This is a genomic window from Paraburkholderia sp. BR10954, assembly GCF_040965775.1.
In the GTDB taxonomy this organism is placed as follows: Bacteria; Pseudomonadota; Gammaproteobacteria; order Burkholderiales; family Burkholderiaceae; genus Paraburkholderia; species Paraburkholderia youngii.
In genome coordinates this window covers 57,093-172,435 of the sequence record NZ_JBFRCK010000003.1, presented here as the reverse complement: position 1 = coordinate 172,435, position 115,343 = coordinate 57,093, and the positions used below count along the sequence as shown (strand labels likewise).

Sequence of the window (115,343 nt, the reverse complement as noted above, 5' to 3'; positions counted from 1 at the left end):
GATCAGCGAATCGGTCGCGGAGATTCAGGGCGGCTCGGCGCTGGTCGAGCGCGCCGGCGAAGCGATGAGCCATGTGTCGGCGTCGATCTCGCGCGTCACGCAGATGATGGCCGAAATCAGCGCGTCGTCGCTCGAGCAGAGCACCGGCATCGAGCAAGTAAACCAGGCGGTAGTGCAGATGGACGAGATGACGCAGCAGAACGCGGCACTCGTCGAGCAGGCCGCGGCGGCTGCTGCTTCGCTGCATCAGCAGACCGAGCAATTGAAACAGGCCGTTTCCGTGTTCGAAATTTCTGAAAGTGTGTTGCGCACGCAACAGCGCAGTGCAATGTCCGCAGTCAATGCTGATTTCGCATTAACCGGAATGCATGCGCTTTAAGCAGCGACGCTTGAAGACGCGACGCAGAAATAGAAAATGGCCCGCGTAAAGCGAGCCATTTGCATTAGACGCAGGGGCCTTTAGAGGCCTATCGTGACGTCCAAGTCTGTCTCAAAGCACCTGAAGGTACTTAGATCGACTGGATGTTTGCAGCCTGCTTGCCCTTCGGGCCTTGCTTGACTTCGAACGACACTTTCTGGTTTTCCTGCAGGGACTTGAAGCCCGATGCCTGGATTTCCGAGAAGTGTGCAAACAGGTCTTCGCCGCCGTCGTCCGGGGTGATGAAGCCAAAGCCCTTTGCATCGTTAAACCACTTAACAGTACCTGTTGCCATTTTTGATCCAAATAAATGTTGTGTATTGCATCGCGACCGCTCTTGCTCGATGCAAAGCGAGCGCGAGGGAAGAGTTGTATCACGTCTTTATGACAGACGCCAATCAACATGCATCCGGGTATTCCCGGTTTTGATGTTTTTTCGCGCTTTGAGAACGTTTGGCGAGAACTTTTTTCGCGCCAGGGTTTACCAGCGGCATTAATTTCCTCGCGACCCAGCGGCGGATCGTCGTCCATGCAGGCGGCTCTTTATTGAGACGATCAAGCGTTCAATTTCATTGATCGACGTCCAAATTCGGCCAAGTTCCCGCTGCCGATTCGGCACCCGCAGGTAGCGCCGCATAGGCGGTAGCCAGGTGATAAGGCGTGGTTGACGGCATGTCGGCGCGCGCAACTTCACCACTCGACGTCTTGCATTCGAACCAGCCATGTTCATGTAAAAAGCATCTCTGAAAACGCGCGATCTGTTGCGGCAGCGCCGCGCGCACGGCCGGATCGTCGTGACAGGCGAGCGCGCGCAGGTATTCCGTCTGCGCCCAGATCCGCTGAGTCGCGTCGCTGACGTTGCCAGCCTCGTCGAGCGATGCGCACACCCCGCCGTTGTTCGGGTCCACGCCATGCTGCTGCGCGAAGGCGAAAGCGCGCGCCAGCGCTTCCGTTAGCCTCGTGCCGTCGAACAGCGCGCCCGCCTGCCTGACCAGCCAGTACCACTCGAACTGATGTCCTGGCTCCAGACGATTGCCGCTCGCACCGATCGGCAGTTCGGCGATGCAGCCGCTCGGTGCATGCACGAAGTGTCGCGCGACCGCGCCAGCGAGGCGGCGCAACGCGGCGCCGAAGACGTTATCGCGCGTCGCCTGGCAGGCGGCGAGCCACGCTTCGGTCAGGTGCATCAGCGGATTCTGCAGCGGCGTGGCGGTGACTTTCGAAAAGTCGACGTTCAGCGCGGCGTTGAACAGATCGCCGTCGGCCGCGAAGTTCGACTGGATCAGCGCGGTCGTGCTGTGTACGAGCTTCAGCGCGTCGAGGTCGGCGGAGCGCCGCGCGTATTCCGCACAAGCGAACACGACGAACGCGTGCGTGTAGAGGTCCTTCGTCGTGTCGAGCGGCACGCCGAGCGCGTCGACGCTATAAAACCATCCGCCGTGGTCCGCGTCCCGAAAGGTGCGCGTCAGCGAATCGAACAGCACGCGCGCGTGTTCCATGTCGCCCGCTTGCGCAAACGTGAACAACTGCCGCGCGCACGCCATCGCCCGATAGCGTTGCGCGGGCAAAGGCTCGGCTCCGCTGGCGTCGAGCGCTTCGTAGGGCAGCTGCAACGCGTGGTTGAAGCCGGGCCCGCGCCACATCGGCAGCACCACGTTCGCGAAGTGCTCGCGCAGCGCGTTCGCGGCGGTGGTCGTCGATGCAGGGGGAGGGGTCGTGCTTGGCATGGTCGGTTGGTTCGGGCGCGTAACGTGCGCAGTGTATCGAGGCGGCGCTCAAGGTGGCGGCTCAGGGGTCCGCTCGGCCGGGTCGCTGTGGTCTGCGGCCTAGCATAAAGCAAACGCCTCGCGCTGACACCTCGAGTCAAGCGTCCGCAATGCTCGACGCCTACGAGGCGTGACGTGCGTTGAGCCTTCGCTGGCTCGAAAGCGCGCAAATCGTCGGGGAATGGCTTCGGCGCGGGCGGAGCGCCATGCGACAATGCTGGCTCTAAATATTCCAACGGCAATGACGAGCGGCATCCGGCGCCCGTTCCTGGCGACGACCGCTTTTTCCTCTATGGCAGATTCCGCAGCATCCCCGCAGTCCAGGCCCCGGCGCGTCGCTTCGAAGAAGCAGCGGCAGGGCGCCGTCTCCACTGAAACCGAAAACAAGCTGGCGCGCGCGGCGCGCTCGGCGCAACGCCTCGCGCAACTGAGCGGCGTCGCGCGCGACGACAGCACGCTCGACCTGTTCCCCGACGATCCCACCCGCGCGACGCTCGAAGCGATGAACATCGACGTCCGCCAAGGCACGCTGCACGGGTTCGAATTGCCGGACGTGGTGCTGCAGGCGGTCGGCGCATTCGATGAACACATGGCGCTCGACAAGACTGCGCGCCGCGCACCGCGTGCGGCGAAACTGGATGTACCGATGCCGGTGAACGAGCAGTTGAGCGGGTTTGACGTCGAAGCGGCGATGGCGGCTGCGGATGCGCCCGCAAGCAAGCCCGCGAGCGGCGCCTCCGACGATGCAACGCCGAACGCCGGAGCAAACACCGACGACAAACTCACCCCACCTTCGCGTGAGTCATCCGCGCCGCTGAGCTCGGCGATGGCCGCTGCGACCGTCGCGCGCAGCGTGACCGCATTGCGTCAGGCGGCTGAAGCGGAGTCGGCAGCGACGGCGGGCGCGGGCAAGCCGCAGCAGCGTTTCGTTGCGACCTTTGCGAAAGCCGCGACGGCATCGCGCGATGCGACTGCGGCTGCGATTCCAGCCTCGTCCGCAACGTCCGCCGCGACCGACGACGACAGTAGCGCGCGCAAGTCCACCAACGAGTCCGTGACGCGTACTCAGTCCGCCTCGCCAGAGGCTGTGACGCCGAAACAGGACGACAAGTCCTCGACCACCGCGCCGTTGACGACACCCCGGCCCGCGTCCGCAGAGAACCACACCGGATTCGCCACGTCGTGGCGTGACGCGCGCCGCACCGACGCGGCTGCCACCGCGCTACGCTCGGAACCGGAACTCGACCGCGCGCGTGCCACCGCGTTCGCCGATACGGTCGATGCGCTCTATGGCGTGATCGCCGATCAGCGCCGCGCCGCGACCGATCATTCGCGGCGCGTGAAATGGATGCTGTCGATCGTGGTCGGTGCACTGCTGGTGACGGTGGCGATCGGCATCGCGCAGACGCTGCTGCTGATGCGCCTCACGCACGAGACGACGGCCCAGCAACAGCGCATCGAACAGATGATGCAGAACCAGCAAGCGGCGATGGTGAGCCTGCTCGACGCGCATACGGCGATGGCCGCGACGGCGAACTCGGCGTCGGCGACCGCCGCCGTCACGACCCCCACCGCGGCGCTCCCCAACGCGCCCCTACAGCCCAGCGCTACGCCGACACACGCGAGGCATGCTCGCGCTCAGCACGGCCGCCCACCCGGTCGTTGAATCGGGGATGTTGTCGCGATGCAACACCTCCCGGCTCCGTGACACCGCGACAACCACCGCACCGAAATTTTGCTGCATTGCACTAGCTTTTCCGTAGGGAAAACCCCTATAATCATGGCTAAGGGAAAACCCTAGCAATGCAGTCACTAACCGGGAGTCGCCATGAGCTTCATCTTTGCACTGTTCCAAAAGATCAGCGACCTCTTTGCGTCGCCTCATCTGCCGCTGGATTCGGACTATTCGTATGCGGCGCGTGCCCGCGAAGCGGAGCGTCTGCGCCGCGCGCAGTCCACGCTGTTCGGCATCAAGCTGACGGACTAAGTCCAGCCGTACCTTCCTCAGCGCGACACGACGCGCTGGGGCGCGCACCTCGGGTGCGTTATTCATTGAGCCACTATTCGCGAAATGCGAATCGTGGCTTTTTGTCTTTTGGCGGCGTTTTACCGCGATGCACCATTGCGCTTGCGGAATATTTCGGGGCCGAAATGAATGTAACCGGCTTTCATGCTGGTTCAGCGGGTAGAACGACAGCGCCGCCGTGTAAGCCTTGTTCAATGCAGTGAGAAAGCCAAATCGAGCTTCCGTCGTCCGTCTCCGACTATGAAATGCGCGCTTACAACTGCTAACGTCTTCACGCGATGCGGGCCGCTAAAGTGGCTCTCAAGCGTACGGCGTCTGGTTCGGAAGCGAATCGCACGATTCGGGCAAACACGGACGCTGGCCTGGAATAGAACTTTGACGGGAGGTCATTATGAAAACCTTTGGCAAGGCATCGCGCTCGCTGATCGCAACGCTGCTCGCGGGCGGCGCACTCGTCGCGGCTGGTAGCGCATTCGCGCAAGACCGCGTGATCGTCGAGCAGCGCCCGGCGCCGGTCGTGTACGATCAACCGCACATGATGCCGGCGGGCGTATCGATCGACATCGGCTGGCACGGCGATCGTTACTGGGACGGCCACCGCTACTGGGCGCACGACGACTGGATGCGCCGTCATCCGCGCGACTACGATCCGCACCATCGAGACGGCTATCACGACGATCACCGCCCGCCGCCGCCGCGCTACTAATGCGCACCTGAGCGCGCCGCAACAGGCGGCGCGGGTCCACGAAGCCGGTCTTCCACGGAAAGATCGGCTTCGTCGCATTTGGGCTTGCAAGTCCCACCGGGGGAATGCAGCGTGCTGCGCTATGCTTCGGGACTTCGATCGACGGTAGCGGGAGTGCGTGTGGACAAGACGACGCAGGATGTGGCGATAGGGGTGGTGGGCACCGGACTGATGGGTGTCGGCATTGCGACGCAGGCCGCGCTGCATGGATACCGGACGATCGTTCACGACGTCGATCCGGCCCGGCTCGCGAGCGTCGCGCCCAAAGCGCAAGCGGTGCTCGACGAGCTGATCGACGCGGGCCGGATCGACGATGCCGCCAAACAGGCGGCGCTCGCGCGCATCGAAACGCACGTGCAGCTCGCCGCGGTCGCGCAAGCGCGCTTCGTGATCGAGGCGATTCCCGAGGTGCTCGAACTCAAGCATCGCCTTTACGCGACACTGACCGGCCTGCTCGCCGATGATGCGATCCTCGCGAGCAACACCAGCGGCTTCCCGCCCGACCACCTCGCCACCCCGCTGCGTGCGAAGGAACGCTTCGTGATCGCGCATTTCTGGAACCCGCCGCACATGATTCCGCTCGTCGAGGTCGTGCCGGGCACCGAGACCGCGCCCGAAGTCGTGCAGCAAACCGCCGGGCTGATGAGCGCGATCGGCATGGAGCCGGTCGTGCTCGCGAAGGCGATTGCTGGCTTCGTCGGCAATCGGCTGCAGTTCGCGGTGCTGCGCGAGGCCTTGCATATCGTGCGTTCGGGGGCGGCAACGCCCGAAGTCGTCGATCGCGTGATGAAGGCTTCGCTCGGACGCCGCTGGGGCATCGTCGGACCGTTCGAAAGCGCGGATCTGGGCGGGCTCGACACCTTCGTCGACATCGCGTCGCATCTGATGCCGCAACTCGCGAAGGACGAGGACGTGATCGATCTGCTGCGCGCGCAGGTCGACGCCGGGCGGGTCGGCGTGCGCAGCGGCGCGGGTTTTCATGACTGGGACGAAGCGCGGATCGCGCGGGTCAAGGAGGGGCGCAAGCGCGTGATCGGGCGCGGCTAGTGCTGTATAAGTAGCCGTTCCGGATCTGCTTCTGCGCCGCTTTTTGCGCTGACCATCACACGAGTCTCAAGTCATGCCTCACTACTTCTACGATCCCGCCGCCGGCCATGGCCTGCCGCACGATCCTTTCAAGGCGATCGTCGCGCCACGGCTGATCGGCTGGATTTCTTCGCGCGATGCGCAAGGCGCGCTCAACCTTGCGCCATACAGCTTTTTCGGCGCGTTCGCGACCTTTCCGCCGATCATCGGTTTCAGCAGCGAGGGCCGCAAGGACAGCCTCGCCAACATCGAGGCGACCGGTGAATTCGTGTGGAATCTCGCTACCCGGCCGCTTGCCGAGCAGATGAACCGCTCGTCGGCGCCGGTCGCGCCGCACGTCGACGAGTTCGCACTGGCCGGGCTCACGCCCGCGCCGGGCCGCAACGTGGCGGTGCCGCACGTGGCCGAATCGCCCGCTGCGCTCGAATGCAAGCTGCTGCAGATCGTGCGTCTGCATGATGTCGACGGCAAGCCGATGGACAACTATCTGTCGCTCGGCCAGGTGGTCGGCGTGCATATCGACGAGGCCTATCTGAAGGACGGCCTGTTCGACACGCACGCCGCGCAGCCGATCATGCGCGCGGGCTATCGTGCCGACTATGCGCAGATCGGCGAGATGTTCCAGATGATCCGGCCAACGGCCTGAACGCTCAGGACGTCACGGACGGCGGTTTGCGTGACGGCTGCCCGGACGATTGGGCCGAGGAATCGCCGTTGCCGCTCTCGCTCCCGCCTACGGGCGCATCCACCTCCACTCCGACAACAGAGGCCGCGACCGGCGCGGCCGCCGTGACTTCGGCCGCGGTCGCCGCGGGCACCGGCTGGATCGGACGCGCGCGCGAACTGACGAGCACCGCGCGCGGTTCGTTGTCGTAAATCACGGCCCGCACGCGCGGATAAATGTGCCGCTCCCAGCGACGTCCGCTGAACACGCCGTAGTGGCCGACGCCCGTCTGCACGTAATGCGTCTTCAGGTACGGCCGCAGACGATCGCAGATGTCCTGCGCGGCGAGCGTCTGACCGACCGCGCAGATATCGTCCTTTTCGCCTTCCACGGTCAGCAATGCGGTGCGGCGAATCTTCGACGGCTCGACCAGACGCCCCTCGACTTCGAGCGCGCGCAACGGCAGCGCATGCTGCTGAAAAACCGTGTCGACGGTTTCCAGATAGAAGTCGGCCGTCAGATCCATCGTCGCGAAGTACTCTTCGTAGAACGTGCGAATTGTGTCGGCTTTTTGCGGATCACCCTTGCCGCGCTCGTAGTACATCGTTTCGAACGAGTCGGCGTGGCGGCCCGGATTCATCGCCATGAACGAGGCCAACTGAACGAAGCCCGGATACACGCGACGCTGCGCGCCCGCAAAGCCGAACGGCACCGCGCTGATCAGGTTGCGCTCGAACCACTCGATCGGCCGGCTCCTCGCCAGTTCGTTGACACGGGTCGGATTGATGCGCGTGTCGATCGGGCCGGCCATCAGCGTCATGCTGGCCGGCTGCGCGGGATGGTCGTCGGCGGCCATCAGCGCGACGGCGGCGAGCGCCGCGACGGTCGGTTGGCAGACCGCCAGCAGATGCGTGCCGGACCCGATCGTCGCGGTGAAGTCGATCACGTGGCGCACGAACTCGTCGAAGCCGAAGCGGCCCTCGCCGAGCGGCACGTCGCGCGGATTGTGCCAGTCGGTGATATAGACGTCGTGCTCGGGCAGCATCGTGCGGACGGTTGCGCGCAGCAGCGTCGCGAAGTGTCCCGACATCGGCGCAACCATCAGCACGCGCGGCTGCGGCGTCGAAAGCACGGCGTCCTTGCGAAAATGCAGCAGCGAGCAGAACGGCGTGCGCGCGACGACTTCCTCGACCACCGCGACCGGCCCGCCTTCGGTGACGACGCTGTCGATGCCGAACGGTGGCCGCGTCGGCGTGAGTCCGCCGAGTATCAGCAGTTCGCAGGTCGCGCGCAGCGAGCGTCCGTGGGGCGTAGCCGCGAATGTCGGCCACGCATCGAGCGAGTGGTTCGCCAGCGCCGCGCCGTGTCGCAGCGGCAGCAGCATGTCGGCGCAGGCCTGATAGGCGGGATAGGCGAACAGATTCATACTTTCACTCGAATGCGCCAGAAACACAGGAACCCGAATAAAAGCAAGCGGTGCGCCAGGCGCTGACGCGCGTCGCCCGGTGTGCCGCGGTACATCGCGGCATGTCTGCGTGCGTCGGCATATCACTTGCGTGCGTAGGCGAAACGGGCCGGCCTTGCCGCGCTTTGGTGCGCGCGCGCACCGCGGCGTGCATGAGTGCAGGCACGCGCGGCGCGATACCCGATCTGGAGGACACACGTATGGGAAATACTACGCTCACGATCAGCAGCAGGAACTATTCGTCGTGGTCGCTGCGCGGCTGGCTGCTGACGAAGTTCAGCGGCTTGCCGTTCGAAGAGCTCGTCGTGCCGATCGACGACCCCGCGACGCGCGCCGAACTACTGCTGCTCTCGCCGTCGATTCTGGTGCCATGCCTCGTGCACGACGGCGTCAAGGTCTGGGACACGCTGGCGATTGCCGAATATCTGAACGAGCTGAAGCCGCAAGCCGCGCTGTTGCCGCATGAAATCCGCGCCCGCGCGCATTGCCGCTCGATCTGCGGCGAGATGCATTCGGGGTTTGCGTCGTTGCGCTCGGCGCTGCCAATGAACCTGAAGGCGCATTTCCCGGGCTTCAAGGTCTGGGCGCGCGCGCAGTCGGATATCGAGCGGATCGTGACGATCTGGCGTGAATGCCTGAAGGAGTACGGCGGTCCGTTCCTGTTCGGCGAGCGGACCGCGGCGGACGCGATGTACGCGCCGGTGGTCACGCGTTTCGTGACCTATGACGTGCAACTCGATCCGGATATCGTCGAATACGGGCAGCACATCATGGCGCTGCCCGAAATGCGCGAGTGGATCGCGCTAGCGCGGCAGGAGGTCGAGGAGATCGACGAACTGGATGTCGAGTTCTGAGCGCGGCGGGCGCCGTGCGCCGCCGCCCTCAGTAGGTAGATCCGTCAGCCGCGCTCGCCTTCCAGCTTGAACACGCTGACCAGCTGCGCGAGCCGCGCAGCCTGCTCGCGCAATTCGGCCGCGGCGGTTTCCGCATCGACGACGATCGTCGCATTCTGCTGAGTCGCCTCGCCGATCTGCGTGACCGCCCGGTTGACCTGCTCGATGCCGCCCGACTGCTCGCGCGACGCGACGTTGATCTCGCTCATGATCGCGCGGACCTGACCGACCTGAGTGACGATGCCTTGCATCGTCGCGCTCGCTTCTTCGGCAATCCGAAAACCGCTGTCGACGTTCGCGCCCGACGCCGCGATCACCCCCTCGATCTCCTTCACTGCCGCCGCGCTGCGCTGCGCGAGCGCGCGCACTTCCGACGCGACGACCGCGAAGCCCTTGCCGTGCTCGCCCGCGCGCGCCGCTTCGACGGCCGCGTTCAGCGCGAGGATGTTGGTCTGGAAGGCGATGCCCTCGATCACCGTCGTGATCTCGGCGATTTTCTGCGACGAGCGGCCGATCTCGCCCATCGTCGACACCACGCGTTCGACCGCGCGGCCGCCTTCGAGCGCGGCGTCGGCGGCTTGCGTGACGAGCGTGTTCGCTTCGGTCGCGTGATCGGCGTTCTGCTGCACGGTCGACGTGATCTGCTCCATGCTCGCGGCAGTTTCCTCGAGGCTGCTTGCCTGGGTCGCGATGCGCATCGCGATGTTGCCGCTGCCGGCGGCGATTTTCTCGGTACCCGCCGACATGCCGGCCGACGCGTTGCGCACCTGCGCGACGATGCGCGCGAGCCCTTCGCCGATGCCGTCGATCGCCTTCATCAGACGGCCGATCTCGTCGGCGCGCGTGCGGCCGTGTGCCACGCGCACGCTCAGATCGGCCGCGGCGAGACGCTCGGACGCACGCGCGGCTTCCTCGAGCGGACGGCTGACGAGCCGCCGCACCGCGATGAGGAACACGATCGCGAACAGGCCGACCAGCGCGAGGCCGAGCAGCAGGAACGCGTTGCGGGTGCGCACGACGTCGGCCATCACTTCGTCGCGCGGCGCGACGCCGCCGACGAGCCACTGCCACTCCGGCACCGTGACGAACGACACGAACTTGTCGCCCGCGTCGCTCTCGCCGAGGGTCGCGTCGGCCGAGCGGTAGTCGAGCTCGCCCTGCTTCATGTCGAGCATGCGCTGATACGGTGCGTTCGCGTCGTCGGCTTTCTGGCCGGCGGCGGCCGGATGCACGAGCAGCTTGCCGCGCTCCGCGCCGCTCGACGCGTCGAGCACGAAGTAATAGCCGCTCGCGCCGATCTTCAGCGCGCGGATGCCGTCCTGGACCGACTGGATCTCCTTGTCCACGTCGACGCCGACGAACAGCGCGCCGATCACTCGGCCGCTCGCGTCGGTGATCGGCTTGTACTGCGTGATCATGCGCTTGCCGAACAGCGGGGCGAGGCCGGTGTACGTGCGGTTCGCGAGCAGCGGCGCATAGGCGGGCCCCTTGCGGTCGAGCAGCGTGCCGATCGCGCGAGTGCCGTCCTGCTTCTTCAGCGACGTGGTCACGCGCACGAAGTCGTCGCCGCTGCGCGCAAAAATGGTCGCGATCGCGCCGCTGCGCTGGAGGAACTGGTCGGGAATCGTGAAGTCGAGGTTCAGCACCTTGTCGCCGGCTTTGAAAGTCGGCGTCGCGGTGCCGCCGATATCGACCTTCTGCGTGTCGTCGAGCGAGAAGTCGGTGGGCAGGAAGCTAGCGAATAGCGCCATCGATCGATCGACCTCGGCCGACAGCGCCTTGTCGAACAGCGCGATCATCGCGGCGATCGAGCGGTCTTTGTCGGCGATGCGCGCGAGCACCTGGTCGCGCACCTGGTCGCCCGCGGCCCGGGCGAGCGCCCACGCGAAGGTGCTGAAAATGACCGCGACCAGCACGCACGAGAGCACGGCAAGCCGTGCGCCGACGCTGGCGCGGCGCGAGAAGAATGAGTTCATGGGCAGGCGTGAAATGGGGATTGGGCGATGCTCGTCGGGCGTGGCCGCGAGCGGGCATCGGTTGACTGGTTTACGGCTCGGGAGACGGCGGGCTTGAGGGCGTATGAAAGGCGGCCGTAACAGGCTGAAAGGGGCCGCAATGGGCCCCCCAAAAGGACGAGACGGAAGGCCGGAAGGGTGTTCCTATGCTGCTTGGCGCGCCTGAGCGACGGTGCGACCGGGCGCTGTGCGCCAAGTCCGCAACAGCAGCGCATTGGTGACGACGCTGACGCTCGAAAACGCCATCGCCGCGCCCGCGAGCATCGGATTGAGCAAGCCGAACGCGGCCAGCGGAATGCCGATCAGGTTGTACACGAATGCCCAGAACAGGTTCTGCTGGATCTTGCGCCAGGTTCTGCGCGAGATGTCGATCGCATCGGCGACCAGCGCCGGGTCGCCGCGCATCAGCGTGATGCCGGCGGCGTGCATGGCGACGTCGGTGCCGGTTGCCATCGCGATGCCGATGTCAGCGGCGGCGAGTGCGGGCGCGTCGTTGATGCCGTCGCCCGCCATCGCGACGATGCCGGCGTGGCGCATCTTCAGGTCGCGGATCACGCGGGCCTTGTCGTCGGGCAGCACGTCGGCGTGGAATTCGTCGATGCCGAGCGCCCGCGCGACGCTCGCCGCACTGCCGTGGCTATCGCCGGTCACGAGCACGCTGCGGATGCCCATTTGCGCGAGCCGCGCGACAGCCGCGCGCGCGGTCGGCTTCACCGTGTCGCCGAACGCGATCAGCGCAAGCGCTTCGGGGGAGTCGGGCGCGCGCGTCATCAGCCACGACACCGTATTGCCCGCCGCTTCGAGTTCCTGCGCGCGCGCGGTGAGCGCGGGCGGCAGCGCGATATCGAGCTCATGCAGCCAGCGCGTGCTGCCGAGCGCGAGGGTGCGGCCGTCGACGTCGGCTTCGACGCCCCGGCCGGCGACGGCGCGAGCGGCGGTGGCGCTTGGCCCGCCGGCTTCGCCAGCGAGTTGCCCGAGTTGAGCCTCGGACGCGCGCACCACCGCCCGCGCCAGCGGATGATCGCTATGCCGCTGCACCGCCGCCGCGAGCGCGAGCGCTTCGTCGCGGCTCACGCCGCCGACCGGCTCGAACGCCGTCACCGATGGCTGGCCGAGCGTCAGCGTGCCGGTTTTATCGAACGCGACGATCGACACGCGATGCGCGATTTCGAGCGCTTCCGCGTCCTTGATCAGCACGCCGTGGCGCGCGGCGACGCCGGTGCCGGCCATGATCGCGGCGGGTGTCGCGAGTCCGAGCGCGCACGGGCAGGCGATCACCAGCACCGCGACCGCGTTCAGGATCGCGGTTTCCGCGCCCGCGCCGGCGAGCAGCCAGCCGATCAGCGTCAGAGCGGCGAGCGCGAGAATGGCCGGCACGAAGATTTCGCTGACGCGGTCAACCAGCCGCTGAATCGGCGCCTTCTCGGCCTGCGCGCTTTCGACGAGCCGGATGATGCGCGCGAGCGTCGTCTCCGCGCCGATCGCGGTGGTCGTCACCACGAGCGCGCCTTCGCCGTTGATCGAGCCGGCCGTGACGGCGTCGCCGGTCTGCTTCGGCACCGGCAGGCTTTCGCCGGTGATCAGCGCTTCGTCGATATGCGTGCGGCCTTCGAGCACCGCGCCGTCGACCGGCACGCGCTCGCCCGGCCGCACGATCACGATGCTGCCGACCCGCACCTGCGCGAGCGGCACCTCGCGTTCGCCGGCGCCGTCGCGGATGCGCGCGCGCTCGGGGCGCAGCGCGTTGCGCGCGCGGATCGCGTCGGTGGTCTGGCGCTTCGCGCGCGCCTCGAGCCATTTGCCGAAGCGCACCAGCGTGATCACGACTGCCGATGCCTCGAAGTACAGATGCATCGTGTCGCCCGCATGCACCGCGAGTTCGTAGACGCTGATGCCGTACGCCGCCGATGTGCCGAGCGCGACCAGCAGGTCCATGTTGCCCGCGCCGGCGCGCACCGCGCGCCAGGCGGCGCGATAGTAGCGCGCGCCGAACACGAACTGCACGATCGACGCGAGCACGAACTGCGACCACGCCGGCAGCATCCCGTGCAGGCCGAACCATTCGCCGAACATCGGCGCGACGAGCGGCAGCGTCAGCAGCGCGCACGCGCCGACGCTCGCGAGGTCGCGGCGGATTTGAAGCTGCTTGCGGTCGACGGCCGGGGCAGGCGTCGTGTCGAGGATGTCGCTGACGGCGCCAGTCGAGGCGGCCGTCGCCGCCATTGTCTCTACCGGAGCGACAGCAGCGGGCGGCGCGCTCAGCGTCGCTTCGTAGCCGGCCTTTCTGACGGCGGCGATCAGCGCGGCGGCATCGGCGGATGCGGTGCCTTGCGGATGAACGGTGGCGGTTTCGGTCGCCAGATTGACCGACGCGCGCGCGACGCCAGGCACCTTCGCGAGCGCCTTTTCGACGCGCAACGCGCAGGCCGCGCAGGTCATGCCGCCGATCTCCAGTTCAGTGGTCGGCGGCGTGTCGGCGGGTGTCGCGGCAAGCGTCGCGATTGTCTGTTCGGCGACATCGGCGTTGGCGACCGGTGTCGCTTCGTATCCGGCCTTGCGCACGGCCTCGGCCAGCTGCTGAGGCGCGAGCGTCGCGTCGCTTTCCACGCGGGCGCGCTCGGTCGCGAGATTCACCGATGCGCGCGCCACCCCCGGCAGCCTGCTCAGCGCTTTTTCGACGCGGCTCGCGCACGACGCGCAAGTCATCCCGCCGATGTCGAGTTCGACGACGCGCGTGAGTGAAGGGGAAGGGGAAGGGGAAGCGTCGGCGGGGCGCTGCGGGTTGGCAAGTCCGGTCATGGCAGGCAAGGCTCGTGGCGGCATTGGGCCGCATGGTGAAGCCAGTATCGACCTTCCCATGACGGGAAGGTCAAGGCCGGATTATGCGCCCGCCGTCAAAACGCCGGCGGCGCATCGAGCATCGCCTGTCCCACCGCTTTCTGTTGATCGCCGTCGCGCGCGAGCAGCGTTTGCGCCGCGCCGCGCCGGTCTTCGGCCGCCTTGTTCTGGCCGAGCTTCCATTTGCCGACGAGCCGCGTCACTTCGATCTCGATCCCGACGATCGCGCCGAGCATCTGCGCGATGTAGTCGGCCGGCGCGTCGCCCATCTTCCACGGCACCGGCTCGCCGGCTTCCATCTTGCGCGTGAGTCGCGCGACGAGGCCGCGTACGAACGATTCATCGTCATGCACCACAATCCTGCCATGAGCATGTACGACCATATAGTTGTAGGTCGGCACCTGTTTGTGCGTTTCGTGTTTGCTCGGGTACCAGCTCGGCGAAATATAGGCGGTCGGCCCCTGGAAGATCACGAGCGCTTCGGGATGAGTCGCGGCTTCCTGCCAGACCGGGTTCGCCCGCGCGACGTGCGCGCGCAGCACCAGACGTGCCGAATCCGCCGCGTCCGCCTGCGCCTCGAACGGCAAATGATTCGCGTCGAGCCCATTGGGGCCGTGCGTAATCAGCGCGCCGAAAGAGTGCTCGGCGATCAGGCGGTGAAGAACCTCCGGACGGTTCTCTTCGAAATGGGCGGGCATGTACATTGAAACGCTCCGAATGCAGGACGACGAAAGAGTGAGGGCGAATCGGCGAGACGGCGGATCGACGGATCCGCGAATCAAAAAGCATCGCGCGCTCGCGCGAGCCGTTGGCGCGGGAACATAATGTGGCAACGACGCTGCTTTGTGCTTGCCTGGCTAGCAAGGATACGATACAACGCGAGGTTGTCGGAATCGCAATCCGCGGACTCGCTGCGCAGTGTTTCGGGAGAACCGCGCATGCACGTGGCGCTGCACACCGGCATCTCCTATAGGGCTGCACGCTCCGCACTCTGAACGAATGATAAAAAATCTCCGAGAACTGTTTTTGCTGCAACGAACCTGCGTATCGCTCGCGGGTATCGCACTGCTGGCCAGCTGCGCGTCGACCCCCACCGCGACGCAACAAAGCAACGGCTGGGTCAAGGACGAAGTCGCCGACTCGTACCTATTCGGCTATCCGCTCGTGCTGATGAGCGCCGCGCGCGATGCGGCGATCGGCACCGAGCCGGGCCAGGCGCCGTTCAACACGCTGCGTCACGCGCAGGCGCTGCCGCCGATCGGCGCGACCAACCCGCCGCAGCCGAGCCTCGACACGCTCGACTCGACCGGCTGGCTCGACCTTGCAGCCGAGCCGGTGATCCTGGCGCTACCTGATTCGCATGGCCGTTACGTCGATGCGCGCGTGCTCGACATGTGGACCAACGTCGCGTGGTCGACCGGGCCGCAGTTCGCCGCGGGCACGGGCACTGCGAAGAGCTTGCGCGCGCAGACGATCGCGTTCGTCGCGCCAGGCTGGAAAGGCGAGCTGCCGAAGGGCGCGACCCGCGTCGAGGTGCCGACCCGCAACGCCTGGATCAGCGTGCGCGTCCAGGCGAGCGGTGCGCGCGATCTGAACGCGGTGCGCAAGCTGCAGCGCGCGATCCGTCTGGAGCCGCTGAGCGTGTTCGTCGGCGACGCCGAGCCGGCGGTGCCGCCGCGCGGTTACGCAAGCGGCGTCGCGGGCCCGAGCGGCACGCCGGCGCAGCAGGTCGCCGCGCTCGATGCGAGCGGCTTCTTCGGCCGTCTTGCCGACGCGTTGCCTGACAATCCGCCGACACCGGCCGATCCGCATGCGCTCAAATTCCTCTCCGACCTCGGCGTGACGCCCGGCGATCCCGTGACGCTGCCGAAGTCATCCGCTGTGCTCGCGGCCGGTCTCGCCGATGGTCGCGAGCGCGTCGCGACGCCGCCGTCGAATCTGCTGAGCGCGAACGGCTGGAGCTGGCTTGGCGACGGCGTCGGCAACTATGGTCCCGACTACGCATTGCGCGCGTATGCGGCGAGCGCGGAGTTGGGGATCGGTACGAAGGATGACGAAGTACGCGCGGTCGTCACGCAGGACAGCGACGGCAACACGCTGAACGGTGCGAATCGCTACGTGATCCACTTCGCGGCGAACCAGTTGCCGCCGGTGCGCGGATTCTGGACCATCACCGCGTACACGAAGGATGGCGCGCTGAGCGAGAACGCGCCGGCGCGGCTCGCGGTTGGCGATCGCAATGGCGCGCGCCGCAATCGCGACGGTTCGCTCGACGTGGTCGTGTCGTCGACGCGCAGCCGCATCGGCAACTGGCTGCCCGCACCGCGCGCGGACATGCAACTGGTGCTGCGCCTGTATGCGCCGAAGCCGCAAGCCACCGACGGCAGCTGGCAGCCGCCGCCGGTCGTGCGGCAATGACGTGAACGGCGCGCGGGCAAACCGCGCGCCGTCCGGTGTCGTTATCTAACGCGCGCGATAATTTTCTTCGCGAGAAAACCGGTCGGTCAGCAGCACGAATCGTCAAGGCGGGCCTGACATTCCTGTCTAACCATTGATTCAAGACTTATACTGCCGCATGCGGGATTTCTGTTTTTCGCGGCGGGCTTGCCGCCGCATTCCTCCACATCGAGCATGGCAAGCCTCAATAAAGCATCGTTAGCCTCCTCCATTCAGACTGTGCGCGCAGTCGCGCAGTCGCACCGTACGCGGCGAATTCTCGTCGGTCTGTTGATCTTCGTCGTCGTAATCGGCCTGCTCGGCTTTTTCGCGGCGCCGCCGCTGATTCGCCATATCGCGAGCCAGCAACTGAGCAAGCAGCTCGACCGGCCGGCGTCGATCGGCCGCGTTGCACTCAATCCGTACACCCTGCGTTTCGAAGCCGACAACGTGCATATCGGCGAGCGCGGCGGCGCGGGCGACTTCGTCGATATTTCGCGGCTCATCGTGAAGCCGTCGTGGAGTTCGCTGTTTCGCGGCGCGCCGATCGTCGACGAAGTGCAGGTCGATTCGCCGCGCTTTCATCTCGTTCGCCTCGATGCGCAGCACTTCAATTTCAGCGACCTGATCGAGAAGTTCGCGAACCAGCCGGCAAAACCCAACAGCAAACCGACGCAGTTCTCCGTCTCCAACATTCGCGTCGAAAACGGCCAGGTCAAGTTCGACGACCGCGTGCTTGGCACGAGCCACGTGATCGATCAATGGAAGCTCGGCATTCCGTTCATCGCGACGTTGCCGTCGAAGACCGATATCTTTGTCGAGCCGCTGCTGCGTGCGCGCATCGACGGCGACAGTCAGCTCGCGATCGACGGCAGGACCAAACCGTTCGCGGCGTCGCGCGAGTCGGAAGTGTCGCTGCGCTTCGACGATCTCGACGTGCCGAAGCTGGTGTCCTACGCGCCATCGAAGCTGCCGGTGATCGTGCAGTCGGGCAAGCTGTCCACTGACCTGAAGCTGAACTTCGTGATGGCGAACGACACGCCGTCGCTGCGCGTGGCCGGCACCGTCGACCTGAACGACGTGGACGTGCAGGATCAGGGCAAGGCGCCGTTTTTCGCCGCGCGCGCGGTGCATGTAGCGGCGGCATCGCTCGAGCCGTTGAAGAGCGTCTATCACTTCGACGATATCCGCATCGACGCGCCGAGCGCGAGTGTCGCGCGCGACAAGGACGGTGTATTGAGCGTCGAGCATATGTTCGCGCCCGCGCCCGGAAAACCGGCGGCAAAGGAAACCGCGGACACGAATGCCAAGCCCAAAACCGCCGCCGCCGAAAAAGCGGCCCCGCCGTTCGACGTCGCGATCAAACGTTTCGCACTCAACGATGGCACCGTCAACGTACACGACGAGGCCGCGTCCCGTCCGGTCGAAGCCGGTCTGCAAAATCTCGCGGTCACGCTGACCGATTTCTCGACGCTCGCGTCTGCGCCCGCCCATTACACGCTGAACACGAACCTGAAGGACGGCGGCGGTTCGCTTGCCGCCGACGGCACGGTCGGCCTCGCAGCCAAGACGGCGAGCGCGAAGCTCGATCTGAAGTCGCTGAAGCTGCCGCCGCTGCAGCCGTATCTCGACACCGCGACGTCCGCGCAGGTGCTCGATGGTGCGTTGTCCGCGACGACGAATATCGACGCGAACTGGTCGAAGTCGCCCATGGCGCTGACGGTTGCGGACACGAAGCTGGACATGCAGAAGGTGAAGCTCGCGGCGCGCGGCGACAAGACGCCGGTGATCTCGCTCGCGCAGGGCAACGTGGTGGTCAAGCAGGTCGACGTCGCGGCGCGCACGGCCGACGTGACGAGCGTCGACGCAACCGGCCTCGCGGTCGACGCGCAGCGCCTGAAGGACGGCACCGTCAATCTGAACGATCTCGCGGGGTCGCATCAACAGGCGACGGAGCGCACGGCGATTCACGCGGCGAAAAAAGCGCAGGCCGAGGGCCCCGCATGGCGCTACAAGATTGGCGAATTGACGCTCAAAGACGCGACCGCCGAGTTCACCGACAACATGACGGCGCAGCCGGTCAAACTGAGCTTCACGCCGGTGCAGTTGAAGGTGCAGCAGATCAGCGACGACCTGAGCCGACCGCTGCCCGTCGATCTGCAGGCGACGTTGAACAAAAAGGGCACGCTCGGCGTAAAGGGCGACGTCACGGCGACGCCGCTCAAGCTGGCCGTCAAGGTCAACGCGAATCAGCTCGACGCGGCCGCGTTCGAGCCGTACTTCGGCAGCCAGCTGAACGCGTCGCTCGCTAGCGCGCTGCTGAATGCGAACGGCGATCTCTCTGTCAGCCAGGCGAAGTCGCTGAAGGCGAACTTTCGCGGCGACATGGCGCTCGTCGCCGTGCGCCTGATCGACAAGGCGACCTCAGACCCGTTCGCAGGCTGGGGCTCGCTTGCGCTGACGAACCTGAAGGCCGATTACGACGAGCACGGGGGGACCGTGGTCGACGCGGGGCGTGTGACGTTCTCGAAGTTCTATGGCCGCGTGCTGCTCGACGCGCAAGGCAAGCTGAACTTGAAGGACGTGGTCGCGCACGAGGGCGGTACGACGCAGTCGCTGACGCGCAACAAGAGCGGCTCGCACCCGATTCCGCTGACGCCCGAGGCGGTGTCCGAAGCGGTCGCGGCGTCGGCGCCGGCGGCGGTCGCGGCAGCATCGGCTGCGGCGCCGGGCAAGGCAACCACCACGCCTGCGGCCACCGCCACGGCCGCGACGCCGCCACAAAATCCGCTCAAGATGCACTTCGGGCAACTGGTGTTGCAACAGGGCCGCGTGACCTACACCGACAACTTCGTCAAGCCGAACTACACGGCGAACCTCGTCGACATTCAGGGCACCATCGGCGCGTTCGGTACGGAAACGACCACGCCCGCACCGGTCGATGTCGCCGCGAAACTCGCGGCCAACGGTCCGCTGACGATTCGCGGCACCGTCAATCCGCTGATTGCGAAACCGGCGCTCGATCTGACCGCGACCGCGCACGACATCGAGCTGACCAACCTGACGCCGTATTCGGCGAAATACGCGGGCTATCCAATCACGAAGGGCAAACTCAACGTCGATCTGCACTATCAGCTTGCGAACGACCAGCTGAACGCGAACAACCACCTGTTCATCGATCAGCTGACGTTCGGCGATCATATCGACAACGACACCGCGACCAAGCTGCCGGTGCGTTTCGCAATCTCGCTGCTGAAGAACTCGCGTGGCGAGATCGACGTGAACCTGCCGGTGTCGGGCTCGCTGTCGAACCCCGAGTTCAGCATCGGCGGGCTGATCTGGCATGCGGTGCTCAATCTGCTCGAGAAGGCGGTGACCGCGCCGTTCTCGCTGATCGCGCATGCGTTCGGCGGCAATGGCGAAGACCTCGGCTACGTCGAATTCGAGGCCGGCTCCGCCACGCTCACCGACGCCGACAAGCAGAAACTCGACACGATCGTCAAGGCACTCACCGACAAGCCGTCAATCCGCATGGACCTGATCGGCCGCGTCGATCCGAAGGTCGACGAGCCGCCGCTGCGCACGCGGTACGTCGATCAGATGGTCAAGCGGCAGAAGATCAAGGACGCGGTGGGCAACGGCGAGAGCGTCGATCCGTCGACGGTCACGGTCGATCAGAAAGACTACGAAAAGTATCTGACCAAGGCCTACAAGTCCTCCGACTTCAAGAAACCGCGCAACTTCATCGGCATGACGAAGACGCTGCCCGACGACGACATGAAGAGCGCGCTCGCGGCCAACGCGCCGATCGACGACGCGAGCCTGCGCCAGCTTGCGCAGCAGCGCGCACAGAGCGTGCAACAGTACCTGGAGGGCAAGATCGACAGCAGCCGCGTGTTTATCGTCGCGCCGAAGATGAATCCCGACGATATCAAGGACAAGGGTGCGACGACGCGAGTCGATTTCGGCTTGAAGTGATGGTGGCGGGCGCTCAGGTCTGTTGCTTGTCACCCGACAGATTTTGCCGCGGCGTATCGTGCAGGCGCGGGCACATGGCAGTGGGAAACCGCTTTCGTCCAAAGCGGAGGCGGTATCCCGAGCACCTTTCTGCGCAATGGCATAAGCCTTGCAAGTGGTCCGGTCACTCCCATCCGGACAAAAGGACCATTGCCATGACGACTCTTACCATCCACGATCTGCCGCGTGTCGATCTGCTTGACCGAAAAGGCATGCACGCCATTCGAGGCGGTTTGGCGCTCTCCAGCGTGCTAGCTCCCACGGAGCCATGTCGATTGGCCATTCCGACTGATCCCTGTCGGTCGGTCATTCCCACCGAACCCTGCACGTCGTTCGCGAGCTAGGTGCGTTCCCGTCGAGTTGGGCACCAGAAAAACAAACGCGCCGGACATGGCGTACCGGCGCGTTTCATACAGGACACGTCTTCAGACGTATCTATCAGGACCGTTCAGTCCTGCGGGATGCTCGCTGGCTCTTGCCGAAGCCACGCGAGCGGCTTACATAGCAGTGGTCAGAGTCAGTATTCAAAGGCATTCCCTCCAAGGTGAAGTTGAGCATTCAGCCTGCGTTGCATCAGGAGGACGCGTCTCACGGGGCGCCGCAGCCAGGGACGGCGTGCGGCCGTCATATGTGCGCTGTGCACGAGCGCGGCGCTGACGCCCGGGGGTGAGACGCATCCCACACACGTCTTCTCATGATCGAAGACGCCCTCGGCGGCTACTCCAACTACTTCAACTGTTTGCCGCCTCAAGGAAAATGTAAGGTATTTCCCGCGAACAAGAAATTAGGCAGGTTGTCGCGCGGCATGTTGTCGTGATGCCGAACTCCGCGTCAGGTTCGAGTCCCCTTCGCATCCTGCGTGGCACGCCGAGAAGAACTAAAAAAAAAGCCCGACCTGAGGTCGGGCTCCAAAGTCGGCTGCGCCCTCCACAGGACGCAGCCCCTGCAAAACAGCGAGGCTACATGCGTTGCCGCGAGGCTCAAGCAGCCAGCAGCGAGCGCAGCACGAACGGCAGAATCCCGCCGTGCTTGTAGTAGTCCACTTCGATCGGCGTGTCGATACGCAGCAGCACCGGAACGCGCTTGTCGCCGTCCTTGCCGTGGATCACAAGCGTGACTTCCTGTTGCGGCTTGAAGTCGTCACCGAGGCCTTCGATGTCGTACGTTTCTTCGCCGGTGATACCGAGCGACTGTACGCTATCCGAGCCCTTGAACTGCAGCGGCAGAACGCCCATGCCGACGAGGTTCGAACGGTGGATCCGCTCGAAGCTGCGTGCGACCACGGCCTTCACGCCCAGCAGCTGCGTGCCCTTGGCCGCCCAGTCGCGCGACGAACCCGTGCCGTACTCTTCGCCCGCGAACACGATGGTCGGCGTGTCGGCGTCGATGTACTTCATCGCCGCGTCGTAGATCGACAGCTGTTCGCCGCTCGGCTGGTGAATCGTAAGGCCGCCTTCGACGCGCGTGCCGTCCGCCTTTGCCGGGATCATCAGGTTCTTGATACGGACGTTCGCGAACGTGCCGCGCATCATCACGTCGTGGTTGCCGCGACGCGAGCCGTAGCTGTTGAAGTCGGCCTTCTGCACGCCGTTTTCCTTCAGCCAGCGGCCTGCCGGCGAGTCTTCCTTGATCGAGCCTGCCGGGCTGATGTGGTCGGTCGTGACCGAGTCACCGAAGATGCCCAGAGCGCGCGCGCCCTTGACCGGCGCGATGCTGGAGGCCGGCGTCATCGAGAAGTCCTTGCCGAAGAACGGCGGCTCGGCGATGTAGGTCGACTTCGGCCAGTCGTAGACCTGACCTTCTTCGCCCTCGATCTTGCTCCACAGGTCGCCCTTCTTCGTGAGCTGCGAGTAGTTCTTGCGGAACGCGTCGGCATCCATCGCGTACTTCAGCAGCGCGTTGACTTCGTCGCTGGTCGGCCAGATGTCGCCGAGGTAGATGTCCTTGCCGCCCTTGCCCTTGCCGACCGGCTCGGTCATCAGGTCGCGCGTGATGTTGCCGGCGATCGCGTACGCGACGACGAGCGGCGGCGACGCGAGGAAGTTCGCGCGGATGTTCGGGTGGATACGCGCTTCGAAGTTACGGTTGCCCGACAGCACCGCTGCCGCGACGATGTCGTTCTTCGTGATCGCTTCGTTCAGTTCCGGCGTCAGGTCGCCCGCGTTGCCGATACAGGTCGTGCAGCCGTATGCGGCCAGCGTGAAGCCGAGCTTGTCGAGGTACTTCAGCAGGTCGGTCTTCGTCAGGTACTCGGTGACGATGCGCGATCCCGGAGCCAGCGACGTCTTGATGTGCGGAGCAACCGTCAGGCCAGCCTCGACAGCCTTCTTCGCGAGCAGACCGGCGGCGAGCAGCACGCTCGGGTTCGACGTGTTCGTGCACGACGTGATCGCGGCGATCAGCACGTCGCCGTTCTTCACGTCGACGCCGTTGCTCGTCGTGTATTGCGCGTCGAGATCGGCAGCCTTTTTCGCGAAGCCGTTTTCAGAGACCGGCTTCGAGAACAGGTCGGTGAAGGTCGACTTCACGTGGCCGATCTCGATGCGGTCCTGCGGACGCTTCGGGCCTGCCAGCGACGGCGCGACCGTGGCGAGATCCAGCGTGACGACCTTCGTGTAGTCGATGTCGCCATCGTCCGGAATGCCGAACAGCTCCTGCGCCTTGAAGTAGTTCTCGAACGCCGAGATTTCCGCTTCCGTGCGGCCCGTGCCGTGGAAGAACTCGATGGTCTTTTCGTCGACCGGGAAGAAGCCCATCGTCGCGCCGTACTCCGGCGCCATGTTGCCGATCGTCGCGCGGTCCGGCACCGACAGCGAGCGCGTGCCTTCGCCGAAGAACTCGACGAACTTGCCGACGACCTTCTCCTTGCGCAGCAGTTCGGTGATCGTCAGCACGAGGTCGGTCGCGGTCACGCCTTCGATCAGCTTGCCCTTCAGGTGCACACCGACGACGTCCGGCGTCAGGAAGTACACCGGCTGGCCGAGCATGCCTGCTTCGGCTTCGATACCGCCCACGCCCCAGCCCACCACGCCGATGCCGTTGATCATCGTCGTGTGGCTGTCGGTGCCGACCAGCGAATCCGGGTAGTACACGGTGTCCGCGCCGTCGGCCTTCTTGTGCACGCCGCGCGCGAGATATTCGAGGTTCACCTGGTGAACGATGCCGACGCCCGGGGGCACGACCTTGAACGTGTCGAACGCCTGCATGCCCCACTTCATGAACTGGTAGCGCTCGTTGTTGCGCTGGAATTCCAGCTTCATGTTCAGGTCGAGCGCGTTTTTCTCGCGGAAGTGGTCGACCTGCACCGAGTGGTCGACGACGAGGTCCACCGGCACCAGCGGCTCGATCGACTTCGGATTCTTGCCGACGGCCTTCGCTACGCCGCGCATCGCGGCGATGTCGGCGAGCAGCGGCACGCCGGTGAAGTCCTGCAACACGACGCGCGACACGACGAACGGAATTTCATCGACGCGCGCCGCGTTCGGCTTCCAGTTCGCGAGTTGCGTGACGTGTTCTTCGGCGATTTTCTTGCCGTCGTAGTTGCGCAGCACCGATTCCAGCACGATACGGATCGAGACCGGCAGACGGTCGATTTTGAGGTTCAGAGCCTTGCCGAGTTGCGGCAAGGAGTAGAACTTGCCTTTGCCGGAACCGCTGTCGAATTCCTTGAGCGTTTTGTGGAGGTTGTGGGCCATGGTGTTTTCCTTGGTTTGGATCGCGGAACTACAGTACTCAGCCTAGATGACGTAAAGATCGACGTATTCATTGACCGGCGTCGCTTCGAGCTTGGCCTGGTCGAGCGAGACGTCGAGAATCGCCAGTTGTTGCTTGACCGGAAAGCGCCGCGCGAGGTTGGTCTTGAACTTCTCGACCAGCAACGGAATACCGTCCTCGCGGCGGCGCTTATGACCGATCGGGTATTCGACTACGACTTCCCCGAACTTCGACCCGTCGTTGAATTCGATCGTCAGTGCATTGGCGATCGAACGCTTCTCCGGGTCGTGATAATCCTTCGTGAACTGTGGATCTTCTACGCATTCCATTTTCGCGCGCAACGCATCGATACGCGAGTCCTGCGCCACTGAATCTTCGTAATCGGCGGCCGTCAGACGGCCGAAAATCAGCGGCACTGCGATCATGTACTGGATGCAATGATCACGGTCGGCCGGATTGTTCAGCGGGCCTTTTTTATCGATGATGCGAATCGCGGCTTCGTGCGTGCGGATCGTCACGCGGCGAATGTCTTCGACGCGCCGGCCTTGGCGCGAGAGCTGCGCATGCAGCGCGAGCGCGGCTTCCGCGGCGGTTTGCGCGTGGAACTCGGCCGGAAACGAGATCTTGAACAGCACGTTTTCCATCACGTACGAGCCGTACGGACGCTGGAACCGGAACGCGTTGCCGTTGAACAGCACGTCGTAGAAGCCCCACGTTTTCGCGCTGAGCACCGACGGATAGCCCATCTCGCCGGTCTTCGAGATCAGCGCGAGGCGCACGGCGCGCGCGGTGGCGTCGCCGGCAGCCCACGATTTGCGCGAACCGGTGTTCGGCGCATGGCGGTAGGTGCGCAGCGCCTGCCCATCGACGAGCGCCTGCGATACCGCGTTGATCAGCTCTTCGCGCGTGAGGCCGATCAGCTGGCCGACCACCGCGGTCGACGCGAGCTTGACGAGCAGCACATGATCGAGCCCGACCTTGTTGAACGAGTTCTCGAGCGCGATGCAGCCTTGAATTTCGTGCGCCTTGATCATCGAGATCAGGACGTCTTTCATCGTCAGCGGCGCTTTGCCGGCTGCGATGGCGGTACGCGAGAGCCAGTCGGCCGTCGCGAGAATGCCGCCGAGGTTATCGGACGGATGGCCCCATTCGGCCGCGAGCCAGGTGTCGTTGAAGTCGAGCCAGCGGATCATCGCGCCGATGTTGAAGGCGGCCTGAACGGGGTCCAGCTGGAACGACGTGCCCGGCACCTTCGCGCCGTTGGGGACGATCGTGCCTGCCACGATTGGTCCCATCAGCTTGGTGCAGGCCGGGTAGGTAAGCGCCTCGAGTCCGCAACCGAGCGTGTCGATCAGGCAATGACGCGCGGTTTCCAGCGCGAGCGCGTTGTCGATCCGGTAATCCAGCACGTAGTCGACGATATCGACCAGGACGGCGTCCGGGGCGGGTCGTACGTTGGAGATCGGGGCGGACATCGGGGGCTTCCCTGGCGGCGAAAATCAGTTGCCGGTCTTGTTGATCGCGTTCGATTGCGTTGCTGCCGGCGCGCCCTGTTCCATCGCGACCGTCTTGCACTCGTCGGCGAGACGCGAGCTGTCCTTGTCCTGGAACAGCATGGCCTTCGTCGGGATCACGACGAGGTCCATACCGGATGCCGCGTCGTGGAAGCGGTCAGCGCCCGTGGTGGTCGCTTCGCGCGGCAGGTTGTAGTTCTTGTTCGCCCAGTGAACGGTGACGATCTGGTCACGCTTCATGTCGCCTTTCATTTCGAAAGCCAGACCGTCCTTGCACGACCACTTTTCCGCCCCTTCCGGGATCGGATCGACCTTCGCTTCCTTCACCGGATTGGCCTTGCGCTTGACCAGGCGGCGCGGCTCCGGGCGCTTGGCGACGGCCTTCTTCGTGGTGGTGGTGGCCGTGTCCGCAGCAGCGGCGTCAGTCGCGACGGTCAGCATCGTCGTAGACAGGGCGCCAATCATGGCGGCGATCATCAGCTTTTTCATGGAGAAAACCTTTCTATCAAATCAGTTAAACAGTGCGCGGACGACCGGTCCGGCGGCCGCGCGGGTTGAACTGCACGCGCTGTGGAGCGCACAGCGACCGCTATTTTCTCCTATTTAGCGGCACGTACTTTAAATTCTCGGGTCCGGTGTAATTCGCGCTCGGCCGGATGATCTTGTTGTCGACGCGCTGTTCGATGATGTGCGCGCTCCATCCCGCCGTACGCGAGATCACGAACAGCGGCGTGAACATCGCGGTTGGCACGCCCATCATGTGATACGACACCGCGCTGAACCAGTCGAGGTTCGCGAACATCTTCTTCGCTTCCCACATCACCGATTCGAGGCGCTCGGCGATCGAGAACAGCTTCATGTTGCCCGCTTCCTTCGACAGCTTCTTCGCGACTTCCTTGATGACCTTGTTGCGCGGGTCCGAGATCGTGTACACCGGATGGCCGAAGCCGATCACGACTTCCTTGTTCTCGACGCGGCGGCGGATGTCGGCTTCGGCTTCGTCGGGTGTCTGGTAGCGCGACTGGATGTCGAACGCGGCTTCGTTGGCGCCGCCGTGCTTCGGGCCGCGCAGCGCGCCGATCGCGCCGGTGATCGCCGAATACATGTCCGAGCCCGTGCCCGCGATCACGCGGCCCGTGAACGTCGACGCATTGAACTCGTGCTCCGCGTACAGGTTCAGCGACACGTGCATCGCCTCGACCCACGCCTTCGACGGCTCGACGCCATGCAGCAGATGCAGGAAATGGCCGCCGATCGAATCGTCGTCGGTTTCGACCTCGATGCGCTTGCCGTTGTGCGAGTAGTGATACCAGTACAGCAGCATCGAGCCGAGCGAGGCCATCAGCTTGTCGGCGATGTCGCGCGCGCCGGGCAGGTTGTGATCGTCCTTCTCGGGCAGCACCGTGCCGAGCACCGACACGCCGGTGCGCATCACGTCCATCGGATGCGCGGCGGCCGGAATCCATTCGAGCGCGGCCTTCACGTTGGCGGGCAGACCGCGCATCGACTTCAGCTTCGTCTTGTAGGCGGTCAATTCGGACTGGGTCGGCAGCTTGCCGTGGACCAGCAGGTAAGCGATCTCCTCGAATTCGCACGCGCCTGCGATATCGAGAATGTCGTAGCCGCGATAGTGAAGATCGTTGCCGGTCTTGCCGACCGTGCACAGCGCGGTGTTGCCCGCGGTCACGCCCGACAGCGCGACGGATTTCTTCGGTTTGAAGCCGCTTTGCGTTTCGTTGCCGCCTGTTGCGTCAGCGGCTTGCGTCGTCTCGCTCATGTTCCGCCTACTCCTGTGTGCCGGCTCATCGCTGCCGCCGTTTGAAAAACGCGTCGCTTATGCCACTGACTGTCCGTTGGCGCCAACTTGCGCAAAGAGCGGCGCCGCTTCTTGCGGAACAGCGCGGCCGGTGTTCTGCGCGCGGCGCAGCACCGACCAGTAATAGCGGTAGCTCGCACGGTCGTGCAGCGTATCACCGTGACGCGTCGGGCCCCAATGCGCGGACTGCGCGGCCAGCAGGATTTCGGTGGCCGTCGCGATTTCTTCGTCGCGCGGCGCGAACGCGGCGACGATCGCCTCGATCTGCGCCGGATGAATGCTCCACATGCGCGTGTAGCCGAATTCATTGCGGGCGCGCTGCGCGTCATTTGCGACCACGCTCATGTCGCGCACTTCGGTGCTGACGTTGTGCGACGGCACCTTGCCGTACGCATGGCAGGCCGCCGAAATTTCGAGCTTCGCGCGCCGCACGAGCGGATGATCGAATTGGCCCGGCGAGCGCATCGCGGTATCGGGGATCGCGCCGTCGTGCGCGGAGACGAAGTCCATCAGGCCGAAGCTCAGCGCCTCGACGCCTGGCAGCGCGGCCAGTTCGAACACGCGCGTGAGCGCGCCGTGAGTTTCGACCAGCAACTGCACCGGCACCGGCTGCGCGATGCCGAGCTCGCGCCGCGTCGCCTCGATGAACGCGATCATTTCGGCGGCGTCGTGGACGTTGCGGATTTTGGGCAGCGTGATATAGGCGGGTGCCCGCTTTGCGGCGCGCAGAATCAGGCGCACGTCGTCGCGCCAGTGCGCGTGAGCGAAGTCGTGGATGCGTACGCCGACGCGGCCGAAGCGGTCGTGCTCGCTGCCCAGCAGCGATGCGACCAGTTCCGCGTGCTCGGCCTCGCGGCCGACCTGCGCGCCGTCTTCGCAATCGAGTGTGATATCGAACACCGGGCCGAGTTGCTGCTGTAACGCGAGCGACTTCAGCATCAGCTTTTCGCTTCCCGCGTAGTGGTCGCAGGCAGGCAGAACAGCGGGCGGCGCTTCGCCCTCAAACAGCACTTCGGCGGGTGTGAGAACGCGCATCTTCGGCGTGTGGGGCGTGGTGAGGATTAGGAATGTCGGATTCGGGTGTGCTCTGCGCAAGCGCAGTCGGGCGACGGCAAAGCACGTTCGAATCAGAGGCGAACGGTGACCATCGCGGCGCCATTCGCACGAAAAAAACCGGAACCCGCCGCGCTGACGCTTCGGAGTTCCGGTTCATCGGCATCAGATCAGATGCTTAGCCGAGCAGGTGCTGAACGCCGTCGCGCTCTTCCAGCAGTTCCTGCAGCGTAGCGTCCATCTTTTCGCGCGAGAACGCGTCGATTGCCAGACCTTCGACGCGCTTGTACTCGCCGTTTTCGCAGGTCACGGGCACGCCGTAGATGATGTCTTCAGGGATGCCGTACGAGCCGTCCGACGGGATGCCCATCGTGACCCACTTGCCGTTCGTGCCGAGCACCCAGTCACGCACGTGATCGATCGCAGCGTTAGCCGCCGATGCCGCCGACGACAGGCCGCGCGCTTCGATGATCGCCGCGCCGCGCTTGCCGACGGTCGGGATGAACGTGTTGCGGTTCCATTCTTCGTCGTTGATCAGCTTGGTCAGGTCCTGACCTTCAGCCGTTGCGACGCGGAAGTCCGGGTACATGGTCGGCGAGTGGTTGCCCCACACCGCGAGCTTTTCGATCGACGCGACCGGCTTGCCCGACTTGGCCGCCAGTTGCGACAGCGCGCGGTTGTGGTCCAGACGCAGCATCGCGGTGAAGTTCTTCTTCGGCAGATCTGGCGCCGACTTCATTGCGATGTACGCGTTCGTGTTGGCCGGGTTGCCGACCACCAGAACCTTCACGTCGCGGCTGGCGACTTCGTTAAGCGCCTTGCCCTGAACCGTGAAGATTTCGGCGTTGGCCGACAGCAGATCCTTGCGCTCCATGCCCTTCGAACGCGGACGCGCGCCGACGAGCAGGGCGATGTCGGCGTCCTTGAACGCGACCTTCGGGTCGTCCGTGATCACGACGCCCGACAGCAGCGGGAATGCGCAATCATCCAGTTCCATCACGACGCCTTTGACGGCGGCTTGCGCTTGCGGCAGATCGAGCAGTTGCAGGATCACCGGCTGGTCCTTGCCGAGCAGGTCGCCATTGGCGATGCGGAACAGCAGGGAGTAAGCGATTTGACCTGCGGCGCCGGTGACGGCAACGCGCTTTGCGGGCTTAGCCATTGAGAAATCTCCAGGACGATGCGTTAGACGCTAGGGAAAACGCCATTCTATATGCGCGTTCAGCGAAGCGTTATGAAACACGGCGGAATTCACTGTTCGCGTGCGGGCTCGGAATGTGCCGAGACCGGGCGGCGCGTTGCGGCAAGACCGCCGTGCCGGAAATCCGTACTACCGAGCGGGACGGGATGGCCCAGGGCTTACGCCGGGGCCGCAACTGCACGGTGCGGGCTCCTGCGAACAGCGCGTTTCGGCGAGTGTCGGGCCAGCGGCTGCAACACGGAACAGCACGCGAATGCAACGGATGGCGGCGAATCGAAACCTGGACTGCGTAGGGGACGGCATGGTGCAGAGTGGCGGCCGGAGCGTCGCGGTGCTGCATCAAACAGCTGCCGCAAAATCCCGCAAACCCTTGCTCGACAAGGAGTGTAGGAGTCGAAACCGACAAAGTCAACAGTATCTTATGTCTTATATAAGACACATCTATCGAGGGGAAAACCCTAGACGTGCCCCGGCGCTTTATGATGAAATGCGCGCATGAATTCGAACCCGGCGAATCCTGTAAACCCGAATGGCCAGGGGGCCGCGGGCGAAGCTGTATCCGCTGTTTCCGCTGCCGCGTCGCCGACCTTCAGCCCCTTGTATCAGCAGATCAAGGGCTTGATTACGCAGAGCCTCGAAAGCGGCGAATGGAAGCCGGGCGAGATCATTCCTAGTGAAGTCGAACTGGCCGCGCGTTTCAAGGTGAGTCAGGGTACGGTGCGCAAGGCGATCGACGAGCTGGCCGCCGACAACCTGCTGGTGCGCCGTCAGGGCAAGGGCACGTTCGTTGCGACGCACAACGAAGAACGCGCGCAGTTCCGTTTCCTGCGATTGCTCGCCGACGACGGCGCGGAGCATCCGCACGTGAGCCGTCTGCTCGAATGCCGGCGGCTGCGCGCATCGGCGGAAATCGCCCGGCAACTCGATCTGAAGCCGGCCGATCCGGTCGTGCTGATCAAGCGTTTGCTGCAGTTCGACGGCGAAGTGACCGTGCTCGACGAAATCTGGCTGCCAGGCGCCGTGTTCCGCGGGCTCACGCTCGAGCGGCTTTCGGAGTACAAAGGTCCCCTCTACGCGATGTTCGAGACCGAATTCGGCACCCGCATGATTCGCGCGACGGAAAAAATCCGCGCTGTCGCGGCGGAGCCTTCCGTGGCAGACCTGCTGCATGTGCCGGCGGGTTTTCCGTTGCTCTCGGTCGAGCGCGTGTCCTATACCTATGGGGACCGGCCGGTTGAGGTCCGGCGAGGTTGGTATGTCACAACCGGGTATTACTATCAGAACGATCTGAGCTGAATCGGGCTGAAACGAGGCGCGGCGTCCCACACGCGTGCCGATCGGAAGGCGCTTTCATAGCGCGCGCAGCAAGGACCTGGCGTGGTTTTCGCTGCAGCGCGATATAAAAAGGCGCTAAAATTGCGGATTAGTGTGACTACATAGTAGGGGTCTAGCATGGCAGAAGCGGTAAAGAAACCGAGGCCGGAATTCCGGAACATCGGTATTGGGCAAATATTGACGGCATACCGTCTCCCGCTGGCGGGGCGCGTGTCGATTCTGCATCGTGTGAGCGGTGCCTTGTTGTTTCTTTTCCTTCCGTTCCTGCTGTTCCTCTTCGATCAGAGCCTGACTTCCGAACTGAGCTTCGAAGTCTTCAAGGGCTTCCTCTCCAACATCATCGTCAAGCTGATCACGCTGGTTCTCGCGTGGGCTTTCCTGTTCCATTTCTGCGCCGGCATCCGTCACCTCTTGATGGATACGAATCACGATGCCGTGTCGAAAGAAAAGGGCAAGTCGACCTCTATCGTCGTGTTTGTCGTGTCGTCGCTGCTTACCATCGCATTCGCGGCAAAACTGTTCGGAGCATTCTAAAAAATGGCAGCCAATAACCGAATCGGTTCGAAGCGTCTCGTCGTCGGCGCGCATTACGGTCTGCGCGACTGGCTCGCGCAACGCGTCACCGCCGTCGTGATGGCGGTGTACACGGTGATTCTGCTCGCGTGGTTCTTCCTCGCACGCGACTTCTCGTACGACGGCTGGGCGTCGATCTTCGCGACGCAGTGGATGAAGCTCGCCACGTTCGTCACGCTTCTCTCGCTGTTCTATCACGCGTGGGTGGGTGTGCGCGACATCTGGATGGATTACGTGAAGCCCGTTGGCACGCGTCTCGTCCTGCAGGCGCTGACGATCCTCTGGCTGCTCGCATGTGCGGGCTACGCTGCGCAGATTCTCTGGAGAGTATAAAAGCATGGTTGCAATCAAGAATTCTCTGCCGCGTCGCAAGTTTGACGTGGTTATCGTCGGCGCGGGCGGCTCGGGGATGCGCGCGTCGCTGCAACTGGCGCGCGCCGGTCTGTCGGTCTGCGTGCTGTCCAAGGTGTTTCCGACGCGTTCGCATACGGTCGCGGCCCAGGGCGGCATCGGCGCTTCGCTCGGCAACATGAGCGAAGACAACTGGCACTATCACTTCTACGACACGATCAAGGGCTCCGACTGGCTCGGCGACCAGGACGCGATCGAGTTCATGTGCCGTGAAGCACCGAACGCCGTCTACGAACTCGAACACTTCGGCATGCCGTTCGACCGTAACGCCGACGGCACGATCTATCAGCGCCCGTTCGGCGGCCACACCGCGAACTACGGCGAAAAGCCGGTGCAACGCGCTTGCGCAGCGGCTGACCGTACCGGTCACGCGCTGCTGCACACGCTGTACCAGCAGAACGTTGCTGCCAAGACGCAATTCTTCGTCGAATGGATGGCGCTGGACCTGATCCGCGACGCCGACGGCGACGTGCTCGGCGTGACCGCGCTGGAAATGGAAACCGGCGACGTCTACATCCTCGAAGGCAAGACCACGCTGTTCGCCACGGGCGGCGCAGGCCGGATCTTCGCGGCATCGACCAACGCGTTCATCAACACCGGTGACGGCCTCGGCATGGCGGCCCGTTCGGGCATCGCGCTGCAGGACATGGAATTCTGGCAATTCCACCCGACCGGCGTGGCCGGCGCGGGCGTGCTGATCACCGAAGGCGTGCGCGGCGAAGGCGGTATTCTGCGTAACTCGAACGGCGAGCGTTTCATGGAACGCTACGCGCCGACGCTGAAGGACCTGGCGCCGCGCGACTTCGTTTCGCGTTCGATGGACCAGGAAATCAAGGAAGGCCGCGGCGTGGGTCCGAACAAGGATCACGTGCTGCTCGACCTGTCGCACATCGGCGCCGAGACGATCATGAAGCGTCTGCCGTCGATCCGCGAGATCGCGCTGAAGTTCGCGAACGTCGACTGCATCAAGGAGCCGATCCCGGTCGTGCCGACCATCCACTACCAGATGGGCGGTATTCCGACGAACATCAACGGCCAGGTCGTCGGTACGCCGAAGGGCCACGAAGAAGTCGTCAACGGTTTCTACGCAGTGGGCGAATGCTCGTGCGTGTCGGTGCACGGTGCGAACCGTCTCGGCACGAACTCGCTGCTCGACCTGGTGGTGTTCGGCCGCGCTGCCGGCAATCACATCGTCAAGCACGTGAAGGAACTGAAGGAACACAAGCCGCTGCCGGCAGATGCAGCCGACTTCGCGCTGTCGCGTCTGGCGAAGCTCGATAGCTCGTCGTCGGGCGAGTACGCCCAGTCGGTCGCGAACGACATCCGCGGCACGATGCAGAAGCACGCTGGCGTGTTCCGCACCTCGGCGCTGCTGGCCCAAGGTGTCGAAGCCATCCGCGAAGTGGCCGCACGCGTCGACAACATCCATCTGAAGGATAAGTCGAAGGTGTTCAACACGGCCCGCGTCGAAGCGCTGGAAGTGGCGAACCTGATCGAAGTGGCACGCGCCACGATGGTCTCCGCCGAAGCGCGCAAGGAAAGCCGCGGCGCGCACGCGCAAAACGACTTCGAACATCGCGACGACGAAAACTGGCTGCGCCATACGTTGTGGTTCAGCGAAGGCGATCGCCTCGACTACAAGCCGGTTCACATGCAGCCGCTGACCGTCGAATCGGTTCCGCCGAAAGCGCGTACCTTCTAAGGCACAAGTCAAAGGAATTCAGAGAAATGGCCAAGCGTACATTTGAAATTTACCGCTACGATCCGGACAAGGACGCCGCTCCGCGCATGCAAACGTACGAGATCGAAATCGACTCGCACGAACGCATGCTGCTCGACGCGCTCGTCAAGCTGAAGGCGCTCGACGAAACCCTGTCGTTCCGTCGCTCGTGCCGCGAAGGCGTGTGCGGTTCGGACGCAATGAACATCAACGGCAAGAACGGCCTCGCGTGCCTGACGAACCTGAACGACCTGCCGCAGAAGATCGTGCTGCGTCCGCTGCCGGGCCTGCCCGTCGTGCGTGACCTGATCTGCGACTTCACGCAGTTCTTCAACCAGTATCACTCGATCAAGCCGTACCTGATCAACGATACGCCGCCGCCGGAAAAGGAGCGTCTGCAGTCGCCGGAAGAACGCGACGAGCTCGACGGCCTGTACGAATGTATCCTGTGCGCGAGCTGCTCGACGTCGTGCCCGAGCTTCTGGTGGAATCCGGACAAGTTCGTCGGCCCGGCCGGTCTGCTGCAAGCCTACCGCTTCATCGCGGACAGCCGCGACCAGGCAACCGGCGAGCGCCTCGATAACCTCGAAGACCCTTACCGTCTGTTCCGTTGCCACACGATCATGAACTGCGTCGACGTTTGCCCGAAGGGCCTGAACCCGACCAAGGCAATCGGCAAGATCAAGGAATTGATGGTTCGCCGCGCTGTCTAGTATCAATGAGCCCCGCGCTCCTTGGCGCAGGCTGTCCCCGAGAGGGCAGTCAGCGCGCCTGGGCGCGGCGCGGGGTGTACCGACATGACCGATACATCGCATCAGTCCGACCCTCTCCGCCGCGCGCGTCTTCGCTGGCGCGCACGGCGGGGCCTGCTGGAAAACGACCTGATTTTCGAGCGTTTTTTCAGCCGATATGAGCATGACCTCAGCGATGCCGACGTTGGCGCACTCACGCGCCTGCTCGAGCTGAGCGATAACGACCTGATGGACTTGCTGCTCGCACGCAAGGAACCAGAAGGCGATCTAGCCGACCCGGACGTGGTCCGGGTTCTGGAGTTGCTGCGCAATGCTTGAGCGCCGCCAGTCCGTTGTTCCAGGCGTGCAATTATCGAAACCCTGTATCCATACTTCGATTGAGGATGTGCTATGACCCCGTCAGATGTTAAAGCCACGCTATCGTTTAGCGACAATTCGCCGAGCGTTGAAATGCCGATTTACAAGGGCACGATTGGCCCGGATGTAATCGACATTCGCAAACTGTACGGCCAGACCGGCAAATTCACGTACGACCCGGGCTTCATGTCGACGGCGGCGTGCAATTCGGCGATCACCTACATCGACGGCGACAAGGGCGAATTGCTCTACCGCGGCTACGCGATCGACAACCTCGCGCAGAACGCCGACTTCCTCGAAACCTGCTATCTGCTGCTGAACGGCGAGCTGCCGAACGAAAAGCAGAAGACCGAATTCGTCGGCACCGTCACGAAGCACACGATGGTGCACGAGCAGATGCAGTTCTTCTTCCGCGGCTTCCGTCGCGACGCGCACCCGATGGCGATTCTGGTTGCCGCAGTCGGCGCGCTGTCGGCGTTCTATCACGACTCGCTCGACATCAACAACCCGCGTCACCGCGAAGTGTCGGCGATCCGCATGATCGCCAAGCTGCCCACGCTGGTCGCGATGGCGTACAAGTACAGCATCGGCCAGCCGTTCGTGTATCCGAAGAACGACCTGTCGTACAGCGCAAACTTCATGCGCATGATGTTCTCGAATCCGTGCGAAGAGTACGTGGTCAACGACGTGCTGGTGCGCGCGCTCGACCGTATCCTGATCCTGCACGCGGACCACGAGCAGAACGCGTCGACCTCGACCGTGCGTCTCGCCGGTTCGTCGGGTGCGAATCCGTTCGCGTGTATCGCAGCGGGTATCGCGTGTCTGTGGGGCCCGGCGCACGGCGGCGCGAACGAAGCCGCGCTGAACATGCTGGAAGAAATCGGCTCGGTCGACAACATCCCTGAGTTCATCAAGCAGGTGAAGGACAAGAACTCGGGCGTGAAGCTGATGGGCTTCGGCCACCGCGTGTACAAGAACTACGACCCGCGCGCGAAGCTGATGCGCGAAACCTGCCACGAAGTGCTCGAAGAACTGGGCCTGCACGACGACCCGCTGTTCAAGCTCGCGATGGAACTCGAAAAGATCGCGCTCGAAGACGAATACTTCGTGTCGCGCAAGCTGTACCCGAACGTCGACTTCTACTCGGGTATCGTGCAGCGCGCGCTGGGCATTCCGACGTCGATGTTCACGTGTATCTTCGCGATGGCACGCACGGTCGGCTGGATCGCGCAGTGGAACGAAATGATCGCCGATCCCGAGCAGAAGATTGGTCGTCCGCGTCAGCTGTTCGTCGGCGAGACGCTGCGTCAAGCGAAGCCGATCGCACAGCGCTAAGCGCTGATCGACAGCGATACGCGCGCCTGGCCGCGGCATTCGTGCCGCGCATAAGCGCGAAATCGGAGCAAATAAAACGCCTCAACGGGTCTGCCGTTGGGGCGTTTCCGTTTCTGCGGCCGCCGCGGATCGTGCATGCGGCGCATTGGCGCCGCCGCTCGCCGATGCTTGCCGGGTAACACCGATACAGGTATTGGCACTACCAGCCAACTCCATGTTTTTTATCGGTTTTTTCGCTGTTTAAGCAGCCCATCGCGGTGCGTCGCGTGGCATAATCGACCGACACAGTCAGCCCGCAGTCATTACTACCCCGCATACCATGGCACAGACTCTCTACGACAAATTGTGGAACACGCACGTGGTCCACACGGAAGACGACGGCACCGCGATTCTCTACATCGACCGTCACCTGCTGCATGAAGTGACCAGCCCGCAGGCGTTCGAAGGCCTGAAAATGGCTCACCGTCCGGTGTGGCGCATCAGCGCGAACCTGGCCGTGTCCGATCACAACGTGCCAACCACGGACCGCAGCCACGGCATCGCCGATCCAGTCTCGAAGCTGCAGGTCGACACGCTCGACGCGAACTGCGACGCCTTCGGCATCACGCAGTTCAAGATGAACGACCAGCGTCAGGGCATCGTCCACATCATCGGGCCGGAACAGGGGGCTACGCTGCCGGGTATGACGATCGTCTGCGGCGACTCGCACACGTCCACGCACGGCGCGTTCGGCGCGCTCGCGCATGGCATAGGCACGTCGGAAGTCGAGCACGTGCTGGCCACGCAAACGCTGCTGCAGAAGAAGAGCAAGAACATGCTCGTGAAGGTCGAAGGCCAACTGCCGCGCGGCTGTACCGCGAAGGACATCGTGCTCGCGATCATCGGCAAAATCGGCACCGCGGGCGGCACCGGTTACGCGATGGAATTCGGCGGCTCGACGATCCGTTCGCTGACGATGGAAGGCCGCATGACGGTCTGCAACATGGCGATCGAAGCGGGCGCGCGCGCCGGCATGGTCGCCGTCGACGACACCACGATCGAATACCTGAAAGGCCGTCCGTTCTCGCCGCAGGGCGTCGAATGGGATCACGCGGTCGAGTACTGGAAGCAGTTCAAGTCGGACGAGGGCGCGCATTTCGATCGCGTGGTCGAGCTGAACGCGGCCGAAATCGTGCCGCAGGTCACTTGGGGCACGTCGCCGGAAATGGTCACGCCGGTCGACGGCCGCGTGCCGGATCCGGAGCGCGAGAAGGACCCGGTCAAGCGCGACGCGATGGAGCGTGCGCTCAAGTACATGGCGCTCGAGCCGAACGCGCCGATCGAGTCAATCAAGCCGGATAAAATCTTCATCGGGTCGTGCACCAACGCGCGCATCGAAGACATTCGCGCCGCGGCTTACGTCGTGAAGAAGCTCGGCCGCCGCGTCGCGCCGAACATCCGTCTGGCGATGGTCGTGCCGGGTTCGGGTCTCGTGAAGGCGCAGGCGGAGCGTGAAGGCCTCGACAAGGTCTTTACCGAGGCCGGGTTCGAATGGCGTGAGCCGGGTTGCTCGATGTGTCTGGCAATGAACGCTGACCGGCTCGAGCCGGGCGAGCGCTGCGCGTCCACGTCGAACCGGAACTTCGAAGGTCGTCAGGGCGCCGGTGGGCGCACGCACCTGGTGAGCCCCGCAATGGCCGCGGCTGCAGCCATCGAAGGGCATTTCGTCGACATTCGCAAGCTTGGATGAATCGCATGATGAAGAACATGAATCGCATCACTCTATTGCGCCGCTTCGCACTCGGCACGCTCGCCGGGCTTCTGCTCGGGCTGGCCGGATGCAACACGGTGCACGGATTCGGCCAGGACATGTCGCACCTCGGCAATTCGATCAGCAATCACGCTGAGAAATAAGCGGTTTTTGATTTTTGCCGGCGATGCGGCGCGGGGGTCCAACCGCCGGTCGCATCGCCCGGTCCTGAACAGGCGCAAGCGTCATGGATAAATTCATCGTACACACCGGCGTCGTGGCGCCGCTCGATCGCGAGAACGTCGACACGGACGCGATCATTCCGAAGCAGTTCCTGAAGTCGATCAAGCGCACGGGCTTCGGTCCGAACGCGTTCGACGAATGGCGCTACCTCGACCACGGCGAACCGGGTCAGGACAACTCGAAGCGTCCGCTGAACCCCGACTTCGTGCTGAACCAGCCGCGCTATCAGGGCGCCTCGGTGCTGCTCGCGCGCAAGAATTTCGGTTGCGGCAGCTCGCGCGAACACGCGCCCTGGGCGTTGCAGCAGTACGGCTTTCGCGCGCTGATCGCGCCGAGCTTCGCCGACATCTTTTACAACAACTGCTTCAAGAACGGCGTGCTGCCGATCGTGCTGACCGAACAGCAGGTCGATCATCTGTTCAACGAGACGTATGCGTTCAACGGCTTCGAGCTGACGATCGACCTCGAAGCGCAAGTCGTGCGCACGGCCGACGGCGGCACCGAATATCCGTTCGAAGTCGCGGCGTTCCGCAAATACTGCCTGCTGAACGGTTTCGACGACATCGGCCTCACGCTGCGTCACGCGGACAAGATCCGCCAGTTCGAAGCGGAGCGTCTCGCGAAGCAGCCGTGGCTGAACAATCGCCTCGTCCGTTAAGCGAACCCGTGAGAATGTAGGCGCGTCTAGTCCGCGCCCGCGTCGGTTTGCGCGAGAAACACCCGAAAAAATCATCAAGGAATTCTCATGAAGATCGCAGTATTGCCGGGCGACGGCATCGGTCCCGAAATCGTCAAGGAGGCCGTCAAGGTCCTGAACGTGCTCGGCGAGAAGTTCGAACTCGAAGAAGCGCCGGTCGGCGGCGCGGGCTACGAAGCGAAGGGCCATCCGCTGCCCGATTCGACGCTCGCACTGGCGAAGGAAGCCGACGCGATCCTGTTCGGCGCGGTCGGCGACTGGAAATACGACAAGCTCGAACGCGCGCTGCGCCCGGAGCAGGCGATCCTCGGTCTGCGCAAGCACCTGGAACTATTCGCGAACTTCCGTCCGGCGATCTGCTACCCGCAACTGACGGGTGCGTCGTCGCTGAAGGAAGAGATCGTTTCGGGTCTCGACATCCTGATCGTGCGCGAACTGAACGGCGACATCTACTTCGGCGCGCCGCGCGGCGTGCGTACGTCGCCGGACGGCCTGTTCGCCGGCGCGAAGGAAGGCTTCGACACGATGCGCTATTCGGAACCGGAAGTGCGCCGCATCGCGCACGTCGCGTTCCAGGCGGCGCAAAAGCGCGGCAAGAAGCTGACCTCGGTCGATAAAGCCAACGTGCTCGAAACGTCGCAGTTCTGGAAGGACGTGATGATCGACGTGTCGAAGGAATATACGGACGTCGAGCTGTCGCACATGTACGTCGACAACGCCGCGATGCAACTCGTGAAGGCGCCGAAGTCGTTCGACGTGATCGTGACGGGCAACATGTTCGGCGACATCCTTTCCGACGAAGCGGCCATGCTGACCGGCTCGATCGGCATGCTGCCGTCGGCGTCGCTCGACAAGAACAACAAGGGCTTGTACGAGCCGTCGCACGGTTCCGCACCGGATATCGCCGGCAAGGGCGTTGCAAATCCGCTCGCTACGATTCTCTCCGCCGCGATGATGTTGCGCTATTCGCTCAATAGGGCCGAGCAGGCTGATCGCATCGAAACCGCGGTGAAGAAGGTGCTCGAACAAGGCTATCGCACCGGCGACATTCTCACGCCGGGTTGCAAGCAGGTCGGCACCGCCGCGATGGGCGATGCCGTCGTGGCCGCGCTGTAAAACGCGTGCAGTAGTCAGGTCACCAATACTGATCATTAAAGCGCGAATCGTCCTTGAAACAGGCCGATTCGCGCGTCATACGGCGACGAACGCCGCCAGTTTTCTGTTTTTCGTGTATATTGTTGCGATGGCTCAGATCTCCCAAATCTCCTCGATTTCCAAATTGCACGGCACAACGGCCCGTGCAATCGAGTTCGCCATTACCATCAAAACCATTACCCCGAAAACGATCACGAAGCGCTGATCGTCCGTCGTGCCCGCCCATCTTCCCCGCGCGGTCACTGCGGGCAAAGATGCGGGGAAGTTTCCATTCGAAGGGTATGAAGTCATGAACGTAGGTCTCGTAGGTTGGCGCGGCATGGTCGGCAGCGTCCTGATGCAACGCATGCAGCAGGAAGGCGATTTCGACTTGATCGAACCGGTGTTTTTCAGCACCAGCAACGCGGGTGGCAACGCGCCGTCGTTCGCCAAAAACGAGACCAAGCTCAAAGATGCGACAAGCATCGAAGACCTGAAGAAGTGCGACGCGATCATCTCCTGCCAGGGCGGTGACTACACGAACGAAGTGTTCCCGAAGCTGCGCGCGGCGGGCTGGAACGGTTACTGGATCGACGCAGCTTCGTCGCTGCGCATGAAGGACGATGCGGTCATCATTCTCGATCCGGTCAACCTCGACGTGATCAAGAACGCGCTCGTCAAAGGTCAGAAGAACTTCATCGGCGGCAACTGCACGGTCAGCCTCATGCTGATGGCGCTGGGCGGCCTGTTCCGCGAAAACCTCGTCGACTGGATGACGGCCATGACTTACCAGGCCGCATCGGGCGCGGGTGCGCAGAACATGCGCGAATTGCTGTCACAAATGGGCACGCTGAACGGCGCGGTGAAGAACGAACTGGCTGACCCGGCTTCGGCGATTCTCGACATCGACCGCCGCGTGCTCGAAGCGATGAACAGCGACAGCATGCCGACCGACCATTTCGGCGTGCCGCTCGCGGGCTCGCTGATTCCGTGGATCGACAAGGATCTCGGTAACGGCATGTCGAAGGAAGAGTGGAAGGGCGGCGCGGAAACCAACAAGATTCTCGGCAAGCCGGCCATGGGCACGCCGGGTTCGATTCCGGTCGACGGTCTGTGCGTGCGAATCGGCGCAATGCGCTGTCACTCGCAAGCGCTGACGATCAAGCTGAACAAGGACGTACCGCTCGACGAAGTGAACAGCATCCTCGCGTCGGGCAACGACTGGGTCAAGGTCGTGCCGAACGAGCGCGAAGCGTCGATACGCGATCTGTCCCCGGCGGTCGTCACCGGTACGCTGACGGTGCCAGTCGGCCGCGTGCGCAAGCTCGCGATGGGTGGCGAATATCTGTCGGCCTTCACGGTCGGCGATCAGCTGCTGTGGGGCGCGGCTGAACCGCTGCGTCGTATGCTTCGCATTGTGCTCGACAAGTAAAGTAAACTACGCGCTCACGACGCGTAGACAACTCAAGAAGCGTCGCGCTTGCGCGGCGCTTTTTTCATTCTGTGCTCCGATCATCTTGTCTCTTTCCACTCGCAAAAAAGGCTGCGCGCTGACGCGCCAGGAGTCCCGATGAACTTTCGACGCTCCGCTCTTCGGGCCATGTTCATTCGTCACGAGAAGGTGCGATCCAGCAGCCGTCCGGCGGCGATGGCCGCTGGTGCCGCTTTCGCCATTGCTTTGCTCGGCGGTGGCGCGGGCAATGCGCTTGCCGCGCCGGCTCGTGCCACGGGCACGCCGGATACCACTTCCGCTGCCAGTTCCACTACCGCTGTCGTTGCCGTCGTCGCGGGCGCGCAGTACACCGTACACGCAGGGCAGTCGCTGAACGATGTCGCGATCGCTATTACGCAGTCGCATGACCGCGCGGTTCTCGCGCGCGCGACGCGCGCATTGTTCGACACGAATCCGGCTGCGTTCATGAATCACGATCCGAGCCGCATGCGTGTGGGCGCGGTGTTGATTGTGCCGGCTCTCGATGCGTCGGGGGCCTTGGCGGCTTCGTCGACTGGGGCCTCGGTGGGGGCGTCCGAGTCCACGGCGGCTGTGCCCGCTTCCGCGCCGACGGCGGCACCTGTCGAGGCGGCGGCCAGCACGGCGAGTGCGGCCAGCGCCGCAGCTCAAGCGACGACGCCAGCCGCATCCGAGGTCTCTGGCGCGGCCAGCGCGGCGGTATCGACTGGCGCGGCGGCGGGGAGCTTGGCTTCGTCCGCGCCAGTGGCCGGTTCGGCGTCCGTGGCGGCGAGTGGCACCCAGGAATGGAGCGGATCGATTCAACCGGCGGCGAGCGCGCCTGCCGGGCAAGCGCCGTCGGCGGCAACCGCTATTGCACCGGCGGCCACAGCCGCGCAGGCGGCTTCGCAGCCGCGTCAGCAGGTGTCGAGTCTGCAGCAACTGCTGGCGCTGAAAAACCGTGTGCTGATGGAATTGCAGAAACACGGTATTGGCGGGGTGCCGGTCGCTTCGGGCCCGAAGCCGACGAGCGCTGCGCAGCCCGCAGCTGCAGGCTCAGCGGCGACAGTGCCCGTGGCGCCGCAGCACGCGAATGCGGCGACGTCGCCGTCGAATGACGGCGGCCTGTCTCAGCGCAATTTGAGCATCGCGGCGGCGGTGGGCGCGGCATTGGTCGTTCTGCTCGCTGCTCTGCGCATGGGTCGCCGCAAGCGCGAAAAGGAGGCTGCGGCGCGGGGTGCCGAGGCAACTGATACCGCAGTGGCGGGATCGGCGGATAACGCCGATTCGCACGATGGCAGCGCGGTGGCAGGGCAGGCAGCGGTCACGGAGGCATCGGACGCGCAAGATCAGGAGCGTGCGCGGCAGGCCGCTGCGGCGGCAGCGGCGGAGCATGCGGCTGCGGAGCGTGAGGCAGCAGAACGGGCAGCGGCAGAAAGCGCGGCCGCAGAACGTGCAGAGGCCGAGCAGCAGGCCGCTGCGGAAAGAGCCGCAGCCGAACAGGCCGCAGACGAGCGAGCAGCAGCAGAGCGAGCAGGAGCCGAGGAACATGCCGCGGCGGAACGCGTGGCAGCGGAACGCGCAGCAGCCGAACAAGCAGCAGCCGAACAGGCAGCGGCCGAACAAGCAGCGGCACGCGTCGCCGCCGAACATGCGGAAGCGGAACGCACAGCAGCAGCGCGCATCGCAGCCGAGCGCGCCGCAGAGGTACAGGCGACACAGCATGCAGGCACGCCCGAACCTACCGCACCGACGGCGCCACTCGCCGGCATCCCGCCGTCCAGCGAAAGCGAGCCGTCCACTGAGCCTCCATCGGTTGCACCGGCCGCCGACGAGACGCTGCGCTCCGCGGCCACGGCCGCCAATCTCGCCGCCGCAGCAGAACTCGGCGCCGACGCGTTGCCGCTGGGGCCGCTCGAACCGGCCATCGGTGCGACGCAGGACGAGAACGCGCATCCCGTGCAATGGGACGAGGAATCAACAAAAAGCCCGACCGCACCGCACACCGCCACGGCCGAACCGCAGTCCCCCCTGAACGTTCCACCCCCAGTGATCGATTTCACGCAACACCAGATCGAACCGCGCGCCACCACGTCGCTCGGTCAGCCGTTAGGCGACATCCCCGTGCCGGCGCAACCCGCGCCGTCCGCGCCGACCGAATTCCCGCGCGACGCCGTCCACGCATTCGGCAGCCTGAACATGCCGCTGCCGCCGCGCATCGAAGTGCCCACCGTCGGCGAAGCGGTGCCGTCCACGTCGCTGTCGACGCAACCGGTCGCATCGCCCGACACGACCGCGCAGCAGGCCTTCGGCGTCCACGGCGCGGACGACGACGCGCCGCACATCGCCGAGCAGATCGCCGCCGGCACAGCGGGTCACGGCGCCGTCGCGGGTCTCGGCGCGGCTGGCTTCGGCGCGCTGAAGCTCGACTTCGACCTCGAGTTGCCGCCGAGCCCCGCCCAGCCGCTGCCGGCCTTCACGCCGGCCGATCTCGCCCGTATCGCGCGCAACAAGCTGGAGTTGGCCGCCGAGTACATCGAGCTCGGCGATCTGGGGGGCGCCCGCGCGCTCATCAACGAAGTGATCGAAGCGAACGATCCAGCCACGCGCACCGAAGCCCGCGCGTTGCTTTCGACCCTCGCGCCGCTGTCGTGAAACGCATCGCATTAGGCGTCCAGTACGACGGCGCCGCGTTCGCTGGATGGCAGTCGCAGCCGCACGGCAACACGGTTCAGGACGAACTCGAACGGGCGCTGCGCGAATTCACGCGCACGCCCGTGCACACGGTGGTCGCCGGCCGCACTGACCGCGGCGTGCATGGCTTGGGCCAGGTCGTACATTTCGACACCGAACTCGACCGCGTCGATATCTCCTGGGTGCGCGGCCCGAACGCGTTTCTGCCGAAGACGATCGGGGTGCAATGGGCCAAGCCGATGCCCGACGATTTTCACGCGCGGTTTTCGGCATTCGAGCGGACCTATTACTACGTGCTGTACGTCAGTCCGGTTCGCTCACCGATGCTCACGACCCGCGCCGGCTGGGTGCACACGCCACTCGACGTCGACGCGATGCGCTCGGCCGCGGAGCACCTGATCGGCGAGCACGACTTTTCGGCCTTTCGTTCGTCGCAATGCCAGTCGAAGACGCCGTTCAAGCATCTGTACCAGATCGACGTCAAACGACAGGGTAACTTCGTGCATTTCCGCTTTCGCGCGAACGCGTTCCTGCATCACATGGTGCGCAACGTGATGGGCTGTCTGATCGAAATCGGCAGCGGCCGCCGCCCGGCCGCGTGGATGGCCGACGTGCTCGCGAGCCGCAGCCGCGACTGCGCGGCGCCCACCTTTATGCCCGACGGCCTGTATCTCGCGCAAGTGGGCTATCCTGAGCAATTCGGCGTGCCCGACCCGGCGACGGGCAGCGTGCCGTGGAGCAGCGTATGGACAGAACAACCGGAAACATGAAAGCCGCAGAGACCCCCGCCAACCAGGCCCACGCCACCGCCTTGCAAAGTGTGCCGCATCGCACGCGCATCAAGCTGTGCGGACTGTCGCAGCCCGCCGACATCGCACACGCGATCGACCTCGGCGCCGACGCCATCGGCCTGGTGTTCTATCCGCCGAGCGCGCGCTCGGTGAGCGTCGCGCAAGCGGTCGAACTCGTGCACGACATGCCGCCGTTCGTGTCGGTCGTCGGCCTGTTCGTCAACGCGACGCCGGACTGGGTCCAGGAAGTCGCGAGCAATGTGAACCTGGCGATGTTGCAGTTCCACGGCGACGAGACGCCGGAACAGTGCGAGACGCTCGCCGGCGTTGCGGGTTTGCCTTGGTTGCGTGCGCTGCGGGTCGCGGCGGATACTCGATCGGCCGATTTGGTAAAATCGGCGTTCAACTATTCAGCAGCCAGTGGTCTTCTGTTCGACACCCATGTCGAAGGCTACGGCGGCGGCGGGAAGGTTTTCGATTGGTCACTTATTCCAGCAGAGCTCGCGCATCGGGCCGTTTTGAGTGGTGGGTTGAACACGCAAAACGTCAGTGATGCGATCCATCGCGTGCGCCCGTACGCGGTCGATGTCTCGAGCGGCATCGAAGTGCCGGGCGCCCGGGGCGTGAAAGATCACGCCCGGATGGCGGCGTTCGTACGCGCGGTGCGCGCCGCGGACGCTGAATGATTCAGGCTCGCGGGCGCTTTCCGATGAAAGCCGCGAGCCATCCTGAGAAGAGTGATCACCATGTACAACTTGCCTGACGAAAGGGGCCACTTCGGCCAGTTTGGCGGCGTGTTCGTAGCCGAAACGCTGTTTTCCGCACTCGACGAGTTGCGCGAAGCGTACGAGAAATATCAGAAAGACCCGGAATTCGTCGCCGAATACGAGCGCGAACTGAAGTATTTCGTGGGTCGCCCCTCCCCGATTTATCACGCACAGCGCTGGAGCGAATTGCTCGGGGGCGCCCAGGTTTATCTGAAGCGTGAAGACCTGAATCACACCGGCGCGCACAAGATCAACAACGTGATCGGCCAGGCGCTGCTCGCCAAGCGCATGGGCAAGCCGCGCGTGATCGCTGAAACCGGTGCCGGTCAGCACGGCGTGGCCACGGCGACGATCTGCGCGCGCTTCGGCATGGAGTGCGTGGTCTACATGGGCGCCGAGGACGTACGCCGCCAGGCCGCCAACGTGTACCGCATGAAGCTGCTCGGCGCGACCGTCGTGCCGGTCGAATCGGGTTCGCGCACGCTGAAGGATGCGCTGAACGAAGCGATGCGCGACTGGGTCACCAACGTCGAAAATACGTTCTACATCATCGGCACGGTTGCGGGTCCGCATCCGTATCCGATGATGGTTCGCGACTTCCAGCGTGTGATCGGCGACGAGTGCCGCGTGCAGATGCCCGAACTCGCTGGTCGCCAGCCGGATGCGGTCATCGCATGTGTTGGCGGCGGTTCGAATGCAATGGGTATCTTTTATCCGTACATCGATGACAAATCCGTGCAGTTGATTGGTGTCGAAGCGGCCGGCGACGGCATCGAAACGGGTCGCCACGCGGCTTCACTGATCGGCGGCAGCCCCGGTGTGTTGCACGGCAATCGTACGTATCTGCTGCAGGATGAAGATGGCCAGATCATCGAGACGCATTCGGTATCGGCAGGTCTCGACTATCCGGGCGTCGGCCCCGAGCACGCGTGGCTAAAAGAGAGCAACCGCGCGCAATATGTCGGCATCACCGATGAAGAAGCGTTGAAGGCGTTCCACGACTGCTGCCGCATCGAGGGCATTATTCCTGCGCTGGAGTCGAGCCACGCGCTCGCGTACGCCACCAAGCTCGCGCCGACCTTGTCGAAAGACAAGATCCTGCTGGTCAACCTGTCGGGCCGCGGCGACAAGGACATGCACACGGTCGCCGAGCGATCGGGTATCCAGTTCTGAGCGCGGCGATGCGCGACGAGTTCGACGAGCCGCAGCCGGCGATTGAAACCACGAATCCGGCCGCCAAACTACCGGCCGCCGCGGCATCTGCACCGCTGCTTGCGCAAGTGCCGGCCGGCATTCAGCTGTTGAACCGCGATTTTCTGACCGATGTAGCGAACATTCCCGACGGGTCGATCGACCTGATCGTCTGCGATCCGCCTTACGGACTGGGGAAGGACTATGGCAACGACTCGGACATGCGCACGGGCGAGGAATTTCTCGTCTGGACGCGTGGCTGGCTCGATCTGGCTGTCCCGAAGCTCAAGCCGTCGGGTTCGCTGTACATTTTCTGCACCTGGCAATACGCGCCGGAAATCTTCAGTTTTCTGAAGACGAAACTCGTGATGATTAACGAGATCATCTGGGACCGGCGCGTGCCGAGTATGGGCGGCACCACGCGCCGCTTCACGTCGGTGCACGACAACATCGGTTTTTTCGCGGTGTCGAAGGACTATTTCTTCGATCTCGATCCGGTGCGCATCCCGTACGACGCAGTCACGAAGAAGGCGCGTTCGCGAAAGTTGTTCGAAGGAAGCAAGTGGTTGGAGCTTGGCTATAATCCGAAGGATGTCTGGTCGGTCTCGCGTCTGCATCGGCAACATGCCGAGCGCGTCGCGCATCCGACCCAGAAACCTCTGGAAATCGTCGAGCGGATGGTGCTGTCCAGTTGCCCGAAGGGCGGCCGCGTGCTCGACCCGTTCATGGGCAGCGGCACCACCGCAGTCGCTTGCGTCCGTCATCAGCGCGAATTCGTCGGCTATGAGATCAACGAGAGCTATTGCGCGATAGCGCGCGAGCGCGTCAGCGCCGCCGCTACGCCTGCTGCGCCGCGTCGGACTCGAGCGAAGCCGAAAATGCAGCCGTCGACCGCAGTGCAGTGAAAAGAGCGAAATATGCCGCTAATTCCGCCTAAAGGTGTGCGGCGATGATCGCGCAGTAGCCCTAATTCGAGAATACTTCCATGTCCCGTATCAAGAACACGTTTGCCGCGCTGTCCGCCCAAGGTAAAAAAGGCTTGATTCCGTTCATGACCGCTGGCGATCCGGACCCGGCTCGCACGGTCGAATTCATGCACGCGCTCGCCGCCGGCGGCGCCGATGTGATTGAACTCGGCGTGCCGTTTTCCGATCCGATGGCCGACGGTCCGGTGATCCAGCAGTCGTCCGAACGCGCTCTCGCAAAGGGCGTGTCGCTGCGCCACGTGCTGGCCGACGTCAAACGCTTCCGGGAAGCCGACGACAAAACCCCCGTTGTGCTGATGGGCTATGCGAACCCTATCGAGCGAATGGGCGCCGAGGCCTTTGCGAAAGCCGCGAAGGAAGCCGGTGTCGACGGCGTGCTGGTGGTCGATTATCCGCCTGAAGAATGCGCTAACTTCGCTGAACAGATGCAGTCTGCCGGTATCGATCCGATCTTTTTGCTCGCGCCGACTTCGACGGACGAACGTATCGCCGAAGTCGGCCGGATCGCCAGCGGCTACGTCTACTATGTGTCGCTAAAAGGGGTCACCGGCGCCGCGAATCTGGACGTTTCCAGCATCGCGAGTAAAATCCCGGCCATCAAGTCGCGCGTCCCCCTGCCAGTGGGCGTCGGTTTCGGCATTCGCGACGCGCAAACGGCGCGTGCGGTGGGCGAGGTGGCCGATGCCGTCGTGATCGGCAGCCGTATCGTTCAATTGCTCGAACAGGCAGCGCCTGACGCCGCTGCCGAGACGCTCAGGCGTTTCGTTGCTGAAGTGCGCGAGGCGCTCGATAGCGTCGCGACTGCCCGATAACAGTTATTTTTGTCGCGGTAACGTGAGCGGCGGGCTCGTCCCGCCGTTCGCGCGACTGCTGACCCAGAAGGATTCCCCATGAGCTGGCTCGATAAGCTGCTGCCGCCAAAAATCAAACAAACCGACCCGAAGAACCGCAAGGGAATTCCGGAAGGCCTGTGGATCAAGTGCCCGTCGTGCGAAGCCGTGCTGTATCGCAACGACGTGGAGGCCAATCTGCATGTGTGTCCGAAATGCGACCATCACATGCGCATCGGCGCGCGTGAGCGGCTGGACAGCCTGCTCGACCCTGAAGGCCGCTACGAAATCGGCCAGGAAATCGTTCCGGTCGACGCGCTGAAGTTCAAAGATAGCCGCAAGTATCCTGAGCGCATCAAAGAGGCGATGGACGAAACGGACGAGACCGATGCAATGGTCGTGATGGGCGGCGCGATTCACACGCTGCCGGTCGTCGTGGCGAACTTCGAGTTCTCGTTCATGGGCGGCTCGATGGGGTCGGTGGTCGGCGAGCGTTTCGCGCGCGGCGCACAGAACGCGCTCGAACAGAAAGTGCCGTTCATCTGCGTCACCGCTTCGGGCGGTGCGCGGATGCAGGAAAGCCTGCTGTCGCTGATGCAGATGGCGAAGACCACCGCGATGCTCACGAAGCTGGCCGAAGCCAAGCTGCCGTTCATCTCGGTGCTGACCGACCCGACGATGGGCGGCGTGTCCGCGAGTTTCGCGTTTCTCGGCGACGTCGTGATCGCCGAGCCCAAGGCGCTGATCGGCTTTGCCGGCCCGCGCGTGATCGAACAGACTGTGCGCGAGAAATTGCCGGAAGGCTTCCAGCGCGCCGAGTTCCTGCTGCAAAAGGGCGCGATCGACATGATCGTCGATCGTCGCAAGCTGCGCGAAGAGATCGCGCAATTGCTGGCGCTGTTGAGCCATCAGCCGGCGGACGCGGTCGCGTAAGAACCGGGCACCGAAGCAATCAAGAAAATAGCGCGCCGCGTGAGCAATCAAGCGGCGCGCTGTCATTTCCGGGATAATTACGGTCGCCTGCGATGCCGTTTCGCGGTTTATGCGCACAAACCCGGCCTCCACCCATGACCGGCGACCCGCGACCCGGACCGCAACCGCCTGACCAGCACCCTTCGCAGCACTGCAGAACCGAACTACCGCGACTCACTCAAGATTCACCCGATGACGACATTCCCCACCCTCGACGCGTGGCTCACGCACCTTGAATCCGCGCATCCGGTCGGCATCGACATGGGTTTGAGCCGCATCTCCCAGGTACGCGATGCGATGCAGCTCTCGTTCGCGTGCCCGATCATCACGGTCGGCGGCACGAACGGCAAAGGCTCGACCTGCGCGATTCTCGAAGCGATTCTGCTGCGCGCGGGCTACACCGTCGGCTGCCACACGTCGCCGCATCTGCTGTCGTTCAACGAGCGGGCGCGCATCAACGGCGCAATGGCGAGCGACGCAGATCTGCTGCCGCACTTCGAAGCGGTCGAAGCCGCGCGCCAGAGCCTGGCCAAACCGGTTTCGCTGACCTACTTCGAATTCACGACGCTGGCGATCATGAGCTTGTTCGCGTCGCGCGGCCTCGACGCGGTGATTTTCGAGGTCGGCCTCGGCGGGCGTCTCGACGCGGTCAATATCCTCGATACCGACTGCGCGATCATCACCAGCATCGACATCGATCACACCGACTATCTCGGCGACACGCGCGAGAAAATCGCCTTCGAAAAGGCCGGTATCTTCCGCCCCGGCAAGCCGGCAATCTGTGCGGACCCGGTGCCGCCGCAATCGCTGATCGATCACGCGGAAAAGATCGGCGCGCAATTCTGGCTGTTCGGCCGCGACTTCCGTTACGAAGGCCAAGCCGGCAGCGAGCGTCAGCAGTGGAGCTACGTCGGACCGACGCTGCGGCGCTCGGCGCTCGCCTATCCGTCGCTGCGCGGCGCGAATCAGCTAATCAACACGTCGGCGGCGCTGGCCGGGCTCGAAGCATTGCGCGACCGTCTGCCGGTGTCGGCGCAGGACATTCGGCTCGGCATCGCCAACGTCGATCTGCCGGGCCGCTTCCAGGTGCTGCCGGGCAAGCCGTCCATCGTGCTCGATGTCGGCCACAACCCGCATGCCGCCGCGGTGCTTGGGCAGAATCTCGGCAACATGGGCTTTTTTCCGTACACGTACGCCGTGTTCGGTGCGATGCGCGACAAGGACATCGCCGGCGTGCTCAGTCATCTGAAAGGCGAGATCGATCACTGGTGCGTGACCGATCTGCCGACCCCGCGCGCCGCGTCCGCGCAAGAGCTGGAAACCGCATTGCGCGAGCTAGGCGTGGACGACAGCGCCGACAGCAGCGTCACGCGTTACGCGACGCCGGCAGAGGCTTTCCAGGACGCGCTAAAACGTGCGTCAGAGAATGATAGAATCGTGGTTTTCGGCAGTTTCTATACGGTAGCGGGTGTGATGGCCTACCGGAAATCGCAGCAACACTGAGCGGGCGCCAGGCTCGAACCAAGCGATTCATGGGAATTTTCTCGTTCGGCAAGAAAGACGACGCGCCCAGCCGGCGCGGCGCAAACACCAGTTCCAATCGGTCCGCCCGCGGTGAGCGCGTCGAGCGGCGTACCCGCCGCACCGAGCGCACCGTCGATGCAGATGCAATGCTGCTCGACCCCACGCTGCCGGAAAAGCAGCGCGCGCGCCGCCGGCTCGTCGGCGCAATCGCACTGGTCGTCGCGGCGGTAATCATTCTGCCGATGGTGCTGGATTCGCACCCAAAGCCCGTCACCGACGACATCTCGATCGACATTCCTAGCCGGCCAGCGCCGAGGCTCTCCAGATCCACCGCCAACGAAGACATGCAAGCTGGCGTCGCGCCGGACAATCCGCCGGCCGCTGACAGCGGCATCGCGGCGTCCAGCCTCGCACCGGCAGCAACCGCGGCATCCGCGGCGACAACGGCGGCGGCCCCTGCCTCTGCCGCGAAACCAACACAATCGACTCAATCGACCGCAGCGAAACAGGGCACGGCCCCGTCCGTCGCCACCGGCACCGTTACCGCCGCGACGCCGAAGCCCGCCGCGAAGCCGCAAACGCAGTCACTTGCTGCCAACACCATTCCCGCCGCGCCCGCCAAACAGACGAAACCCCCCGCCGCCGCACCGTCGGCATCGACTGACGACGACGCGAATCCGGCCACCGCCAGCGCCGACGCGAACTCCGGCACGCCGGCCTCGCCGCCGGGCAACCGTTTCGCGGTGCAACTCGGCGCCTTCTCGAACGAAGCGAATGCGCGCAATTGGGCCGCAAAGTTGAAAGCGGCGGGCGTGCCCACATATACCGAGCACCGGAAGCAAGCCGACGGTTCGACGCTGACATTGCTGCGTGCGGGCCCGTTCGCCGACCGCGCCGCGGCCACCGCCGCTGTCGCGAAGGTCCGCGAGGCGGGCCTCGTGTCGGGCTCGAACGGCGGCAGCGCACAGTAAGCGAGTGATGTTCACTGCCTTCGACTACGCTGTAATGGCGGTGATCGGTTTGTCGGCGCTGCGAGGCGCCTGGCGCGGTTTGCTGTCGGAAGTGTTTGGTTTGATCGGCTGGGTCGCGGCGTTTTTCGTCGCCTGCGAGTTCGTCGGCTACGTGGTCCCGTACATCCCGTCCACCTGGCCGGGCGGCGCGTTGACGCAGTGGCTGCTGGCTTTTTCGCTCGTGGTGATCGGCGTAGTGCTGGTCGCGAGCGTGGTGAGCGCGCTGCTAAGCCGTCTCGTGCAGGTCACGGGCCTGGGCGGTGCGGACCGCTCGCTCGGTTTGATGTTCGGCCTCGTCCGCGGGGTCGTTCTGGTGCTGATTCTGGTCGCCCTCGCAGGCTTGACCGAACTGCCCAAAGAGGAATTCTGGCGCAACGCGCTGCTTCGTCCATATGCGGTTGCGGGCGTACGCGCAATGAAACCGCTGCTCCCCGGGGCGCTCGCCGCTTACGTCCATGTGGACGATCTTGGCGCCCCGAGCAACGCGCAACAGGACTCCGGCGCATACCGGCTGCCATGACGGCGTAGCGCGTCCCGTCGCATCGAAGCGCGGGCGCGAGCATAGGCACCGGTCGCCATCACGAATTTTGTACCTTTGAAGGACATGCCATGTGCGGCATCGTAGGCGTAGTTTCCCACTCCCCGGTCAACCAGCTGATCTATGACAGCCTGCTGCTGCTGCAGCATCGCGGTCAGGACGCCGCCGGCATCGCGACGGCGAACGGCAGCAATTTCCACATGCACAAGGCCAACGGCATGGTGCGCGACGTGTTCCGCACGCGCAACATGCGTAGCCTGCCGGGCACGACCGGCATCGGCCAGGTCCGTTACCCGACCGCCGGTTCGGCGTCGAGCGAAGAAGAGGCGCAGCCGTTCTACGTGAACGCGCCGTTCGGCATCATCCTCGCGCACAACGGCAACCTGACCAACTGGCAGCAACTGAAAGATGAGATGTTCCGCATCGATCGCCGCCACGTGAACACCAATTCCGATACCGAAGTGCTGCTCAACGTGTTCGCGCACGAATTGCAACTGTCGAGTTCGGGTCTGCAACTCGATCCGGCCGCGCTGTTCAAGGCGGTATCGGGCGTGCATCGGCGGGTGCGCGGTTCTTACGCGATCGTCGCGCTGATCGCCGGCTACGGTCTGCTCGGCGTCCGCGACCCGTTCGGTATTCGCCCACTGTGCCTCGGCAAGCTGGAAACGGCTGAAGGCGTCGAGTGGATGCTGGCGTCGGAATCGGTGGCGATCGAAGGCATTGGTTTCGAATTCGTGCGCGACGTGCAGCCGGGCGAGGCGGTTTTCATCGACGCGGAAGGCCAACTGCATTCGCAGCAGTGCGCGACGGCTCCGAGCCTGAACCCCTGCATCTTCGAACTCGTGTATCTGGCGCGTCCGGATTCGGTGCTCGACGGCGTGCCGGTCTACAACGTGCGTCTGCGCATGGGTGACTACCTCGCCGAGAAGATCAAGCGCGAGCTGCCCGACGTCGCGATCGACGTCGTGATGCCGATTCCCGACTCGTCGCGCCCGGCCGCGATGCAGGTCGCGAAGAAGCTGGGCGTCGAGTATCGCGAGGGCTTCTTCAAGAACCGCTATGTAGGCCGTACCTTCATCATGCCGGGCCAGGCGGTGCGCAAGAAGTCGGTGCGCCAGAAGCTGAACGCGATGAACATCGAGTTCAAGGGCAAGAACGTGCTGATCGTCGACGACTCGATCGTGCGCGGCACGACGTCGCACGAAATCGTGCAGATGGCGCGCGATGCGGGCGCGAACAAGGTGATTTTCGCGTCGGCGGCGCCGCCGGTGAAATTCCCGAACGTCTACGGCATCGACATGCCGACGCGCGGCGAACTGGTCGCGCACGGCCGCTCGGACGAGGAAGTCGCGCGCATGATCGGCGCGGATCACCTCGTGTACCAGGACGTCGACGCGCTGAAGCAGGCGGTGCGCGATATCAACCCGGCGCTGAAGGCGTTCGAGGCTTCGTGCTTCGACGGCAACTACGTGACCGGCGACATCACGACCGAGTACCTCGACCGCATCGAAAGCGCGCGCCTCGCGCCGTCGTCGCAATCGGATCGCGATGCCGCGAGCGAAGCGATCGACGGTGGCGGCCCGGCGCGTTCGCAGCTGCATCTGCAACTGTCGGTGGGTTGAGCGCACACACCGCACCTTTCCGCACACGAAGCCCGCTTATGCCGACGCAAAGCGGGCTTTTTTGTTGCTGCCTCATTTAGCCGCCGAGGCAGCGACCGACTCCTGGAGACCAGACCCAACATGGACGACTCCCTGAACCTCGACTTCGACACGCTGGCCGTCCGCTCGGGCACCGCGCGCAGCGACTTCAACGAGCACTCGGAAGCGATCTTCCTGACCTCGAGCTTCGTGTTCGCGAGCGCCGCGGAAGCCGCCGAGCGCTTCAGGAACTCCGAAGACTATTTCACGTACTCGCGCTTCTCAAATCCGACCGTCTCGATGTTCCAGGACCGGCTGGCCGCGCTCGAAGGCGGCGAGGCCTGTATCGCGACGGCGTCGGGGATGGCCGCGATCATGTCGGTCGTGATGTCGACGTTGCAGGCGGGCGACCACCTCGTGAGCTCGCGGGCGCTATTCGGCTCGACGCTCGGCATGTTTTCGCAGATCTTCAGCAAGTTCGGCATCACGACTACCTTCGTCGATCCGACCGATTTGAACGCGTGGAACGAAGCGGTGCGTCCCGAAACGAAGATGTTCTTCCTCGAAACGCCTTCCAACCCGCTGACCGAGGTTTCGGATATCGAAGCGATCGGCAGGATCGCGAAGGCCGCGAATGCGCTGTTCGTCGTCGATAACTGCTTCTGCAGCCCGGCGTTGCAGCAGCCGCTGAAACTGGGCGCGGACGTCGTCATGCATTCGGCGACCAAGTTCCTCGACGGCCAGGGCCGTGTGCTCGGCGGCGCGCTGGTCGGTTCGAAGCAATTCATCATGGAAAAGGTGTTTCCGTTCGTGCGCAGTGCCGGGCCGACGCTGTCCGCGTTCAACGCGTGGGTACTGTTGAAAGGCATGGAAACGCTGTCGCTGCGTGTCGAAAAGCAGTCGGCGAATGCGCTCGAAATCGCGCGCTGGCTCGACTCGCATCCGGCCATCAATCGCGTGTTCTATCCGGGACTCGAATCGCATCCGCAGCATGCGCTCGCGATGCGTCAGCAGAAGTCGGGCGGCGCGATCGTGTCGTTCGAACTGAAGGGCGACACGCCCGAACAGATGCGTGCGAACGCATGGCGCGTGATCGACGGCACGAAGGTCTGTTCGATCACCGGCAACCTGGGCGACACGCGTACGACGATCACGCATCCGGCGACGACCACGCACGGCCGCATCACACCCGAAGCGCGCGCGGCGGCGGGCATCAGCGAAGGTCTGATCCGGCTTGCGGTGGGGCTCGAAAACGCGGGAGATATCCGTGCGGATCTGCAGCGTGAGTTAAAAGGCTGACCGGACCTTCGCCGCCCTCAGTGCCGCAGCGCGCGCCACTGCCCGGGCGCCAGCCCAAAACGCCGCGTAAATGCGTGCGTGTAAGCGCTCTGATCGCCGAAGCCGATGTCGAGCGCGATATCGGTCAACGAAAGACGTGGGTCCGCGAGCAGCGTGATCGACGTGTCGAGCCGCAGCCGCTGCAAATAGCGATGCGGTGTCTCGCCGAACGCATCGGTAAACAGTTGGTGAAAACGCCGCATGCCGAAGCCGCAGTGCGCGGCGAGGTCGGCGATCTTCAGCGGCTCGGACAGATGCGCGCGCAGCCAGCGGTCGATGCGCGCGAAATCGAGCCGAACGCCTTCGCTCTGCGCACCGGCGAGCGCCCCGGAATCGACGACCAGCGCGGCGCCCAGACGTGCGGCGGCATCCCAATGGAAGCGACGATGACCGAAAGCATCGTCTTGCGCTTCGCCCACGCCGCCCGCCGCATGCGCGGCAATCGTGTGGACGAGTTGCGCGAGCGCTGGATCGACGGCCACGGCTCGCGCGCGCTCGAACAGCCGCTCGGGCACCGCCAGCGACGCCGCGGGCAAATCGAGTACGAGCTGCCGGTTGGTGCCGACGCCCGAATATTCGTGCCGCGCGCCGGCCGGGATCAGCCATGCGGAGCCGGCGTCGATCTGCTCCGCGACGCCGTTCACCGCCATCACCATCGCGCCGTCGAGCCCCAGCACGACCTGGTGGAAGTCGTGCACGTCCGACGCTTCGATCGCGCCATAGCCGCGCAGCGAAACGTTAGGGGCGGTGACGGCGGCGTGGCTCATAACAACACTTAGGTGCAGCTCAGACTGCGAGCAGTTCGACTTCGAACACGAGCGTCGCGTTCGGCGGAATCACGCCGCCCGCGCCGCGCACGCCGTAGCCGAGTTGCGGCGGAATGGTCAGCTTGCGCTTGCCGCCGATCTTCATGCCTTGCACGCCTTCGTCCCAGCCCTTGATGACCATGCCGCCGCCCAGCACGAACGCGAACGGGTCATTGCGGTCCTTGCTCGAATCGAACTTCTGGCCGTCGGTCAGCCAGCCCGTGTAGTGCACGGTCACGGTCTTGCCGGCGACGGCTTCGGCGCCGGTGCCTTCCACGAGGTCTTCGTACTTCAGGCCGGATTCGGTCGTCACAGTCGACATGCGTTGCTCCTCAGATCAAAAAACGTAAAAGCGACATTGTAGGCGCGTTGACGCCGATCGCCGAATCTTGTCCGGTTTCGCGCATGGCATGCGGATTGCGGCGCGCCTCGCGGTTCGGCCTGGACTGGTCGGTCGGAACCGGATGCCTATAATGAGGCTTCCCCCATCATCCAGCACTGCCTGAGAGGACTCGATCGTGACTACGTCACCCACCGGGACTGCTGGCGCCCAGCCGGCGTCGGCCGGCTTCGTCATCTCCGAACGCGGCGCGCTGCTGCGCGCAGAAACCGCGTTGTTCATGCGCGATCATGTGCTGTCGCTGGTGTCGCACGACCTGCGCGGTCCGTTGAATGCGATTCATAGCTGGGCTTACGTGCTCGAGCGCAAGCTCGACGCGAACGATCCCAACTCGCAGCGCGCGATCACCGGCATTCGCAGCGGCGTCGATCAGCAGGTGAAGCTGCTCGAGACGATCGTCGATACGACGCGCTCCGAAACGAAATCGCTCGTGCTCACGTATGAACCTTTTCCGCTGCATCCGCTGCTCGCCGAAACCGTCGAGGAAGTCCGCGCCGGCCTCGCCCGCGCGCGCGGCGTCGAAGTGCGGCTCGACTCGCAGATCGCCACCGAGCAACTGAACGGCGACCGCAGTCGTCTCGCCGCCGCGCTGTGGCTGATGCTGACGTTCGCCGTCGAAGCGAGCGCGCGGGGCGCCGAAGTCGCACTGGCCGCGCGGGCGGACAACGGCACATGGCATGCGAGCGTCGCGTACGAGCCGAACGAGGCCGCGTTGAACGACGCCGCGCTGCCGCATGTGCTCGAAGCGTTCGCGCGCAAGCAGGCGGGCGAGCCGCGCGAGGCGAAGCGCATCGCGTGGGTGTTCGCGTTGTGCAAGCGCGTCGCGGAGGCGCATGGCGGCAGCTTCGAGCAAAGCGATTCGACGGAAGCGGGCAGCGTCACCGCGACGCCCGCCACGCTCATGCTGCGCGTGCCGTTCAGCGCGACGGTGCCGAAATGAGCGTCGCGCGCGAATGCGTTCGCGCACAATAAATATTTCATAGAGCTTTCAACCCTATACTGACAACTTTTGTTGCCGGAGCCCGTCGCTTTGATACAGGTTGTCGCCCTCGTCGGTGCAATGTTTCTGGTTGCACTCAATGGCTTTTTCGTCGCTGCCGAATTCGGTCTGGTCAAACTCCGGCAGACCCGCGTGCAAAGCCTCGCCACCCAGCATGGCATGCGCGGCCGTCTGCTCGCGAAGGTGCACGGACAGCTCGACGCATATCTGTCGGCGTGTCAGCTTGGCATCACGCTCGCGTCGCTCGGGCTCGGCTGGATCGGCGAGCCGGCTTTCGCGCAACTGCTGATGCCCCTCTTCTCGTTGATTGGCGTCGAGTCCGAGAGGCTGACCCACGGCATTTCGCTGTTCTTCGCGTTTTCGTGCATTTCGTTCCTGCATATCGTGGTCGGCGAGCTCGCGCCGAAGTCTCTGGCGATCCGCGAGGCGGAGAAAATTTCGTTGTGGGCCGCAACACCGCTGTACGGTTTCTACTGGGCGATGTACCCCGCCATCTGGTTGCTCAACACGAGCGCGAACACGGTGCTGAAGGCCGCGGGCCTCGATACCGACCACGGCCACGACTCGCATTACTCGACCGAGGAACTCAAGCTGATCCTGCGCGGCCGCCGCGCGAACGTCGCGAGCGAACTCGGTTCGTCGAGCGGCGCGTACAGCCAGGACGAATGGAACACGATCGCGCATTCGCTCGACTTCTCGCGTATGACGGTATCGGACCTGATGCGGCCGTCGCATGAAATGGTCTGCCTGCGGCGCGATCTGCCGCTGCGCGAGAACATGCAGGTGGTCGCGCGGCACCGCTTCAGCCGCTATCCGCTGTTCGAGGATGCCGCGGGCCAACGCGTGGCCGGCATGATCCATCTGAAGGACCTGCTGCTCGCGCGTCAGGCGGGCAGCACGCTCGAAGACCTGTCGCGCTACGTGCGCCCCGTGCAGTACGTGAAACCGGACATGCCGGCGCTCGAACTGTTCCGGCGCTTTCGCAAAGGCGCGCCGCACTTCGCGCTGGTCGGCCACAAGAACGAAAAACCGATCGGCTTCCTGACGCTCGACAACCTGCTCGGCGCGCTGGTCGGACAGATCCACGACGAGTTCCGCCAGGGCGACGCCGACTGGACCCGCATGGACGACGGCACGCTGATGGGCAAGGGCAGCTTGCCGGTGGTGTCGCTCGAACGGGCGCTGGGTATCGACATCGATGAGGGCAAGGCCGAGTCCGTGGGCGGCCTCGTGATCCAGGCACTCAACGATCTGCCCGGCGAAGGGCAGCGCGTCGAATTCGAAGACTTCGACGTGGTGGTCAAGAAGATGAAGGGACCGCGCATCGTGCTGGTGCGCGTGTATCCGAAGGTGTTCGACGACGAGGGCGGTTGAGGCCCGAGCCGACCCGAAGCCTCAACCCTGTTCATCCGCCTCAGCTTCGAGGCACCCCATCCTCCACCAGCACCGCGACCGGCATCGCGGCGAGCGCGTCGCGCAGATGCAACAGCCCGTGATCGTCGACTTTCGGCGCGGCGGGGCTCAGCCAGTCGAACAGCGCGCGCGCCGACAGATCGGGCGGCATTTCGACGGCCGTATCCGCCCATTGCGCCGGCTCGACGAGCGGCAGATCGGCATCGTCGCCAAGCAAGCCCGCCGCCAACCGGCTGGCGATCACTACGGCCCACGCATTGCCGTGGCGCCGCGCAAACGCGATCACATTCGACGCATGCGCGCCGCGCACCGTGAGCGGCAGATACGTGCCCTGACTCAGCAACTCCGGCAGATGCGTGCGCAGCGCCAACACGCGTTGGATCACCGCGAGCTTCACGCGTCCGTCGCGCCAGTCCGCGAGGAATTCCGACGGCGGCGTTTGCGCTTGGGGCAGCCACGCCTCGCGTTTCGCGAAATCGGCGGGCCGCCGATTGTCCGGATCGACGAGGCTGAAGTCCCACAGCTCGGTGCCTTGGTAAAGATCGGGGATTCCGGGTGACGCAAGACGCAGCACCGTCTGCTGCAGACTGTTGAGCGCGCCCGCGCGGCCAATCCGCTCGACGAACGTCGACAGCTCCTTTAGAAAGGCGTCGCGCCGCTGCGGCGCGAGGATGCCGAACAGGAACTCGCGGCAGCCGGCTTCGTAGGCTTCATCGGGGGCGAGCCAGCTGGTTTGCAGCTTCGCCTCGCGCAGCTCCTTCAACTGCCATTGCGCGACGCGTTCGGCCAGCTCCTTGACGCCGGCTTCGTCGTCGGCACGCAGATCGGGCGGCCAACAACCCACCAGCGTCTGGTACAGCATATCCTCGGCGGCGGGTCCGGGAGCCCATGCGTCGCTCTTGTCCTGGCTCACGCTGCTGATCGGCGTGCCGTCGAGCGCGCGACGCTGCGGCGCGTTCAACGTCGACCAGGAACGCAGCGTCGCGCCCCATTCGTCGGCGATCTCACTCAACACCGCGAGCCGCGCGCGCACGTCTTCACCGCGCTTGTGATCGTGCGTGGCGGTCGCCAGCATCGCATGCGGAAAACGTTGCGCGCGCTCGAGATTGCCCGCATGAAACTGCTCGACCGACAGCGCGAACTCGCCCGGGTCCGAGCCCACTTCGTTGCGCGACAGCAGGCGACCATAGCGATAGCAGGCGGTGTCTTCGATCGCCTTCGCGGCGAGCGGCGCGGTCAGCTGCGAAAACAGCGTTTGCGCGCTGCGCCGCGACGATCCCGCATGCGGCGGCGCTCCACCGCCCTGCGCCTGCTGCTGCGACTGCGCGCCGGGCCGCGCGGGCGGCGCCTCTTCTGCGCTGCCGCCGAGCCATGCATTTACGCGCTCGAGCGCCGCGTCGTCCGAGCGCGGCAGCGAAGCGCGCGCGCCCGCGAGCGCCTGCTCGAAATAGACGTTGTCGGCGGCGCTGCGCAGTCCGCCCAGCGGATACATGCGGTACACGGGGAAATGCACGACCAGTTCGGTCAGCACGCGGCGCAGCGCCGGGTACGTGAAGTCGCGCGTGCTCAGCGAATCGCGTGCGATCCGATGCAGCGCGCGCGCCGCGCGGTCCAGTTCCGCCGAGAAGTTTTCCGCGAGAATCTTGCGCCGTGCCGCGTGCGCTTCATCGGCGAAGCGCGCGCTGCGGCCGGTCAGTTCGGCCCACGTGTTGGCGAGCGGCTCGGCGCCGGCCGGATCGTGCAGCAGCGCGCCGACGTCGCTCATGAAGTCGTAGCCGGTCGTACCGTCGACGGGCCAGTCGTCGCGCAACGGCTCGCCGCGGCCGAGAATCTTTTCGACCACCACGTACGGCGCGGTGTCGCGCAACTCGCTGAGCCGCTGGCGCAAACGCTGGCAGTATTCGCGCGGCTCGGCGAGCCCGTCGATATGATCGATCCGCAAGCCGTCGATGAGCCCTTCGCGGTAGAGGCGAAAGATCAGCGCATGCACCGCCTCGAACACCTCGGGCCGCTCGACGCGCACGGCGGCGAGCGTCGATATGTCGAAGAAGCGCCGCCAGTTCACTTCGTCGGAGGCGGTGCGCCACCACGCGAGCCGGAAATGCTGCCGCTCGATCAGCCGATGCAGCCGGTCGCGCGTGACCGGATCTTGCGGCGCGTAAGTCTCCAGCACGAACTCGATCGCCGACGCACCTTCGCGCGCGACGAACTCGCGCAGCGCGTCGCGCGCTTCGGCGGCGCGCGGCTGATCGGCGGGCTGCGTCGTGAGTCCGTGAAAGCGATTGGCGAGCGCGCTCAGATCGGCGCGGTCGGCGCCTTGCAGGATCGCCGCGTAATCGACCGGGCAGACCGGGAACACGTGCGGACCGTAGCCGATATAAAAGCGACCGCTGTCGGCGGCGAAATGCAGCGCGATGCGGCCCGCCACCAGTTCATCGCCGTACGACGCGCCGAGCGTCGGCAGCAGCACCTTGCCGCGCAGCGCGGGATCGGGCGAATGCCAGTCGACGTCGAAATGACGCGCAAACGCGCTGTGGCGTCCCCATTCGAGGATGTCGAGCCACCACGCGTTGCTCGAACCGCCGACGCCCATATGATTCGGCACGATGTCGGCGATGAGCCCCATGTCGTGCGCGCGCAGCTTGTCGACGAGGCGCCTCAAGCCCGCCTCGCCGCCATATTCGGCGCTGACCTGGGTGTAGTCGACGGTGTCGTAGCCGTGCATCGAGCCGGGCTCGGCCGTCGTGATCGGCGACGCGTACAGATGGCTGATGCCGAGCGCGGCGAAGTATTCGACGTGGCGCGCGGCGTCGTCGAACGTGAAGCCCCGATGGAACTGGAGGCGCAGTGTGGAGCGTGGGACGGTCATGGCGTGTCGGGCTCCGCGGAAGTGTTCGGTGAAGGCGCGGCGGCGCGGCGAGCGCCGTCGACGGCCAGCAGTCGGTCGGTGAAGACGGGGTCGTCGAACATCGCGTCGATGGGCAGCGCCATGCGGCGGCGCCAGTTCGGATGTTCGTCGATCGAGCCCGGCAGGTTCGGCTGCTCGGCGAGCGCGAGCAGGTCTTCGAGCGGGAACGTGACGAGCGGCCCGGGCGTCGCGGCGACGAATGCGAGCGCTTCGTCGACCGGCGGGTTGTCGGCGTCCGGCGGCGCGACGTCGGGCGCGGCCACGCCCGCTCGCTGAAACGCGCGCCATAAATCGGCGCGCTGCTGAGCGCGTTCTTCGAGCGCCGCTTCTTCGGGGTCGCGGCCGTCGGCGCGCGCCATCGTCTGGCCGATGCGATTGCGCCACATGATGTCGCTGCCGCGCCACCAGCCGGCGACGGTCGGCAGATCGTGCGTGGTCGTCGTGGCGACCGCATAGCGGTCCCAATCGGCCGGCGCCTTGAAGCCGTGGCCGTCGGGCGCGCCTTCGAACCACAGCACGCGAATCCCTTCGATGCCGTGCTCGTCGAGCCGCTCGCGAAAACCGGACGGCACGGTGCCGAGATCCTCGCCGATCACGATCGCGCGATGCCGCCACGATTCGAGCGCGATCAGCCGCAGCAGGTCTTCGAGCGGATAGCGCAGATACGCGCCGTTGCGCGCGCTTTCGCCTTCGGGCACGAGCCACAGACGCCGCAAGCCGAGAATGTGATCGATGCGGATGCCGCCCGCATGCGCGAACGCCGCGCGCAGCATGTCGATGAACGCGGCGAAGCCTTGCGTGCGCATCGCGCGCGGCGAAAAGGTCGTGAGTCCCCACGACTGGCCGGCCTGGTTGAACAGATCGGGCGGCGCGCCGACCGACACGCCCTGCAGCATGTCGTCGGGGTAGGACCATGCATGACTGCCGGCGCTGTCGCAACCCACCGCGAGATCGGCGATCAGGCCGACCGCCATGCCGGCTTCGCGCGCGGTGTGCTGCGCGTGCAACAAGCCGCGCGAGGCCAGCCACTGCAGGAACAGATGAAAATCGACCTCGTCGCGATGCGCGGCGGCGAACGCGTCGACTTCGGGGCTGCGCGGGTCGCGCAACGCGTCGGGCCAGTTGCGCCAATGGCCGTCGCCGCCTTGCGCGAGTTGCGCGGCTTGCAGCGCTTCGAAGCGCGCGTGATCTTCGAGCGCGCGCCCCGCGCGTTCGCAGAAGCCGTGAAACTCGAGTGCGCGCGGCGAGTGCTGCGGGCGCTCGTTCGCGTTGAACTGCTCGTATAGCGCGCGCAATACCGAGAGTTTCAACGCTGTCGCGTGCGGCCAGTCGATCAGCGGAAGCTCTTCGTATTTCGACGATGCGTTGCCGGTCCGCGCCGATGCCGATGCGCACGCGTTGGCGCCGAACACCGCCGCCGGATCGATATGTGTGACGTTGAGCCACAAACGCGACGACGGTGCGTACGGGCTGAAGCGCTCGGGCTGTGCGCTGAACATTGCGTGGGTCGGACTGACGGCGAGCGCGTGCGCGCCGCGCTGCGCGCCGTGCCGTGCAAGCTGCGCGAGCGCAGTGTAATCGCCGATGCCGCCATCGCCGACGCGACGCAAGCCATACAGCTGCGCAGCGATGCCCCATAGTGGCGGCATGGGCGGCGAGACGTCGCCGTCGCCATCGCCGCCGTGCAGCGTGCGCCACGCGTCGGCGACGGTGTAGCAGCGCGGCGGCGCGACCGCGAGCGTCATGCGCTGATCGTTGATCACGAGCGTGTGATAGCCGGCTTCGTCGATCGGCGCGAGCAGCGCTTCCTCGCCTTTCGGCGCGGTGAAGCGGCCGTCGATGATCGCGCCGCTCTCCAGCTCGATCCGGTAATGGCTGCCCGACTTGACCGCGGCCGCCGGCAGCGCGATGCCACGCCCGATCACCGCGGTCATCAGCGGCGGCAGCCTGCGGCCCGATAGTTCGGCCTCCAGAGCAGCGGCGCTGTGGCGGATATCGGTGGCGTTGCGGCACGGCAGACCCATGCGTTCGAGCAGCGTGCCGAGTGTTTTTTCAGGCACGTGCTGCGTGTTGTGGTGCGCGTCCTGCCACTGCACCTCGAAGCCTGCGCGGGTGGCGAGCGCGGCGAGCCGGTCGTTGGGGCGTCGGATCGTCACGCGCGCTGCTCCTCGTGCGACGCGATGCGCGCATCGTGGCGGCTCGCGAATTCGTTGATGTCGCCGGTCAGCCATGCGATGCACGCATCAGCGGGCAATACCCGCGCGTCGGCCTGCTCGCGCGCGCGTGGCGGCGTCTCGAAAACGATCTTGCCGGCGGGGATGTCGTCGAATGCGACGTTCTGTTGCGACAGATTCAGCGCGATCGACAGCGTCTCGCCATCACCGAGTTTCCAACGCGCGACCAGCGCGTTCGCGTCGCCGCCACCTGCGTCGCGCAGCACGGTCGCGCCGCACGCCTTCGTATGTTTCAGGCGCGGCGTGATCAGCTTCGCGCGCACCGCGAGCGCGGACTTGTAGTAGTGCATCCAGTCGAGCCGATCCGGTGTCGGCTTCGCATCGGGCGCGGGTGGCGACGACGCGGCGAAGGTCTGGGCATCGTTCGGATCGGGAATCTGCGCGCGGCTTTTCTCGTCGCTGAACGCGGCGAAACGCGCGAATTCACGGCGTCGCCCTTCGCGCACGGCATCGGCGAGAGCGCCGGTGTAATCGGTGAAAAACAGGAACGGTTGCGTCGAGCCGTATTCTTCGTCCATGAACAGCAGCGGAATTTGCGGCGACAGCAACAGCAACGCGGTCGCGGCGCGCAGCGCGTCGTCCGAGGTCAGCTTGCGCAGACGTTCGCCGAACGCACGGTTGCCGATCTGATCGTGGTTCTGCAAAAACATCACGAACGACGTGGGCGGCAGATGCGCGCTCGCTTCGCCACGCGGCGCACCATCGTGCAGCGGCGACGGCTCGCCCTGATACGCGAAGCCTTCGGACAGCACGCGCGCGAGCCGGCGAATCGGTTCGCTCGCATACGCGTGATAATAGCCTTCGGTTTCGCCGGTCAGCAGCACGTGCAGCGTGTTGTGCGCGTCGTCGTTCCATTGCGCGTCGAAATGCGCGTCGAGCAGGCTCGCGTTGTTGTGCTCGTTTTCGAGCACCAGATGCACGTGGCGGCCATGCTGCACGCGCGCGCGGATATGGTCCGACAGCTCGCGCAGCCACGCGGGATTGTCGATCGCATGCACCGCGTCGAAGCGCAGTCCGTCGAAGCGGTACTCGTTGATCCAGTAGACCGCGTTGTCGGTGAAGAAGTCGCTGACTTCGCTGCGCTCGAAGTCGATCGCGGGGCCCCATGGCGTGTTCACTCCCGCGCGGAAAAACGGCTCTGCGTACGTATGCAGATAGTTGCCGTCCGGTCCGAAGTGGTTGTAGACGACATCGAGAAACACCATCAGGCCGACACCATGCGCGGCGTCGATCAGTGCCTTCAGTTCTTCGGGACGGCCGTAGGCGGAGTCGGGCGCGTACGGCAGCACGCCGTCGTAACCCCAGTTGTGACCGCCGGGAAAGTCGTTCAACGGCATCAGTTCGATTGCGGTGACGCCGAGCGCGGCGAACTCGGGCAGGCGTTTTTGCACGCCCGCATAGCCGCCCATTGCACCGACGTGCAATTCGTACAGTACCGTTTCTTCCCAGGGCCGGCCGTGCCATTCGGTGTGTTCCCAGTGGTACGCGCGCGGATCGATGACCTCGCTCGGGCCATGCACGTCCCGCGGCTGGAATCGCGAGGCCGGGTCGGGCACTGTCTGCTTGCCGTCGAGCTGGAACCGATACAGCGTGCCCGCGCCGCTCTCCACGGTGGCCTCGAACCAGCCGTTGCCGGTCGGTGCCATGTCGTGCGTGCCTTGCGCGTGGCCGCTTTCGATGACCACCTGCACGCTATTGCACGACGGTGCCCAAAAACGGAACCGCGTGCGCGGTCGCGTGCCGCTCGCGCCGATCAACTGCGCGCTGAACGGCAGGCAGTGCGCGTGATGATGCGTGTGAGGATCAATCGGACTATCGGACATGTCTTCACCATTCGACTCTGCAAACGCGCCTAGATAGCAATGTGACGCGACGCAAGCATTGCGTCGCAACATTCTTGCCACCCCGGATGCGTTGCGATTTGTCCACGCTCAAACTATGTGGCCGCAGTGCATCGTTCATTGCGAGCCATCGTCGTTTGGTGTCTGCGCGCCGGGGTCGGGCGGCAGCGCGGTCAACAACCGCGGCCCGTGCTGCGCGCCAGCCACCCAGCCGGCTTGCCAATCCGCTTCGCCGGTCGGCTGCGCGGCGAGTATCACGAGGCCGTGTGCGCCGACCTCGAGTTCTGCCGTCGCTAGCCGCTGCGGCGCACGGTCCGGATCGGCGGTGTCCAGCAGCACATGCCATTCCAGGTGCGGCGCGGGAGGCGAGAACTGCAGCGGTTCGTCGTGAGCGTTGAGCATCAATAACAATACTTCGGTTTCGCCATTCAGGCCCGGTCCCGCGCGACGCAATGTGAACGCGCGGCCCTCCGGGTCCTGCCACGCTTCGATCGTCAGCGGATCGCCGTGTTCATCGAACCAGCCGACGTCGAACAGGCCGGGCAGCACCTCACGGTCGCCGAACAGAAAGCGCGTTTCACGCAACAGCGGGTGGCGCTTGCGCAAGCCGATCACGCGCGCGACGAACTCGGTCATGCGCCGGCCTTCCGCCGAATCCGCAAGGTCCCAGTCGATCCAGGATAGGTCGTTATCCTGACAGTAAGCATTGTTGTTGCCGCGCTGGGTGCGCAGCGCTTCGTCGCCGGCGAGCAGCATCGGCGTGCCGAGCGCGATCATCAGTGTCGCGATCAGCGAGCGCGACACGCGGCGGCGCGTGGCGAGAATCGCGGGGTCGTCGGTCGCGCCTTCGACACCCCAGTTGCGGCTGCAATTCTCGTTGTGGCCGTCGTTGTTGTCTTCCTGGTTGGCTTCGTTGTGCTTCTGCTCATACGCGGTGACATCGGCCAACGTGAAGCCGTCATGCGACGTGACGAAGTTGAGCGACGCCCACGGCTTGCGATGCCGCCGGTTGAACAGATCGGCCGAACCGGTCAGGCGCGCGGCGAGGTCGGGCCGCAGGCCGGCGTCGCCGCGCCAGAACCGTCGCACCGTGTCACGGAAACGGTCGTTCCATTCGCTGAAACCCGGCGGATGATTGCCTAGCTGATAGCCGCCAGGACCGAGATCCCAGGGCTCGGAAATCAGCTTGCGTTGCGACAGCACCGGGTCCTGGCGCAACGCGTCGAACAGGCCCGAACCCGGGTCGAAGCCGTGGCTTTCGCGCCCGAGCGTCACGCCGAGATCGAAACGGAAGCCGTCGATGTTGAACGCGGTCGACCAGTAGCGCAGCGAATCCATCACCATCTGCATCACGCGCGGATGCGGCAGATTGACCGTATTGCCGCAGCCGGTGTCGTTGATATGGTGACGCTCGTCGCCGGGGATCAGCCGGTAGTAGCTGGCGTTGTCGAGGCCGCGCCATGAGACGGTCGGGCCCATCTCGTTGCTTTCGCAGGTGTGGTTGTAGACCACGTCGAGAATCACCTCGATGCCGGCCGCGTGAAGTTGCCGCACGGCGATGCGCATTTCGTCGAGCCGGTGCGTGCTCAGGTAGGTCGGCTCCGGAGCGAAGAACGCGGCCGTGTTGTAGCCCCAGTAGTTGCGCAGGCCGCGCTCCACGAGGAAGCGGTCATTCAGAAACGCGTGCACGGGCAGGAGCTCGACCGCGGTCACGCCAAGCTTCAGCAGATGCTCGATGAACTCGGGCGCGGCGAGCGCCGCGAACGTGCCGCGCTCATGCTGTCGCAGGTCGGAGCGCAGCATCGACGCGCCGCGCAAGTGCGTTTCGTAGATCACGGTTTCGCCCCACGGCACGTCGGGACGCCGGTCGTGCGATGAGTCGAACGCCTCGTCGACGACGACGCACTTGGGCATCGCGGGCGCGGAATCGCGCCGGTCGATCGAAAGGTCCGCGCGATTCGAATGCACGCGATAGCCGAACAGCGCGTCGGACCAGCGAAACTGCCCGACGAGCTTGCGCGCATACGGGTCGAGCAGCAGCTTGTGCGGATTGAAGCGATGCCCGAAATGCGGCTGATACGGCCCGTGCGCGCGAAAGCCGTACGCGGTGCCAGGATGCGCGTTCGGCAGATAGCCGTGCCAGATCTCGTCGGTGCATTCGGGCATGGCGAAGCGGCGGATCTCCTTGCGTCCGGTGGAATCGAACAGGCACAGCTCGATTTTTTGCGCATTGGCCGAGAACACCGCGAAGTTGACACCCAACCCGTCCCAGCTCGCGCCGAGCGGATACGGTGAGCCGGGCAGCAACCGGTCGGGCAACGCATGCGACATGTTTTCCCTTTCCTGTTCTGATTGTCGAGCTAGAGCCCGGGTCTGTCCGAGTCTTCATGCAACGGGGGCGCGGCGCTTGCCTTCGCGCCGCGCGCCTGTGCTGCAGCACGTTTCCTTAGTCCGCGCGCAATACGATCGTTGCGAGTGGCGGCAAAGTCAGCGCGGCGGAATGCGGCCTGCCGTGGCTCGATAGCTGGTCGGAATGGATCAGCCCGCCGTTGCCCGTGTTCGAGCCGCCGTACACGGCCGCATCGGTATTGAGCACTTCCACCCAGCGCCCGCCGCGCGGCATGCCGAGCCGATAGCCGAGTCGCGGCACCGGCGTCATGTTGCACACCACGACGAACTCCTGGCCCGCGCCGTCGGTGCGCCGATAGGCGAACACGCTGTTGGCGCTGTCGTCGCCGATCAACCATTCGAAGCCGCCCGGTTCGCTGTCGAGTAGATGCAGCGCCGGCTCGTTGCGATACAGATGGTTGAGGTCGCGCACCAGCAACTGCACGCCGTGGTGGGCCGGATCGTCGAGAAGATGCCAATGCGGCGAGCCGTCATGGTCGAACTCCGCCAACTGGCCGAATTCGCCGCCCATGAACATTAGCTTCTTGCCCGGGTGCGTCCACATGAAACCGAAGTACGCGCGCAAATTCGCGAAACGCTGCCAGCGGTCGCCGGGCATCTTGCCGAGCAGCGAGCCCTTGCCGTGCACCACCTCGTCATGCGACAGCGGCAGCACGAAGCGCTCGGAATACGCGTACACCATGCCGAACGTCATGTTGTGGTGGTGATACTGGCGATACACCGGGTCTTCGTGCATGTAGTGCAGCGTGTCGTGCATCCAGCCCATGTTCCACTTGAAGTCGAAGCCGAGACCGCCATCCGCGACGCGCGCAGTGACGCCCGGCCATGCGGTCGATTCCTCGGCGACCGTGATCGCGCCGGGTGCGCCCGGCACATAGCGGACTTCATGATTCAAGCGCTTCAGGAACGCGATCGATTCGAGATTCTCGCGGCCGCCATAAATGTTCGGCACCCACTCGCCGGCCGCGCGCGAGTAGTCGCGATACAGCATCGACGCGACCGCATCCACGCGCAGGCCGTCGACGTGATAGCGCTGCAGCCACGCGAGCCCCGACGCGATCAGGAACGCGCTGACCTCGTTGCGGCCGAGGTTGTAGATCATCGTGTTCCAGTCCTGGTGATAGCCCTCGCGCGGATCGGCATGTTCGTAGAGCGGCGTGCCGTCGAAATCGATCAGGCCATGCGCGTCGTTTGGGAAATGCGCGGGCACCCAGTCGAGAATCACGCCGAGCCCCGCTTCGTGCGCGCGATCGACGAAACGCGCGAACTGCTCGGGCTTGCCGAAGCGCGCGGACGGCGCGAACTGCCCGAGCGGCTGGTAGCCCCACGAGCCGCCGAACGGATGCTCGGCGATCGGCAGAAATTCGATGTGCGTGAAGCCCATGCTCTTCGCGTACGGAATCAGCCGCTCGGCGAGCTCTTCCCAGACGAGACCGCGCTGGCCTTCTTCGGCGATGCGCAGCCACGACTCCGCGTGCACTTCATAGATCGCGATCGGCGTGCGCGCGGTCTGCTTGCCGGCGCGCGACTGGATCCACTCGTGATCGGTCCACGGGAACTGCTCGATCTCGTCGACGTGCGCGACGATCGACGCGGTGCCCGGCGGCTTTTCCGTCTGCATCGCGCACGGATCGGCCTTCAAAGGCAGCGGATGGCCGTCGCGCGACAGCAGCTCGTACTTGTAGCGCGTGCCGGCGCCGACGCGCGGCACGAACAGCTCCCACACACCCGCCTCGTGACGCAGCCGCATCGGATGACGGCGGCCGTCCCACGCGTTGAAGTCGCCGACCACCGACACGCGCCGCGCATTCGGCGCCCACACCGCAAAACGCACGCCCGGCACGCCGTCGATGTCGACTGGCCGCGCGCCCAGACATTCGAGCACCGCGTACGGATCGCCGTGTGCGAGACGTTGGAGCGGCTCGTCGCCGAGCACCGGACCGAACGAATAGGTATCCTCCACTTCCTGCACGACGCCATGCCAGTCGATGCGCAACCGATACGGCATCGCCGACGTGATGCGGCCCGCGAACAGGCCAGGCCGCAATTGCTCGAGCTCGCCGAGCGTCGCGCCATCGGCGCGCGAAATCACGGTGACGTGCGCGGCATTCGGCAGCAGCGCGCGCACGATCGGACCCGCGTCCGTCTGATGCAGCCCCAGCTGCGAAAACGGATCGGGGTGGCGCGCTTCGACGAGCGCGTCGATATCGACGGGTTGAAGGCCTGCGGCCGGATCATGCTCACTCATAATCGCCCTCGGCCGGGTTGGGCGGCGTGGCGGAGCCGGACACCCGGGTTGATGGATCGTAATGCGGCGGTGCGCCGGTGTCGCCGAGCAGACGGCTCGTGAGCGCCGCGAGGCCGCGCACCGGTAAGCCGAGCCACGTCGGCCGGTTGGCCGCCTCGTAGCGAATCTCGTAAGCGGCCTTCTCGATCAGGAACAGATCGAGCAGCGCCTCTTCGGATTCGGGCGCGACGAGCGGTTCCGACGACTGAGCGGCGGCCGCGCGGTATTCAGCGAGGAACGCCGTGGTCGCGTGGGAGCGGAAGCGCTCGAACAGAGCACGCTTGCGATCGGCGGTCTGTTGCGGCGCGCTTTCGGTGGTCGATTGCGCGGCCGCGCTCGCATACGACAGCGAGCGCATCAGACCGGCTACGTCACGCAACGGGCTCGATTTCTGGCGACGCTCCTCGAGCGAACGCGCGGGCTCGCCCTCGAAGTCGATCAGATATGCGTCGCCGTGCGCGACCAATACCTGACCGAGATGGAAGTCGCCGTGGATGCGGATGCGCAACGCGCCCGCGTCGCCCGGCACGAGATTGTCGACCGCCTTGACCAGCGCGGCGCGCCGATCGATCAGACTTTGCGCGAGCCCCTTCGTGTCCGCGTCGCTCATCTCCGCGATGCGCGGCGCGAGCAGATCGAGCGCGCTCGCGAGCATCGTCTGCGTCGCGTCGACCCACGCTTTCACGTGCTCGGCGTTGGCATGTTCCGGCGCGAACGCGGGGTCGTCGCTCGGCGTGGCGAGCGCGACGTGCAGCTCGCCGAGTCGTCGGCCGATGATGCCCGCGAGTTCGCCGTAGCCGTCCAGCAAGATCGACTCGTTCGTGCGGTCGGGGGCGGTCTGCGTTTCGGTGTCGACCGCGATCGCGAGTTCGTCGACCGAGCGGCGCAGATAATCGAGCGACCAGTTCCACGCATCGCCCTGATTGTCGATAAAGCCCTGCAGGATCGCGAGCGTATGCGGCACGCCCTCGGGATCGACGCGCACCACTTCGCCATACAGCGGCGCGGTGTTCGCATAGCCGAGCTGCGTCAGATACCGGCTGATTTCCGCTTCCGGATGGATGCCGCTGACGAGCCGCCGCACCAGCTTCAGCACCGCGGCATCGGCGATGATGAGCGAGCTGTTGCTCTGCTCGGCCGCAAGCCAGCGTATCTCGGGCCGCTCGCCGAGATTGTCGAGTTCGGCGAAGCGCTCGGTCGGCAGGAACTTGATTTCGCTCTTCTGCACGGTCGGCACGACCGCGTGTTCGCGCATCTTGCGCAGCACGTTGTGCGCGAAGATCGGCAGCGAGAACGCGTCGGTCAGATGGCCGACGTTGCGGCCGCGCCGCACGCGCGCCAACGCGAGTTGCAGGAACAGCGGCGTGGTGGTTTCGCCGCCCCACGTGATCGCGATCGGCACCACGTAGCGCTCGGTGTGATCGCCGACGTCCGCTTCGATTTCAGTGAACGCGAAGCCGCCGTTCGGAATCGTGGTCAGCGCGGCGAGCCGCACCGCATGCATCTTCTGATCCTTCGACGCGAACCAGCGGCGCCGGCTCAGCCACGACGGCAGCACTTCGGATTCGAGGAGCCGCACGTTTTCGGGCGTCGGTCCGGTCTGCCCCTCGCGGATCACGATCGTCACGAACTCGGGCAGCGGCTCGGAATGCGCCTGCGCCCACGTCGGACGCCCACCGCCTTCGCACAGCATGAACCACAGGAAGCCGTACGGCGGGAACGTCAGCAGATAAGTCAGCTGGCCGATCGCGGGGAACACCGAATCGGCGGTCATCTCGATCGGCACGAAGCCGTTGAATTCGGACAGGTCCAGCTCGACCGCCTGCGGCGCCCGCGACAGATTCGCGACGCATAGGATCGGCGCCTCGCCGGGCATCTCGCGCAGATACGCGAGGATCTTGCGGTTTTCCGGTTTCAGAAAGCGGATCGTGCCGCGTCCGAAGGTCTGCTTCGCGCGCCGCGTCGCCAGCATGCGGCGCGTCCAGTTCAACAGCGAATGCGGGTCGCGGCTCTGCGCTTCGACGTTGACCGCGTCGAAGCCGTACAGCGTACCCATCACCGGCGGCAGCACCAGTTGCTCGGGGTCGGCGCGCGAGAAACCGCCGTTGCGATCCGACGACCACTGCATCGGCGTGCGCACGCCGTCGCGGTCGCCGAGGTGGATGTTGTCGCCCATGCCGAGTTCGTCGCCGTAGTAGATGACGGGGGTACCGGGCATCGACAGCAGCAGCGAGTTGATCAGCTCGATGCGGCGGCGGTCGCGCTCCATCAGCGGCGCGAGACGGCGGCGAATGCCGAGATTCAAACGTGCGCGGCGATCGCTCGCATAGGTGTTCCACAGATAGTCGCGCTCGGAATCGGTGACCATTTCGAGCGTCAGCTCGTCGTGATTGCGCAGGAAGATCGCCCACTGGTTCGAATCGGGGAGGTCCGGCGTCTGCTTCATGATGTCGGTGATCGGGAAGCGGTCCTCGCTCGCGATCGACATATAGATGCGCGGCATCAGCGGGAAGTGGAACGCCATATGGCATTCGTCTTCGTTGCCGAAGTACTCCTTGACGTCCTCGGGCCACTGGTTCGCCTCGGCGAGCAGCATCCGGTTCGGATACTCGGCGTCGATGGTCGCGCGAATCCGCTTCAGGATCTCGTGCGTTTCCGGCAGGTTCTCGTTGTTGGTGCCTTCACGCTCGACCAGGTACGGCACCGCATCGAGCCTTAGCCCATCGATTCCCATGTCGAGCCAGAAGCGCATCACCTGCAGCACCTCTCTCATCACCGCCGGATTGTCGAAGTTCAGATCGGGCTGGTGCGAGTAGAAGCGGTGCCAGTAGTACGCGCCCGCAACCGGATCGTGCGTCCAGTTCGACGGTTCCGAGTCGATGAAGATGATGCGCGTCTCCGCGTACTTCTGATCGGTATCGGACCACACGTAGTAGTTGCGATAGTTCGAGCCGGCCTTCGCGCGCCGTGCGCGCTGGAACCACGGGTGCTGATCCGACGTGTGGTTGATGACGAGCTCGGTGATCACGCGGATGCCGCGCGCGTGCGCTTCCTGGATGAAGCGCCGCACGTCCGCGAGCTGACCGTAGTCGGGATGCACGTTGCGGTAGTCGGCGATATCGTAGCCGTCGTCACGGCGTGGCGACGGATAGAACGGCAGCAGCCAGATCGCGTTGACGCCGAGCTCGGCGATGTAGTCGAGCTTGGCGATCAGGCCGGGGAAATCGCCGACGCCGTCGTTGTTCGCATCGAAAAACGACTTGATGTGCACCTGGTAGATGATCGCGTCCTTGTACCACAGCGGATCGTCGCTGAGCGCCGCGGGCTTGCCGCGCCGGCGCGTGCGTACCTTCGCCGCGGTGCCGACGGCCGCGGCCGTTTGCGCCTCGTGCGTGGATTGGGCTGGATCGTCGCGCTTCATGTTCCACCTTCCATCCAGGTTGGGGTGACAGCGTCTGCGGGAAGAGCGCTGTCGTGTTCGTGGTCGCTGTCCTCCGGGCGATCGGCGGGCAGGCCGCCTAGCGGCGCGATGCGCCAGATCGAGAACGGTTGGCCCGAGCCGAGCCGCACGTGCTGCCAGCGTCCGTGCCATTCGAAGCGTGCGCCGGTCATCTGGTCGATCACTTCGAGCGCGGCGTGGTCGTCCAGGTGCCAGCGCTGGAACGTGTCCCACGACAACTCGATGTCCGCGCCCTGTTCGTTGAACGGATCGAGATTGATCGCGACGACGATCACGTTGTCCCGCGACTCGGTCGCTTTCTCGAAGAACAGGATGTGATCGTTGTGCGCGGTGAGGAACGTGAGACCGAGATGCGTTTGCAGCGCCGGATTCGCGCGCCGGATGCGATTCAGTGCGGTGATCTCGCCGACGATATTGCCGGGCCGGTGCCAGTCCCACGCGCGCAACTGATACTTTTCAGAGTCCAGGTACTCTTCGCTGTTCGGCAGCGCGGTGGCCTCACACAGTTCGAAGCCGCTATACACGCCCCACAGACCGGCGAGTGTCGCGGCCAGCGCCGCGCGGACCAGAAAGCCCGTGCGTCCCTGCGATTGCAGATGGCGCGGGTTGATGTCCGGTGTATTGACGAAGAAGTTCGGCCGGTAGAAATCGCGCGCGCCGGTCTGCGTGAGCTCAACCATGTACTCGGTGAAGTCGCGCTTCGACTCGCGCCACGTGAAGTACGTGTACGACTGCGAGAAGCCGATCTTGCCGAGCCGGTTCATCATGCGCGGCCGCGTGAACGCTTCCGCGAGGAAAATGACATCAGGGTGGCGCGCACGCACGTCGGCAATCATCCATTCCCAGAACGGCAGCGGTTTGGTGTGCGGATTGTCGACGCGGAAAATGCGCACACCCGCGTCGACCCAGAACAGGATCACGTCGCGCAACGCGAGCCACAGGTCGGGCTTCGCATCGCGCGCGTAGAAGTCCGGGTTGACGATGTCCTGATACTTCTTCGGCGGATTCTCGGCGTAGCGCAGCGTGCCGTCGGGGCGCCACGCGAACCACGTCGGATGCTCCTTCAGCCACGGGTGATCGGGCGAGCACTGGATCGCGAAGTCGAGCGCGATTTCGAGGCCGTGCGCATGCGCGGCGGCGAGCATCGCCTTGAAATCGTCGAGCGTGCCGAGCTGCGGATGCACGGCGGTGTGGCCGCCTTCGGCCGCGCCGATCGCATACGGACTGCCCACATCGCCCGGCTGCGCGGTCAGCGTGTTGTTGCGGCCCTTGCGGTTCGCGAGGCCGATCGGATGAATCGGCGGGAAGTACAGCACGTCGAAGCCCATGTCGCGGATGCGCGGCAGTTTCGCGGTGACATCCGCGAACGTGCCGTGGCGCGATTCGTCGTCGCTCATCGAGCGCGGGAAGATTTCGTACCAGCTCGCGAAATAGGCGGCGGTGCGTTCCGCGTCGATCTTGTAGGTCACCTGATCGCGGCTCAGAAACGGCCGGTGGCGCGCGGCGGTCATCGCTGCCGCGGTGGCGGGCGCGAGAATCAGCGCGAGCTTCTGTTCGGCGTCGGCCTTCTGGAAGTCGCGCACGATGTGTTCGAGCGATTCCTTGTCGGCGCCTTCGGCCGTCTCGACTTCGGCGAGCACGAGCGCGAACAGATGCGCGGCTTCGTCGAGTTCGATCTCGACGGTCTGGTTCGCCTTCAGCTTCTTCTGGATGTGCTCGACGAGCGACGCGAAGTCGTCGCGCCAAGCGATCACGGTGAATTCGTAGCGGCCGATCCGTTCGAGCGGAATGCGCGCGCTCCACAAGTCGAGACCGGCCGGCGGTGCGGGCGACATCAGTTCTTCGTGCCACGCGGTTTCGTCGGCCGCGCGCCACAGCACGGCGGCCGCGATCTTGTCGTGACCTTCGGCGAAGATCGCCGCGCGAATCTCCGCGCGCTCGCCGACGCTGCGCTTGGCCGCGAAGCGGCCGTTTTCAACCGACGGCGACACGCTCTCGATCGCGACGCGCGGCGCCTCGATCGCGTCGAGCACGGTCTTGTGGCCGCTGCGCTTGCTGTTCGACTTGTCGATGGGCGGCGCGAGGTAGATCGGCTGTTCCGCGAACGCGCGCAGCAGCCGCACCGCGCCGGGCGCAAGCGCGAACGGCGCGAGGGCCGCGGGTTCGTTTCGGCCGCGTGCATCGAGCGGCACGAAGCGCGTAAAGCTGCCCGGCACGCCCGCGAGGAAGCGCGCGGGATCGACCCGCACTGGCGCGCCGAGTTCGGGATTCACGGCGATCAGGAGTGCTTCGCTGGCGTCGCGCAGATCGGCCGCGTCGGCGCGCAGCAGAACCGCGGCCGATGCCCCGGGTCCGCTCAATTGGCGCAATTCACCGTTGGCGTGCAGCGTCGGCGTATTGCGCGCGAAGTCGTTCGCCTGGGTGACGGCGGCGCTCAGATCGAAGCGGCGTGACTGCACGGCGCGCGCGAACTGCGCGGCGTCGCCGCGCGTTTGCGACATCGGTTCGGCGATGCCGTATTCGAAGCCCATCGGCATCATCCAGCCGCTGCCCACTGCAACCGACGTGAACAGCGCGCGTCGATACGCCCGCTCGACGATCGCCGCATCGTGCACGTCGCTCAACTCGGCGGCGAGGCGCGTGCCGTACGGCGCCTCGGGAAAGGCGATCGGCGCGCCGACGCGCGCGAGCGCCGCATGCTCCTCGGCCATCCAGCTCGAACGGAAGTCCCACCAGCGCACCGACGAAAACGCGCTGTCGAAGCCGGCTGCCTCGAGACCGGGCAGGTCGCCGCGCGCGAGGCCCGGCGTGGCCGCGAGAAAGCGCACGTGCGGATGCTTCGCACGCACTTCATCGCCGAGCTGACGCCATACGGCAGCCGGCACGCGATGCGGCGAATCGAAACGGAAGCCGCCCACCCCCGCCTCGGCGAGCGCGAGCAGTTGCTGGGCCCACCAGACGCACAGCGAGGCACTCGTCGCGGGGTCGTCGAAATTCGCGTAGGCGACGTTGTCTTCGCGATGCACGTGGCGCGGATCGAGCCGCGCGAGCTCGGACTCGCGCGCGTGAAACCAGTCCGAATGTTCGCTGTACAGCACGCCGTCGGCGGCCACGCGGTCGATCACCAGATCGATCAGCAGCGTCAGATTATTGCGGCGCGCGGCATCGGCGAGCATGCGCACGGCGTCGGGCACCGAATGCTGTGCCTCGAACACCGGATGCAGCCGCGCGTGATTGCCAACCACCTGAGCGTGGCCCGCCTGGCCCGGCTCGAACAGCCCGGCGATCAACGCGTGATCGAAGCCGAGCCCGGCCGCGTGAGCGAACTGCGCGGGCCAGGCATCGAGGGGCCCGACGAGAAGAGAGTGAAAAAAGTAAATCCGCGGCGCGTACCCGTTTGGAGGTTCCATCGGTCGTTTCCAGAGTTGTCCTGCTGCGGTGTGGATGCAGTTGGCATGCGATCACAGCGCTCATTGGGCTTCCCGAGCCGGATACCGCGCGATGCGTCAGCGGGGGCACGTATTGGTCAATGTAGTGCAAAGATCGTCACCCCGCTGGCCAGTCGCGGGTGCTTTCGCGCCAGACGCCGGTCCGGTGGGACTGGTCGTCACTCGTCGCCGAAAGGGAGCAAACCATGTGCCAACGCGGCGGCCCGCTAGCGGGAAAAGGGGGAGGTTACGTTGAGATGGCGGGTGCCGAAGGTGCGCGCCCGCACGGAGCGCGCGCGATTAAGCGGGCATTGTTACGCACGCCGCGGCTGGCGCGGCATGTAAAACGGGACGACGCGGGTCGGATTTACACAGACGGACGCGCGCAGCCAGGGTGACGCTCGCGTGGCAGCCATGTGGCACGCGCGTGGCATTCGCATGAAATTCATCCGAGCGCCGCGCAATGGCCGAGTCACGAACCCAGCAGCCCCGCCGCGATGTTCACGCACAAGCCGAGCACCGCGACGTTGAAGTAGAACGACAGGACCGATTGCGCGAGTGTCGCGCGACGAATTTCGCGCGAACGCAGCACCACGTCGGAGGTCTGCGACGCGACCGCGATCGTGAACGAGTAGTACAGGAAGTCCCAGTAGTTCGGCAGTAAATGATGATCGGGAAATTTCAACGCGGTCTCTTTCGCGTCGGTGCCGTAGTAGAGGCGCGCGTAGTGCAGCGTGAAGATCGTCGGAATCAGAAACCATGCGCCGATCAGCGTCAGACCGGTCAGCAGGTAGTGCCAGAAGGTCGTTGCGCCGCCCGAGCCTTTGGCCGTCGCCAGTTCGAGCACGATCGCGGCGATGCTTGCGATCGTCGCGACGCAGATCACGACCAGCACGACGCCCGCGTTTTCGTCGTCGCGTATCGCGCGTTCGCGCACGCGGTGCTCGTCGGCGAGAGCCATGTGCACCCAGATCATCAGCAGGTAGCTCCAGATGGCGGCGTCCCAGCCGATCAGTGTGCGCGCCATCGGGCTCGTATGATCGGGCACGAGGAACGCGACGACGATCCCGATCACGAGGCCGATCACCGTGCGGGGCCGATTGCGAAGAACTTGCGGATAGTAGTTGATGGACATGAGTCGAGATGGACGACAAAGTGTAGGGCAGTCGGTGTCGCTGATTCTACGCGTGCAACGAGGACCGATTGTCGAATGGTGGGTCACAGGCTATAGTCTTTCGCAGCGGCCTTGCGCGCCGCTTTCAGTTGAAAGGCGATTGGCAGAAAACGGCAGCACTCGTTGCGCTCATGCATACAGCGCCACACATGTGCGTGCGTGAATCGCGCGCACGGATTCGAGACCGCTGAAGCGGCGTCAGACCAGGTTTGGGGAAGAGCAAACGAAGCGGCACACGAACGGCATCATGCCTTCCCCGCGCAGCTCGTCGAGAACGACTCATCATCTGGAGCCCCCATGACAGATGTTCCTGAGGATAACGATGCGCATCCCCACATGACGCATCGGCAAGGAGCGAAGTCCTATCGCAGTGCCACGCGTTTCACCGGTTTGTCCCCGTCGTTTTCCGCTTCGCGCAGGGCATGGGTGCTCGGTTCGTGCGCGGCGGCCGCGGCGCTCGCGTTCGCCGGCGCGAGCCGTTCGCTGTCGTGGATCGCGCCCGCGTTCGCCGCTACGCCGCCAGCCGGCGGCGGACTCGATGCCTTCCTCGCGCTTTCGCAACACCTCACCGGCCGTAGCAGTTTCGACACCGTGCTCGGCCAGCGTGTCTACGATGCGCTGTCGCGTGCCGATAACCAGTTCGCGCAGAACGTCGCCGCGCTGAACACCTGGCTGCAAGGCCACGGCGGCGTGCCGTCCGATACCGTCACGCAGGCGCTGCGGACCGACCGGCCCGCGCTCGCAAAAGCGGTCGGCGCGATCATGCGCGCGTGGTATCTCGGACTCGTCGGCGACATGCCGCACGTCCAGGTGATCGCGTATGAAAAGGCGCTGATGTTCGCGCCTGTGCAAGACGTGCTCACGATTCCCTCCTATTGCCGCGACGTGCCGTTCTACTGGACGCAGAAGCCGCTGCAGGCGTAAGCCGCGCGGGCTCGCCAGCGGGCCACGCCAGCAGCGCACGAACCAAGCCCGCAACAGGCAGAGCACCGGAGAGAGAAACGATGGCAAACACACAATCCGCCGATATCGTCGTGGTCGGCTCGGGCGTCGCCGGCAGTCTGGTTGCGCATCAGCTGGCACTGGCGGGCGCGTCGGTGATCCTGCTCGAAGCCGGGCCGCGCATTGCGCGCTGGCAGATCGTCGAGAACTTCCGCAATTCGCCGGCCAAGTCCGACTTCGCGACGCCGTATCCGTCGACGCCTTACGCGCCGCATCCCGAATACGCGCCCGCGAACAACTACCTGATCCAGAAGGGCGATTATCCGTACAACTCACAATACGTGCGGCTCGTCGGCGGCACGACGTGGCACTGGGCGGCCGCCGCGTGGCGGCTGCTGCCGTCGGACTTCCAGTTGCACAAGCTGTATGGCGTCGGGCGCGACTGGCCGTATCCGTACGAAGCGCTCGAGCCGTGGTACGTGGCCGCCGAAGTGCAGCTCGGCGTGTCCGGTCCGGATAGTTCGATCGATCTCGGTTCGCCGCGCTCGAAGCCCTATCCGATGCAGCAGTTGCCGCTGTCGTACATGGATCAGCGTTTCAGCGACGTGCTCAACGCACAGGGCTTCAAGGTCGTGCCCGAACCGGTTGCGCGCAACAGCCGGCCGTACGATGCGCGGCCGACCTGCTGCGGCAACAACAACTGCATGCCGATCTGCCCGATCGCCGCGATGTACAACGGCGTGATCCATGCGGAGAAGGCCGAGCAGGCCGGTGCGAAACTGGTTCCCGAAGCGGTCGTGTATCGCATCGAAGCGGACGACAAACGGCTCATCACCGCGGTCCACTACAAGGACCCGAACGGCAATAGCACACGCGTCACCGGCAAGCTGTTCGTGCTTGCGGCGAACGGCATCGAAACGCCGAAGCTGATGCTGATGTCGACCACGGAAAAATTCCCGCACGGCGTCGGCAACAGCTCCGATCAGGTCGGGCGCAATCTGATGGACCATCCGGGCACCGGCGTCACGTTTCTCGCGAACGAACCGCTGTGGCCCGGCCGCGGCCCGATGGAGATGACCTCGATCGTCAACTTCCGCGACGGTGCGTTCCGCTCCGACTACGCGTCGAAGAAGCTGCATCTGTCGAACGGCGTGCCGACCATGGGCGTTACCGCCGATCTGCTGAAAAAAGGCCTGACCGGCGCCGAGCTCGACCGGCAGATTCGCGACCGCGCGGCACGCACGCTGAGCATCAACAGCTTTCACGAACATCTGCCGGAGCCGCAGAACCGCATCGTGCCGTCGGCGGATCACAAGGACGCGCTCGGCATTGCGCAGCCCGAGATCTACTACTCGATCAACGACTACGTGAAGAAGAGCGCCGCCGATACGCACGAACAGTATGCGAAGATCGCGGCGCTATTCGGCGGCACCGAAGTCTCGTTCGACGACAGCTTCGCGCCGAACAATCACATCATGGGCACGACGATCATGGGCAGCGATGCGGCGAGTTCGGTCGTCGACGCGGACTGCCGCACGCACGATCATGCGAACCTGTTCATCGCCAGCAGCGGCGTGATGCCTACCGCCGCGTCGGTGAACTGCACGCTGACGATCGCGGCCTTGTCGCTGAAGCTGGCCGACAAGCTGAAGCGCGAAATTTGAGCGCTGACCGGAGAGCCACAATGCTGAAGAACACCTCTCGCGTACAGCTGGATTCTGCGCGGATGCACGTGGCCCAGCGCCGCCGCTTCGGCGGGGCCGCGCTCGCAGCCGCGTTTTCGCTGTTCGCGCTGTCGATTGCGTGGCACGAGTCGCACGGCCCGGACGCAGTTTCGACCGACGAAATGCCGATCACCCAGGCGCGCGCCGACGACGCGGCGCAGGCGTCGGACGGCAGCCCGGCCACGCTCGACGGCAGCGCCGCGAATGGCGAACTCGTGAAGCGCGGCCAATACCTGACCCGTGCCGCCGATTGCGCGGCCTGTCATACGGCCGACAAGTCGCGCCCATTCGCGGGCGGCCTGCCGATCGGCACACCGTTCGGCACGATCGTGACGCCCAACATCACGCCCGATCCCGACACCGGCATCGGCCGATGGAGCGACGCGGATTTCATGCGCGCGATGCACGAAGGCATCGGCAAGGGCGGCGAGCGGCTCTATCCGGCGTTTCCGTACACGGCCTACACGCGCGTGACCAAGGAGGACGTGCTCGCGATCCGCGCTTATCTGAACACGCTCACGCCGATTCACTACACGCCGCCCGCGAACAGCCTCAAATTCCCGTTCAATCAGCGCTGGCTGATGGTGTTCTGGAACATGTTCAACTTCACCGAAGGGCGCTTCGTGCCGGACCCGAAGCAGAGCGCCGAATGGAACCGAGGCGCGTATCTGGTCGAAGGGCTCGCGCATTGCGAGGAATGCCATACGCCGCGCAATTTTATGCAGGGGCTGCAGTCCAGCGCGCGTTTCTCCGGTGCGGTGCAGGCCGGCTGGCACGCGTTCAATATCACGCCGGACAAGCTGAGCGGCGTCGGCAACTGGCGCGACGACGAACTCACGTCGTATCTGTCGACCGGCGCGGCGCCGGGCCGCGCGAACGCGGCCGGACCGATGGGCGAAGTGGTCGCGAACAGCACGCAGTATCTGACGCCGGTGGATCTGCGCTCGATCGTCGCGTTCTTGCGCTCGGTGCCGGCCGTGAGCGGCGGTGACGCGCGTCCTCGTCATCAATGGGGCAATCCCGCCAACGATGTCGCTGCGCTGCGCGGCACCGCGATCACCGGCGTGAACGGCGCGCAGCTGTTCGTCGCCAATTGCGCGACCTGCCATAACTGGACCGGGCAGGGCGTGGGCGCGAGCGCGCCGGGCGCGTATCCGTCGCTGATCCACAACTCGACGGTCGGCGCGAACGACGCGAACAATCTCGCGTTGGTGATTCTGCACGGCGTGAACCGCACCACCACGCACGCGGACGTGCTGATGCCCGGCTTCGGCGGCCATCTCGACGACGAGCAGATCGCGGCGATCACCAACTACGTGACGAAACAGTTCGGCAATCCGCAGGCGACGATCACGACCGGCCAGGTGGCGAAGCTGCGCACGCTGCAATAGCAGGCGAGGCGGCTCGGGCGCCGCGGCAGGAGTGACTCGCGAAAATATGCAATTCCGGTAACGCATACCGCGAATGTGTCGTTTCAGCGTCGTTTTTGCGTCGTTCGATGTCTTTCTTGCTCGATGAGGCGTGCGGATACGATAGGCACCCCGCATACGCGGGCGCGTCGGCGGCATTATCATGATGAGATGAATGCCATTCCCGCCAACTTCGTTCAACATCACGACGCCAACGAGGCCGGCCGCGATTTCGTGGTCGGCGATCTGCACGGTTGCGTCGATGCGTTGCGCTACCTGCTGCGTCAGATCGCGTTCGATCCGACGTGCGACCGGTTGTTTTCGGTCGGCGACCTGGTCGATCGGGGCGAGCACTCGGAGCAGGCGCTCGCGCTGCTCGCGAAGCCGTGGTTCTATGCGGTGCTCGGCAATCACGAAGACGCGCTGTGCGCGGTCGCCGACGGCCGCTTGCGGCGGCAGTGGTGGTACGGCATCGGCGGCGGGTGGGCGGCCGACGTGCCCGACGAACGTCTGCGTTACTACGCCGAGCATCTGCGCACGCTGCCGCTCGTGCGCGTGATCGGCAGCGGCAAGACGCGCTTCAACGTTCTGCACGCCGAATTTTTCGGCTCAGATGCCGATCTCGACGCGGGCAATTATTCGGCCGAAACGCGCCAGCAATTGCTGTGGGGTCGCGAGCTCGCGCTCGGTCACGGCGATCCGCTGCGGCAGCGCGGGCTGTCGCTGACCTATTGCGGCCATACGCCGGTACGCGACATCACGCAGATCGGCTCGCAGGTGTTCATCGATACCGGCGCGTTCGGGCCGGACGGCACGCTGACGATCGTGCAGCCGCAGGCGCTGCGTCGCTGGTCGATCTCGGTCGAGGCCGCTCGCGCCGAAGGCGCGGCGGAACTGGCCTTGCCTTGAGCGGCTTGAAGTCGCCACGCGGCTGCGCCGCTCCTCTGTCACCCGACCTGGTTCAACTCGAACACCATATCCACGCTCGTGCCGTTCCAGTTGTATTCGAGGTAGGCCGCGTGATGGCAGTCGCGCAAGAGCGTCGTGCGGAACGCCGCGAGGCATTCGCCGGCGCTGTCGCGCACCGACGGATAGACGATGCCCGGCGCGCCCGCCTCGCGAACCGCGCGCCCGAGCGCCTGGCCGGCAACGTAGTCGTCGGGCGATAGCACGGCTTCATCGAGCTCGGGGTCGCGACGCAAGTCGACCACGCCGCCTTGCGCGACTACCGTGTAAAGACGCATCTGCTGACGCATCGGCGGCTCGGCGGTCGCTTTGAGGAACTGACCGGTGTGATAGCGCGTTTCGGCGATCGCCGTCTCGCGTGAACGCGCGCAGTAGAACACCCCATACGTGCCGTCGGAAAAACGGCTGCCAAGCGGATTCAGATGCGTAAGCGCGGCCATGATCGGCCCGTAGCCCGGCCCGAAGCGGCGCTCCTCGCGCGGCACCAGATCGAGTTCGCCGATTTCGGTGCGCAATCGGTCGTTGGTCATCGCTTCGAGCGCGTACAGCGCTTCGAAATCTTCCGGCGACGCGACGCGGTCGAACAGGTTGATGGCCGGAAAGCGCGTCGGAATCACACGATACGCGGGCGTCCAGTCGAGCGCGGCGCTGGTCCAGCGGTCCTGCCATTGCGGTTTTGTCACGCCCAGCCGCCTCGCATTGCGTCGAGATACTGGCGCACGGCCACGAGATCGCTGATGTTGCCCGCCAGCATGCGGTCCAGCGCGCGTTTACCGCCGAACGGCGGCGCGCTGTTGGGGCGTTTGACCCAGGTGTCGGCGGCGCTCGGCTGCGGCAGCAGAATCTGCAGCGCCTTGTAGATGCCAAGCAGCAGCGACAGTCGTTCCAGCGTGTCGTGGCTGAGGCGCGCGGTCTCGGGCGTCGCCCTCCACTTGAAGAACGTCGAGCGGCCCGGCTTGCCGAGCAGCACGATCTGCTCGTCGGCGCTCAGGTCCCAGTCGCGCGCGATGTTGAAGAACGCACGCAGACCCGCCGCGGACATCTGCGTCAGCGTGGGTTCGGAAAGCGATCGTCGCGGCGATGCCTCGGGCGAGGAAATTCGGGCAGCGTGAGCCATTTCGGGTAAGTCCCTATGTGTACTTTTTAATGATCTTAGTCCATAAATGGATTTTTGCAAGAGAATATAATCCCGGCTCGTTTTGGCAGTCGTCGATCAGGAGAGCAGCAGATGTGGGTTCGAGCAGTGGCAGCGGCGCTGGCCGTGTGGTGTGTGTCGGAGGCGGCGTTGGCCGCCGGTTATGCGGAAGTATGGAATCCGCCGGAGGCGAGCGGACACGTTACCAGGCAGGCGCACGCGCGGAACCAGCCCGGAGCGGCGAAGGTGAAGGTGAAGGCCGCCACGCAGAGCGGCGTCAAGTCCAAGGCCGGTGCGCATGCGCAGCAGGCTACCAGGGTCCGGCACGCGGTGCCTCATGTCGCCTCGGCCGGCGCGGGCCACGGCGGCAAGCTCGCGGCGCTTGGCGGCGGCGTGAAAGTCGCGGCCTCGAGCCAGAACCGGTCGCACGCCACCGTCACCGCGCGGGCCGCGAATCACGCGCAGCCGCATGTACAACTGGCGCACGCGAAACCGGCTCCGGGCAAGATCGTGCATGCCGATTTCGCGGCAGCTCATACCGCGCGTCCGCACGTGGACAAAGTCGCGGCCAAGCCGGCAGTTTCCCGTGCGAATCCGGTCAGGCCCGCGGTGCCGACTTCGTCGGATACGTCCGCAAACGTTAGCGACATCGCGCCGATGGGCTCCGCGCCCAATCCGGCGACTGCCAGCAGCGGTTCGCTGCCGCCGATCATCCACTGAGGCCGCTTCGAGCGGTGCGGCGTGGTCCGGCATCGGTCGCCGTGTCACGCCGCGGCGAGGCCGTTTGCGAGCAGCCGCAGCGTTTCCGCCGAGCGGGCCTCGCGCACGCGCGAATGCAGCGTCACACGCGATTCCGGCAGTGCCGGCAGGCCGAGCCGCGCGCCGACGTCGAGCAGACCGCGCGGCGCAACCCGGCGCGCGAGCGGGGACACGGCGAGCCCGGCGGCCACGGCCGCGCCCACCGCCGCGACACCGCCACCCACAAACACCTCCTGCCATTCGACCCCCGCCGCTGTGAGTGTGCGCAGCGCGACGTCGCGCACATTACACGGCGGGCTCAATAGCGCGAGCGCCAGCGGCTCATCGAGTCGCGGTAGCCACGTCGGCGTCGCGAGCCAGCCGAGCGGTTCGCTGAACAGCGTCTGCGCGTCGTCGCGCGGCGGTTCGTCGGCGCCGTAGCGGACGATCGCAGCATCGAGCCGGCGTTCGTCGAACTGCGCGAGCAGCGCCGCCGAGGTGCCCATGTGCAACTCGACCACCAGACCCGGATCGTGCGCGTTGAGCCGGCCCAGCAGGTGCGGCAGATCGGGCCCCGCGACGTGCTCGCTGAGCCCGAGCACGAGCCGGCGCCGCTCCACCGACAGCGCGCCGAGCGCGCGCTCGTGCGCGTTCAGCAACTCGCGCGCGGCGCCGAGAAACGCGTGGCCGTCGGCGGACAGACGCACGACGCGCGGGGTGCGCTCCAGCAACTGCTTGCCCAGGTGCGCCTCCAGTCGCTTCAGCTTCAGGCTGACGGCCGATTGCGTGGTGTCGAGCGCGTCGGCGGCACGCGTGAAGCTGCGGAGATCGGCGACCAGCACGAAGGCCCGCACTGCATCGAGATCGAGGACTTTCATTTCAGACGGAAATGGATGAAATAGGCATGGATATCTGTTTATTATGATCTAGCGCGCCTAAGCTGTGTTCAACCCAACACCGCAACAAGGAGCCCGTCATGCCGCTCACCCGAATCTCACTGCGCGCCGGCAAGCCGGCCGACTACCGCCAAGCGCTGACCGCCAGTATTCAGCGCTCGCTGGTGGACACATTCAACGTGCCGAAGGACGACATGTTCATGCTGATCACCGAGCACACCGCCGACAACATGATCTACGACCGGCAATACCAGAATATCGAGCGCGGCGACGATCTCGTCGTGATCCAGCTGACCGTCAGCAACACACGCTCGGTCGAGCAGAAGAAGGCGCTGTACCGGCGCATCGTCGATGAACTAGGCAAGTCGCCCGGCGTGCGGTCCGAGGATGTGTTCATCAATCTCGTCGAGGTCGAGAAGGAGAACTGGTCGTTTGGGAATGGGATTGCGCAGTACGCCTCTCCGTTGTAGCCACGCATTGGGCGGGCGCAGATGGCTCACATGGGACGCCCGTCGCTTTAGCGCTGACTGGGCGCTATTCACAGCGAAGTCGCCACCCACCCTTGTTCTCCCGATCCATAGAGCATCACGATCGACATTTCCACAAATCTTGAAATGTCGAAGCCATTGACGTATGCTCCGCCCATGAACCCGAACCTTGCTGTCCGTGCGCTCGGCGCGCTTGCCCATGACTCGCGACTCGCGATCTTCCGTCTTCTGGTTGTCGCGGGCCGCGAAGGCATGCCCGCCGGCGAAATCGGCCAACAGTTGGGTCTTGCGCCGTCGAGCCTGTCGTTCCACCTGAAGGACCTGTCTCACGCCGACCTGGTGAAGTCTCGTCAGGACGGACGCTTCGTCATTTACACGGCAAATTTCGACGCGATGACGGACCTGATCGGTTTTCTCACGGAAAACTGCTGCGCCGGCGCATCCTGCGCCTCAGGCGATATTCCGAACGTCTGCAGCAGTAGACAATGACCGGAACTCCGTCATGACCACCAACGTTCTGATCCTCTGCACCCACAACTCGGCGCGCAGCGTGCTGGGCGAAGGCATGCTCAATCATTGGGCCCAAAAGCTTGGCAAGGATGTCCGCGCCTACAGCGCAGGCAGCGCACCGAGCGGCCGCCTTAACCCGTTCGCTCTGGAAGCGCTCACGAACGCGGGTATCGATACCGCGGGGTATCGCAGTAAAAGCTGGGATGAGTTCGTGGCCCAAGGCGCTCCGCAAATGCGCGTGGTGATCACCGTGTGCGACAGCGCTGCAGCGGAGGAATGTCCGTACTGGCCCGGTAGTCCCGTCAAGGTGCATTGGGGATACGCCGACCCGTCCAATGCACCGGGAGGCGACGAAGGCAAACGGCGGGCGTTCGAGCTGACGCGCCAGGCGATTGGCTATCGCATGCTGCAACTTCTGGCATTGCCCCTGGATACGCTGAGCAATACCGACCTTCAGCAAGCGCTGAACCGCATCCAGCAAAGCTGATTTCCTTCGAACAGCCGAATGAATACCCCAAACATTGCGTCGCCGACAAAAGCGTCGAGGCCGGCCATCAGTTTCTTCGAGCGATATCTGACCGTCTGGGTCGCACTGTGCATCGTCGTCGGGATCGTGCTGGGCCAGATCTTTCCCGGCGTCGTTCAGCGCATCGGGCGGATGGAATACGCGCACGTCAACCTCCCGGTCGGACTGCTGATCTGGGTGATGATTATCCCGATGCTCATCAAGGTCGATTTCGGCTCACTGCATGAGGTCCGCCAGCACGTTAAGGGGATCGGCGTCACGCTTTTCGTGAATTGGCTCGTCAAACCGTTCTCGATGGCATTTCTGGGCTGGCTGTTCGTCAAGAATGTGTTCGCGCCCATGCTGCCCGCCGACCAGCTCAATAGTTATGTCGCCGGGCTGATCTTGCTGGCCGCCGCGCCGTGTACGGCGATGGTGTTCGTCTGGAGCCGGCTGACTGGTGGCGATCCGTTGTTTACGCTGTCACAGGTCGCCTTGAACGACAGCATCATGATCATCGCCTTCGCACCACTGGTCGGGCTGCTGCTTGGCATGTCGGCCATTACCGTGCCGTGGGCGACGCTGCTCACATCCGTCCTGCTCTACATCGTCATTCCGGTCATCCTCGCGCAGTTCTTGCGGAAGGCGCTGCTCGCAAAGGGGCCGCAGACATTCGACGCGTTCATGGCGAAGCTGGGCCCCTGGTCCATTACGGCACTGCTGGTGACGCTCGTGCTGCTGTTCGCGTTCCAGGGCGAGGCGATCATCAGGCAGCCGCTGGTCATCGTGCTGCTGGCTGTTCCGATCCTGATCCAGGTGTTTTTCAACTCGGCCCTTGCGTACTGGCTCAATCGTGCGGTTGGTGAAAAGCACAACATTGCCTGCCCGTCCGCGCTGATCGGAGCATCCAACTTCTTCGAGCTGGCTGTCGCCACCGCGATTGGTCTGTTCGGCTTCGAATCGGGTGCTGCGCTCGCAACCGTGGTCGGCGTGCTTGTCGAAGTGCCGGTGATGCTGGTCGTAGTGCGCGTCGTGAACCGTTCCGGGACCTGGTACGAATGTGCCTGAGCGGCATCGGAGAAAGTACATGAACCAAGGACAAACGTGTCTGACCGCATAGTTGATCTACCCCAACTCGACGCGGCGCTGTTTCGCGTGCCCGACATCGACCAGTTGCGGCCCGCGACCGCATCGACTCATCCACCGCGTTTCCTGCTGCTCTATGGCTCGCTTCGCGAGCGTTCGTTCAGCCGCTTGCTGACGGAAGAAGCCGCGCGTTTGCTCACGGCGATGGGCGCCGAGGTACGCACGTTTAACCCGAGCGGTCTGCCGCTGCCGGACGATGCACCCGATACCCACCCGAAGGTGGCCGAACTAAGAGAGCTGGTGCAATGGTCGGAGGGCATGGTCTGGTGTTCGCCTGAGCGCCACGGTGCAATGACCGGGATCATGAAGTCGCAGATCGACTGGATTCCGCTTTCGGTCGGGGCTGTCCGTCCGACGCAGGGAAAAACGCTTGCCGTAATGCAGGTGAGCGGAGGATCGCAGTCCTTCAACGCGGTGAACCAGATGCGTGTCCTCGGGCGCTGGATGCGCATGTTGACCATTCCCAACCAGTCGTCTGTCGCGAAGGCGTTCCTGGAGTTTGACGAGGCGGGGCGCATGAAGCCTTCCGCCTATTTCGACCGGGTCGTGGATGTAATGGAGGAACTGGTCAAGTTCACATTGCTGACCCGCGACATCGGCCCGTATCTGGTCGACAGATACAGCGAGCGCAAGGAAAGCGCCGAGGAACTGTCGAAGCGTGTGAATCAGACTGGCCACTGACTCCGCCATACGCAATCCCTATGCTCTCGATTACATAGAAACTACCCACTCAGGAGTTAGCCGTGTCTTCATGCTGCCGCCCGAAGAGCGCCCCTGCGCCCCAGGTGTCCAAACAACAGTTCGACTCGTCTCTGCCCGTCGCGATCATCGGTGGAGGCCCCGTTGGTCTCGCTGCAGCCGCTCATCTGATCCGGCAAGGGTTGAATCCGGTCATCTTCGAAGCGGAAGAAACGGCAGGCGCTGCGCCGCTGGCCTGGGGCCATGTTCATATGTTTTCGTCGTGGCAGTACAACATCGACCGCGCTTCGCGTGCGTTGCTCGAACGGCAAGGATGGTCGGCACCTGACGCTGACGCCTATCCGACGGGGCGGGAACTGGCCGAGCAGTATCTGCTGCCGCTCGCGCGCACGCCTGAGATTGCTGGTTGCCTGCGTCTTGGCACGCGGGTCACCGGTATCGCCCGCATTCGCACGGGCAAAGTCAAGAGCGCGCAGCGCGAGCAGCAGCCGTTCGAAATCCGCTTCGAGGAACGCAATGGCGAAGAAGGGCGCTTCGTTGCGGGCGCCGTCATCGTTGCGACGGGCACGTGGGGGAATCCGGCTCCGGCTGGCGCGTCCGGATTGTCGGCTATCGGTGAAAAGGCGGCTCACGGACATATCCGTTACGGCATGCCCGACGTTCTGGGCTCAGACCGTAGCCGTTACGCGGGCAAAAAGGTGCTGGTCATCGGCTCTGGACACTCGGCTATCGGCACGCTGATCGACCTCGCCAAGCTGGCCACGCAGGAGCCTGGCGCGACGCTCGTCTGGGCGATGCGACGCTCGCAGCCAGGTCAGGTCTACGGCGGGGGCGACTCTGACCAGTTGCCGGAGCGCGGCGCACTGGGTCAGCGGCTCAAGCAACTGGTCAACGCGGGTCGCATCGAACTGCTGACGCCGTTTGCCGTCGACGAAATCAGGGTGAACCGTAGTGCCCTCGAGGTTCGGGACGCTGACGGGCGTGCCGTCGAGGTCGACGAAATGATCGTAGCGACGGGGCTTCGGCCGGAGTTGCAGATCCTGCGCGAAGTGCGTCTCGATCTCGACGCGGCGCTGGAATGCCCTCGTGCCCTCGCCCCGCTGATCGATCCGAATCTCCATTCATGCGGCACGGTGCGGCCGCATGGCGCCGAGATACTGGCGCAGCCCGATACGGGACTCTACATCGCCGGAATGGCCAGCTATGGCCGCGCTCCGACTTTCCTGATGGCGACGGGCTACGAACAGGTGCGCTCCATTGCGGCATGGCTCGCGGGCGACATCGAGGCCGCGCGTCGCGTCGAACTCGAACTGCCGGAAACGGGTGTATGCAGTACCGACCGTAACGCGAGCGGGTATGACGGCAGCAAGAGTTCTTGCTGTGCGCCTACATCGGCGCCGGTCGCGGAGAAGGCATGTTGCGCGGCGCCTTAACAGGCAGCGTTAATTCAGGGCAAACCGGGGCACAACGGGGGCATAAGAAGTGACAGCGTTCGCGCAGCAGCAGGATCGAGGTTCGATCGCGACGTGGGCACTAGCCACCGCGCAACTCGTTTCGTGGGGAGCGATCTACTACACGTTCTCGCTCTTTGTCGTACCGATGGAACATGCGCTCGGTTGGAGCCGGGCATCGACCAACGCGGCACTGTCTGTCGGGTTGCTCGTGTCCGGGCTGGCTGCGTATCCGGTCGGCACCTGGATCGACCACGGACACGGCCGGGCCGTCATGGTGGTGGGATCGCTGCTCGCATCCGCAATGCTCGTGATGTGGTCGCAGGCAAACAGCCTGGCGATGCTATTCGTCGCATGGGTGGGCCTCGGCATCTCGATGGCGGCCACGCTGTACGACCCGGTTTTCGCAGTGATCACGCGAAATTATCCGGGCAGCTTCCGCACGAAGATCACGCTGATAACCCTTGTCGCTGGATTCGCGAGCACCGCATTCATTCCGCTCACGCAGTTGCTCATCAATCTGCTGGGGTGGCGTCACGCGCTGCTCGCGCTAGCGGCGATCAATCTCTGCGTCTGCCTGCCCATTCACGCACTGGCGATCCGCGGAAACGACGCGCGCCATGCTGCTGCCGTCGACAAGGGCGCGGTCAAGGCGGTGAACGCCGCGTCCACCCGGCGCGCGCTACGCTCACCGGTGTTCTGGGCGCTCGCGGTGTGCTTTACCGCCTACTACGTCACGTTCGCGGCATTGACGTTTCACCTCGTTCCGCTGATGGCCGAGCGTCATGTCCAACAGTCCACCATCCTGTTGACGATGGCGCTCATCGGCCCGGCTCAGGTTCTCGCGCGTGTTCTGTGGTTCGCATTTGGACGGAAAGTCTCTCCGAAGATCGTCGGCTTGGTCATCACGACAGCATTTCCGGTGTCGGTGGTGATCCTGCTGATTGCCGGGGCATCGCCCGTGCTGCTGATCGTTTTCGCGCTGATCTACGGCGGAGCGAACGGCATGATGACCATCCTGCGTGGAACGATTGTGCAGGACGTAATGTGGGTCGAAGGATTTGGCGCGATCAACGGGCTGCTTTCTACGCCGTCCAATATTGCAAAGGGCGTCGCGCCGATTTCGGCCGCGATGATCTGGACAATCGGGCAGAGCTATTTTCCAGTGGAGTGGGCTGTGCTGGTGGTGTCACTGGTTTCTCTGGCGGCGTTTGGCGTGGCAATGGCTTGCGCGCGTCGAACCAATATTTCCGTGAATCCGGTGACGGAGCGGGCCGGCTAGTCCTTACCCCACCGCCAGCGCGGCGGCTCGCCTTTCAGCCAGCACACGACCGCGAGGGCCACGGTCAACAGCGCGACCAGCAACGCGAACATGAGCGGATGACCCGCGGGTTGAAACCGGAAAGCGACCACCCCGAGCAACACGAGATACGCGAGCAGCGTCACCCATCCTTGCCAGCGCACGGGAAAGCCCCAACCCCAGCCATAGCGTTTGGCCGGGAACCAGTATTGATCAGAGGGTGGCATCGCGGTCTCCTGATTCGGGCGTTTGCTCATTGTCGACGATTCACGGTCGATAAGTGCAAGCATTGGATCTTTCGCGCGGTGTCACGCGTGACTATATTTCGTTGACCGGTCTCAACCCGAGTCCATCGACAGGAAACGCTCCATGCAACCCGCAACCGAACAAAAAACCGTGCTTCTGATCGGCGCCTCGCGCGGCCTCGGCTTCGCAATGGTCGAGGAGTACCTGAAACGCGGCTGGCGAGTTATCGCCACCGGCAGGCAAAATTCCACGACCAGGCTTCTGCAGCTAGCGAAGACGTATGCAGCGCTCGAAGTCGAAACGGTCGACATCACGATTCCCGAACAGGTCATCGCACTGCGCAGCCGCCTCGAAGGTCGCCCGATCGACATCCTGTTCGTCAATGCCGGCGTCAAGAACGACGATCGTGAAACGATCGCTGATGTATCGACCGACGAATTCGTGCGCGTGATGGTGACCAATGCGTTGAGTCCGATGCGGGTCGTCGAGGCGCTGCAGGATCTCGTCCGGCCGAGCGGCACGATCGGCGTGATGTCGTCGGGGCAGGGCAGCGTCGCCAACAACGAGAACGGCAACTACGAGGTCTATCGCGGCAGCAAGGCCGCGCTGAATATGTTCATGCGCAGTTTTGCCGCGCGTCATCGAAGCGACACCAAAACCTTGCTGCTGATGGCGCCCGGCTGGGTGCGAACCGATCTGGGCGGGCCGGACGCGCGTCTGAGCATCGACGAAAGCATCCCGAACCTGGTCGGCACGATCGACGCGTACCAAGGCCGCGCCGGTTTGCATTACCTCGACTACCTCGGCAGAGTCGTGCCGTGGTGATCGGCAAGCGCAGCGGCCAGTGGCGCAAGAGCGCGTCGCTATAATGATTTTCCGCCCTACCACGTACTTCGACCGCTGTCAGCCATGACCACCGACCGCCCCGATCCTCCGCGCGACGCCCTCGAACTCGGCGGCTCTGTCTGGTTTCAAGCCGGCACCCAGACGCTCGGCGGCGCGGCTCGGATCGCGCTGCTGGCGGCGATCGGCGAGACCGGTTCGATCACGAGCGCGGCGAAGGCGGTCGGCATCAGCTACAAAGGTGCGTGGGATGCCGTCGATACGATGAACAACCTCGCCGGCGAGCCGCTCGTCGTGCGTCTGACCGGCGGTAAGGGCGGCGGCGGCACGACGCTGACGCCGCGCGCGGTGAAACTGATCGACACGTTCCGCGCGGTCGAGCGCGAGCATCGGCGCTTTCTCGAACGCGCCGGCGCGGCGATCGGCGAGGGCTTCGCGACGGACTGGGACCTGATTGGCCGCATCGGCGTGAAGACGAGCGCGCGCAATCAGTTCTACGGCACGGTGTCGGCAATCGAGCGCGGCACCGTCAACGACGAAGTGTCGCTCGCGCTGCCCGGCGGCCACACGATCGTCGCCGTGCTCACGCACGAGAGCACCGAAGCGCTCGGGCTCGCGGTCGGCGTGGCGGCGTTTGCGCTGATCAAGGCGTCGTGGGTCGTGCTGCTCGTGGCGGGTGACGGCGATGGCGATGCGCCGTTGAAGTTATCGGCGCGCAATCAGTTGCGCGGCACCGTGCAGAGCGTGAAGCGCGGTGCGGTCAACGCGGAAGTGTCGCTCGGGCTCGAAGGCGGCGCGGTGATCACCGCAATCGTCACCAATGGCAGCGTCGACACGCTCGGTTTGCAGGAAGGCGCGAGCGCGGTCGCGGTGTTCAAGGCGTCGAGCGTGATACTCGGCGTGAAGGATTGAGGGTTGCCGGGGCGTAGTGGAGGCGCAAGTTAAGCCGCAAAGCGATGGCGCCAAGCCAGCCGTTCAACGAGGTGACGCTTCGCTGCGCGCATACCCGGTAAAAGGATGATCTTCGCGGCCCCGGCCGTCGCTGATCTGCACGACCTGATCGCCGAATGCGGCAACGTCGTCGGGATCGTGCGTGATCAGCACCATCGGAATATCGAGCCGCGTTTGCAAGTCCGATAGCTCGCGCCGCATGCGCTGGCGCAACTGGCTATCCAGCGCGGAAAACGGCTCGTCGAGCAGCAGCAGGCGCGGCTGCGAAACCAGCGCGCGCGCGAGCGCGACCCGCTGCTTCTGACCGCCCGACAGTTGCGTCGGATGATTGCCCGCCACGCCCCTCAATTCGAGCGCGTCGAGCCAGTAATCGACCTCCGTGCGCGCGCCGCGCGCACGCGGATTGAGCCAGCCCCGGTGCAGCCCGAAGCCGATGTTCTGCCGCACGTTCAGATGCGGAAACAGCGCGTAGTCCTGAAACAGATACGCGATCTTGCGCGCCTGCGGCTTCTGATCGATGCCGACCGCGCTATCGAACAAGGTGGTGCCGTGCAGTGTGATGGTCCCTTCATCGGGACGCAGCAAGCCGGCGATCGCCTGCAAGGTCAGGCTCTTACCCGCGCCCGAAGGTCCGAATAGCACGAGCCGCTGCGTGTTCGCGCTGAACGCGATGTCGAGCGTGAAGCGCCGTTCGGCGGTCTCGAAAGTCTTGCGGATGGCGACGTTGAGCGGCATGTCAGCGGGCTCTCAGAAGCGTGTGCTGCGGCACGAGGCGTCCCGCGAGCAGCAGGATCGTCACGCACGCGACCGAGGTCACGAGCACGAGGAAGTTGGCGGTGCTGTCGTCGCCGGCCTGCACCGCCGAATAGACCGCGACCGACAGTGTCTGCGTGCGGCCCGGCAGATTGCCTGCGACCATCAGCGTCGCGCCGAATTCGCCGAGCGCGCGCGCGAACGCGAGCAGGCCGCCGGCGAGGATGCCGCGCGCCGCGAGCGGCAGCGTCACGCGGAAAAACACCGCGCCCTCGCTGATCCCGAGCGTGCGCGCCGCGTGCTCCAACTGCGGATCGACGCCTTCAAAGGCGGCGCGCGCCGACTTCAGCACGAGCGGAAACGCCACCACCATCGACGCGATCACCGCGCCCTGCCACGTGAAGACGAGCTGGATGTCGAAGCGGTCGAGCCACGCGCCGATCACGCCACGTCGGCCGAGCAGCACGAGCAGGTAGTAGCCGAGCACGGTGGGCGGCAGCACCAGCGGCAGCATCAGCAGCGAATCGATCACGTCGCGCGCGCCGGAGCGCCAGCGCGACAGACCGAGCGCCACCGCGACGCCGAGCACGAGATTGAGCGCGGTGGCCCAGCCCGCGACCTTCAGGGACAGCAGCAGCGGCACCCAAGCCTGTTCCATGAGCGCGTGCTCTCCCGTGAATCAATGCGCCGGCCTGAAGCCGTATTTCGCGAGCACCGCCTGGCCGGCGGGCGACAGCACGAAGTCGATAAATGCCTGGGCGTCGGCCGCGTGATGGCTGCCTTCGACCTGCGCAATCGGATAGGTGATCGGCGTTTGCGTCGGCAGGCTCATCGCGACCTTGACCTTGTCGGGCATGATCGCGGCGTCGGTGCCGAACACGAAGCCGGCGTCGACTTCGCCGCGCGCGACGTAATCGAGGCTCTGACGCACGTTCGACGCAAGCACCGCCTTCGCGTTGACCGCGTCCCACACGCCCGCGGCCTGCAGCGCGCCCTGCGTGTAGCGGCCGACCGGCACCGAGGCCGGATCGCCGAATGCGACGCGCTTGACGTTCGCGGTCGTCAGCGCGTTGAGGTTGGCGGGCGCGAGATGACTGTCGGCCGGTACGATCAGCACCAGCGAGTTGGCGGCGAAGTCGCGCCGCGTCGCCGGCACGATCACCTTTTCGGCGGCGGCCCTGTCCATTGCCTTCTGATCGGCGGACGCGAAAACGTCGACGGGCGCGCCTTTGACGATCTGTTGCATCAGCACGTCGGACGCGCCGAAGTTCAGCAGAACCTTCGTGCCTGGATGCTGCTGCTCGAACGCGTCGCCGACCGCCTTGAACGCATTGGTCAGGCTGGCGGCGGCCGAAACCACCAGTTCATCGGCGTGCGCATTCGCGCTGACCATGACGGAGGCGGCGGCTGCGACGCACAGCGCGTATTGCTTCAGATGGCGAGAGAGAGTCATGGCGGACCTGAAGTCGGACTAGAACGGGAAGCAGTGGCTTAAAAACTCTATCGTAATATATGCGCGGTTATAGCGGTGGGCGAAACGACCGATTCGGCGTTGCGCTTCACGCATGGCGCGAGCGCAGGCGAAATGTTACGAAACTGTAAAAGGAAGCCCGAAAACTCGCCGGAAGGGCCGGCGCAGCGTTCAGATGGCCGACCCGCGCATGGGCTCGAGCGTATTGCGCGTTTGCGACAGCGGCGCGGCCGACGGTCGAATGATGCGGGTGGACCGCCATGTTGCGCGGATGAACGGCCGGTCGTGGCCGGACACCTTCAACGCAATATGCGTGACCCAGCGCTGGGTGGGCACGTGCACGCCGTGCATCAAGAGTGCGAGCACCATCATGCTGACGGCGACCGGCAGCGCCGATAGCCGGTCCGCTTCCGCATTCCACGCGATCCGCACGAACACGAGCGCGGCAAGCGCGCCGACGAGGCAACCAGTCACCGCTTCGGACGGCGAATGCGCACTCAGCACCACACGCGACAAACCCACCGCCAGGCCGGCGGCAAGCCCCGCAAGCACGCCGAGCAGCCGGATGGCGCGGCGCGCGGGCAATAGCATCAAAAATAGCGCGACCGGATAGACGGCCGTGGACAGCATGGAGTGACCGCTGACGCCGGTGAAATCGAACTCGCGCACGCCGACGCCCCAGCCGAGGAAGGCGAGCTTGGTCACGGTCACGACACCGATCGCCGTACCCAGCAGCGCGAGCCAGCAGGCCCCGAGCCGCCACGAGTAGCCGACCGCCAACCACAGCGCTATGGCGAACGCGAGCGGCAGCGTCAAGCCGGCGCCGCCGAGGCTGGTGATCGAATACCACAGGTGGATCGGTAAATCGGGCATGGGCGAAGCGCGACGGGGGTCGCGTGAAATCGGGTTGGTGGAAATCGGCGCGCACCAGCCGGCATGAAACGCCGATGCGGCCCGGATCGACACGTCGGGAGATCAACCGCCAGTATAGTCGGGTGTCGCGTGAACGGTCTCGCGGCGCGGAACGCTTTTGCACGCCGAAGTGTGGGCTGCCGAACAGCTAGCGACGTAGTTTGACGACAGGCCGCCGGCAAGGTTCGCGGTGGCTGAAATCGGCGCGAAAAGCGGCCCCGGTGTTCAGCAATGCAGGAGGAATGATGTTATTGTGCATTGCACAACTCCATTCTTCCCGCAGTGTCTGCGGTCACCACTTGTCCCTTTTGCGAGGTTATCGCCGATGGCAAAAAGCCTGTCGAAAATCTGGCTGCGCGGTTTCAAGCGCCTGCTCGCGATCCAAACCGAACACGCGCAAAAAACCGCCAAGCGAGCACAGGCGCGACCGGCTCGCGCCGCTACCGCCAAACCGTCGAGCAAGGCTCATCCACTGAAGCCGACTGCCGCGCTGCGCGCACCCGCGAAACGCGAAGCGCCGCGCGAGTCGCGCGTGCGTCCACGCGCGGCCGCATGGGCGAGCGGGGCGTGGACGCGCTCGTTCCATTCCGCGCCGGCCGCACCGGGCCGGCTGGTCAATCATCTGCAGTACGGGCTCTATATACCGTCCGGGCACGCGCACGAGGCGATGCCGCTCGTCGTGATGCTGCACGGCTGCACGCAGTCGATCGACGAGTTCGCCGAAGGCACGCGCATGAACCTGCTCGCCGACCGCTACGGCTTCGCGGTCGTCTACCCCGAGCAATCGAAGCACGCGCACTCGCACCGCTGCTGGCATTGGTACGACGCCGGCGACAACGCGGGCGGCGCGGAAGCGCGTGCGGTCGTATCGCTGGTGGATGCGCTGATCGAGCAGCATGGCTTTGACCGCGAGCGTGTGTACCTGGCGGGGATTTCGGCGGGCGCGGGGCTGACGGCGCTGTTGGCCGTCAAGTATCCGCAGCATTTCGCCGCTGTCGCGCTGCATTCCGGCCCCGCCTTCGGCGAGGCCCGCTCCGGCATTACCGCGATGGACGTGATGCGGCGTGGCGCGCGTCGCGAGCCGGTCGAACTCGTCGATGAAACGACGAACGTTGCGCAGTACCCGGGCATGCCGGCATTGATCATCCACGGCGACGCCGACCATGTGGTCGCGCCGGTCAACGCGGACCAGTTGGCGGCACAGTTCGTGCGCCTGAACCGGCTCATCGACGTAAACGGCGCGCGCAGAGCCGGCGAGACGCGCGAAGATCGCAAAAATGGCGTCGTGGTGCGCGATTATCTGCGCGGCGGGCGGCGTGTGGTGCGGGTGTGTCGCGTGCAGGGGCTCGGCCACGCATGGGCCGGCGGCGACGATGCGCTGCCGTTTCATTCGTCCAAGGGTCCGGACGCGAGCGCCATGCTGTGGGAGTTTTTCCGGCATCAGCGTCGCACGGACGCGGGCCGCATCGCGGAAGGATTGGCGGCATCGTCGGCCGGCCGGTGACGCCCGAACAACACCTCGAAAATGAATAGTGGCATGAACTCAGGGTTTTCCCTATAATGCGGGTTATCCCTTAGGCGTAAACGCCTAGATATCATTGCCGAGGTGAACCATGTATCTGCTCAGCCGCCTGTTCCTGTTTTTGACCAAGTCGCCTGACCAGCTCGCAAAAGAGCGCGCTGACGCTTATCTGGCTGAAGCGACCGATCTCTACGACCTCGAATTCCGTATGCGCAAGCTCGATCAGGAATCGAACCTGCGCGCGCCGTCGTGGATGAGCCAGCACTACGGCTAAGCAGCCGGATTCAGCTGCCACAACGCGTAGTTCAACAGAGCTGCATACGCGACCCACACGACGTACGGCGCGAGCAGAACGCCCGCGAGGCGATCGCGCCGCCAGAACACATACGTCAGCATCACGATCAGCAGCAGCAAGATCAGGATGTCGATCAGCGCCATTTCCGGCCGATGCAGGCCGAAAAACAGCCACATCCACGCAGCGTTGAATAGGAGCTGCACAACCCACAGTGCGATTGCCGCACTAGGGCCGTCGCGCTTCCACACGCGCCACGCGGAAAACGCCATCAGCACGTAGAGCACGATCCACACCGGCGGGAAAACCCACTTCGGCAGATTGAACGCGGGCTTTTGCAGGCTCGTGTACCACGCGTCCGGCAGCGACAGACTCGCGGCCCAGCCGGCCGCTAGCGTCAGAATCAGAAACACCAGCAGCGACGGCAGACGGCGCATCTCCATCCCTCCAGACTTTCTTATTCAATGATGTGAGCGGGCACTCACTTTGCGTATCTGGCCAGTGTGCGCTCGCGGGCCTGGGCGTGATCGACGATCGGCTCGGGATAATTCCCGCCTAGCACCACGCCGAACTCCGCGAGCCGCTCCGCGCCCGCCAGCCACGGCGCGTGAATCCATTTTGCCGGCAACCTGGCGAGCTGGGGTAGATATCGTTTGATAAAGCGTCCGTCGGGGTCGAATTTTTCGGATTGCGAGACTGGATTAAAAATGCGGAAGTAAGGCTGCGCGTCGCAGCCGGTCGAGGCGGCCCACTGCCAGCCGCCGTTGTTGGCCGAGAAATCGAAGTCGTTCAGCAGATCGGCGAAGTAGCGCTCACCGAGCCGCCAGTCAATGCCGAGATCCTTCGCGAGGAAGCTCGCCGTGACCATGCGCAGGCGGTTGTGCATATAGCCGGTCCGGTTCAACTGCAGCATCGCGGCATCGACGAGCGGATAGCCGGTGCGGCCCTCGCACCAGGCGGCGAACGCTGCGTCGGCCGAGGGGCCTTTTTCCCAGCGCAAATGCTCGTATTCCGGTTTGAACGGCGCGCCTTTCGCGATGCGCGGATGGTGCGCGAGGACCATGAAGTAGAAGTCCCGCCAGATCAGTTCCGACAACCACGTTGCCGCGCCTTTGCCGTCGGGTTGCAGCGACATCTCGTACGCGAGCCGTGCGAGCGTGCGGATCGATACCGTGCCGAAGCGCAAATGCACCGACAGATAGCTCGGCCCCTTCGTGGCGGGGAAATCGCGCCGCTCCGCGTAGTTATCAATGCGCGTCAGGAAATCATCGAGCAACTGTTGCGCGCCGTTCATTCCGGCGGGCAGTTGCAAGTCCGTCAGGTCGCTCGGCGCGAAGCCTAGCTGATCGGCTGTGGGCAACTGACGGTCGAGCTTGCGCGGCAGCGCCGCCAGATGCTTCGCGTAGGTCTCCACCGGGTAGGGCTTCAGGTCGAACGCGCTCAATTGCTTGAGCCACGCGTTCCTGTACGGCGTGAAGACCGTGAACGGCTTGCCCTGGCCGTTCAGCAGCTCGTCGCGCTCGAAAATCGTCTGGTCCTTGAACGTTAGCCACTGCCGGCCCGCATCCTTAAGACGCTTGCCGACTGTCGCGTCGCGTTCGATCGCAACCGGCTCATAGTCGTGATTCGCGAACACCGCATCGACGCGCAACTCCGCCGCGAGTTTCGGCACCAGCCCGGCCGGATCGCCGTATAGCACGACGAGGCCGCCGCCGAGCGCGCGCAACGCGCCGTCGAGTTCAGCCAGTGACGCGAGAATGAAGTCGATGCGGCGATCCCGCACCGGCTCGCCTGGGTGGCGCGGCTGCCAGGCATCGACGATCGGCTGCAGGGTCGTCGTGTCGAACACGAACACGCACCAGACGCGCTCGCAATGCTTGAGCGCGTAGTAAAGCGCGGCATGATCGGTGCTGCGCAGATCGCGGCGGAACCTGACGAGGCCGGCGTCGAAACTGTCGTGCAGGCGGCGGGCGCGTGTCATCGGGAAGGACAGTCGGGATGAAGGTAGTTGACGACCGGCATCGCACGTAGCGTGCCGCACGCGCCAAGAGGATCAGCGCCCGTCCCTGTTGTGCAGAGTGCGGGCGCTGTTCGCGACGGCGCCGGGGAATGCGCCGTCAGCGGTTCTGCCTGGGCATTGCTGATCGGCGCGACGGCCGACCTGACCTCAAGCGACGTGCAGACGAACCGCCACGTTGTTACGCGTGGCGTTCGAGTACGGGCAGACCTGGTGTGCTGCGTCCACCAGTTCCTTCGCTGCTTGCGCAGCGAGGCCCGGCAGCGAGATACGCAGATCGATGTCGAGCGCGAAGCCGCCCTTGTCGTTCGGGCCGATGCCGACGTCGGCGGAAACCTGTGTGTCGGCCGGCAGGGCCTGCTTACGCTGGCCGGCGACGAACTTCATGGCGCTCAGGAAACAGGCCGAGTAGCCGGCCGCAAACAGCTGCTCGGGATTCGTGCCTGCCGCGCCACTGCCGCCGAGCTCACGCGGCGCGGCCAGCTTCACGTCCAATGCATTGTCCGACGATACGGCGCGGCCGTCGCGGCCACCGGTGCTCGTTGCGCTTGCCTTGTAGAGGATGTTCATGGTGCAGCTCCTGGTCTTGGGTGTCGGGGTTGGCATGTTTGCCGCTGGCTGCCGGTTCGCCGGTCTGGCGAATTGCTAGCGAAGCGGCATGTGAGTAAGATAGTGCACAAATCATTTGTGTGCAAATGAATTTTGCGGCGAAGCCGGAACTAGTCCGTTTCAGTTATCGCCACTACTGGTCCATGAAGTCGTTGAGCGTCGTGCGCAGGCGTGTGAGGTCGTCGCGCAGACGCAGCAGGAAGTCCGGCGACTGCTGCGTCGCGCAGAGGATCTCGCCGGGCACGTCGCGCGCCTGACGCTTGAGCGCCTTGCCCGCGCCCGTCAAGCGAATGTAGACGAGGCGCTCATCGTCAGTGCCGCGCGCGCGCTCGACGAGTCCCTGCGCTTCGAGGCGCTTGAGCAGCGGCGTGACCGTCGCCGGATCGAGATTCAGACGCGTGGCCATGTCCTTGACGGTGACGTCGTCGGTTTCCCACAGCACGAGCATGGCCAGATACTGTGGATACGTGAGTCCGAGCCGTTCGAGCAGCGGCTTGTATGCTTTCGTCATCGCGAGCGAGGTCGAGTAGAGCGCGAAGCACAGTTGCTCGTCGAGCGTGAAGGGGAGAGCGGGGCGCTGGTTCATGATCCACCTCGGCAAAAAAAGGAGCGTACAAATGGATTGCACGCAAATTATTGTGCCGCAAATCGATTCGGAATGGCGGGCGTCGAGCAGGTGTTTCGACAGAGAGGTCGGGAAGATGCGTGCGGAACACGCAACGCGCGGGCGCCAGAACGGCACCCGCGCGGGAACGAAGGATCAGGCCGCCGGCGTGGTCGGCAGATCCGGCGTTTGCGGCGTCTGCACGCCGAAGCAGCCGCGATAGGTCGCGTAGAACGAGCAGTACAGCATGGTCGTGACGATCATCGTCGCGGGCATCAGGATCGCGAACGCGAAGTCCGCCGCGCCGAGCGCCTGCATCAGCGCGGACAGCCCGATCGACACGACCGTTGCGACTGCGAACCACAGCGCCGCGAACACGATGAAAGCGCCGCGATTGCGCCAGCAACTGACGACGCTGAAGAACATCGCCTTGACGGGCGGCACGTCGTGCCAGGCGGCGAGGATCGGCGAGAACCAGAACAGCATCGCGACCGGCACATAGAACGCGAGCGCGGTGACCACCGCGAGCGGGATATTGCTGTTGGCGATTGCGTTTTCATCCATCGACGCGTTGCCAAGCATCACCTTCAGCAGCACGCCGCCGTCGGCGAGCGCCGAGCCGGCCAACACAAGCGCCATCGCGATCACGTAAAGCGCGCCGAGCACGAGCAACCGCCGCGCAACCACCGAGCCATACGAATGAAAGCCGTCGACGAGAATGGTCGGAAACACCGGTTTGCCCGCGATCGTGTTGCGGCAAGCGGCCATGAAGCCGACCGCGACACCCGGAATGAACAACAGCGGCAACACGCCGCCGACCAACGGAATCTGCGACACGAGCGTCATCACCAGCAAATAGGTGAAGAACAGCGTCAGGAAGGCGAGCGGATTCTTGCGGAACAGCCAGATGCCCTGGCGGAACCACACGTAGCCGGTTTTCGCGGGGACTTCGATCAGTTGCATGGGGTATGGATGCCTGGATTGGCGACGCCCAGCAGGCGCTCGCGCAGAATGCGTTCGAAATGACCGGGGTCGTGCGGCTTCAGCAGTTCCGCCGCGCGCGGCATATGAAAATCATACAGGCGCGAGACCCAGAAACGGTATGCGCCCGCACGCAGCATGTCGCCCCAGTGATGGTTTTCCTCGGCGGTGAACGGCCGCACCGTCTGATACGCGCGCAATAGCGCCTCGGTGCGTTCGGAGTCGAGCTTGCCGGTCGCAAGGTCGACGCACCAGTCGTTGACCGTGACCGCGACGTCGAATAGCCACTTGTCGCAGCCGGCGAAATAGAAATCGAAGAAACCGCCGAGACGCACTTCGTGGCCGGTCTCGGGCGCCGCGTGCGCGAACATCGCGTTGTCGCGGAACAGGTCGGCGTGGCACGGACCCGAGGGCATTGCCGCGTAATCGGCGGAGGCGAAGAACGCCTCCTGATGCGCAAGCTCGGACGCCAGCAGATCGCGCTGCTCGCCTTCGAGATACGGCAGGATCGTCGGCACGGTTTCGCGCCACCACGGCAGGCTGCGCAGGTTCGGCTGATAACGCGGATAGTCGCGGCCGGCCAGGTGCATGCGCGCGAGCATGTGGCCGACCTCGGCGCAGTGCTCGACGCCGGGCGCGAGTTCGGGCGCGCCTTCGAGCTTCGTCACGATGGTCGCGGGTTTGCCGAGCAGCATGCCGAACAGCGCGCCGTCGAGGCGCGGCATCGGATCCGGTACGGGCACGCGATGCGCGGCAAGATGACGCATCAGGTCCAGATAGAACGGCAGTTGTTCAGCTGTCAGCTTCTCGAAAATGGTCAGCACGTATTCGCCGCGCGTCGTCGTCAGAAAGAAGTTGCTGTTTTCAATGCCGGACGAAATGCCGCGAAACTCGACGACATCGCCGAGATCGTAGTGACTCATCCATTCTGCGAGTTGGGATTCGTTGACAGCGGTGAAGACGGCCATGCGGAAACGTCGGATCAGGTTGTTGGGGCTGGCGCGGTGCGGCCAGTGCGAGGTGAGACAAGCGAATGGGGTGCAGCGGGCGACGAGTGCGGACCGGCGAAGTGTACGCGTCGCCGCATTCAGCGCAAGTTCATCGCGCAGCAGCCGCGATCGGTGGAACCGGGGCACGACCGCGCCGCGGCCGCCGTTGCCGGCGTGCCGCTTTCGTAACGATCAATAGTGGAGATTCACCGACGGCAGGCGCGTGCTGGGCTTGCCGCTGTCGTGGACGGTGGGCGACGTGTCGGGCGACGCGCTCATCTGGTAGCGGGTACCGAAATTCGATTGCACGTTGATTTCGACCGGCTTGCCCTTGTCGCGGAATTCAGTGATTTCGGTGCCGTTCGGGCTGACTTCGTGAAAGCTCGGCGTGCGCGGAACGTTGTTGATGTCGACCTTCGAGCTGACCTCAGCGGCTGGACGATTGATCTTGGCGAGATCCGGCAGACCGGCCCGTTCGTTGGCGGACTGGGGCACGCCGGCGGGCGGCGGTTCGTCGACGGGCTGGGCAGCCATCGCGGCGTTGCCGAAGGCGAGAGCCAGCGCAACAGCGATGGGAAGGAGCGGCTTCATGGTGATTCTCCAATTGGGTGCCCGGATTCTAGCAAATCCGGCCTGGCGTACGGGCGCTAAGCCTTATTTTGCGCCGCTTTCGCACAACACGCGCGCGTTCTCGCCAGCGCTGTTGCAAGCGTCGCCGCCGACATTTGGCAACAGCGGGTTCCGTGGTAATGTCGTCTCATCAAAAAGGGTGAACGATGATGATGAACAACGATATCAATCAGCGCACGGTGCAGACTCCCGCCAGCAGCTTCCCGACCGAGGGCTTCGACGACGCGGCCGAAGCCGTCACCCGCCTCGCCGCGATCTACGAGGCGAACACGTCATTCCTGCGCGATGCGTTCGCGCGCTATCGCCGCAACGAGCAGTTCGACCATCGCGTGCGCGCCTGCTATCCGTTCGTGCGCGTGCGTACCGAGGTCAACACGCACATCGATTCGCGCCGCTCGTACGGGTTCGTCGCGGGGCCGGGCGTGTTCGAGACGACCGTCACGCGGCCCGACCTGTTCGGCAACTACTATCGCGAACAACTGCGGCTGCTGGCGAAGAACCATCACGTGCAGATCGAGGTCGGCGTGTCGGACCAGCCGATTCCGATTCATTTCGCATTTGCCGAGGGCATCCACCTCGAAGGCGATCTGGACCGCGAGCGCCTGTTCCTGATGCGCGACATCTTCGATACGCCGGACCTCGCGCTGCTCGACGACCGCATCGTCAACGGCACGTACGAGCCGCTGCCGGGCGAGCCGCATCCGCTCGCATTGTTCACGGCGGCGCGCGTCGATTTTTCGCTGCATCGGCTGAAGCACTACACAGCGACCTCGCCAACGCATGTGCAGAACTACGTGCTGTACACGAACTATCAGTTCTATATCGACGAATTCGTGAAGCTCGGCCGTGCCATGATGGCCCGTACCGACGACGCGGAGTTGCGCGCCTATCGCAGCGAATACACGTCGTTCGTCGAGCCCGGCGACGTCATCACCTACAACGAGAACCTCGGCGAGCAGGCGCAGGAGGGCACGCCGCCGCCGCGTTTGCCGCAGATGCCCGCGTATCACCTGAAACGCGCGGATGGCAGTGGCATCACGATGGTCAACATCGGGGTCGGGCCGTCGAATGCGAAGACCATCACCGATCACATCGCGGTGCTGCGCCCGCATGCGTGGATCATGCTCGGCCACTGCGCGGGGCTGCGCAATACCCAGCGTCTCGGCGACTACGTGCTCGCGCACGGCTATGTGCGCGAAGATCATGTGCTCGATGCCGATCTGCCGCTGTGGGTGCCGATCCCGGCGCTCGCCGAAGTGCAGGTCGCGCTCGAACGCGCGGTCGCGCAGGTCACGCAGCTCGATGGCGTCGAACTGAAGCGCGTGATGCGCACGGGCACCGTGGCGAGCGTCGACAATCGCAACTGGGAGCTGCGCGATCATCGCGAGCCGGTCCAGCGGCTGTCGCAGAGCCGCGCGATCGCGCTCGATATGGAAAGCGCGACGATCGCGGCGAACGGCTTTCGCTTCCGCGTGCCTTACGGCACGCTGCTGTGCGTGTCGGACAAGCCGCTGCACGGCGAGTTGAAGTTACCGGGCATGGCCGATCAGTTCTATCGCGCGCAGGTCGATCAGCATCTGCAGATCGGCGTGAAGGCGATGGAACTGTTGCGCATGAACGGGCTGCATCGGTTGCATAGCCGCAAGCTGCGGAGTTTCGCGGAAGTCGCGTTTCAGTGACTCGGGCCACTCAGGCCGAGGTGCTGATAACAGCCGGGAGGAGGGTAGTCTTCCTTATCAATCGGTTTCATCAGGTGTCGAGGTGCTACCACCACGGAAGGCCCGGCGGCAACGCGCCCGCCATGTGCGCGACCTGATGTGTGCACAGTGCATCGTGCTACGCGTAATGCGAGGCGCGCAGCGTTATGCGATCACAGGTAGAACATCCGGTCTTCGTCCGACTTGACCGGATGCGCTTCCGCTTCCTCGCGGTCTTCGTAGAACTTGAGCACCGCTTCGAGCACCTGGTCCGGATTGTCGATCACCTGCATCAGATCGATGTCGGTCGGATTGATCAAACCCATCGGGATCAGCGAGCTCTTGAACCACGCGAGCAGACCCTCCCAGAACTCGGCGCCCACCAGAATGATCGGCACGTGGCGCGACTTCTTGGTTTGGATCAGCGTGAGCACTTCGGCCAGTTCGTCGAGCGTGCCGAAGCCGCCGGGCATCACGATCACCGCATCCGAATTCTTCACGAACGTGACCTTGCGCGTGAAGAAATGGCGGAAGCGCAACGAGATGTCCTGCCACTGGTTGCCCGACTGCTCGTGCGGCAACTCGATGTTCAGACCGACCGAGGGAGCCTTGCCCGCATGCGCGCCCTTGTTGGCCGCTTCCATAATGCCGGGGCCGCCGCCGGAGATCACCGCGAAGCCGGCATCCGACAATTTGCGTGCGATCTGCGTGGCGAGTTTGTAGTACGGCGAGTTCGGTTTCAGGCGCGCCGAACCGTAGATGCTGACCGCCGGGCGAATCTCCGACAGGTACTCGGTCGCCTCGATAAACTCTGCCATAATCGTGAACATCTGCCACGATGCGCGGGCTTTTTTGGCCGTTGCGCGCTCTTGATCTGCGAGCGATCGCAGACTCGGAATCACTTTTCTCTTAGTCATAATGCCTGAAGAACGAAGCCTTGAAGGTAAGACCCTGCTGTTGGTCGACGGTTCGAGTTATCTGTACCGGGCCTACCATGCGATGCCTGATCTACGCGGCCCCGAGGGTGGCCCGACGGGTGCGCTCTACGGGATGATCAACATGCTGCGGCGCATGCGCAAGGAAGTCACAGCAGAGTATAGCGCGTGCGTGTTCGACGCCAAGGGCAAAACGTTTCGCGACGACTGGTATCCGGAGTACAAGGCGAACCGTCCATCGATGCCGGAAGATCTTGCCCGTCAGATCGAGCCGATTCACGTCGCGGTGCGTGCGCTCGGCTGGCCGCTGCTGATGATCGATCGTGTCGAAGCGGACGACGTGATCGGCACGCTGTGCACCGAGGCGGAAAAGCTCGGCATGAACGTGGTCGTGTCGACCGGTGACAAAGACCTCGCGCAGCTCGTGTCGAACCGCGTCACGCTCGTCAATACGATGACCAACGAAACGCTCGACCGCGACGGCGTGGTCGCGAAGTTCGGTGTGCCGCCGGAGCGCATCATCGACTATCTGTCGCTGATCGGCGATACCATCGACAACGTGCCGGGCGTCGAGAAATGCGGTCCGAAAACCGCGGTCAAATGGCTGACGCAGTATGAGTCGCTGGATGGCATCGTCGAGCATGCGAGCGAGATCAAGGGCGCGGTCGGCGATAATCTGCGCCGCGCGTTGGACTTCTTGCCGATGGCGCGCAAGCTCGTCACAGTCGAGCGCCATTGCGATCTGACCGGGCACATCGTGTCGATCGAAGAAAGCTTGCCGAGCCTTCCCGAGTCGCGCGAAGAGTTGCGAGATTTGTTCACGCGCCACGGCTTCAAGACGTGGCTGCGCGAAGTCGAGATTGCCGACGCGGTCGAAGGTCCGGAAACCGATGTGCCGCCCGCGTTGTCCGTCGATCACGAGCGCCACTACGAGACCGTGCAAACATGGGAGCAGCTCGACGCGTGGCTGGACAAGATCAACGCGGCCGAGATGACTTCGTTCGATTCCGAAACCACGTCGCTCGACCCGATGATTGCGCGGATCGTCGGCTTGTCGCTGTCGGTGGAAGCAGGCCGCGCCGCGTATGTGCCGCTCGCGCATCGCGGCCCCGACGCGCCGGTGCAGCTGCCGCTCGACGAAGTGCTCGCGAAGCTCAAGCCGTGGCTCGAAAGCGCGGACCACAAGAAGGTCGGCCAGCATCTGAAGTACGACGAACAGGTGCTCGCGAATTACGGCATCGAAATGCGCGGCGTCGAGCATGACACGCTGCTCGAATCGTACGTGCTCGAATCGCATCGCACGCACGACATGGACAGCCTCGCGCTGCGTCATCTCGGCGTGAAGACGATCAAGTATGAAGATGTCGCGGGCAAGGGCGCGCAGCAGATCGGCTTCGACGAAGTCGCGCTCGACAAAGCCGCCGAATATGCGGCCGAAGACGCAGACATCACGCTGCGTTTGCATCAGGCCTTGTATCCGCAAATCGCCGCGGAGAAGTCGCTCGACCACGTGTATCGCGAGATCGAAGTACCGACTTCGCGCGTGCTGCGCAAGATGGAGCGCACCGGCGTGCTGATCGACGCGGAGAAGCTGCGTCAGCAGAGCAGCGAGATCGCCACGCGTCTGATCGAGCTCGAAGGCAAGGCATACGAACTGGCCGGCGGTGAATTCAACCTCGGCTCGCCGAAGCAGATCGGGCAGATTTTCTTCGAGAAGCTCGAACTGCCGGTCATCAAGAAGACGCCGAGCGGCTCGCCGTCCACCGACGAAGAAGTGCTCCAGAAGCTTGCCGAAGACTACCCGCTGCCGAAGATTCTGCTCGAACATCGCGGCTTGTCGAAGCTGAAGTCGACCTATACCGACAAGCTGCCGCGCATGGTCAATCCGCAAACCGGCCGCGTGCATACGAACTACGCGCAGGCCGTCGCGGTGACGGGGCGGCTCGCGTCGAACGATCCGAACCTGCAGAACATTCCGGTGCGTACCGGCGAAGGCCGGCGCATCCGCGAAGCGTTCATCGCGCCGCCGGGCCACAAGCTCGTATCCGCCGATTACTCGCAGATCGAATTGCGCATCATGGCGCACATCTCCGGCGACGAATCGCTGATGCGCGCTTTCTCGCAGGGCGAAGACATTCACCGCGCCACGGCATCGGAAATCTTCAACGTGACGCCGCTCGAAGTGTCGAGCGATCAGCGGCGCGTCGCGAAGGTCATCAACTTTGGTCTCATCTACGGCATGAGCGCGTTCGGCCTCGCGTCGAATCTCGGCATCACGCGCGATGCGGCGAAGATGTATATCGACCGCTATTTCGCGCGCTATCCCGGTGTCGCTCGCTATATGGACGAGACGCGCTTGAGCGCGAAGGCGAAGGGCTACGTCGAAACGGTGTTCGGCCGCCGTCTGTGGCTGCCCGAGATCAACGGCGGCAACGGTCCGCGCCGCCAGGCCGCGGAGCGGGCCGCGATCAACGCGCCGATGCAGGGCACCGCTGCCGACCTGATCAAGATGTCGATGATCGCCGTGCAGAACTGGATCGAAGACTCGAAGATCGGCACGCGCATGATCATGCAGGTGCACGACGAACTGATTCTCGAAGTGCCCGACGCCGAGTTGTCCGAAGTCCGCAAGCGTCTGCCAGAACTGATGTGCGGCGTCGCCGCGCTGAAGGTGCCGCTGGTCGCCGAAGTCGGCGCGGGGCTGAACTGGGAGGAGGCGCATTGACATGCCCGTGACACCCGCACGATAACGTCGTGCGCATGTCACACATGAGTATTGGCCACTTGTGACTTCCCAGCCGGGTCGAGGACAATCGATTGAGGACGGCGCATTCATGCGCCGCGTCGCGACAGATAATTCATCGGCTACACGGAGAAGTGCAATGCATCGATTTATCGTCGTTGGCGGAGGTGCGGGAGGGCTGGAACTGGCGACGCGTCTTGGCGATCGCTATGGGGCCGGCAAGAAAGGGCGCAGCGCGCAGGCCCAGGTCACGCTGGTCGATCGCTTTCCAACGCATATCTGGAAACCGCTGCTGCACGAGGTGGCGGCGGGCAGCATGGACCCGTTCACCCAGGAGCTCCCATACGCGGCGCAGGCGCGCTGGCATGGCTTCGAGTTCCAGCAAGGCGATCTGACCGCACTCGACCGCGCGAACCGGCGCATTACGCTCGGCACCGTGCTCGACGACGACGGCGCTGAACTGCTGCCCGAACGCGTGCTCGAGTACGACACGCTGGTCATCGCGATCGGCAGTACCACGGCCTTCTTCGGCGTCAAGGGAGCGGCCGAATTCTCGATTGCACTGGATACGGTTAGCGAGGCGGAGCGTTTCCGCAAACGCCTGATCGCGGCGTGCATGCGCGCCGAACATCACGCGCACGAGCCCGTCGAGTCGCGACCGGGACCCGGCACGTGGACGTCCAGCGAGCCGCGCATTCAGGTGGCGATCGTCGGCGGCGGCGCGACGGGGGTCGAGTTATCGGCGGAATTGCGCAATACCGCCCAGGTGTTGTCCGCGTATGGCTTGCACAAGCTCGATCCGCGGCATGACGTCGGCATCGTGCTGATCGAGGCGGGGCCGCGCATCCTGCCCGCGTTGACGGAGCGCGTTTCCACGGCCACCGCCGAATTGCTGACCAAGCTCGGCGTGAAGCTGATGATCGGCGAGACCGTGGCCGAGGTTGCGCCGGGCTACATCCGCACCGCGAGTGGTCACACGGTGCGAGCCGATCTGACCGTGTGGGCGGCGGGCATCAAGGCGCCGGCGGTGCTCACTCAACTCGACGGCTTGCCGGTCAACCGGCTCGGTCAGCTGATCGTGCGCCGTACGCTGCAAACCGAGATCGACGACAACATCTTCGCGCTCGGCGACTGCGCGGCCTGCGAGTGGCCGGGCAACGAGCGCAACGTACCGCCGCGCGCGCAGGCCGCGCATCAGCAAGCGAGCTTTCTGATGAAGGGACTGGCGGCGCGCCTCGAGAACAGGCCGCTACCGGAGTTCACTTATCGCGACTTCGGCTCGCTGGTCTCGCTCGGGCACTTCAGCGCGGTCGGCAATCTGATGGGCGGGGTGATCGGCGGCAATATGCTGATCGAAGGGTTGTTCGCGCGCTTCATGTACATGTCGCTGTACCGGCTGCATATCGCGGCGCTGCACGGCTATCCGCGCATGGTGCTGGACACCTTTGCGCATTGGTTGCGCCGTACCACGCTGCCGCGCGTCAAGCTGCACTGACTGCATCGGCGCGTGCGGACAATCTCCTCAGTTGAATCTGCAACGGGATGCGCGCAAGGCGTATCCTGTTGCCTCTAACAATTCTTCGAGGAGCGCCCCATGCTGAAGCCTGAAGTTGATTGTCTGATTCCGCACGTTCCCTTCGATCGGCGCACCTTCATGAAGGCGGCGCTCGGCACTGGTTTCGCGGCAGCGGTGCTGCCCGTCTCGGCGCAGACCATCCATACCGACAGCGACGGCCTCGATGCAGGGGAAGTGGCGTTCCATTCGGGCGGTACGCTGATACCGGCCTATCGCGCGCAGCCGAAGGGCAAGACGCATCTGCCGGTGATCCTCGTCGTGCATGAAATCTTCGGCGTCCACGAGCATATCGCCGACGTGTGCCGGCGCTTCGCGAAGCAGGGCTATCTGGCGATCGCGCCGAACCTGTACGAGCGCGAGGGCGACCCGACCGCTTACCCGAGCATGCAGCAACTCAACGAGCAGTTGGTCAGCAAAGTGCCCGACGAGCAGGTGCTTGCCGACCTCGACGCGGCCGCCGCGTGGGCCGGCGAGAACGGCGGCGACCTGAACCGGCTCGGCGTCAACGGCTTTTGCTGGGGCGGGCGCATCTCGTGGCTGTATGCCGAGCACAATCCGCGCGTGAAGGCGGGCGTTGCCTGGTATGGTCGCGTGACCGGCGCGAAGAATGCGATGACGCCGGCCAATCCGCTCGATCTCGTCGCCGACCTGCATGCGCCCGTGCTCGGCTTGTATGGGCGCCAGGATCAAAGCATTCCGCAGGACACGCTCGAACAGATGAAGCAGGCGATCGCGCAAGGGCCGCAGGCGGGACGTGGCTCGCAGTTCGTCGTTTATGACGACGCGGGTCACGCGTTTTTCGCAGATTACCGTCCAAGCTACAAGAAGGCCGATGCCGAGGATGGCTGGCGTCGCACGCTCGTGTGGTTCAAGCAACATGGGGTTGCTTGAAATCCTCATGTGTTTGCTTGGCTAGCGATAAATCCGATGAAAAAGGCCGTTGCCGCTTCAACGCGGCAACGGCCTTTTTGTCTGATTACGACTCGCCGGGGCAAGTGCTCAGGGGTTCGCCCCGGTCGCCACCGGCCGTTTCGGATCGGAACTCCACTCGCTCCACGAGCCCGGGTACAGGGCTGAGCCATGCAGGCCGGCAACCTCCATCGCGAGCGAATTCACGCAGGCGGTCACGCCCGAGCCGCATTGCAGCACCACGTGCTCCGGCGACGTGTCGCCGAGCAGCGCATGGAATTCCTCGCGCAGAGTGTGGGCCGGCTTGAAGCGGCCGTCGGCGGTCAGGTTGTCCTTGAAGAAGCGGTTCAGCGCGCCCGGAATATGGCCGCCGACGCGGTCGAGTGTCTCGTTTTCGCCGCGATAGCGATCGGGCGCGCGCGCATCCACGACGACCCGCTCCTTCGAGACAAGGTTGCGCTCGACCGCCTGGCTATCGATGGTCACCGCGAGCGGCGCGGCCGCCTTGAAGTCGCCGGTGTTCTGCGCGGGCACGGCCTGCGTCAGCGGCTGGCCGGCCGCTTCCCATGCCTGGAGGCCGCCGTCGAGCAGCGCGACCGCGTCGTGGCCGAGCCAGCGCAACAGCCACCAGACGCGCGCCGCGTACATGCCGCCTTGCGCGTCGTATGCGACGACCTGTTGACCTTGCTTCAGTCCTCGCGACTCGAGCGTTTCGACGAGCCGCGCGCGATCGGGCAGCGGATGCCGGCCGTTCGAGCCGTTCTTCGGCCCGGACAGATCGCGATCGAGATGCAGATAATGCGCGCCCGGCAGATGGCCGGCCAGCCAGGCTTTCTCCCCGGCGTCGGTATCGGCGAGGTCGAACCGGCAGTCGATCACGAACACGCTGCCCGGCGCGGCCGTGAGCAGCTCGGCAAGATTGGCCGCGGAGATCAGGGTGGTGTAATGAGTGTGGGGCATGAGCGTCTCCTCGATACGGGCGATGGCGGCTGCGGGCCGCGTCGTTCACACGGCTGGCGCAATCACCGGTCTATGTTGTTAGTCTAAACAAAAAAAGACGGGTCGAAGCCCGTCTTTCCTTGAGTCGATCGATGCGCCGCGCGGCGCGGATCAGATCGTGCCGAGTTCGCGTCGCAGAAACTCGTGGAAGTGCTGCATGCCGTCTTCCATCGGGCTCTGATACGGACCGACCTGCGATTCGCCTCGCTCCATCAGCGCGAGACGGCCGGCGTCCATGCGCTCGGCGATCTCGTCGTCTTCGCGGGCCGTCTCCATATAGGCGGCGCGCTCGGCTTCGACGAAATCGCGCTCGAACAGCGCGATTTCCTCGGGGTAATAAAACTCCACCACGTTGGTGGTCTTCTGCGGACCGCGCGGAATCAGCCACGACACGACCAGCACATGCGGATACCACTCGATCATGATGCCCGGGTAGTACACCATCCAGATCGCGCCGAACTCGGGCGGATTGCCGTCGCGAAAGCGCAGCACTTCATCGTGCCACTTGCGATACGTCGGGCTTCCCGGTTGCTCGAGCGCCTTGTGCACGCCGACCGTCTGCACGCTGTACCAGTCGCCGAACTCCCACGTCAGATCATCGCAATTGACGAAGCTGCCGAGGCCCGGATGGAACGGCGCAACGTGATAGTCCTCCAGATAGACCTCGATGAAGGTCTTCCAGTTGTAGTTGCACTCGTGGACTTCCACGTG

96 protein-coding genes (2 of these 96 cut by a window edge) are annotated in these 115,343 nt (G+C 64.6%); 55 read left to right on the top strand and 41 right to left on the bottom strand.

Annotated elements, in window-relative coordinates:
* Positions 1-379: the end of a methyl-accepting chemotaxis protein gene (locus AB4Y34_RS05775; protein WP_368715494.1), read on the top strand. It extends 1,244 nt beyond the left edge of the window; the window shows 379 of its 1,623 coding nt (coding positions 1,245-1,623); the start codon falls outside the window, past its left edge; the stop codon is at positions 377-379.
* A 130-nt stretch (positions 380-509) separates the two neighbouring features.
* Here the strand turns inward: AB4Y34_RS05775 and AB4Y34_RS05770 are convergent, their stop codons facing one another.
* On the bottom strand, positions 510-713 hold the full coding sequence (locus AB4Y34_RS05770; protein ID WP_013092907.1) for a cold-shock protein: 204 nt from the start codon (positions 711-713) through the stop codon (positions 510-512).
* Positions 714-987: 274 nt separating this feature from the next.
* The gene (locus tag AB4Y34_RS05765; protein WP_368715493.1) at positions 988-2,145 is read right to left on the bottom strand and encodes an AGE family epimerase/isomerase; all 1,158 of its coding nucleotides are present in this window, start codon (positions 2,143-2,145) and stop codon (positions 988-990) included.
* Positions 2,146-2,476: 331 nt separating this feature from the next.
* Here AB4Y34_RS05765 and AB4Y34_RS05760 point away from each other — a divergent pair, with 331 nt between their 5' ends.
* From AB4Y34_RS05760 to AB4Y34_RS05740, 5 genes are all read left to right on the top strand, one after another.
* Complete coding sequence (locus AB4Y34_RS05760) at positions 2,477-3,850, top strand: hypothetical protein (RefSeq protein ID WP_368715492.1); 1,374 nt, start codon at positions 2,477-2,479, stop codon at positions 3,848-3,850.
* A 162-nt stretch (positions 3,851-4,012) separates the two neighbouring features.
* Positions 4,013-4,171, top strand: a complete 159-nt coding sequence (locus AB4Y34_RS05755; protein ID WP_176107149.1) for a hypothetical protein — start codon at positions 4,013-4,015, stop codon at positions 4,169-4,171.
* A 430-nt stretch (positions 4,172-4,601) separates the two neighbouring features.
* A complete protein-coding gene (locus AB4Y34_RS05750) occupies positions 4,602-4,916 on the top strand; it encodes a hypothetical protein (protein WP_176378848.1) in 315 nt (104 codons plus the stop codon).
* Positions 4,917-5,126: 210 nt separating this feature from the next.
* Positions 5,127-6,002, top strand: coding sequence for a 3-hydroxyacyl-CoA dehydrogenase family protein (locus AB4Y34_RS05745; protein WP_255208730.1), 876 nt, complete (start codon positions 5,127-5,129; stop codon positions 6,000-6,002).
* 73 nt (positions 6,003-6,075) lie between these two features.
* Positions 6,076-6,687: a flavin reductase family protein gene (locus tag AB4Y34_RS05740; RefSeq protein ID WP_176123374.1), complete on the top strand. Its 612-nt coding sequence runs from the start codon at positions 6,076-6,078 to the stop codon at positions 6,685-6,687.
* Between the two features lie 4 nt (positions 6,688-6,691).
* Here the strand turns inward: AB4Y34_RS05740 and AB4Y34_RS05735 are convergent, their stop codons facing one another.
* Positions 6,692-8,131: a polyhydroxyalkanoate depolymerase gene (locus tag AB4Y34_RS05735; protein ID WP_176369674.1), complete on the bottom strand. Its 1,440-nt coding sequence runs from the start codon at positions 8,129-8,131 to the stop codon at positions 6,692-6,694.
* A gap of 239 nt (positions 8,132-8,370) precedes the next feature.
* Between AB4Y34_RS05735 and AB4Y34_RS05730 the strand changes: the two genes are divergently transcribed.
* Positions 8,371-9,024, top strand: coding sequence for a glutathione S-transferase family protein (locus AB4Y34_RS05730; RefSeq protein ID WP_176378851.1), 654 nt, complete (start codon positions 8,371-8,373; stop codon positions 9,022-9,024).
* Positions 9,025-9,068: 44 nt separating this feature from the next.
* On the opposite strand, the gene AB4Y34_RS05725 is transcribed toward AB4Y34_RS05730, so the two are convergent.
* The 3 genes from AB4Y34_RS05725 to AB4Y34_RS05715 form a co-directional block, all read right to left on the bottom strand.
* A complete protein-coding gene (locus AB4Y34_RS05725) occupies positions 9,069-11,039 on the bottom strand; it encodes a Cache 3/Cache 2 fusion domain-containing protein (RefSeq protein ID WP_368715491.1) in 1,971 nt (656 codons plus the stop codon).
* Between the two features lie 183 nt (positions 11,040-11,222).
* Entirely contained in the window at positions 11,223-13,877 is a 2,655-nt protein-coding gene (locus tag AB4Y34_RS05720; protein ID WP_368715490.1) for a heavy metal translocating P-type ATPase, read from the bottom strand.
* Between the two features lie 95 nt (positions 13,878-13,972).
* Positions 13,973-14,620 (bottom strand): FMN-binding negative transcriptional regulator, encoded by a 648-nt coding sequence (locus AB4Y34_RS05715; RefSeq protein ID WP_368715489.1) that lies wholly within the window; start codon positions 14,618-14,620, stop codon positions 13,973-13,975.
* 295 nt (positions 14,621-14,915) lie between these two features.
* Between AB4Y34_RS05715 and AB4Y34_RS05710 the strand changes: the two genes are divergently transcribed.
* Together AB4Y34_RS05710 and AB4Y34_RS05705 are read left to right on the top strand one after the other, a co-directional pair.
* Positions 14,916-16,334, top strand: a complete 1,419-nt coding sequence (locus tag AB4Y34_RS05710; RefSeq protein WP_368715488.1) for a DUF1254 domain-containing protein — start codon at positions 14,916-14,918, stop codon at positions 16,332-16,334.
* 213 nt (positions 16,335-16,547) lie between these two features.
* Positions 16,548-20,330: a DUF748 domain-containing protein gene (locus tag AB4Y34_RS05705; RefSeq protein WP_368715487.1), complete on the top strand. Its 3,783-nt coding sequence runs from the start codon at positions 16,548-16,550 to the stop codon at positions 20,328-20,330.
* A gap of 1,019 nt (positions 20,331-21,349) precedes the next feature.
* On the opposite strand, the gene acnA is transcribed toward AB4Y34_RS05705, so the two are convergent.
* From acnA to AB4Y34_RS05675, 6 genes are all read right to left on the bottom strand, one after another.
* Entirely contained in the window at positions 21,350-24,064 is a 2,715-nt protein-coding gene (gene acnA / locus AB4Y34_RS05700) for an aconitate hydratase AcnA (RefSeq protein WP_176378857.1), read from the bottom strand.
* A 42-nt stretch (positions 24,065-24,106) separates the two neighbouring features.
* Positions 24,107-25,558, bottom strand: a complete 1,452-nt coding sequence (locus AB4Y34_RS05695) for a bifunctional 2-methylcitrate dehydratase/aconitate hydratase (RefSeq protein WP_368715486.1) — start codon at positions 25,556-25,558, stop codon at positions 24,107-24,109.
* A gap of 24 nt (positions 25,559-25,582) precedes the next feature.
* Positions 25,583-26,086, bottom strand: a complete 504-nt coding sequence (locus AB4Y34_RS05690; RefSeq protein ID WP_176107162.1) for a hypothetical protein — start codon at positions 26,084-26,086, stop codon at positions 25,583-25,585.
* A 100-nt stretch (positions 26,087-26,186) separates the two neighbouring features.
* On the bottom strand, positions 26,187-27,374 hold the full coding sequence (prpC, locus tag AB4Y34_RS05685; protein WP_368715485.1) for a 2-methylcitrate synthase: 1,188 nt from the start codon (positions 27,372-27,374) through the stop codon (positions 26,187-26,189).
* A 57-nt stretch (positions 27,375-27,431) separates the two neighbouring features.
* Positions 27,432-28,448, bottom strand: a complete 1,017-nt coding sequence (locus tag AB4Y34_RS05680) for a CoA ester lyase (protein WP_176378860.1) — start codon at positions 28,446-28,448, stop codon at positions 27,432-27,434.
* 196 nt (positions 28,449-28,644) lie between these two features.
* Entirely contained in the window at positions 28,645-29,628 is a 984-nt protein-coding gene (locus AB4Y34_RS05675; RefSeq protein WP_013092929.1) for a malate dehydrogenase, read from the bottom strand.
* A 534-nt stretch (positions 29,629-30,162) separates the two neighbouring features.
* Here AB4Y34_RS05675 and AB4Y34_RS05670 point away from each other — a divergent pair.
* The 11 genes from AB4Y34_RS05670 (at position 30,163) to leuB (ending at position 39,935) form a co-directional block, all read left to right on the top strand.
* Positions 30,163-30,963 carry a GntR family transcriptional regulator gene (locus tag AB4Y34_RS05670; RefSeq protein ID WP_176107165.1) on the top strand — a complete coding sequence of 267 codons (801 nt, stop codon included), beginning with the start codon at positions 30,163-30,165 and terminating at the stop codon, positions 30,961-30,963.
* Between the two features lie 156 nt (positions 30,964-31,119).
* Positions 31,120-31,536, top strand: coding sequence for a succinate dehydrogenase, cytochrome b556 subunit (gene sdhC / locus AB4Y34_RS05665; RefSeq protein ID WP_013092931.1), 417 nt, complete (start codon positions 31,120-31,122; stop codon positions 31,534-31,536).
* 3 nt (positions 31,537-31,539) lie between these two features.
* Positions 31,540-31,908 (top strand): succinate dehydrogenase, hydrophobic membrane anchor protein, encoded by a 369-nt coding sequence (gene sdhD, locus AB4Y34_RS05660; RefSeq protein WP_013092932.1) that lies wholly within the window; start codon positions 31,540-31,542, stop codon positions 31,906-31,908.
* 4 nt (positions 31,909-31,912) lie between these two features.
* Positions 31,913-33,688 (top strand): succinate dehydrogenase flavoprotein subunit, encoded by a 1,776-nt coding sequence (gene sdhA / locus AB4Y34_RS05655; protein ID WP_176378861.1) that lies wholly within the window; start codon positions 31,913-31,915, stop codon positions 33,686-33,688.
* Between the two features lie 26 nt (positions 33,689-33,714).
* Complete coding sequence (locus tag AB4Y34_RS05650) at positions 33,715-34,419, top strand: succinate dehydrogenase iron-sulfur subunit (RefSeq protein ID WP_008924387.1); 705 nt, start codon at positions 33,715-33,717, stop codon at positions 34,417-34,419.
* 84 nt (positions 34,420-34,503) lie between these two features.
* Positions 34,504-34,776, top strand: coding sequence for a succinate dehydrogenase assembly factor 2 (locus AB4Y34_RS05645; protein ID WP_008924386.1), 273 nt, complete (start codon positions 34,504-34,506; stop codon positions 34,774-34,776).
* A 72-nt stretch (positions 34,777-34,848) separates the two neighbouring features.
* Positions 34,849-36,150, top strand: coding sequence for a citrate synthase (gene gltA, locus AB4Y34_RS05640; RefSeq protein ID WP_176107167.1), 1,302 nt, complete (start codon positions 34,849-34,851; stop codon positions 36,148-36,150).
* Positions 36,151-36,469: 319 nt separating this feature from the next.
* Positions 36,470-37,879: a 3-isopropylmalate dehydratase large subunit gene (gene leuC / locus AB4Y34_RS05635; protein WP_176378862.1), complete on the top strand. Its 1,410-nt coding sequence runs from the start codon at positions 36,470-36,472 to the stop codon at positions 37,877-37,879.
* A 5-nt stretch (positions 37,880-37,884) separates the two neighbouring features.
* Positions 37,885-38,043, top strand: coding sequence for an entericidin A/B family lipoprotein (locus AB4Y34_RS05630; protein ID WP_013092936.1), 159 nt, complete (start codon positions 37,885-37,887; stop codon positions 38,041-38,043).
* Between the two features lie 83 nt (positions 38,044-38,126).
* Positions 38,127-38,780, top strand: coding sequence for a 3-isopropylmalate dehydratase small subunit (gene leuD / locus AB4Y34_RS05625; RefSeq protein ID WP_018424120.1), 654 nt, complete (start codon positions 38,127-38,129; stop codon positions 38,778-38,780).
* Positions 38,781-38,867: 87 nt separating this feature from the next.
* Positions 38,868-39,935 (top strand): 3-isopropylmalate dehydrogenase, encoded by a 1,068-nt coding sequence (gene leuB, locus AB4Y34_RS05620; protein WP_176378865.1) that lies wholly within the window; start codon positions 38,868-38,870, stop codon positions 39,933-39,935.
* Between the two features lie 19 nt (positions 39,936-39,954).
* On the opposite strand, the gene AB4Y34_RS05615 is transcribed toward leuB, so the two are convergent.
* Positions 39,955-40,200 (bottom strand): hypothetical protein, encoded by a 246-nt coding sequence (locus AB4Y34_RS05615; RefSeq protein ID WP_368715484.1) that lies wholly within the window; start codon positions 40,198-40,200, stop codon positions 39,955-39,957.
* A gap of 63 nt (positions 40,201-40,263) precedes the next feature.
* Here AB4Y34_RS05615 and asd point away from each other — a divergent pair, with 63 nt between their 5' ends.
* From asd to AB4Y34_RS05550, 13 genes are all read left to right on the top strand, one after another.
* Entirely contained in the window at positions 40,264-41,385 is a 1,122-nt protein-coding gene (gene asd, locus AB4Y34_RS05610; RefSeq protein WP_176378867.1) for an aspartate-semialdehyde dehydrogenase, read from the top strand.
* A 138-nt stretch (positions 41,386-41,523) separates the two neighbouring features.
* On the top strand, positions 41,524-44,058 hold the full coding sequence (locus tag AB4Y34_RS05605; protein WP_368715483.1) for a FimV/HubP family polar landmark protein: 2,535 nt from the start codon (positions 41,524-41,526) through the stop codon (positions 44,056-44,058).
* Positions 44,055-44,867, top strand: a complete 813-nt coding sequence (gene truA, locus AB4Y34_RS05600) for a tRNA pseudouridine(38-40) synthase TruA (protein WP_176123359.1) — start codon at positions 44,055-44,057, stop codon at positions 44,865-44,867. Before AB4Y34_RS05605 ends, truA begins: the two co-directional genes overlap by 4 nt.
* Positions 44,864-45,574: a phosphoribosylanthranilate isomerase gene (locus AB4Y34_RS05595; RefSeq protein WP_368715655.1), complete on the top strand. Its 711-nt coding sequence runs from the start codon at positions 44,864-44,866 to the stop codon at positions 45,572-45,574. Before truA ends, AB4Y34_RS05595 begins: the two co-directional genes overlap by 4 nt.
* 60 nt (positions 45,575-45,634) lie before the next feature.
* Positions 45,635-46,828 (top strand): tryptophan synthase subunit beta, encoded by a 1,194-nt coding sequence (gene trpB, locus AB4Y34_RS05590; protein WP_013092943.1) that lies wholly within the window; start codon positions 45,635-45,637, stop codon positions 46,826-46,828.
* Positions 46,829-46,836: 8 nt separating this feature from the next.
* Entirely contained in the window at positions 46,837-47,751 is a 915-nt protein-coding gene (locus AB4Y34_RS05585; RefSeq protein ID WP_176378871.1) for a site-specific DNA-methyltransferase, read from the top strand.
* A gap of 80 nt (positions 47,752-47,831) precedes the next feature.
* The gene (gene trpA / locus AB4Y34_RS05580; protein ID WP_368715482.1) at positions 47,832-48,644 is read left to right on the top strand and encodes a tryptophan synthase subunit alpha; all 813 of its coding nucleotides are present in this window, start codon (positions 47,832-47,834) and stop codon (positions 48,642-48,644) included.
* A gap of 78 nt (positions 48,645-48,722) precedes the next feature.
* Positions 48,723-49,595, top strand: a complete 873-nt coding sequence (gene accD, locus AB4Y34_RS05575) for an acetyl-CoA carboxylase, carboxyltransferase subunit beta (RefSeq protein ID WP_176378872.1) — start codon at positions 48,723-48,725, stop codon at positions 49,593-49,595.
* A gap of 231 nt (positions 49,596-49,826) precedes the next feature.
* Positions 49,827-51,137 carry a bifunctional tetrahydrofolate synthase/dihydrofolate synthase gene (gene folC / locus AB4Y34_RS05570; protein ID WP_368715481.1) on the top strand — a complete coding sequence of 437 codons (1,311 nt, stop codon included), beginning with the start codon at positions 49,827-49,829 and terminating at the stop codon, positions 51,135-51,137.
* Between the two features lie 29 nt (positions 51,138-51,166).
* Positions 51,167-52,129: an SPOR domain-containing protein gene (locus AB4Y34_RS05565; protein WP_368715480.1), complete on the top strand. Its 963-nt coding sequence runs from the start codon at positions 51,167-51,169 to the stop codon at positions 52,127-52,129.
* A gap of 7 nt (positions 52,130-52,136) precedes the next feature.
* The gene (locus tag AB4Y34_RS05560; RefSeq protein ID WP_368589563.1) at positions 52,137-52,688 is read left to right on the top strand and encodes a CvpA family protein; all 552 of its coding nucleotides are present in this window, start codon (positions 52,137-52,139) and stop codon (positions 52,686-52,688) included.
* An 89-nt stretch (positions 52,689-52,777) separates the two neighbouring features.
* Complete coding sequence (purF, locus tag AB4Y34_RS05555; protein WP_176107179.1) at positions 52,778-54,328, top strand: amidophosphoribosyltransferase; 1,551 nt, start codon at positions 52,778-52,780, stop codon at positions 54,326-54,328.
* 120 nt (positions 54,329-54,448) lie between these two features.
* Positions 54,449-55,645: an O-succinylhomoserine sulfhydrylase gene (locus AB4Y34_RS05550; protein ID WP_368715479.1), complete on the top strand. Its 1,197-nt coding sequence runs from the start codon at positions 54,449-54,451 to the stop codon at positions 55,643-55,645.
* Between the two features lie 17 nt (positions 55,646-55,662).
* Here AB4Y34_RS05550 and AB4Y34_RS05545 read toward each other — a convergent pair whose 3' ends face one another.
* Both AB4Y34_RS05545 and AB4Y34_RS05540 read right to left on the bottom strand, forming a co-directional pair.
* The gene (locus AB4Y34_RS05545) at positions 55,663-56,451 is read right to left on the bottom strand and encodes an AraC family transcriptional regulator (RefSeq protein WP_368715478.1); all 789 of its coding nucleotides are present in this window, start codon (positions 56,449-56,451) and stop codon (positions 55,663-55,665) included.
* Between the two features lie 19 nt (positions 56,452-56,470).
* Positions 56,471-56,812 carry an FKBP-type peptidyl-prolyl cis-trans isomerase gene (locus AB4Y34_RS05540; RefSeq protein WP_176378877.1) on the bottom strand — a complete coding sequence of 114 codons (342 nt, stop codon included), beginning with the start codon at positions 56,810-56,812 and terminating at the stop codon, positions 56,471-56,473.
* A gap of 196 nt (positions 56,813-57,008) precedes the next feature.
* Between AB4Y34_RS05540 and AB4Y34_RS05535 the strand changes: the two genes are divergently transcribed.
* On the top strand, positions 57,009-57,830 hold the full coding sequence (locus AB4Y34_RS05535; RefSeq protein WP_368715477.1) for a sensor histidine kinase: 822 nt from the start codon (positions 57,009-57,011) through the stop codon (positions 57,828-57,830).
* Positions 57,831-57,920: 90 nt separating this feature from the next.
* Positions 57,921-59,264 (top strand): hemolysin family protein, encoded by a 1,344-nt coding sequence (locus AB4Y34_RS05530; RefSeq protein ID WP_176378879.1) that lies wholly within the window; start codon positions 57,921-57,923, stop codon positions 59,262-59,264.
* A gap of 40 nt (positions 59,265-59,304) precedes the next feature.
* Here the strand turns inward: AB4Y34_RS05530 and treY are convergent, their stop codons facing one another.
* The 8 genes from treY to AB4Y34_RS05490 all read right to left on the bottom strand — a co-directional run bounded on the left by treY (position 59,305) and on the right by AB4Y34_RS05490 (position 79,005).
* Positions 59,305-62,172 carry a malto-oligosyltrehalose synthase gene (gene treY, locus AB4Y34_RS05525; RefSeq protein ID WP_368715476.1) on the bottom strand — a complete coding sequence of 956 codons (2,868 nt, stop codon included), beginning with the start codon at positions 62,170-62,172 and terminating at the stop codon, positions 59,305-59,307.
* Positions 62,169-64,367, bottom strand: a complete 2,199-nt coding sequence (gene malQ / locus AB4Y34_RS05520; RefSeq protein ID WP_368715475.1) for a 4-alpha-glucanotransferase — start codon at positions 64,365-64,367, stop codon at positions 62,169-62,171. Before malQ ends, treY begins: the two co-directional genes overlap by 4 nt.
* Positions 64,364-66,268, bottom strand: a complete 1,905-nt coding sequence (gene treZ / locus AB4Y34_RS05515; RefSeq protein ID WP_176107187.1) for a malto-oligosyltrehalose trehalohydrolase — start codon at positions 66,266-66,268, stop codon at positions 64,364-64,366. The genes malQ and treZ overlap by 4 nt, the downstream gene beginning before the upstream one ends.
* A gap of 135 nt (positions 66,269-66,403) precedes the next feature.
* Entirely contained in the window at positions 66,404-68,617 is a 2,214-nt protein-coding gene (glgX, locus tag AB4Y34_RS05510) for a glycogen debranching protein GlgX (RefSeq protein ID WP_368715474.1), read from the bottom strand.
* Between the two features lie 115 nt (positions 68,618-68,732).
* On the bottom strand, positions 68,733-70,943 hold the full coding sequence (glgB, locus tag AB4Y34_RS05505) for a 1,4-alpha-glucan branching protein GlgB (RefSeq protein ID WP_368715473.1): 2,211 nt from the start codon (positions 70,941-70,943) through the stop codon (positions 68,733-68,735).
* Positions 70,936-74,403, bottom strand: a complete 3,468-nt coding sequence (treS, locus tag AB4Y34_RS05500) for a maltose alpha-D-glucosyltransferase (RefSeq protein WP_368715472.1) — start codon at positions 74,401-74,403, stop codon at positions 70,936-70,938. Before treS ends, glgB begins: the two co-directional genes overlap by 8 nt.
* Positions 74,400-77,852, bottom strand: coding sequence for a maltotransferase domain-containing protein (locus AB4Y34_RS05495; RefSeq protein WP_368715471.1), 3,453 nt, complete (start codon positions 77,850-77,852; stop codon positions 74,400-74,402). Before AB4Y34_RS05495 ends, treS begins: the two co-directional genes overlap by 4 nt.
* 490 nt (positions 77,853-78,342) lie before the next feature.
* Positions 78,343-79,005 carry a DUF1345 domain-containing protein gene (locus tag AB4Y34_RS05490; RefSeq protein WP_176123338.1) on the bottom strand — a complete coding sequence of 221 codons (663 nt, stop codon included), beginning with the start codon at positions 79,003-79,005 and terminating at the stop codon, positions 78,343-78,345.
* 336 nt (positions 79,006-79,341) lie between these two features.
* On the opposite strand from AB4Y34_RS05490, the gene AB4Y34_RS05485 reads away from it, so the two are divergent.
* The 4 genes from AB4Y34_RS05485 (at position 79,342) to AB4Y34_RS05470 (ending at position 84,028) form a co-directional block, all read left to right on the top strand.
* On the top strand, positions 79,342-79,968 hold the full coding sequence (locus tag AB4Y34_RS05485; protein WP_176378887.1) for a sugar dehydrogenase complex small subunit: 627 nt from the start codon (positions 79,342-79,344) through the stop codon (positions 79,966-79,968).
* Between the two features lie 80 nt (positions 79,969-80,048).
* Complete coding sequence (locus AB4Y34_RS05480; protein WP_176378888.1) at positions 80,049-81,650, top strand: GMC family oxidoreductase; 1,602 nt, start codon at positions 80,049-80,051, stop codon at positions 81,648-81,650.
* Between the two features lie 20 nt (positions 81,651-81,670).
* A complete protein-coding gene (locus AB4Y34_RS05475) occupies positions 81,671-83,101 on the top strand; it encodes a cytochrome c (protein WP_368715470.1) in 1,431 nt (476 codons plus the stop codon).
* Between the two features lie 189 nt (positions 83,102-83,290).
* Positions 83,291-84,028 carry a metallophosphoesterase gene (locus AB4Y34_RS05470; protein WP_255208723.1) on the top strand — a complete coding sequence of 246 codons (738 nt, stop codon included), beginning with the start codon at positions 83,291-83,293 and terminating at the stop codon, positions 84,026-84,028.
* 38 nt (positions 84,029-84,066) lie between these two features.
* Here the strand turns inward: AB4Y34_RS05470 and AB4Y34_RS05465 are convergent, their stop codons facing one another.
* On the bottom strand, positions 84,067-84,768 hold the full coding sequence (locus AB4Y34_RS05465) for an RES family NAD+ phosphorylase (protein ID WP_176107197.1): 702 nt from the start codon (positions 84,766-84,768) through the stop codon (positions 84,067-84,069).
* The gene (locus AB4Y34_RS05460; protein WP_018424156.1) at positions 84,765-85,127 is read right to left on the bottom strand and encodes an MbcA/ParS/Xre antitoxin family protein; all 363 of its coding nucleotides are present in this window, start codon (positions 85,125-85,127) and stop codon (positions 84,765-84,767) included. The genes AB4Y34_RS05465 and AB4Y34_RS05460 overlap by 4 nt, the downstream gene beginning before the upstream one ends.
* Positions 85,128-85,313: 186 nt before the next feature.
* On the opposite strand from AB4Y34_RS05460, the gene AB4Y34_RS05455 reads away from it, so the two are divergent.
* Entirely contained in the window at positions 85,314-85,940 is a 627-nt protein-coding gene (locus AB4Y34_RS05455; RefSeq protein ID WP_368715469.1) for a hypothetical protein, read from the top strand.
* A gap of 44 nt (positions 85,941-85,984) precedes the next feature.
* Here the strand turns inward: AB4Y34_RS05455 and AB4Y34_RS05450 are convergent, their stop codons facing one another.
* Positions 85,985-86,836 carry a LysR family transcriptional regulator gene (locus tag AB4Y34_RS05450; protein ID WP_368715468.1) on the bottom strand — a complete coding sequence of 284 codons (852 nt, stop codon included), beginning with the start codon at positions 86,834-86,836 and terminating at the stop codon, positions 85,985-85,987.
* A gap of 98 nt (positions 86,837-86,934) precedes the next feature.
* Here AB4Y34_RS05450 and AB4Y34_RS05445 point away from each other — a divergent pair, with 98 nt between their 5' ends.
* From AB4Y34_RS05445 to AB4Y34_RS05415, 7 genes are all read left to right on the top strand, one after another.
* The gene (locus AB4Y34_RS05445; protein ID WP_176378892.1) at positions 86,935-87,324 is read left to right on the top strand and encodes a tautomerase family protein; all 390 of its coding nucleotides are present in this window, start codon (positions 86,935-86,937) and stop codon (positions 87,322-87,324) included.
* Positions 87,325-87,498: 174 nt separating this feature from the next.
* Positions 87,499-87,831, top strand: a complete 333-nt coding sequence (locus AB4Y34_RS05440; protein ID WP_176378893.1) for a helix-turn-helix transcriptional regulator — start codon at positions 87,499-87,501, stop codon at positions 87,829-87,831.
* A 13-nt stretch (positions 87,832-87,844) separates the two neighbouring features.
* Positions 87,845-88,339 (top strand): arsenate reductase ArsC, encoded by a 495-nt coding sequence (locus AB4Y34_RS05435; protein WP_176378894.1) that lies wholly within the window; start codon positions 87,845-87,847, stop codon positions 88,337-88,339.
* 18 nt (positions 88,340-88,357) lie between these two features.
* Entirely contained in the window at positions 88,358-89,425 is a 1,068-nt protein-coding gene (arsB, locus tag AB4Y34_RS05430; RefSeq protein ID WP_368715467.1) for an ACR3 family arsenite efflux transporter, read from the top strand.
* Positions 89,426-89,461: 36 nt separating this feature from the next.
* Positions 89,462-90,184: an arsenical resistance protein ArsH gene (gene arsH / locus AB4Y34_RS05425; protein ID WP_312883565.1), complete on the top strand. Its 723-nt coding sequence runs from the start codon at positions 89,462-89,464 to the stop codon at positions 90,182-90,184.
* 104 nt (positions 90,185-90,288) lie between these two features.
* Entirely contained in the window at positions 90,289-91,635 is a 1,347-nt protein-coding gene (locus AB4Y34_RS05420; RefSeq protein WP_368715466.1) for an FAD-dependent oxidoreductase, read from the top strand.
* Between the two features lie 49 nt (positions 91,636-91,684).
* Positions 91,685-92,935 carry an MFS transporter gene (locus AB4Y34_RS05415; protein WP_368715465.1) on the top strand — a complete coding sequence of 417 codons (1,251 nt, stop codon included), beginning with the start codon at positions 91,685-91,687 and terminating at the stop codon, positions 92,933-92,935.
* On the opposite strand, the gene AB4Y34_RS05410 is transcribed toward AB4Y34_RS05415, so the two are convergent.
* The gene (locus AB4Y34_RS05410; RefSeq protein ID WP_176123324.1) at positions 92,932-93,180 is read right to left on the bottom strand and encodes a hypothetical protein; all 249 of its coding nucleotides are present in this window, start codon (positions 93,178-93,180) and stop codon (positions 92,932-92,934) included. The genes AB4Y34_RS05415 and AB4Y34_RS05410 overlap by 4 nt on opposite strands.
* Before the next feature lie 142 nt (positions 93,181-93,322).
* On the opposite strand from AB4Y34_RS05410, the gene AB4Y34_RS05405 reads away from it, so the two are divergent.
* Both AB4Y34_RS05405 and AB4Y34_RS05400 read left to right on the top strand, forming a co-directional pair.
* Positions 93,323-94,024 (top strand): SDR family NAD(P)-dependent oxidoreductase, encoded by a 702-nt coding sequence (locus tag AB4Y34_RS05405; RefSeq protein WP_368715464.1) that lies wholly within the window; start codon positions 93,323-93,325, stop codon positions 94,022-94,024.
* Between the two features lie 84 nt (positions 94,025-94,108).
* The gene (locus AB4Y34_RS05400) at positions 94,109-94,954 is read left to right on the top strand and encodes a TOBE domain-containing protein (protein ID WP_176378899.1); all 846 of its coding nucleotides are present in this window, start codon (positions 94,109-94,111) and stop codon (positions 94,952-94,954) included.
* 63 nt (positions 94,955-95,017) lie between these two features.
* On the opposite strand, the gene AB4Y34_RS05395 is transcribed toward AB4Y34_RS05400, so the two are convergent.
* The 4 genes from AB4Y34_RS05395 to AB4Y34_RS05380 form a co-directional block, all read right to left on the bottom strand.
* Complete coding sequence (locus tag AB4Y34_RS05395) at positions 95,018-95,728, bottom strand: sulfate/molybdate ABC transporter ATP-binding protein (protein ID WP_368715463.1); 711 nt, start codon at positions 95,726-95,728, stop codon at positions 95,018-95,020.
* A gap of 1 nt (position 95,729) precedes the next feature.
* The gene (gene modB / locus AB4Y34_RS05390) at positions 95,730-96,404 is read right to left on the bottom strand and encodes a molybdate ABC transporter permease subunit (RefSeq protein WP_176378901.1); all 675 of its coding nucleotides are present in this window, start codon (positions 96,402-96,404) and stop codon (positions 95,730-95,732) included.
* Positions 96,405-96,425: 21 nt separating this feature from the next.
* Positions 96,426-97,199 carry a molybdate ABC transporter substrate-binding protein gene (gene modA, locus AB4Y34_RS05385; RefSeq protein WP_368715462.1) on the bottom strand — a complete coding sequence of 258 codons (774 nt, stop codon included), beginning with the start codon at positions 97,197-97,199 and terminating at the stop codon, positions 96,426-96,428.
* A 189-nt stretch (positions 97,200-97,388) separates the two neighbouring features.
* The gene (locus AB4Y34_RS05380) at positions 97,389-98,090 is read right to left on the bottom strand and encodes a phosphatase PAP2 family protein (RefSeq protein ID WP_176378903.1); all 702 of its coding nucleotides are present in this window, start codon (positions 98,088-98,090) and stop codon (positions 97,389-97,391) included.
* Between the two features lie 364 nt (positions 98,091-98,454).
* On the opposite strand from AB4Y34_RS05380, the gene AB4Y34_RS05375 reads away from it, so the two are divergent.
* Together AB4Y34_RS05375 and AB4Y34_RS05370 are read left to right on the top strand one after the other, a co-directional pair.
* Positions 98,455-99,633 carry a PHB depolymerase family esterase gene (locus AB4Y34_RS05375; protein ID WP_368715461.1) on the top strand — a complete coding sequence of 393 codons (1,179 nt, stop codon included), beginning with the start codon at positions 98,455-98,457 and terminating at the stop codon, positions 99,631-99,633.
* 109 nt (positions 99,634-99,742) lie between these two features.
* Entirely contained in the window at positions 99,743-99,925 is a 183-nt protein-coding gene (locus AB4Y34_RS05370; protein WP_176378905.1) for a DUF3563 family protein, read from the top strand.
* Here the strand turns inward: AB4Y34_RS05370 and AB4Y34_RS05365 are convergent.
* The 7 genes from AB4Y34_RS05365 to AB4Y34_RS05335 all read right to left on the bottom strand — a co-directional run bounded on the left by AB4Y34_RS05365 (position 99,922) and on the right by AB4Y34_RS05335 (position 105,677).
* The gene (locus AB4Y34_RS05365) at positions 99,922-100,380 is read right to left on the bottom strand and encodes a TspO/MBR family protein (protein WP_176378906.1); all 459 of its coding nucleotides are present in this window, start codon (positions 100,378-100,380) and stop codon (positions 99,922-99,924) included. The two genes, AB4Y34_RS05370 and AB4Y34_RS05365, sit on opposite strands and share 4 nt — an antisense overlap.
* Before the next feature lie 44 nt (positions 100,381-100,424).
* Positions 100,425-101,924 (bottom strand): deoxyribodipyrimidine photo-lyase, encoded by a 1,500-nt coding sequence (locus AB4Y34_RS05360; protein WP_368715460.1) that lies wholly within the window; start codon positions 101,922-101,924, stop codon positions 100,425-100,427.
* Positions 101,925-102,110: 186 nt separating this feature from the next.
* Positions 102,111-102,530, bottom strand: coding sequence for an organic hydroperoxide resistance protein (locus AB4Y34_RS05355; RefSeq protein ID WP_176378908.1), 420 nt, complete (start codon positions 102,528-102,530; stop codon positions 102,111-102,113).
* Between the two features lie 172 nt (positions 102,531-102,702).
* Positions 102,703-103,155 (bottom strand): MarR family winged helix-turn-helix transcriptional regulator, encoded by a 453-nt coding sequence (locus AB4Y34_RS05350; RefSeq protein WP_176367595.1) that lies wholly within the window; start codon positions 103,153-103,155, stop codon positions 102,703-102,705.
* A gap of 174 nt (positions 103,156-103,329) precedes the next feature.
* On the bottom strand, positions 103,330-104,136 hold the full coding sequence (locus AB4Y34_RS05345; protein ID WP_368715459.1) for a BPSS1780 family membrane protein: 807 nt from the start codon (positions 104,134-104,136) through the stop codon (positions 103,330-103,332).
* On the bottom strand, positions 104,127-105,122 hold the full coding sequence (locus AB4Y34_RS05340; protein WP_368715458.1) for a homoserine kinase: 996 nt from the start codon (positions 105,120-105,122) through the stop codon (positions 104,127-104,129). Before AB4Y34_RS05340 ends, AB4Y34_RS05345 begins: the two co-directional genes overlap by 10 nt.
* 213 nt (positions 105,123-105,335) lie before the next feature.
* The gene (locus tag AB4Y34_RS05335; RefSeq protein WP_246392159.1) at positions 105,336-105,677 is read right to left on the bottom strand and encodes a hypothetical protein; all 342 of its coding nucleotides are present in this window, start codon (positions 105,675-105,677) and stop codon (positions 105,336-105,338) included.
* 248 nt (positions 105,678-105,925) lie between these two features.
* On the opposite strand from AB4Y34_RS05335, the gene AB4Y34_RS05330 reads away from it, so the two are divergent.
* Complete coding sequence (locus AB4Y34_RS05330) at positions 105,926-107,452, top strand: AMP nucleosidase (RefSeq protein ID WP_176378968.1); 1,527 nt, start codon at positions 105,926-105,928, stop codon at positions 107,450-107,452.
* A gap of 191 nt (positions 107,453-107,643) precedes the next feature.
* On the opposite strand, the gene AB4Y34_RS05325 is transcribed toward AB4Y34_RS05330, so the two are convergent.
* Positions 107,644-108,387, bottom strand: a complete 744-nt coding sequence (locus tag AB4Y34_RS05325; RefSeq protein WP_176123313.1) for a TIGR00730 family Rossman fold protein — start codon at positions 108,385-108,387, stop codon at positions 107,644-107,646.
* 1 nt (position 108,388) lies between these two features.
* On the opposite strand from AB4Y34_RS05325, the gene polA reads away from it, so the two are divergent.
* The 3 genes from polA to AB4Y34_RS05310 all read left to right on the top strand — a co-directional run bounded on the left by polA (position 108,389) and on the right by AB4Y34_RS05310 (position 113,615).
* The gene (gene polA, locus AB4Y34_RS05320; protein ID WP_368715457.1) at positions 108,389-111,130 is read left to right on the top strand and encodes a DNA polymerase I; all 2,742 of its coding nucleotides are present in this window, start codon (positions 108,389-108,391) and stop codon (positions 111,128-111,130) included.
* 157 nt (positions 111,131-111,287) lie between these two features.
* Positions 111,288-112,643 (top strand): NAD(P)/FAD-dependent oxidoreductase, encoded by a 1,356-nt coding sequence (locus AB4Y34_RS05315; RefSeq protein ID WP_368715456.1) that lies wholly within the window; start codon positions 111,288-111,290, stop codon positions 112,641-112,643.
* 99 nt (positions 112,644-112,742) lie between these two features.
* On the top strand, positions 112,743-113,615 hold the full coding sequence (locus AB4Y34_RS05310) for a dienelactone hydrolase family protein (RefSeq protein WP_368715455.1): 873 nt from the start codon (positions 112,743-112,745) through the stop codon (positions 113,613-113,615).
* Positions 113,616-113,723: 108 nt separating this feature from the next.
* On the opposite strand, the gene AB4Y34_RS05305 is transcribed toward AB4Y34_RS05310, so the two are convergent.
* The gene (locus tag AB4Y34_RS05305) at positions 113,724-114,593 is read right to left on the bottom strand and encodes a sulfurtransferase (RefSeq protein ID WP_176378913.1); all 870 of its coding nucleotides are present in this window, start codon (positions 114,591-114,593) and stop codon (positions 113,724-113,726) included.
* A 150-nt stretch (positions 114,594-114,743) separates the two neighbouring features.
* Positions 114,744-115,343, bottom strand: the 3' portion of a protein-coding gene (locus AB4Y34_RS05300) for an aromatic ring-hydroxylating dioxygenase subunit alpha (RefSeq protein WP_368715454.1). The gene runs 507 nt beyond the window's last position; only the last 600 of its 1,107 coding nucleotides appear in the window; its start codon lies off the right edge, out of view — the gene reads right to left on this strand; its stop codon occupies positions 114,744-114,746.

Coding starts and splice junctions, on each gene's coding strand:
- AB4Y34_RS05740 (WP_176123374.1), top strand. CDS start 6,076: ATGCCTCACTACTTCTACGATCCCGCCGCCGGCCATGGCCTGCCGCAC.
- AB4Y34_RS05350 (WP_176367595.1), bottom strand. CDS start 103,155: ATGAACCAGCGCCCCGCTCTCCCCTTCACGCTCGACGAGCAACTGTGC.
- AB4Y34_RS05720 (WP_368715490.1), bottom strand. CDS start 13,877: ATGACCGGACTTGCCAACCCGCAGCGCCCCGCCGACGCTTCCCCTTCC.
- AB4Y34_RS05750 (WP_176378848.1), top strand. CDS start 4,602: ATGAAAACCTTTGGCAAGGCATCGCGCTCGCTGATCGCAACGCTGCTC.
- AB4Y34_RS05330 (WP_176378968.1), top strand. CDS start 105,926: ATGAACAACGATATCAATCAGCGCACGGTGCAGACTCCCGCCAGCAGC.
- AB4Y34_RS05345 (WP_368715459.1), bottom strand. CDS start 104,136: ATGCAACTGATCGAAGTCCCCGCGAAAACCGGCTACGTGTGGTTCCGC.
- AB4Y34_RS05560 (WP_368589563.1), top strand. CDS start 52,137: ATGTTCACTGCCTTCGACTACGCTGTAATGGCGGTGATCGGTTTGTCG.
- AB4Y34_RS05680 (WP_176378860.1), bottom strand. CDS start 28,448: ATGCGCGTTCTCACACCCGCCGAAGTGCTGTTTGAGGGCGAAGCGCCG.
- sdhC (WP_013092931.1), top strand. CDS start 31,120: ATGGCAGAAGCGGTAAAGAAACCGAGGCCGGAATTCCGGAACATCGGT.
- AB4Y34_RS05305 (WP_176378913.1), bottom strand. CDS start 114,593: ATGCCCCACACTCATTACACCACCCTGATCTCCGCGGCCAATCTTGCC.
- modB (WP_176378901.1), bottom strand. CDS start 96,404: ATGGAACAGGCTTGGGTGCCGCTGCTGCTGTCCCTGAAGGTCGCGGGC.
- leuB (WP_176378865.1), top strand. CDS start 38,868: ATGAAGATCGCAGTATTGCCGGGCGACGGCATCGGTCCCGAAATCGTC.
- AB4Y34_RS05340 (WP_368715458.1), bottom strand. CDS start 105,122: ATGGCCGTCTTCACCGCTGTCAACGAATCCCAACTCGCAGAATGGATG.
- AB4Y34_RS05695 (WP_368715486.1), bottom strand. CDS start 25,558: ATGTCCGCCCCGATCTCCAACGTACGACCCGCCCCGGACGCCGTCCTG.
- acnA (WP_176378857.1), bottom strand. CDS start 24,064: ATGGCCCACAACCTCCACAAAACGCTCAAGGAATTCGACAGCGGTTCC.
- AB4Y34_RS05410 (WP_176123324.1), bottom strand. CDS start 93,180: ATGCCACCCTCTGATCAATACTGGTTCCCGGCCAAACGCTATGGCTGG.
- treS (WP_368715472.1), bottom strand. CDS start 74,403: ATGAAGCGCGACGATCCAGCCCAATCCACGCACGAGGCGCAAACGGCC.
- AB4Y34_RS05730 (WP_176378851.1), top strand. CDS start 8,371: ATGGGAAATACTACGCTCACGATCAGCAGCAGGAACTATTCGTCGTGG.
- AB4Y34_RS05480 (WP_176378888.1), top strand. CDS start 80,049: ATGGCAAACACACAATCCGCCGATATCGTCGTGGTCGGCTCGGGCGTC.
- AB4Y34_RS05545 (WP_368715478.1), bottom strand. CDS start 56,451: ATGAGCCACGCCGCCGTCACCGCCCCTAACGTTTCGCTGCGCGGCTAT.
- trpA (WP_368715482.1), top strand. CDS start 47,832: ATGTCCCGTATCAAGAACACGTTTGCCGCGCTGTCCGCCCAAGGTAAA.
- AB4Y34_RS05760 (WP_368715492.1), top strand. CDS start 2,477: ATGGCAGATTCCGCAGCATCCCCGCAGTCCAGGCCCCGGCGCGTCGCT.
- AB4Y34_RS05715 (WP_368715489.1), bottom strand. CDS start 14,620: ATGTACATGCCCGCCCATTTCGAAGAGAACCGTCCGGAGGTTCTTCAC.
- leuD (WP_018424120.1), top strand. CDS start 38,127: ATGGATAAATTCATCGTACACACCGGCGTCGTGGCGCCGCTCGATCGC.
- AB4Y34_RS05605 (WP_368715483.1), top strand. CDS start 41,524: ATGAACTTTCGACGCTCCGCTCTTCGGGCCATGTTCATTCGTCACGAG.
- folC (WP_368715481.1), top strand. CDS start 49,827: ATGACGACATTCCCCACCCTCGACGCGTGGCTCACGCACCTTGAATCC.
- accD (WP_176378872.1), top strand. CDS start 48,723: ATGAGCTGGCTCGATAAGCTGCTGCCGCCAAAAATCAAACAAACCGAC.
- trpB (WP_013092943.1), top strand. CDS start 45,635: ATGTACAACTTGCCTGACGAAAGGGGCCACTTCGGCCAGTTTGGCGGC.
- AB4Y34_RS05475 (WP_368715470.1), top strand. CDS start 81,671: ATGCTGAAGAACACCTCTCGCGTACAGCTGGATTCTGCGCGGATGCAC.
- AB4Y34_RS05705 (WP_368715487.1), top strand. CDS start 16,548: ATGGCAAGCCTCAATAAAGCATCGTTAGCCTCCTCCATTCAGACTGTG.
- AB4Y34_RS05615 (WP_368715484.1), bottom strand. CDS start 40,200: ATGGGCGGGCACGACGGACGATCAGCGCTTCGTGATCGTTTTCGGGGT.
- modA (WP_368715462.1), bottom strand. CDS start 97,199: ATGACTCTCTCTCGCCATCTGAAGCAATACGCGCTGTGCGTCGCAGCC.
- AB4Y34_RS05310 (WP_368715455.1), top strand. CDS start 112,743: ATGCTGAAGCCTGAAGTTGATTGTCTGATTCCGCACGTTCCCTTCGAT.
- leuC (WP_176378862.1), top strand. CDS start 36,470: ATGGCACAGACTCTCTACGACAAATTGTGGAACACGCACGTGGTCCAC.
- AB4Y34_RS05745 (WP_255208730.1), top strand. CDS start 5,127: ATGGGTGTCGGCATTGCGACGCAGGCCGCGCTGCATGGATACCGGACG.
- AB4Y34_RS05405 (WP_368715464.1), top strand. CDS start 93,323: ATGCAACCCGCAACCGAACAAAAAACCGTGCTTCTGATCGGCGCCTCG.
- AB4Y34_RS05540 (WP_176378877.1), bottom strand. CDS start 56,812: ATGTCGACTGTGACGACCGAATCCGGCCTGAAGTACGAAGACCTCGTG.
- AB4Y34_RS05675 (WP_013092929.1), bottom strand. CDS start 29,628: ATGGCTAAGCCCGCAAAGCGCGTTGCCGTCACCGGCGCCGCAGGTCAA.
- sdhA (WP_176378861.1), top strand. CDS start 31,913: ATGGTTGCAATCAAGAATTCTCTGCCGCGTCGCAAGTTTGACGTGGTT.
- AB4Y34_RS05435 (WP_176378894.1), top strand. CDS start 87,845: ATGACCACCAACGTTCTGATCCTCTGCACCCACAACTCGGCGCGCAGC.
- AB4Y34_RS05460 (WP_018424156.1), bottom strand. CDS start 85,127: ATGTCCGCGGCGGGTCTGCGTGCGTTCTTCAACATCGCGCGCGACTGG.
- AB4Y34_RS05710 (WP_368715488.1), top strand. CDS start 14,916: ATGATAAAAAATCTCCGAGAACTGTTTTTGCTGCAACGAACCTGCGTA.
- arsB (WP_368715467.1), top strand. CDS start 88,358: ATGAATACCCCAAACATTGCGTCGCCGACAAAAGCGTCGAGGCCGGCC.
- asd (WP_176378867.1), top strand. CDS start 40,264: ATGAACGTAGGTCTCGTAGGTTGGCGCGGCATGGTCGGCAGCGTCCTG.
- AB4Y34_RS05450 (WP_368715468.1), bottom strand. CDS start 86,836: ATGAAAGTCCTCGATCTCGATGCAGTGCGGGCCTTCGTGCTGGTCGCC.
- AB4Y34_RS05445 (WP_176378892.1), top strand. CDS start 86,935: ATGCCGCTCACCCGAATCTCACTGCGCGCCGGCAAGCCGGCCGACTAC.
- AB4Y34_RS05360 (WP_368715460.1), bottom strand. CDS start 101,924: ATGACACGCGCCCGCCGCCTGCACGACAGTTTCGACGCCGGCCTCGTC.
- AB4Y34_RS05550 (WP_368715479.1), top strand. CDS start 54,449: ATGGACGACTCCCTGAACCTCGACTTCGACACGCTGGCCGTCCGCTCG.
- treY (WP_368715476.1), bottom strand. CDS start 62,172: ATGACCGTCCCACGCTCCACACTGCGCCTCCAGTTCCATCGGGGCTTC.
- AB4Y34_RS05355 (WP_176378908.1), bottom strand. CDS start 102,530: ATGAACATCCTCTACAAGGCAAGCGCAACGAGCACCGGTGGCCGCGAC.
- AB4Y34_RS05495 (WP_368715471.1), bottom strand. CDS start 77,852: ATGGAACCTCCAAACGGGTACGCGCCGCGGATTTACTTTTTTCACTCT.
- AB4Y34_RS05490 (WP_176123338.1), bottom strand. CDS start 79,005: ATGTCCATCAACTACTATCCGCAAGTTCTTCGCAATCGGCCCCGCACG.
- AB4Y34_RS05565 (WP_368715480.1), top strand. CDS start 51,167: ATGGGAATTTTCTCGTTCGGCAAGAAAGACGACGCGCCCAGCCGGCGC.
- AB4Y34_RS05470 (WP_255208723.1), top strand. CDS start 83,291: ATGAATGCCATTCCCGCCAACTTCGTTCAACATCACGACGCCAACGAG.
- AB4Y34_RS05670 (WP_176107165.1), top strand. CDS start 30,163: ATGAATTCGAACCCGGCGAATCCTGTAAACCCGAATGGCCAGGGGGCC.
- AB4Y34_RS05400 (WP_176378899.1), top strand. CDS start 94,109: ATGACCACCGACCGCCCCGATCCTCCGCGCGACGCCCTCGAACTCGGC.
- AB4Y34_RS05725 (WP_368715491.1), bottom strand. CDS start 11,039: ATGAACTCATTCTTCTCGCGCCGCGCCAGCGTCGGCGCACGGCTTGCC.
- purF (WP_176107179.1), top strand. CDS start 52,778: ATGTGCGGCATCGTAGGCGTAGTTTCCCACTCCCCGGTCAACCAGCTG.
- AB4Y34_RS05455 (WP_368715469.1), top strand. CDS start 85,314: ATGTGGGTTCGAGCAGTGGCAGCGGCGCTGGCCGTGTGGTGTGTGTCG.
- glgB (WP_368715473.1), bottom strand. CDS start 70,943: ATGAGTGAGCATGATCCGGCCGCAGGCCTTCAACCCGTCGATATCGAC.
- AB4Y34_RS05630 (WP_013092936.1), top strand. CDS start 37,885: ATGATGAAGAACATGAATCGCATCACTCTATTGCGCCGCTTCGCACTC.
- AB4Y34_RS05335 (WP_246392159.1), bottom strand. CDS start 105,677: ATGGCTGCCCAGCCCGTCGACGAACCGCCGCCCGCCGGCGTGCCCCAG.
- treZ (WP_176107187.1), bottom strand. CDS start 66,268: ATGTCCGATAGTCCGATTGATCCTCACACGCATCATCACGCGCACTGC.
- AB4Y34_RS05765 (WP_368715493.1), bottom strand. CDS start 2,145: ATGCCAAGCACGACCCCTCCCCCTGCATCGACGACCACCGCCGCGAAC.
- AB4Y34_RS05690 (WP_176107162.1), bottom strand. CDS start 26,086: ATGAAAAAGCTGATGATCGCCGCCATGATTGGCGCCCTGTCTACGACG.
- AB4Y34_RS05770 (WP_013092907.1), bottom strand. CDS start 713: ATGGCAACAGGTACTGTTAAGTGGTTTAACGATGCAAAGGGCTTTGGC.
- glgX (WP_368715474.1), bottom strand. CDS start 68,617: ATGTCGCATGCGTTGCCCGACCGGTTGCTGCCCGGCTCACCGTATCCG.
- AB4Y34_RS05595 (WP_368715655.1), top strand. CDS start 44,864: ATGAAAGCCGCAGAGACCCCCGCCAACCAGGCCCACGCCACCGCCTTG.
- AB4Y34_RS05650 (WP_008924387.1), top strand. CDS start 33,715: ATGGCCAAGCGTACATTTGAAATTTACCGCTACGATCCGGACAAGGAC.
- AB4Y34_RS05395 (WP_368715463.1), bottom strand. CDS start 95,728: ATGCCGCTCAACGTCGCCATCCGCAAGACTTTCGAGACCGCCGAACGG.
- AB4Y34_RS05645 (WP_008924386.1), top strand. CDS start 34,504: ATGACCGATACATCGCATCAGTCCGACCCTCTCCGCCGCGCGCGTCTT.
- sdhD (WP_013092932.1), top strand. CDS start 31,540: ATGGCAGCCAATAACCGAATCGGTTCGAAGCGTCTCGTCGTCGGCGCG.
- AB4Y34_RS05325 (WP_176123313.1), bottom strand. CDS start 108,387: ATGACTAAGAGAAAAGTGATTCCGAGTCTGCGATCGCTCGCAGATCAA.
- prpC (WP_368715485.1), bottom strand. CDS start 27,374: ATGAGCGAGACGACGCAAGCCGCTGACGCAACAGGCGGCAACGAAACG.
- AB4Y34_RS05315 (WP_368715456.1), top strand. CDS start 111,288: ATGCATCGATTTATCGTCGTTGGCGGAGGTGCGGGAGGGCTGGAACTG.
- AB4Y34_RS05755 (WP_176107149.1), top strand. CDS start 4,013: ATGAGCTTCATCTTTGCACTGTTCCAAAAGATCAGCGACCTCTTTGCG.
- AB4Y34_RS05365 (WP_176378906.1), bottom strand. CDS start 100,380: ATGCGCCGTCTGCCGTCGCTGCTGGTGTTTCTGATTCTGACGCTAGCG.
- AB4Y34_RS05735 (WP_176369674.1), bottom strand. CDS start 8,131: ATGAATCTGTTCGCCTATCCCGCCTATCAGGCCTGCGCCGACATGCTG.
- AB4Y34_RS05585 (WP_176378871.1), top strand. CDS start 46,837: ATGCGCGACGAGTTCGACGAGCCGCAGCCGGCGATTGAAACCACGAAT.
- gltA (WP_176107167.1), top strand. CDS start 34,849: ATGACCCCGTCAGATGTTAAAGCCACGCTATCGTTTAGCGACAATTCG.
- AB4Y34_RS05375 (WP_368715461.1), top strand. CDS start 98,455: ATGGCAAAAAGCCTGTCGAAAATCTGGCTGCGCGGTTTCAAGCGCCTG.
- polA (WP_368715457.1), top strand. CDS start 108,389: ATGCCTGAAGAACGAAGCCTTGAAGGTAAGACCCTGCTGTTGGTCGAC.
- AB4Y34_RS05380 (WP_176378903.1), bottom strand. CDS start 98,090: ATGCCCGATTTACCGATCCACCTGTGGTATTCGATCACCAGCCTCGGC.
- AB4Y34_RS05370 (WP_176378905.1), top strand. CDS start 99,743: ATGTATCTGCTCAGCCGCCTGTTCCTGTTTTTGACCAAGTCGCCTGAC.
- AB4Y34_RS05440 (WP_176378893.1), top strand. CDS start 87,499: ATGAACCCGAACCTTGCTGTCCGTGCGCTCGGCGCGCTTGCCCATGAC.
- AB4Y34_RS05485 (WP_176378887.1), top strand. CDS start 79,342: ATGACAGATGTTCCTGAGGATAACGATGCGCATCCCCACATGACGCAT.